Here is a 92,809-nt window from a genome sequence, read left to right on the forward strand (position 1 = left end):
TTTTACTGCTCCGGCCACCACCTACATCTACACCACTCCCCTCACACTCTTTCCCTCCCCGAGGGAGATCCGTTCTGTCCCCGGCTGGGGCGGGCGGTGCGCCGCCGGCGGCGCGCGCTGGCGGCCGGGCTGGCCGTGACGGCTGCCGCGCTGGCCGCGTCCGGGCCTCGGGGGCCGGGCTCCACCGAGAAACCGGAGACGGTCACGGCATCGGACCACGCATCGGAGCGCGTATCGGAACGGGCGCCGGACCACGCGCCGGACCGGCAGCGGGATCGCCGGCGGGATCGGCCGCAGCCGGTCGAGGTGGTGTCGGCTCCGGTGCGGATCGCGGACGGGGCGACGGTACGGCTGCTGCGGCCGGGCGACCGGGTGGACGTGATCGCCGCCGGGGTGTCGCCGTCGGGTGACGGGGACGCCCGTGTGGTCGCCTCGGGGGTCCGTGTGGCCGATGTTCCGCGGACACCCGAACCGTCGCCGGACGGCGGGGCGCTGGTCGTGCTGTCCGTCCCCCGCGCGACGGCGACGGCGCTGGCCGGCGCGGCTGCCGGCTCCCGGCTGGCGGTGATCCTGTGCTGACCCGTACGGGCTTTCCGTCACCTCACCTGTCCGTGTGTCCGGAGTGGACGGTCATGGGCGGTGCGCGGCGTAATGGCTCGGCCAACCGCACAGGCGACGAAAGGCACCGTGGTGAGCCAGGAGAAGAAGCAGAGCGTGCTGGAAGGCTTCAAGGCCTTTCTCCTGCGGGGGAACGTCATCGACCTGGCGGTCGCGGTGGTCATCGGAGCCGCGTTCACCAGCATCGTGAACGCGGTGGTGAGGGGGGTCATCAATCCGATCGTCGGCGCCTTCGGCACCAAGGCCCTGGACCACTACCAGTCGTGTCTGAAGGGCCCGTGCGAGGTGGACGACAGTGGGAACGCCGTCAGCGGCATCCCGATCCTGTGGGGCACGGTGCTGAGCGCCACGCTCAGCTTCCTGATCACCGCGGCGGTCGTGTACTTCCTGATGGTGCTGCCCATGGCCACATACCTTGGCGCGACGGGCCGCGCTGGAGAGGCAGAAGGCGGGCGTGGAGGAGACCTTGGAGGTCACGGAGCTGGCGGTGCTCAAGGAGATCCGCGACGAGCTCGTCGCGCGGCGCGGCGGGCGGACGGCCGACTGGACCCATGACACCCCGAGGCCGGGGCCGTTGGGCCCCGGCCCGGGTATCGGCTAGGGCGTCGGCTCAGATGTGGTGCGGCGGCTTCTCGTCGAGGAAGCGCCCCAGATCCGCGGCGCCGTCGCCGTCAGGAGTCCGCTCACCCCACCCACGGTCCGTATCGTCCGCCGACTGCTGGTCGAGCGGATCGTCGAAGCTCAACGCCGGCGTCTTCTTCTTCGGCGGCGCCGGCTCGGGCTTCGAATCGCGCGGTCCGGGGGCGGGGGCGGTGCTCATGTTCCCAGCGTACGCCGGGTGTCACCGGTCCTCGGGGTCAAGCAGGCACAGACCGAGGACGGCGAGGAACGACAGCACCGGGGAAGGCGGCGCCCGCCAGGCCGTCGCGGTGTCGCCCTCCATCCATTCGTCGACGACGACGGGCAGGCCCCGGAGTCGGCCGGCGAGGACGGTGAGTGCCGGCGAGGCGGGCCGACGGTTGGGAGGAGCGTTCCGGTTCCTGTCGGCTTCCGGGGCCGGGGCCGGTCGCGCGGCCTCGGTGGGCCCGGCGTGCGCGGTGATGGCGACGCGCCGACGGCGGGGGGCCCGGTCGACACCTCGTCCGGCCCCAGAGGCGCGGGCGGATCGTCGGGAGCGGGCTCACCGGTGGGCGCGGGCGGGTCGTGGGGGCCGGGTTCGCCGGTAGGGGTGGAGTCGGGTTCGCCGGTGGGGACCGATGGGGCGCCCGGGTCCGGGGGGCCGGTGGGGGCGGGCGGGGCACCGGGGCCCGGCTCACCGGTGGGCGCGGGTGGGTCGTCGGGTCTGGGTTCGCCCGTCGGGGCCGGGGGCTCGTCGGGGGCCGGCTCGCTCGTCGCCGCGGGCCGGGCGCCCGGGTGGACCGGGTGCGGCGTACCCGGGGCGGTCCTGCCCGGCGGCGTGGGCGGACCCGGGGGCGGCGTGCACGGGGGCGTGAGCGGGGCGGGGCCGCCGGAGACGTCCGGGGCGCGCTCCTCGCGGGCCTCGCGATGTGCGCGGTCTTCAGGGGGGTCGGGCGGTTCGGGGCTGGCGGAGGGAGCGGGCACGCGGCCACCGTAGGGGGGACGTGGACGGTCCGCCCCTTATGGGGACCTCGGGAGTGACGGCTTACCACGGATGGCCTCCCGCCCCGGCGTCGTCCCCGCGCGCCCGGAGCGGGGCGATCTGACCGCCCGTACGGCCCCCGCGTGGTACGCAGGGTGCATGAATGACGCACTGACGGACGTGGCCGGGTTGCGGGTCGGCCACGCGCGCGTGGCGGGGGACGGGGCGCTGAGCGGCACCACCGTCGTCCTGGCACCGGAGGGCGGGGCGGTCGCGGCCGTGGACGTACGGGGCGGTGGCCCCGGGACGCGGGAGACGGACGCGCTCGACCCGCGCAACCTGGTCCAGCGCATCGAGGCGGTGGTCCTGACCGGCGGCAGCGCGTACGGGCTGGAAGCGGCGGCCGGGGTGATGGCCTGGCTGGAGGAGCGGGGCCGGGGCGTACGGGTCGGGCCGGACCCCGCGCACGTGGTGCCGGTCGTCCCGGCGGCGTGCGTGTTCGACCTGGGCCGGGGCGGCGACTTCAAGGCCCGCCCGGACGCCTCGACGGGCCGTGCGGCCGTGGAGGCGGCGGCGGCCACCGCCGAGGGGGCGCCCGTCGCGTGCGGCGCGGTGGGCGCGGGCACGGGCGCGGTGGTCGGCGGGATGAAGGGCGGGGTCGGCACGGCGAGCATGGTGCTCGCCTCCGGGGTGACGGTCGCCGCACTGGTCGTGGCCAACGCGGTCGGCTCGGCGGTCGATCCGGGTACGGGCGTGCTGTACGGGCGGTACGGCGACGGGCGGGGCCACGTCACCCCGCCGGACCCGGAGGTGCACGCGGCGGCGCTCCGCCGCCTGGCCGCCGCCAGGGAGCGGAGCGGGGAGCCGTCGCTGAACACCACGCTCGCCGTCGTCGCGACGGACGCCGACCTGACCCGGGCGCAGGCGCACAAGCTGGCCGGAACGGCGCACGACGGTATCGCGCGTGCCGTGCGCCCGGTGCATCTGCTCAACGACGGTGACACCGTCTTCGCCCTCGCGACGGGTGTGCGCCCCCTCGCGCGCCCGGCGCACCCGCTCGCGCTCAACGAGGTGCTGGCGGCGGGCGCGGACGTCGTGACCAGGGCGATCGTCCGGGCCGTGGAGAGCGCCGGATCGGTGTCGGGTCCGGGCGGGGACTTCCCCGCGTACCGGGATCTGTACGGGACGGACTGACCGGCGGGGCCCGGGAGTTGGGTGGGGGCGCGGGAACTCGCTCCGCGCGCCCCACGTTTTGTGGAAGCCGGACACGTTGTCGGACCCAGGCACTACCTTAAGCAAGCATCAAGTGACACGCGGCGACGGCCTGGAGTCCCATCTTGAACGTTCCGAATGATGCTTACGAGACGACCGAGACCCACGTCGAGCGGCTCCTGGGGCGGGCGCTCAACTCCTTCGACCTGCCCGACGCGCTGGTCGAGCGTCTGGACTCGGCGCTGGCGCACGCCAGTGCGCTGCACTCGTCGCACCACAGCGCCCAGTTGCACCGCGCGACGTATCGGCACACGTATCTGCTCACGGACGGGTCGTCGCTGACGCTGTGGGAGCTGGTGCACAACACCGGTCGCGACGGCGGCGACCAGCACGAGCTGTACGCGGACGAGTCGGAGGTGAGGCTCGCGGCGTCCCGGCTGCCGGCCGGCTTCTCCGAGCCGGAGACGGATCGGGAGCGGTACCGCGGCCCGGGGCTGGACGTCGACCTGGATCTGGAGCTGCTGGGCGCGCTGCTGTCGACGCCTCCGGCGGCGGCGCCGGTGTACGAGCCGGACGACTCCGCGGACCACGCGCGCCGGGTGCTGCGTCGCGCGGAGAACGCGGACCGGCCGGGCGAGGAGGTCGCGGCGCGGCTGCGGGGCGCGTTCGCGCACCACATCAAGCAGGTGTTCGGCCGCCAGTGCAGCGTCGCGGGCCGGGACGTCGGCTTCACGCTGTACGAACACGGCTTCCTGCTGCTGGACGGCACTGAGATGAGCGTGTGGGAGGTGGAGCACACGGCGACACCGGACGGGCGCCACATGTGCGAGGTGTACGAGGACGAGCGCACCGCGCGCGAGGCGATGGAGCTCCGCGCCCGGGTGCGCTGACCCCCGGCGGCGCCGTCGCGGGGTGTGCTCGGCCCCGGCGCCTTGATCGTCACGCCCGGCGTGACGCTGCCCGGCGACTCACCGGCCGAGCACGCCCGCCCCGGCACGCCGGTCGCTGCCGTCGCCGCCGGGGCGTCGCATGTCGTCGGGGGCCGCGCCGACATGGAGGGGACGGGCACCGGACGGCGGCGCGCTAGGCCGCGACGGGCACTTTGGTGGCGGTCTCGGAGGTGGGGGTGGGGGTCCGCATCCGGTGGGCGTGGCTCTTGAGCAGGACGACGAGCGCGGTGCTCACGAGCGTGCCGGCGAGGATCGCGACCAGGTAGAGGAACGGGTGGCCGATCAGCGGGACGACGAACACGCCGCCGTGCGGGGCGCGCAGGGTGCACTCGAAGAGCATGGACAGGGCGCCGGTGACCGCGCCGCCCGCCATCGCCGAGGGGATGACCCGCAGCGGGTCCGCCGCGGCGAAGGGGATCGCGCCCTCGGTGATGAACGAGGCGCCGAGCACCCAGGCCGCCTTGCCGTTCTCCCGTTCGGTGGGGGTGAACAGCTTGCCGCGCACGACGGTGGCCAGCGCCATCGCGAGCGGCGGCACCATGCCCGCGGCCATCACGGCCGCCATGACCTTGAGCGAGCCCTCGTTGGGCGTGGCCAGGCCGCCGACGGCGAAGGCGTACGCGACCTTGTTGAGCGGGCCGCCGAGGTCGAAGCACATCATCAGCCCGAGGATCACGCCGAGGACGACGGCGTTGGCGCCCGACAGTCCGGACAGCCAGTCGGTGAGCGCCGCCTGGAGGGAGGCGATCGGTTTGCCGACCACCAGGAACATCAGGAAGCCGACGACCGCGGAGGAGAGCAGGGGGATGACGACGACCGGCATGATCCCGCGCAAGGGGCCGGGCACCCTGACGCGCCGGATCGCCAGCACCACCGCGCCCGCGATCAGACCCGCGGCGAGACCGCCGAGGAACCCCGCGTCGATGGTGAGCGCGATGGCGCCGCCCACGAAGCCGGGGACGAGCCCGGGCCGGTCGGCCATGCCGTACGCGATGTAACCGGCGAGGACGGGGACGAGGAAGCCGAACGCCAGCCCGCCGATCTGGAACAGCAGCGCGGCCCAGCTGTCGGCCTGCCCCCACGCGAAGTGCTCGGCGACGGAGGGAGCCTTGTCGATGGTGTAGCCGCCGATGGCGAAGCCCAGGGCGATGAGAAGACCGCCCGCGGCGACGAACGGGACCATGTAACTGACGCCGCTCATCAGCCAGGTGCGGAGCTTGGTGCCGTACCCCTCGCCGGGCCCGCCCGCGCTCTCGACCGGTGTGGCCGCGTGGGGGGCGGTGATCTCGCCGCGCTCGGCCTTGCCGCGGACTTCGGCGATCAGCTCGGCGGGCCGGTTGATGCCGGCCTTCACGCCGACGTCGACGGTGGGCTTCCCGGCGAACCGTTCCTTGTCCCGGACGGGCACGTCGTGGGCGAGGATCACCGCGTCGGCGGCGGCGATGACGGCCGGGTCGAGCCGGGCGAACCCCGCGGAGCCCTGCGTCTCGACGGTCACGTCGACGCCGGCGTCCCGCCCTGCCGCCCGGAGTGCCTCGGCGGCCATGTAGGTGTGCGCGATGCCGGTGGGGCACGACGTCACGGCCACGATCCGGAACGCCCCGGCTCCTGACCCGGCGCCGGTGCCGGTGCCGGTGTCGGTGTCGGTGTCCGTGTCGGACGCGGTGCCGGTCGTGGTGTCGGTGCCGGTCGTGGTGTCGGTGCCGGTGTCCGCGTCGGACGCGGTGCCGGTGCCGGTGTCCGTGTCGGTGTCGGTGCCGGTGTCGGTGTCCGTGTCGGTGTCGGTGCCGGTGCCGGCAACCTCAGCCTCCGCCTCCGCATCCCCTTCCGGAGCCTCCCCGCTGAGCAGGGCCGCCGCCGCCCGCGGGGACGTCACCGTGCGCAGGGCGGTCGTGAAGTCAGCGTCGATCAGGCGGCGGGCCAGTGAGGACAGGATCGTCAGGTGGGCGTCGTCCGCGCCCGCCGGGGCGGCGATCAGGAAGATGAGGTCCGCCGGTCCGTCCGGCGCGCCGAAGTCGATGCCGCCGGCCGCGCGCCCGAACGCGAGCGTCGGCGCGGTCACATGCGCGCTGCGGCAGTGCGGGATGCCGATCCCGCCGTCCAGGCCCGTCGGCATCTGCGCCTCGCGCGCCGCCACATCGGCCAGGAAGCCGTCCAGGTCGGTCACCCGGCCCAGCGCCGCCATCCGTTCGGCGAGCGAGCGGGCCGCTTCTTCCTTCGTCTGCGCGGCCAGGTCGAGGTCGACCAGGTCCGCGGTGATCATGTCGCTCATCGCGCGGCTCCCTTACTCGCTGAGTGCTCGGTCGAGGGGTACGTCCGCGGTCACGGTGACCGAGGACAGGTCCAGATCAGCCGGTGTCGGCATTTCGCTGCCGGGCAGCCGGACGGCCGCCGCGCCGTGCGCGACCGCCGCCGCCAGCGCGGCGGGCCCTTCGCCGCCCGCCGTGAGGAAACCGGCCAGGGAGGCGTCGCCCGCGCCGACGTTGCTGCGTACGGCGTCGACGGCCGCGTACCCGTAGAGGACGCCGGCGCCGGAGACGAGGAGCTGCCCGTCGGCGCCCAGGCTGGCCAGTACCGTGCCGGCGCCCGCCGCGCGCAGTTCCTCGGCCGCCTTGACCGCGTCGCCGACCGTCGCGAGAGGCCGGCCGACCGCCTCGGCGAGCTCCTCCGCGTTCGGCTTCACCACGTCGGGCCGGCCCCGGAGCGCGGCGAGGAGTGACGGGCCGGAGGTGTCGAGGGCGATCCGGGCGCCGTAGCCGTGCGCGCGGGTGACGAGGTCGGCGTACCAGGCGGGGGTCAGGCCCCTCGGGAGGCTGCCGCCGCAGGCGACCCAGGTGGCGGTGGGCGAGTACCTGCCGACGGCCGAGAGGATCGCCTCGGACTCGGCGGGGGTGAGTACGGGGCCGGGTGCGTTGATCTTCGTGAGGGTGCCGTCGGGTTCGGCGACCGCGATGTTGGAGCGGGTGTGCCCCTTGAGCGGGACGGGGGCGACCTCGATGCCCTGGGCGGCGAGGAGCTCGGCGAGGAGCGTACCGGGCGCGCCGCCCAGCGGTACGACGGCGACGGTACGGTGCCCGGCCGCCGCGACGGCCCGGGAGACGTTGACGCCCTTGCCGCCGGGGTCCAGGCGTTCACCGGCGGCGCGCAGCACGCCGCCGCGCTCCAGCGCCGGGACTTCGTAGGTCCGGTCGAGAGACGGGTTGGGGGTGACGGTGAGGATCATGCGCGTACGACGTCCGTTCCGGCCGCCTCGATGGCCGCCGCGTCCGTGGGGCTGAGCCCGCTGTCGGTGATGACCAGGTCCACGTCGAGGAGGTCGCCGAACCGGGCGAAGTGGTCCTGGCCGTACTTGCCCGAGTCGGCCAGCACGACGACGCGCCGCGCCGCCGCGACGACGGCCTGCTTGACGGCGGCCTCGGCGAGATCGGGGGTGGTGAGCCCGTACGCGGTGGAGAAACCGTTCGTGCCCAGGAAGGCGACGTCGGCCCTGATCTGCGCGTACGCGTGGAGCGCCCACGCGTCGACGGCGGCGCGGGTGCTGTGCCGGACCCGGCCGCCGACCAGGTGGAGGGTGATGCCGGGGTGGTCGGCCAGCCGGGCGGCGACGGGCAGGGCGTGCGTGACGACGGTGAGGGAGCGGTCCAGCGGCAGGCCGGCGACGAGGCGGGCCACTGTGGAGCCGGCGTCGAGGATGACCGTGCCGTCCTCGGGAAGTTCGGCGAGCGCGGCGCGCGCGATGCGGTCCTTCTCGTCGGCGGCGGTGGACTCGCGCTCGGCGAGGTCGGGTTCGAAGTCGAGCCGCCCAGCCGGAATGGCGCCGCCGTGGACCCGGCGGACGAGCCCGGCGCGGTCGAGGGCCTTGAGGTCGCGCCGGATGGTCTCGGCGGTGACCTGGAACTCCTCGGCGAGGGACAGCACGTCGACCCGGCCGCCCTCGCGGGCGAGGCGCAGGATCTGCTGCTGGCGCTCCGGTGCGTACATGTTGGTTTGCATCCGTTCTATGCCCGAACGTGTGGTTCCAACGCCACCGTACGACACATCCGGGCACGCGGGAAGGCCCGGCCCCTCTTCCGGGTGCCGGGCCTTTCGCCTCGTTGCGCGAACCGCCGCCGTCAGTGCACGAGCACCGGCTCCGCGTCCTTCTCCGCCGTGCCGGACGGGGTGGACGCCTCGCCCACGGTCTCCGCGGCCCGCTCCTGCCGGGGCTTGGCCGGCAGCGCGAACATCACCACGAAGATGACCGCCGCCACCGCCACGACCCACCACAGCGAGCCCCGGAACGCGTCCACGAACGCCGTACCGACCTGCGCCGGAGTCGTCGGCCGCCTGTCGTCGATCACCCCGAAGAAGACCACCGACACCAGTCCGAGGCCCAGCGCCGTACCCATCTGCCCAACCGTGTTGATCAGCCCGGACGCCGAACCGGCGTGCTCCCGCGGCACGTCCGACAGCACCGCGTCCGTCAGCGGCGCCACGATCAACCCCATGCCGGCGCCCATGACGACCAGCGGCAGCGCCATCTGCCAGGGCTCGATGCCCGTGCCGTACCGCCCGGCCTCCCAGATGTAGAGGAGCAGCCCGGCGGCGAACGTCAGCGCGCCCGCCTGAAGCACCTTCCGGCCGAAGCGGGGCACCAGCTTCTGCACGGACATGCCGGCCGCCGCGGAGACGGCGAGGGAGAACGGCACACCGGTCAGCCCCGCCTTCAGCGGGCTCCAGCCCAGCCCCATCTGCATGTACAGCGTCCAGACCAGGAAGAAGATGCCCATCACGACACCGAACGTCAGCTGGACGGCGATACCGGCGGCGAAGCTCTTCACCCGGAACAGCGACAGTTCGACGAGCGGCGAGCCGTCCTTGCGCGTCTTGCGCCTCTCGTACGCGACGAACGCCCCGAACACCACCAGGCTGCCGGCCATGCACAGGTGGCCCCACAGCGGCCAGCCCAGCTCGCGACCGCGCGTCAGCGGGTAGAGCAGCATGAGCAGGCCGAGGGTCACCAGCGCGACACCGACCAGGTCGAGGCGGAGCGCCCGGTCGGCGCGGGACTCGACGATGAACTTCCGGCCCAGGATCAGACCGGCGATGCCGACCGGGAGGTTGATCAGGAAGATCGGCCGCCACTCCAGGCCGAACAGGTTCCACTGGGTCAGCAGCGCGCCCAGCAGCGGACCGGACACCGCCCCGAGCCCGACGATCGCGCCGAACATCCCGAAGACCTTGCCGCGTTCGTGCGCCGGGAAGGTGACATGGATGATCGCCAGCACCTGCGGCACCATCATCGCGGCCATCGCGCCCTGGAGGAGCCGGGAGGCGACCAGCATCTCGGCGTTGACGGCGAAGCCGCAGAGCGCGGAGGCCGCGGTGAAACCGGCTATGCCGACGAGGAAGAGCCGCCTGCGGCCGTAGATGTCGCCCAGCCGGCCGCCGGTGATCAGCCCGGCGGCGAAGGCGAGCGCGTACCCGGCGGTGATCCACTGGATCGCGCCGAACGACGCGGACAGATCGCGCTCGATGCTCGGAATGGCGATGTTGACGATGGTGACGTCGACGAGGTCCATGAAGGCGGCGGTCATGACGATGGCGAGGGCGAGCCATCGGCGCCGGTCGGCGGCGGCGCGCGTGCGATCCGGCGGGAGGTCCTGCGACTGCGTGGAGGTCATGGGAGGAACGTAGGCGGGATGTAGGACAGATCATGTCCTAGTGGAGCGGCATGCTGGTGGACATGACGGACACCCCGGCACGCCTCCTGAATCTGCTGTCGCTCCTCCAGACCCCGCGCGAATGGCCCGGCAGTGAGCTCGCCGAGCGGCTCGGTGTCAGCCCGCGCACGATCCGGCGGGACATCGACCGGCTGCGCGACCTCGGCTACCCGGTCGAGGCGACGATGGGGCCGATCGGCGGCTACCGGCTCGTCGCCGGAAGCGCGATGCCACCGCTGCTCCTCGACGACGAGGAGGCCGTCGCCATCGCGGTCGGGCTGCGGGCGGGGGCCGGCCACGCGATCGAGGGCGTCGAGGAGGCGGCCGTACGGGCGCTGGCCAAGCTGGAACAGGTGCTGCCGTCCCGCCTCCGGCGCCGGGTCTCCACCCTCCAGAACGCGACGATCCCCCTCACGCGGGGCGACGGCGCGACGGTCGCGCCGTCGACGCTCACCGCGCTGGCGAGCGCCGTGACCGGGCACGAACGGCTGCGGTTCGCGTACCGCGCGGGCGACGGCACGGAGAGCAGACGGCAGGTCGAGCCGTACCGGCTGGTCTCCACGGGCTGGCGGTGGTACCTCGTCGCGTACGACCTGGGCCGGGAGGACTGGCGCACGTTCCGCGTCGACCGCGTCAGCGAGCCCTTCCCGACCGGGGCACGCTTCACGCCGCGGGAGCTGCCGGCCGGGGACGCGGCGCGGATGCTGTCGCACTCGGCGGCGCGGACGCGGCAGGACCACGAGGTGGACGTGACGTTCGCGGCGCCCGCGTCCTTCGTGGCGGCCCGCCTGCCGCACCATCTGGTCCCGGAGCCGACAGGCCCCGACACCTGCCGTCTGCGGGCACGGTCCGCGGACTCGGTGGAGTGGCTGGCGCTCCGGCTGGCCCTGGTCGACTGCGAGCTGACGGTGCACGGTCCGCAGGCGCTGGTGTCGTACGTGTCCGACCTGGGCGCCCGTCGACCCGCGCGGCGGAGCCCACCCCACCCGGCACGCCCTGACGGACAGCGTGGCCGCGCCTGCGCCTGTACACGTGCGCGCGCCCGGAGTGGTGACCCACCCGACGGGGGCCGGACCGAAGTGGCACCCACCCGACGGGCAGCGTCGGCCCGAAGTGGCACCCACCCCACGGGGGCCGGACCGAAGTAGTACCCACCCGACGGGCAGCGTCGGCCCGCCCGGCCACCCCCGCCCAAGGTGGTCGCCGTACCCACGGGGACGGACCCGCCCAAGGTGGTCGCCGTACCCACGGGACGGACGCGCCCATCGGTCCACGGCACGCCCGAAGTACCCGCCGCACGGGAGACGGACCCGCCCACGGGTCCACGCTCCCCGCATCCGCCCGCGCCACCGGCGCGAGGTTCCGGTGACTGACCCTTCGCGGCGGGCCCCGGCGGGGCCTACGCCGCCGCGTCGAAGCCCGTGTCGCGGGCCATGCGCTTCAGTTCGAGCAGCGCGTGCTTCTCGATCTGCCGGATGCGCTCACGCGTCAGCCCGTGCTCCTTGCCGACCTCCGTCAGCGTCCGCTCCCGGCCGTCCTCGATGCCGTACCGCATCCGGATGATGGAGGCCGTGCGGTGGTCCAGCTTGCCGATCAGGTCGTCCAGCTCCTCGCTGCGCAGCAGCGTCAGCACCGACTGCTCGGGCGACACCGCTGACGTGTCCTCCAGCAGGTCGCCGAACTGCGTCTCGCCCGCGTCGTCCACCGGCATGTTCAGGGAGACCGGGTCGCGCGCCCAGTCCAGGACGTCGATGACCCGCTCCGGCGAAGTGCCGAGTTCCGCCGCGATCTCCGCGGGCTCCGGGTCGCGCCCGTGCTCGCGGTTGAACTCACGCTGCACGCGCCGGATGCGCCCGAGCTCCTCCACCAGGTGGACCGGGAGCCGGATGGTGCGCGACTGGTCGGCGATCGACCGGGTGATGGCCTGCCGGATCCACCACGTCGCGTACGTCGAGAACTTGAAGCCCTTGGCGTAGTCGAACTTCTCCACCGCCCGTACCAGGCCGGCGTTGCCCTCCTGGATCAGGTCGAGGAGGGGCAGGCCGCTGCGCGGGTAGCGCCGGGCCACCGCGACGACGAGCCGCAGGTTGGAGCGGATGAAGACGTCCTTCGCGCGCTCGCCCTCGGCGACCAGTGCCTCCAACTCCTCACGGGACGCGCCACCCGCCTCGCTCTCGATCTCGCCGTCGAGGATCTGGTGGGCGTACACACCCGCCTCGATGGTCTGGGACAGCTCGACCTCCTTCGCGGCGTCGAGCAGGGGCGTGCGCGCGATCTCATCGAGGTACATGCCGACCAGGTCGCGGTCGGCGATCTCCCCGCCCACGGCGCGAGCACTGCTTGCCCTGTCGGTCCCGGTCGCTGTCGCGGCGGACTGACGTTGGGCGACGGCACGGGTTGCCATGCGAGCTCCCTTGCTGAGTAGGTGTCGCGACACCCTTCCGGGTGCCCTGCATCCGACGGAAACAACGACTGGAATCAGGACAGAATTCCCATGGCACCCACCCTTTTTCGTGATCTTGCAGTACCCTGTGCGGCCACCAGGGGAGGCCGAATGTCGGACGGATGGACAGACGTGCAGGTCAGCGCGGGCGCGGAGGCGGACCTCGGCGCCCTCACGGACATCTACAACCACTACGTCCGCGAGACGGCCATCACATTCGACACGGAACCCTTCTCCCCCGAACAGCGGCTTCCATGGCTGCGCTCCCACCCCGAAGACGGCCCCCACCGCCTCCTGGTTGCCCACCGCACCGCTCACGACACCGCCGCCCAGAACACCGCCGCTCACGACACCGCCGCCCACGACGTCACCCGCGAAGGCGCCCCCACCGGTAGCCACACCGGCGCCCGGCGGCTCGGGTACGCGACCTCGAGCCCCTTCCGGCCGAAGGCCGCGTACTCCACGTCCGTCGAGGTCAGCGTCTATCTCGCGCCGGAGGCCGTCGGGCGCGGCATCGGCACGCTGCTGTACGACCGCCTCTTCGGCGCCCTCGCCGATGAGGACGTCCACCGGGTGTACGCCGGTATCGCCCTGCCGAACGACGCCTCGGTGCGCCTCCACGCCCGCTTCGGGTTCCGCCACACCGGCACGTTCACCGAGGTGGGGCGGAAGTTCGGGCGGTACTGGGACGTGGCGTGGTACGAGAAGGACCTGTAACCCTGTCCGGGGCCGGGCTACCCGAACTGCACGGACCGCTTCGCGAGGCCCATCCAGAACCCCTCGATCACGCTCCGCCCACCGCCCAGGTCGCCGGCCGCGTCCGCCGCGCCCAGCGTCACGAAGAGCGGGGCGAAGTGCTCGGTGCGCGGGTGCGCGAGCAGCCCGGCCGGAGAGGAGTGCGTGAAGTCCAGCAGCGCGTCCACGTCCTTCGCCGCCAGGGCGCGCCGTCCCCAGTCGTCGAACTCCGCCGACCACGCGGGCACGCCGGGACCGGTGTGCCGCAGCGCCGCCAGGTTGTGGGTGAAGAACCCGCTCCCGACGATCAGTACGCCCTCGTCCCGCAGGGGCGCCAGCTTGCGCCCGATCCCCATCAGCGCGCCGGGATCGAGGGTGGGCAGCGAGATCTGCAGGACGGGGATGTCGGCGTCCGGGTACATCTCGACGAGCGGCACGTACGCCCCGTGGTCCAGCCCCCGGTCCGGGATGTCCTGCACGGGCGTGCCGGGGGCGCGCAGCAGCTTGCGCACGGCGTCGGCGAGGCCGGGCGCGCCCGGGGCGGCGTACCGCACGCCGTAGTAGTGCTCGGGGAAGCCCCAGAAGTCGTACACGAGCGGCACGGTCCGGGTGGCGCCGAGGGCGAGGGGGGCCTCCTCCCAGTGGGCGGAGACCATCAGGATCGCGGTCGGCCTCGGCAGGGCCGCCGACCAGGCGGCGAGCTCGCCGGGCCAGACCGGGTCGTCGGCGAGGGGTGGCGCGCCGTGGGAGAGGTAGAGGGCGGGCATGCGCCCGCTGGGGGTGGCGGTCATGGCGACTCCCGGTCGATGGTTCCAGGTTACTACTTGAAACTTCAATCGAATTCGACCGTACCGCTCCACACCATGTAGTTCAACTTTCAAGAAGCCTTAGAGTGGAGACATGAGCGACGACCAGGACGGGCCGCGCTGGCTCAGCGACGACGAACAGTGCGTCTGGCGTGCGTATCTGCACGCCACCACGCTGCTGGAGGACCATCTCGACCGCCAGCTCCAGCGTGACGCCGGGATGCCGCACGTCTACTACGGCCTGCTCGTCCAGCTCTCCCAGGCCCCGCGCCGCCGGATGCGCATGACCGAACTCGCCAAGGGCGCCAAGATCACCCGCTCCCGGCTGTCGCACGCCGTCGCCCGGCTGGAGAAGAGCGGCTGGGTGCGCCGCGAGGACTGCCCCTCCGACAAGCGCGGCCAGAACGCCTACCTGACGGACCAGGGCTACGAGGTCCTCAAACGCAGCGCACCCGGTCACGTCGCCGCGGTACGACAGGCGATCTTCGACCGGCTCAGCCCGGAGCAGGTCCGCCAGCTCGGCGAAATCATGCGGGTGATGGCCGAGGGCCTCCAGCCCACGGACCCGAACGCCGACCTCCCCTGGCTGCGCTAGAACACCACTGCGGGCCAACACACCCAGAGCGTCCGGGTCATCGAGGCATCCGGGTCATCGAGATCGCCCAGACTGCCCAGGTCGTCCTGGACGTCAAGGACATCTGGTACATCCAGGATGTCTAGGTCGTCAGGAGCACTCCGCCGTACGACACCGACCCCACGATCACCCAGGCGGTGAGCCCGAGCACCGCGACCCGCGCCCCCGTGCGGGAGAGCGTCGGCAGGTGCACCGCGCTGCCGAGGCCGAACAGGGCGGTGGCGAGCAGCATTTCCTGCGCCGTCCCGGCGGCGGCCAGGACGGGCGCGGGCAGCAGCCCCGTCGTGCGCAGCGCCACCATGGCGAGGAACCCGGCGACGAACAGCGGGACCAGCGGCGGCCGTCCCCCCGCAGCCGCACCCCTGGCCCCCGCTCCCCCGGCCCCGGTGCGCACCCGGCGGCGCGCGGCCACCACCAGCCCCGCGACCAGCGGCGCCAGCAGTGCCACGCGCATCAGCTTGACCAGCACGGCCTCCCCCAGCGCGGCCGGCCCCGCGGTCTGCGCGGTGGCCACCACCTGGCCGACGTCGTGCACCCCGGCCCCGACCCACCGTCCGAACTGCGCGTCCGTCAGCCCCAACGGCCCGTGCAGCAGCGGAAGTACGGCGATGGCGAGCGTGCCGCACAGCGTCACCAGGGCGACGGACGTGGCGGCGTCGTCCTCGTCGCTGTCGTGCACCGCGGCCACCGCGCCGATGGCGGAGGCACCGCAGATGGCGTACCCGGTGGCGATGAGCAGCGGCTGGTCGCCCGGCAGCCCGAGCCGGCGCCCCAGCCACCAGGTGCCGCCGAAGGTCGCCGCCACCACGGCGAGCACCATGGCGACCGTCCCCCAGCCGAGGCCGAGGACGTCCGAGAGGCCCAGCTTCAGCCCGAGCAGGACCACCCCGGCCCGCATCAGCCGCCTGGCGGCCAGGGTGAGCCCGGCCCGGCAGTGGCCGCGCACGCGGGTGCGCAGCCGGGGCGTGTGCGCGGCGGCGACGCCGAGGACGACGGCGGCGGTGAGGAGGGGCACGGCGGGCACGGCGAGGTGGACGAGCCAGGCGGCGCCGACCCCGGCGGCGGCGAGCGCGAGCCCGGGGACCGGCGTCGTACGGGCGGGGGTGGCCGTACGGGTACCGGCGAGGACCATTACGCGTCCACCGGCACCGGGTACACGCGCCGGATGCTGGTGCCCAGCCGCGTGATGTCGGCGCCGTACACGTGCACCGACACGGCCGTACCGCTGCCCCCGTTGCGTACGAGGTGGATGTCGCCGGGCGGCGCGAAGGCGGCGACCGCGCCGAGCCGGTTCACCACGTCCTGGGTGGCGACCAGCCGCGCGGACGCGCCGTCGGGCACCAGTTCGTAGCGGCGTTCGTGCTCCTCGCCCCGGTGGACACCGGTGACGCACCAGGAGACGTGGTCGTGGACGGGCGTGGCCTGGCCGGGCAGCCAGACCAGGGACACCACGGAGAAGGCGCCGTCGGGTTCGGCGTGCAGCACGTGCTGGCGGTAGCGCCCGGGGTCGCCCTCGCACTGCGCGGCGGTGAGCAGGTCGGGGGTGCCCAGGTGCGGGGCGAGGCGGGCGGCGACGAGCCGGGCGGTCGGCTCGGGTGGCAGGCCCCGGTCCACGACGTCGCGCACCTCGGTGACGAGGGCTCGCAGGCGGGCGGTGGCCGACGTGAGGGAGGCGGTGGTCGTCATGACCGGAGCGTCCGGGCGGCCGGACCCCGGCGTCCAGGCAGGGTTCGTTACCGGACCCCCAACGACCCCTGATGGGTCAGCAGCCCACCTTCGCCTCCGCCGCCGCGACGATCGCGTCCAGCGCGAGCGAGGTGGCGGGGATCCGCAGGTGGTCGCGGAGGACGTACGCGTACACCTGGCGCCGGGTGTGCGGCTCCACGATCCGGCCGGTGACCTTGGCGTGGCAGAGGAACGACAGCACCAGCGCCGGGACCATCGCGATACCGATGCCCGCGGCCACCAGGCTCTGCATCACCAGGTTGTCGTCCGTCGTGCACGCGATGTCGGGGCTGAAACCCTCCTCGGCGCACGCGTGCAGGAAGTTCGCGCGGCAGCGCGCGCAGCCGGCGATCCACCGCTCGTGCGCGAGGTCGGCGAGGTGCACGGCCCGGCGCCGGGCGAGCGGGTGCCCGGAGGGCAGGAGCACCGTCAGCGGGTCCTCCAGCAGTTTGAACTCGGCCAGTTCGCCGGGGACGTCGACGCGCAGTCCGGGATAGCTGAAGGCCAGCGTGATGTCGCACTCACCGCGGGCGGCCATGCGCAGTGACTCCGGTGGCTCGCACTCGACCAACTCAACGCGCACGCCGGGGTGTTGCTCCGCCATCCGGGCCATCGCCTCGGGCAGGATCGTGGCCCCGGCACTCGGGAACGCGCAGACCCGCACCCGCCCGGAGCGCAGCCGCGCGATGGCGTCGATCTGCTCCTGCGCCACGGCCAGGCTGTCGAGGATGGTGCCGGTGTGCCGGGTGAGCGTCTCGCCCGCCTCGGTGAGCCGCAGGCCGCGCCCGACGCGGGTGAACAGGGGGGTGCCGACGTCCCGTTCCAGGGCCTTCATCTGCTGGCTGACGGCCGGCTGGGTGTACCCGAGGGCGCGGGCGGCCGCCGTGTAGGAACCGGTCCTGACCACTTCATGGAAGGTCTTGATGTACCGGGAATCGAACACGTCGAAAGCATAAGCGGAAATTGGGGTGCGGAAAGGGCCGCTTCCCGGCCACTCGAACACCACTCCCGGCCACCGCCGACGCCGGACCGGTGCCGTCACCCCGACGCCGGACCGGTGCCATGGCGCAGACGCCGGACCGGTGCCGTCACCCCGACGCCGGACCGGTGCCATGGCGCAGACGCCGGACCGGTGCCATCGCGCCGACGCCGGTCCGGTGCCGTCACCCCGACGCCGGACCGGTGCCATCGCGCCGACGCCGGACCGGTGCCGTCACCCCGACGCCGGACCGGTGCCAGCACCCCGACGACCCCACCCGGCGGGTGGCCCACGTCCGCCTCCCGAGGGACACGCCCCCGAGGCCCCCCGAGGGTCACGCCCCCGGGGGACACGCCCAGGTCCGCTCCCCGAGGGACACGTCCCGCGTTTCCGCAAGCCCGGCTGAGCCGTGCCGGTCACCCCTTCCCCGCGAATCCCACGATCGGCCCACCCGGCGGGCGGCCCCAGAGGCCCCGACACAGGCTGTTCGGGACGGAGAGCAGCGCGGATCCGGCCGCCTGCCGCGGACCGGAGGGACCAGCGTGTATGGAGGACACCCGCCGGCGGATACGCAGACCGGTCGCCCTCGGCGCGGCCACCACCCTCGCCCTCGCCACGCTGGCCACGGCGAGTTCGACCCTCCCGGACCGCACCCGCGCCTCGGCCGGCCCCATCGCAGCCGGGGACACCACCGACGAACTGGCCCTCGGACCGTGCCGGATCACGGCCACCATGGGCGTACAGATGTCGGAGGGCATTCCCACACCACCCGGTTACGCCCGCTCGACGGGCGAGGTCCGCGCCCTGAACCTGATGATCGACTTTCCGGACGCGCCCGGGGAGGGCACGGCGATGAGCCGGTACGCGGAGTTCTTCCCGCAGACCTCCGACTGGTTCCGCGTCAGCTCGTACGGGCGGCTCGTGTACCGGCCCGAGGCGCCCCTGCCGGACTGGCTGCGGATGCCGCTGCCGTTCTCCGCGTACGGGATAGAGCGCGGCTCACCGTACGAACCGGGCTATCGGCGTCTCGTCGAGGACATCGTGACCGCCGCCGACCCGGAGGTCGACTTCAGCGCGTACGACCTGGTCAACATCCTGGTCACCCCGAACGCGGGCCCCTCGGCGCTGGACACCGTCCTGTCGGTGACCTTCTCGGGCAACGGCGACGCGCCGCACGCGGACGGTGTGCCGCTCGCCAACACCTCGTTCGTCTACAGCCGTCAGGACGACGGCTCGGGTTCGTACCACGAGACCGGCTACCGGGTCCTGCCCCACGAGAACGGCCATGTGTTCGGCCTGCCCGACCTCTACACGCAGGAGGGCGGCGGCGCGGTCGGGCACTGGGACATCATGTCCGAGGACTGGGGCGCCAACAACGACCTGCTGGGCTGGCACAAGTGGAAGCTGGGGTGGCTCGACAACGACCAGGTGCGGTGCGCCTCTACCGCCGGCAGCCGGGACTACACCCTCACGCCGCTGTCCACGCGCGGCGACGGCACGAAGCTGGCGTTCATACCGCTGACGGAGGAGACCGGGTACGCGGTGGAGGTCCGCACCCGGGACGGCAACGACGAGGCGGTCTGCGAGCCGGGCGTCCTCATCTACCACGTACGGTCGAACGTGGACACCGGGCAGGGCCCGGTCACCGTCGTGGACAGCGACCGGGACAGCGGCGGGTGCACGCGCCGGCCGAACGTGCACGCGGAGCTGTCGGACGCGCCGTTCCGACCGGGCGAGTCGTACACCGACCGCGAGAGCGGACTGCGCATCCACGTGCTGTCCGAGAACCGCGGGACGGGCACCTACCGGGTCCGCGTCACCCGCCTGTGACCGTTCACCACCCACCGGGTCGGCGTCACCCGCACCCCCGTCCGTCACACTCGCCCGCGCCCGTCACCACCTACCGGGACGGCGTCACCCGCGCCCGGAGGTCCTCCCGCAGCTCCCGCTTGAGCACCTTCCCCGTGGCGTTCCGGGGCAGCGGCCCGTCCTGTACGAAGACGTGGGCGGGCACCTTGAAGGCCGCCAGGCTCCGTCCGACGTGCGACCGCAGCTCCTCCGCCCCGGCCGACGCGCCTTCCCGCAGCCGCACCACGGCCGCGACCTCCTCGCCCAGTACGGGGTGGGGCACCCCGAGCACCGCCGCGTCGACGACGTCGGGGTGGGCGTACAGCGCGGCCTCGACCTCGACGCAGTAGACGTTCTCGCCGCCCCTGATGACCATGTCCTTGAGCCGGTCGACGACGGAGACCCGACCGTCGCGCACCGTCGCCAGGTCGCCCGTCCTGAACCATCCGTCGCCGGTGAACGCCTCCGCGGTCGCCTTGTCGTCGCCCCAGTACCCGCGGACCAGGGACTGGCCGCGCAGCCACAGCTCGCCGACCTCGCCCTCGGGCAGGGGCCGCCCGTCGGGCGCGGCGATGCGTACCTCGGTGACGGGGGTCGGCCGCCCGGCGCTGCCGGGGAAGGCGCGGTACTCGTCGCCGAAGGTGGCGAGGACGCCCCCGCTGGTCTCGGTCAGTCCGTAGCCGTTGCGGGGTTCGACGCCCTCGGGGCAGCGGTCGACGAGCCGGGGCGGCGCGGCGGCGCCACCGGTGTTGAGGTGCGTGAGCGTCCCCAGGCCCGCGTCGCCCGCCGCGTCCAGCAGTTGGAGGGCGGTGGTCGGGACGCCCGCGTAGTGGGTGACGCCGTGCTCGTGGATGAGCTCCAACGCCCGCCGCGCGTCCCACTTCCGCATCAGGACGAGCGCGCCGCCCGCCGCCATCACGGAGTAGAACGACGTGAACGCGGCGACGTGGAAGAACGGGAACGTCGTCAGCGACACGGGCGCCGGCCCCTGCCCGGGCACCTGCCCGCGCGCCAGGGCGGCCACGGCGGCCTGGTAGCGGGGGTTCATCGCGGCCCCGGCCTGGGCGAGGTGCGTGGCGACGGCGCCCTTGGGGCGGCCGGTGGTGCCGGAGGTGTAGATGATGGTGGCGTCGTCCTCGGGCCGGACGTCCACGTCGGGCGGCCCGAGCGCGGGGTCGGGCGCGGGCAGGTCCTCGTACCGCTCGAAGAGCCCTTCCGCCGCGCCCCCGTGGAAGACCACGCCCCGCACGCCGTGCCGGCCGCTCCACTCCCGCACGCGCCCCACCCGCTCGCCGTCGACGAGGAGCACCCGCGGCCGGCAGTCGTCGAGGGCGTAGGTGAACTCGTCCTCCGTCCACCAGGCGTTGAGCGGCACGGCGACCAGCCCGGCCAGTTGCGCCGCCCAGAAGGCGATCTGCCACTCGGGGTGGTTGCGCATCGCGACGACGGCCCGGTCGCCGCGCCGCAGGCCGTACTCGTCGGTCAGCCGCCGGGCGAGGGAGCAGGCCGCCGCGAAGAACTCGCCGTAGGTGTAGGCGCGGTTCCCGGCGACGAGAAAGGGCCGCTCCCCGTACGCCCAGGTGACCTCGACGAACTCCCGCAGCGTGCGGGGCCCGCCCGCGTACACGGCCCGCCCGTCCTCGCCGGTCTCGACGGCGAAGGGCGCGCCGGGCGCGGTCAGCAGGTCGTCCGGTGACGGATCGGTGTGCGGCACCATCGCCTCTTCCTAAGCGCTTGCTCAGCTTCTGGGGCCCGACGCTATGCGCCACCGCGCCACCCCGTCAAGGAGGTACATGCACCCGCCATCGATTTTCGGTCGAGTCGCCCACCGGCTCGACACGGGCTCGATGGAGCCACTCGGCCGTGCCGTACAGCTCGCCGACCGTGAGGGAGTGCCGCGTCCACCTCGGCGGCGGGGCCGGGCGACGGCGGTGATCGCCCCACTGGCGAGCCGGCCCCGGATCGCCGCCAACGCCGCCCGAGCGGACCTGCCCACCCCGGCGCCGCGGGCCTCACCGGCGACGAGGGCGAACCCCGACGATCACGCCCACCCCAAGACCCAACCTCCGCCCCACCGCCCGGCCCCGATCCGCTAACCTGTGGGGACCGCCCTCAGGGGCGGTCGCAACCCTTGCAGGGGCCGGGATGGATGCTCACGCGAGCATTCAGCCCCGTTCTCCGCAAGGCCCCGCCTTCGTAGCTCAGGGGATAGAGCACCGCTCTCCTAAAGCGGGTGTCGCAGGTTCGAATCCTGCCGGGGGCACCAGACAAAAGGCCACCTGGGAACATTCCTGGGTGGCCGTCACTGTCGTCGGCTCAGGCTTGTGTCACAACCGTGCCGCCGCGAAGGTCGGCCACGGTCGGCGAGGGTGTCCTGCGATCGGGTTCCAGCCTCTCTCACCAGGTACGAAGCCGCAGGTCACCGGTGCGACGCCCCAGTCGGTCCCTCTCGTGAAGTGGATGTTGCCCTCCGGTTCTGTGTCGAACCCAACGTGGACGGCCGCAGCGAATGGGCGCCCGCGGGCGCATACTGGGGACAATGACAAAGCCTGCTGCACTGAAGCGTCATTTGCCTACCAGCCCCTTCAAGGCCCGGGCCACGCCGGATCCCGCGCACTTCGCCGTGGGTGACCAGGTGACGCACGACATGTACGGCCTCGGCCGGGTGATCGGCGTCGAGGACGGGATCGCGGTGCTCGTGGATTTCGGCTCGGTGCAAGAGCGGATCCTGAGCCCGTACTCCAAGATGACCAAGCTGTAGGACCTCTGTGCCCAATCATGGCAAGCCGGTCCTTTCAGGAACTTGTAGCGAAAAGGGAGACCTCTCATCGATCTGACCTCGTTGTTCTCTGCTCCGGAAGGGGCAACCCGCAGCTCTGCCACGGCATTGCCGCCTCTGACGACAAGCCCCTTCCAGGCTCCGGACTTCGGAGAGGACGAGGCCGCCGTATTCGAGGACGCGCAGGACACGTCTCAGGCATGAGTGCAGCGTGACCCGAGGCGGCCGGCTCCCACCGGTTACGCGGGATCCGGCAGCCGGCCACGGGCCTTCCGTCTCCGTTTCCGTTCCCTCCAGAGCCACGGATCAGCAGGCTTCTGACATCCACGGCTGACATCAACGACCCGGACAGGGTGAACACCAGCGCCCCTGTCCGGCCGTCGCGCCGGTCGACGGCGGCAGCCGGGGGCTCGGATCGAACTCCTGAAGCGGGTGCCGCAGGTTCGAATCCTGCCGGGGCACAGAGAAAAGGGCCAGCTCAGGAGGGGTTTCCTCGCCGACTGGCCCTTCACCGTGTCCGGGGTCGTGCCACACGCGTGCCACTGGAGTCCACGCGGAGTCCACATCCCCCGGCTGGGGCCTCTCCCCACCGTTTCGGATCATGGCGCCGAGGCGGTCCGCGATCGCCCGGTCCCGGTCGCCGGTCATGGGCACGCATCGCCCACCGCCGCGCCCCAGTAAGTGGGACGACGGCTGAATCGGGTGTCGTAGGTCCGAGCGCCGCCCGGGCAACAGCCGCCAAGGCCGAGCCGATCATGGTCCGGGGCTTCGGTATCCCGGCCCCGCCCGGGCGTCCCTCCAGCAACGCCCCTCCGCCGCGCGGGGTTTGCGTCGGCGCACAGATCTCCGTGCGCCCGTTCGAAGCTGCCCCTTTCGGGGCGTACGGCGCCTAGGGTCGTACGTATGGGAGACATCTTCGTGCTCGACGAAGCACTGGGAAGGCTGCACGCCACCGGGCCCGAGCGTCTCGGGCGGTTGACCAATCACGCGCCGATGGCCGTGGAGGCGCTCGCCTCGCGGGGGCACGGGCCGGCCGTGCACCGGTGGCTGGACCTGTACGAGGACAAGCTGGAGGACTTCCCCGCCCGGACGCGGCCGGTCACCGAGGCCGACTGGCGTGAGGCGCTGGGGGATCCGCGGCGGGTCGCCGACTGGGTGGACTTCTTCGGCCGGCAGACCGCCGAGCGGCCCTGGCGGGACGTACTCGCCGAGTGGTGGCCCCGGCTGCTGCCCGGCATGTACGGCGGGTCCACCCATCCGGTGATCCGCGTCGGGCACGCCGTGCGCGCCCTGACCGAGCACGGCGAGACCGCGCCACGGCTCGCCGAGCTGGCCCATGGCCTGGGCTACTGGGCCGCCCGGCACCACCCGGTCACCGGCGTGGCTCCCCTGGCCGGTGCGCCCACCGCCCGGGAGGCGCTGGACCGCGTCCCCGCCCTCGACGAACCCACCGGCGGGTTCCCCGACCGGCTGGCGCGGGTCACCGGCCTGCCGGTGTGGCCGTCGGAGGACATCGGCCCGGACCGCGCGGACCGGGCACGGGAGCGGCTGGAGGAGCTGGTGCGCGCGGCCACCCACCGTTACGCCACCCACGGCCACGGCGACCCGACGATGCTGGTCCACGCCGCGACCGCGCCCAACGCCGTACTGCGTACCCTGCCCGCCCTGCCCCGCCCGCTGTGGGCGCCGAGCCTGCACGCGGCGTGGACCGCGTCCGCCGCGGTCACCGCGATGTACGCCCCCTCGGCCCCCGTCTCCTACCGGGCGCCCGGCGGCGTCACCCCGGAGGAGGTCTTCGAGCGTGCCCTGGCCCACGGGGACGAGCACGTCATCAAGTTCACCGACACCGCTCTCGACGTCGGCACCGAAGATGCCCTCGCCGCCGCCCTGCGGGCGATCGAGCTGAGTGAACCGCTGACCTGACCACCGCCCCGGGGGCGGCCATGCCGTCAGGAGGCCCCGACGAGGACCTCGGCCGCGGCGATGCCGGACACGCGCGTCGCCCCGTGCGTCGCCAGGTGCACCGCTCCCGGGCGGTCGTCGGCCGGCAGGCCCATCTCCACGACGAGCGTGTCGGGGCGGCGCCGCACCAGGCCCTCCAGCGCCTGCGACATCCAGCGGTAGCGGGCCGCGTCGCGGACCACGACGACCAGGGCGCGGTCGGCGGCGGGCGCCAGGGCCACCCGGTCCAGCAGGTCGTCCCCGCCCGACAGTTCGGACTCGGTGATCCGTACGGACGTGGTGCCGGGGCGAAGTGCGCGCAGGGGGTCGGCGACCCCCCAGGGGGTGCGGCCGTCGATGGCGAGGTTCGTCGTGGGGGACAGTTCGACCACGTGCGCCTCCCCCGCGAGGGGGAAGGCGACTCCGGTGCCCGGCTTCGTGTGGACGTGAACGGCGCGCCGGGCCGCCACCAGCCCGATGTCGGAGCCGCTGCGGTCGGGCCTGGTGGACCGGGCGAGCCCGGCCGACCACGTCGCGAACTCCCCGACGCGGCGGCTCGCCCGGGCCAGCCGCTCCTCGGGCAGGGTGCCGTCGAGCACGGCGTCCACGAGCGCGTCGGCCAGGTCGACGGTGGTGGCCTCCTCCGCGCTCTCGCCACCGACGCACACCGCGTCGACACCGCCGGCGACCGCACGCACGGTGGCGCCGGTGATGCCGTACAGGTCGGAGACGGCTCCCATCTCGATGCCGTCGGTGACGACCAGGCCCGTGAAGCCGAGCCGGTCGCGGAGCAGACCCTGGATGACGCGGGGGCTGAGGGTCGCGGGCAGCTCGGTGTCGTAGGCCGGGATGAGCATGTGGGCGGTCATGACCGTGCGTACGCCCGCCTCCATCGCGGCGGTGAACGGGGGCAGGGCGACGCGGGCGATCTCCTCGGCGTCGGCCGTCACCTGCGGCAGGCCGTGGTGGGAGTCGACGTTGGTGTCGCCGTGGCCCGGGAAGTGCTTGGCGCAGGCGGCGACGCCGGCGGACTGCAGGCCCCGGATCCAGGCGGCCGTGTGGCGGGCGACGACGTCGGTGCGCGCGCCGAAGGAGCGGACGCCGATCACCGGGTTCATGGGGTTGGAGTTGACGTCGCAGCTGGGCGCGTAGTTGAGCGAGACGCCCACGGCGTGCAGCTGGCGCCCGATGTCGCGGGCCACCTGCTCGGTCAGGTCCACGTCGTCGATGGCGCCGAGGGCGAGGTTCCCGGGCCGGGAGGCCCCGGTGCGCGCTTCGAGGCGGGTGACGTCACCGGCCTCCTCGTCGATCGCGATGATGAGGTCGGGGTTCTCGGCGCGCAGCGAGGCGGTGAGCGCGGTGACCTGTTCGGGGTCGACGATGTTGCGGCCGAACAGGACGACGGAGGCCAGGCCGTCGGCGATCCTGCGGCGGACCCAGTCCGGTGCCGTGGTGCCCACGAACCCCGGCTGGAGCACCGAGTTGGCCAGCCGGGTGAGCCGGATGCGGCTGCTCTCTGCCATGGGGACCTCCGGGAGGGTGGCACGCGGGGACGGCGGACGAAGCGGATATTGGCCTATACCAACGGGGGTGTCAAGGAGACCTGGGGCCGGTGCGGTGGCAGCAACCTGCCTGTTCAAAAGGGGACTTGGCGGGATGGGGCGCCCTCCGGCCGGGCGGGCGCAATGCGTTCCGTGCGCCGGCGCCGGACCCGCGCCGCGGCGGGCAAACCCGTCCCGGTCGGCCCCGGTCGGTCCCGGGCCTCGGCGGGCGAACCCGCCCTCGTCGGCCCCGTCGGCCCGTCCGTCGCGGACGGCCCGGCCTGTTCGACCCCGGCCGTCGCGGGCCAACCCGCCCTTGGTCGACCCGGCCGCTGCGGGCGAGCCTGTCCCTCATCGACGGGTTCCCGAAGCCGAAGGCGCGCCGCGTGAGGGCGCGGCGACCGCGGCAGTCCGTACCCGGTGATCCCGGCGAGCCGTCCACCAGGGCCGTCCTCGGCGGGTCATCCGCCGTCGGCCGCAGGAGCCCCCGTGGGCCGCGGTGGGCCGTTCGCCAGAAGCCGTGGAGACCCCCGTGGGCCGCCGTACGGCAACGATGTCGGGGCGGTCACCGGACGCCGACGGTCACGGTATCCAGCCCCTCCGTGTCGCCTCGACCCCCGCCTCGAAGCGGCTCTTCACCTGGAGCCGGTCCATCAGCCTCGCGTACATCCGGCGGACCGTGCGCAGGGATATGCCCATCCGGCGGCTGACCGACGCGTCCGTGTTGCCCACGGCCAGCAGGCGCAGCAGCTCGCGCTCCTGGGGCGTCAGTGAGTTGCGGTCCGTCGGCGGTGTGTCCCCGAGTGGGGTGCCGGCCTCCCAGTACGTGTCGAACAGCAGCCGCGTGATGTCGACCGCGCCGGGGCTGTGCATCTCCAGCGCCATCGTCCCCTCCTGGCCCCGGCCCGGCTCCCACTCGATGACCGCGGCCTTCCGGTCGACGATCAGCAGGACGACCGGCAGGGCCGGTGCCGTCCGGACCTCGGCGCCGTCGCGGACGAGCCCCTCGGCGTACTCCAGGGCACGCGGGTCGTTGCGCACGCTGTACTGGTAGACGCGCCGGACGGCGACACCGCGCTCCGCGACCGACTTGTCGAGCAGCGACGCGTCTCCGAACGCGTCGGGGGCCTGCACCCGGGCGGGCAGCAGGAGCAGGATCTCCTCGCGGGCGGAGAACATCAGGTCCCACAGCCGGGCCCGTAAGGTCTCCTCGCCCTGGAAGCGCTCGATCGCCTCCACGTGATGCGCCCACCCCGTGTCGGTCCGCGCGGCCAGCGCCGACACGGCCGCGCGCGCGGCCTCCACCTGCCCCTGCCTGCGGGTCAGTTCCGCCTCGCGGAGGGTGAGGAGGAGGGAGAGGCCGACATCCGGACGGGCGAGGCGGAAGACCTCCTCGCCGTCGCGCCGGTCGGCGTACAGGACACCGAGCCGCACGAGTTGGTCCAGTACGTGTCCGACGTCGGCTTCGGGCCATCCGAGCCGGTCGACGACCTCGCTCCCCCGCAGGGTCGGCCGGGCGAGAAACAGCCCGTAGACGGTCTCCGTGCGGTCGTCCATCCTGGCCGCCGCCAACACGTGCGCCATCCCCCCACCTTTCACCGGAGCAGCCTGGAGTGGCCAACCGGAGCTCCCCGTCAAGCCTGGGTTTGGTCCAGACCTTAACCAACCTTCGCAGAGGACGACCACCATCCACTAATGCGTTTCGGGCCACCGGCGCGTCCCGCCGGCGCACCGGGCGACCGCCGGGCGGGGCCCCGGCCGGGGGCGGTTGCGGCCGGCCGTGGCCACTTGCTGCCGGACACCTGCTGCCACCCGTCAGCGCGTGACAGACCGGGAAAGCGCGGGCCAGGATGCAGTGCCGGATATCCACTCCGAGCCCCACCGCGCCGCGGGCCACGGCATTCCACCCCCCACCCCACAGCCCCTTCTCGTCGGTGTATTCGAAGCTGTCAGCGCTTACTTGAGAATCCTCGCTGTACCATCACCCCTCGCTTTCACAACGGCGGTCAGATATGCGTACGGAAGAAAGTAAGAGCACCGTTACCACCCCTGCGGAAACCGTGACGATCAGAGCCAGCGTGAAGATCCCCGTGGAGATACCCGCACGGGGGCGCCAATTGACCACGATGGTTTCCTTCCACGGGCTGCACGACTCCCTCGAACACGTCGCACTCCTCCTCCCCGGCTGGGAGTTGCAGCCGAATCCCCTGGTCAGAGTGCACTCGGAGTGCCTGACGGGCGATGTGTTCGGCTCGCATCGATGCGACTGCGGACCCCAGCTCCACGAGGCGCTGACGTCCTGCGCGCACGAAGGCGGAATCATCCTTTACCTGCGCCAGGAAGGCCGGGGAATCGGACTGTACAACAAGCTCGACGCCTATGTGTTGCAGGATCAGGGGCTGGACACGTTCGACGCGAACATGGCCCTCGACTTCGAGGCCGACATGCGGGACTACCGGGTTGCCGCCCAGATGCTCGGAGCACTGGGCGTGAACAATATCCGCCTGCTCTCCAACAACCCCGAGAAGTCACTTCAATTGCGGGCGCTGGGAATCTCCGTCGCCGCGGTCGTCCCCACCGGCACCTTCGTCAACGAGAACAACCGCGCCTATCTGAGCGCCAAGCGTGAGCGAGCCGGCCATGCGCTCGACGTCTGACACCCCGCCGGCCCCGGCCGAGCTGGACGCCATGCGCCGGGCCCTCCGACTCGCCGCCTCCACCGTCGGATCGACCGGATCGAACCCCGCGGTCGGCTGTGTGCTCGTCGATACGTCCGGGGCCATCGTGGCGACCGGGGTGCACCACGGCCCCGGAACTCCGCACGCCGAGGTGAACGCCCTGCGGCAGGCCGGCGAACGGGCGCGCGGCGCCACCGCCGTCGTCACCCTCGAACCCTGCGACCACCAGGGCCGCACCGGGCCCTGCTCGCGGGCGCTGGTCGAGGCCGGGATCCGCCGCGTCGTCTACGCGGTGCCCGACCCCAACCCGGTGGCCGCCGGAGGAGCGCGGACGCTGCGGAAAGCGGGCGTCGACGTGACCGGCCGCGTCCTGGAACAGGAGGGTGAGGCGGTACTGGAGATGTGGCTCACCTCCGTACGGCTCGGCAGGCCCTTCGTCACCTGGAAGTTCGCCACCACCCTGGACGGTCGCAGCGCGGCGGCCGACGGCTCCTCCCGCTGGATCACCTGCCCCGACTCCCGCGCCGACGCCCACCGGCTGCGCGCCCGGCACGACGCGGTCCTCGTCGGCTCCGGCACCTGGCGCGCCGACGACCCCCACCTGGGACTGCGCCACGGCGTGGAGGGCACTCCCCCGCTGCGCGTGGTGCTGGCCGCCCGAGGCGGGATCCGGCCCGACGCCCGGCTGCTCGACGGAACCGCCCCGGCCCTCGTGGTCACCGAACCGGGTGTCCCGCTCCCGGGCATCGACGAGGACACCACGCTGCGGCTGAAGACGGACGCGCTCGGACGCTTCCCACCCGCGTCGCTGCTCAACGCCCTGGGCGAGCGCGGGATCCGGTCCGTACTGGTCGAGGGCGGGCCGACGCTGGCCGCATCCTTCCTGCGGGAGGGGCTGGTCGACCGCGTGGTCGCCCACATCGCCCCCATGCTCCTGGGCGCCGAGGGCAGGAGCGCCGTCGGCGCACTGGGCGTGGACGCGATCGGTGCGGCACACCGGCTGCGCATCACCGACACGGCGAGAAGCGGCGACGATCTGCGCGTCGAGCTGCGCCCCGTCCGCCACCTCCACCCGGAAGGAGCACGGTGACCGGCTTCCTCATCCCCAACGCCCGCCTCACGGACACGCACCGGCCGCCCCGGGCCGAGGACGCCGACCTGCCGGCGGTCACCATCCTCACGCCCTTCTACCGGGAGCCCGCCGAGATCTTCCAGCGCTCCGCCGGCATGCTGCGGCACCTGGACTACCCGCACCACAAGGTCAGCGTCCGCTGGCTGGTCGACGCCCGGCTGCCCGGGAACGCCGCGACCGCGCGGGCGGCGGCCGCACGGGCACGCGAGAGCTTCGGCGGCGACGTCCGGGTGGTCGTCGTACCCTCCATGACGCCCAAGGCGAAGGCCCTCAACCACGTGCTGCGCGAGGTCGCCGACCCGTTCGTCGCGATCTACGACGCGGACACCGTGCCCGACCCCGGCCAGCTCCGCCAGGCCGTGGCGGCGCTCCGCGCCCGGGACCTCGACGTCGTCGACGCCATCGAACTCCCCGAACCGGGCGGCGACCTGGTCAACCGCACCACCCTCGCCCAGTCGGCCGCCTTCTTCGGCGCCATGGAGTACGTCAACCGCCGCACCGGCATGCACATGTTGCTCGGCAGCTCGGTCTACTTCCGCCGCGAGGCGCTCGACAAGGTCGGCCCGCTGCGCGAGGACGGCGTCGAGGAGCTCTACGAGTGGGCCGTACGGGCCGCCTCGCTCGGTGTGCGCATGGGACGCGTCGTGTCCTTCTCGTACGGTACGCGCACCTCGCTCGTCGGGCCCGCGCTGCGGCAGCGCACCCGGTGGATCCGCGGCCAGCTCGACATCGGGCTGCGGTTCCTGCGCGGGGAGCCGCTGCCGGCCCGGCCGCGCGCCGCCGTCGCGCTGATGACCCTGAGCCTGCTCGCGCAGCTCAGCGTGTTGCCGGTGGTCGCGGGGGCCGTGCGCCACCGCGGGCTGCGCGTCCCGGCGGCGGCGCTGCTGGCCGGTGAGGCGCTGCGCATCCGCCAGGTCTCGCGCGATCCGGTGTGGGAGGTACTGCGGGTCGGGTCCGGATGGTTCTTCCTGCTGCCGTTCGAGCTCATGGAGTCCACCTCGGCGTGGCGGGCCGTATGGGAGCTCGCGACGGGCCGGGACACCTGGTACAAGGTGCGCGCCGAAACCCCGGACGCGGAGACGGAGACGGGCGCGGACCCGTCGGTCGCGGACGGGGACGGGGAGACGGGCCCGGACACCGGGCGTAGGGACGCCGGGCGTACGGACGCCGGTCGTACGGATGTGGGAGGCACGAACACCGGGCGTACGGACACCCGGGGCACGGACACCGGGGACTCGGCGTGATCGAGTTCGGCCTGCCCCGTATCCCGCAGCGGGGACGCATCTTCTCCTCCGTCTTCATCGACACCTTCGGCTGGGGCCTGTTCGCGCCCCTGGCGTTCCTGTACTTCTCCTTCGGCACCGGGCTGTCCTTCTCGGCCATCGGTTCGGCGGTCAGCGCGGGGACGCTCGCGTCCGTCCCGATGGCGCTGCTCGCCGGCTGGCTTGTCGACCGCTCGTCGCCGAAGGCCGTGCTCGTGACCAGCAACCTCGTCACGGCGGCGGGCTACGCGCTCTACCCGCTGGCCTCCGACTGGACCCTGATCGCGGCGGCGACGTTCCTGGTCATGACCGGGGACCGGCTGTACTGGGCGAGCTGGCCCGTACTCGTCGTGGACCTGGCGCCGGGGCGGAAACTGGACGCCACCTACGCCGCGGTCGGCGCCATCAAGAACTTCACGGTCGCCACCGGGGCGCTGGCGAGCTCCGTCCTGACCGCCGCGTTCGGCCGGGGCGCCGCCGACCTGGTCCTCGCGCTGAACGTGGTGTCCTCGCTGGTCGCCGCCGCCCTGCTGGCGGGGGTGCGGGTCACCGCGGACCGGCCGCGCCGCGAGAAGGAGGAAGGGCCCGGCTGGCGCGAGGCGTTCACCGACCACGCGTTCACCGGGTTCTGCCTCTCCTTCACGCTGCTCACCTTCGCCTGGGCGCTGCCGGCGACGGTCCTGCCCGCCTACGCCGTGGAGATCGTGGGTCTGCCCGGCTGGACACCGGCGCTCTTCCTCGGCGTCAACAGCGTCGTCATCACCCTGGCCCAGACCATCCTCACCGCCCGCCTCTCCCACGTGCCCCGGCAGAGCCTGATCCTGCGGGCGGCCCTGCTCTTCGCCGGGGTCTTCGCCGGGCTGTACGCGGTGAGCGTGCTGCCGACTGCCACCGCGATCGCGGTCCTGGTGCCCGTGATGCTGGCCTTCACCGTGGGCGAGATGATCGCGCTGCCGGCCGCCAACGCGCTGGTCGCGAGCAGCGCCCCCGCGGCGATCCGTGGCCGCTACATGTCCCTGTTCCAGCTCTCCTGGGCCGTCTCCGGCCTGTTCATCCCCGTGCTCGCCGGCGCCGTGCTGGACCGCGGCGCCCTGTGGGTGTGCGCCGCGTTCGGCGGACTCGCCCTGCTCGCGGCCGCCGGGCTGCGAGCCACCGCCCACCGGATCGTCCCCGCCGACCAGGAGCGGGATCCGGCCGTCATCCCCGCGAAGGAGGCGTCATGAGAGCCCTCACCGCTCCCCACTCCGTGCTCCGCACGGCCCCCCGCCTCGGCATCCGGGTCATGGCCCATCCCCGGCGACGGGCCCAGGCGGAGGCCCTGCTGGCGAGCCTGGCCGTCGAGGACCGGCTGCTCGTGCTGGACCCCGACCCCGACGGGCCGCCGACTCCGCTGCGCACCGCGGCGCGCGCCTGGGCCGGGCCGTACGGCACGGCCACCCACCGGCTCGTCCTCCAGGACGACGTGCTGCCCTCGGCCGGCTTCCTCGGCCGGGTCGGCGCCGCCCTCGCGGCCCGGCCGGACGACCCGATCGCCTTCTACGCCAACTGGAACCACTGGAACGGCGCGGCCGTGCGGCTGGCGGCGCTCAGCGGGGCGGCCTGGGCCGAGGCCATCCCGGACGAGTACGCGCCGTCGCTCGCCCTCGCCCTGCCGCTCGCCCTGGCGGCCGACTTCGCCGCGTACGCGCGGTCGGCGCTGGCCCGGGGCGGGGTGCCGGACGACGAGGCGCTCGCCGCGTTCCTGCGCGAGCGGGGCAGACGGCTGTACATCTCCGTGCCCAACCTGGTGGAACACCTGGGCGGCGACAGCCTGGTCGGCAACCAGAACCAGGGGCCCAGGCTGTCGGCCTGCTTCGCGGACGACGCCGCCGGAGCCGCTCAGGGGGGTACGGCCACACTCGGCGCGCTGCCCTTCTACCCGCACTTCTTCAAGGGCCATGTGTACGGCCTCACGCCCACCGGCCCCGGGGGCGCCTACGTCAGCACCTACTGGGAGGACGGCGCGCGAGCACAGGGCATCGACCCCGACGACGTACGGGAGTCGGCCCGCGAGCCGGTACCCGCGGCGCTGCTGAACGAGCTCACCGCCGGTGGGCTGCGGGTCCACCACGCCGCCTCGGCATGGAAGGCCGCCGTGCTGTACGGCGTGGTGCTGGCCCGCCTGCCCGCGTCACCGGGCGCGGGCGCGGGCGGAGCGCCCAGGCCGCACCCGGCGATCCGGAGGCGTGCCGTCGACACCATCCCGCTGGGCGGGCTGGCCCAGGTGGCGGGGCTTCCGCTGCTGCACCGCCTCAGGGACCCGCTGCGCGACCTCACGGAGGCGGGACTGGCCGCGGGAGCGGAACGGGCCCGTGCCGGGGGCCGGCCGCCCGGCCCCGGCGACGGCCCCGTCTGATCCCCGACGGGCCGCCTGCGCCCGCACCGATCCCGTGCCGACCCCGTGCGGGCCCTGCCCGAGCCCGTACCGGCCCGGTCAACCCCGACCGGCCCCGTACCGGCCCCGCCCGTTCCCGATCCCGACCGACCCGACCGCCCCCGACCGACCCCCGCTCGGCCCGACCGACCCCGCCCCCCGGCGGCCCCCCGGGGCCCCGGTGGCTCCCCGATCCCCGCCCGATCCCGGCGGCTCCCGCCACCACCGCCTCCCCAACCACCCGACCCGCCCCGACCGTTGCCACACCGGCCCCGACCCCGACGCGCCCGGACCGCCACCAGCCCGTGCCGCGCCGGCCCCGCCCCGACCGCCACCGACCAATGCCACGCCACCACCGACCACTGCGACGCCGGCCCCGGCCGGTGCCGCGCCGGCGGCCGGACGAGGGCCCCATGGGCCTGGCCACCGCACCGGGTCCGTTCCGGCCCGGACTTCGGCCCCTCTCAACCGATATCCCTGTCGAGAGATTGAGAAGACCATGCGAACCGTAGAGGTATTCCAGCCCGACTCCCCCGCCGACGGCTCCTCCGTCCACGCCTCCCCGCAGACCTCCGTGGCGTTCAGCCCCGACGGCACCCAGTTCGCCAGCGCCGGATACGACGGCCGGGTGGCCCTCTGGGACCGCTCCGGCACCGCCCCCCGGTGGGTCGGCCGCCATGAGCGGCTCGTCAACGGCGTGCGTTTCTCGCCCTCCGGCCGCCTGCTGGCCAGCGGCTCCGCCGACAAGACGTGCCGGATCTGGGACGTCGCCACGGGCCGCCAGGTACAGCTCCTCGCCCGGCAGCCCGACGACATCAACGCCCTGGCGTGGCTGGACGAGGACCACGTGGTCACCGTCTCGCAGGACGGCACGGGCCGCATCTGGGACATCCGCACCGGCGTCATCGCGGACGGTGTGATCTTCCACGCCGACCACTGCATGTCGGTCGACGCCTCCCCCACGGGTATCCTCGCCAGCTGCGGCGAGGACTCGGCCATCCGCCTCTGGAACACCGACGGTTCGCTGCTGCGCGACCTGCCCCAGGCCGGGCACGCCGAGATGTGCCGCTGGTCCCCGGACGGCACCCTGCTCGCCGCGAGCTGCGACGACGGCTACGTGCACATCGTGCGCACCGACGGCGAACTGGTCACCAAGGTCGGGCCGTACACCGCCGCCGTGAAGTCGGTGGCCTGGTCCCAGGACGGATCGCTGCTCGTCGTCGGTGCGTACGACAGCACGATCACCCTCTGGAACGTCGCCGACTGCCGCCCGCTGGTCCGCTGGTACGGCCCGCACCTGTGGCCGCGTTCGCTGGACTGGTCCCCGGACGGCACCACGGTGATCGCGGGCACCTTCTCCGCACGGCCCGCGGTGATCGACGTACCCGCCGTCTCGGCCGGTGACCTGCCCACCGAGGTGCGGGAGATCACGCTGGAGCCGTCCACGGCGACCTACGGCGTCAACCACGTCTCGGCCGACGGCGGGGTGCTCGCCGCGGGCTGCGACAACGGCACCGTCCGCGTGTGGCCGCGCCGTGACGCCACCGCCACCGTCGTCCCGGTCGGGAACGGCAGCCTCGTCAACGCGGTGGCCGTCTCCGCCGCCCTGCCCGGCCTCGTGGCCTACGGGGCGTTCTCCGGGCGGGTGGGGGTCGCCGACGCCACCACCGGACGCGACCTGGCGCACGTCGAGCGGGAGCACCCGGTCAACCGGACCGCGTGGGCGCCCGACGGCCGGCGGCTGGCGGTCGCCGACTACGAGGGCGGGCTCGACCTCTACGCCTGGACGGGCGGCGAGCTGGTGCCCGAGGTCCACTACGAGGGCCACGCGGGCGCCGTCAAGGACGTGTCCTGGGTGGACGACGACCGGCTGGTCACGTACTCGACGGACCGGACGGCCCATCTGATCACCGCGCGGGGCGAGTTGATCCGCTCCTTCGGCGGGCACGGCGAACTCATCAACGGGGGCTCCGTGACCACGGTGGCGGGCCGTGCGCTGCTCGCCACCGTCTCCCGCGACCGCACCACCCGGATCCACGACCTGGAGACCGGTGAGCTGCTCCAGGTCCTCGTCGGCCACGACGAGTCGGTCAAGTGCGCCGCCTGGCACCCCGGCGGGGAGCCGGTCATCGTCACCGGTTCGTACGACTTCACCGCCCGGCTGTGGGTGCTGGACCCCGAGAGCCTCGCCCCGGTCCGCAGCCAGGTCCTCACCGGCCACGGCAGCGCGGTGAGCGCGGTGGCCTGGCTCGGGGACGAGGCCGTCACCGCGTCCTGGGACGGCAAGGTGTTCGCCTGGGCTCCTGCGCCCGAGGAGCGGACGCCGCGGCCGTCGGAGCTCGCCGTGGACTGGCACGTCCGGGGAGGGACCCGATGAGCCTGCGCCTCGCGTCGTCGGCGCCCACGGCGCCGGTCACGGTCGACCTGTCCGACGCCGCCACCGAGGCCGTGCGGCGCGCCGCACAGCGGGTGTGCGGGGTCGCGGGCGGCCGGCTGGACGACCCTGACCTGGTCGCGGCGGCCCGTGGCGCCTGGGAGGAGATGCCCCTGACGCTGCGGGAGGCCGTACGCGGCTTCCGCCGGGACTCGGGCGAGGCCGGGGTGCTGCTCGTCAAGGGGATCCCGGTGGACGCCGACCGGCTGCCGCCCACCCCCATGGCCGACGGCTCCGTCCGCCGGGAGGCGACGGTCCCGGCCGCGGCCCTGCTGATGACCGCTGCGGGCGGCCTGGGTGACCCGGCCGCGTACGCCCCGGAGAAGTCGGGCGCCCTGGTGCAGGACGTCGTGCCGGTGCCGGGCAAGGAGGACTTCGAGGGGAACGCGGGCTCCACGCTGCTGTCGTTCCACATCGAGAACGCCTTCCACCCGCACCGTCCGGACTTCGTGATGCTGCTGTGCCTGCGCCCCGACCACGACGGCACGGCGGGGCTGCGCACCGCGTCGATCCGCGCGGCGCTGCCGAGGCTGCCGGAGCGGACGCGGGCGCTGCTGGCGCGTCCGGAGTTCAGCACCCAACCACCGCCCTCGTTCGGGTCCGTGGCCGAGCCCGCCCCGCCGCGCCCCCTGCTCACGGGTGACGCCCGGGACCCGGACCTGCGGGTGGACTTCTCCGCCACCACCGGGGTGACGCCCGGGGCGCGCGAGGCGCTCATCGAGCTGGAGGCGGCGCTCAGCGCGGTCGCGCACACGGTGCTGCTGGCTCCCGGGGACCTGGCGATCGTGGACAACCGGGTGACCACGCACGGCCGGACGGCCTTCCGGCCGCGCTACGACGGGTGCGACCGCTGGCTGCTGCGCAGCTTCGCCCTCGCCGACCTGCGCCGCTCGCGCGACCACCGCCCCGACGACGGCTACGTCCTGAGCAACTGACGGGCCCGCGCCGGTCCGTCGCCCGTGGGGCGGCGGACCGGCCGCCGCGGCGGTCCCGGGCGGTGAGCCCGCCCGGTCCGCGGCGGGGCACGGCACCGGCCGGCCAAGTGCAGGGCACCTGCCGCAGGCCCGCCCCGCACCCGGCCGAGAACGGGCCCCGATACACACGCACGTCCACCCGCGGCCCGCGGTCACCCGCGGCACCCGCGCGTACCGGTCGAAGACCCCCCACCCACGCCCTGGAGTGATCGCATGAGTGATCGCACGCCGACGCCTGACCGCCACCCGCATCGGGCATCCTCGGACATCCCCTATTTCAGCTCGGACGGCGAGACGTACCTGGCGCGGACCCCCCTGCGGGACCTGAAGAAGACCCGGGAGCTGCGTGTCCTGTCCGAGGAGGACTTCGCCTTCTGGCAGACCTTCGGCTACGTCGTGGTCAGGGAGGCGATCCCCGCCTCGGCCGCCGCCCGGCTGCTGGAGTTCGCCTGGGACTTCCAGGGTCTCGACCCGGACCGGCCGGAGACCTGGTACGAGGACCGGCCGTTCCGCACGGACCTGGACCGGGAGCTGCACGTCTACGGGTTCGTCGAGGCGTACCACCACCAGCTCATCTGGGACAGCCGCCAGACGCGGCGGGTCTACGACGCGTTCGTCGACGTGTGGGACTGCGAGGAGCTCTGGGTGACGCTGGACCGCCTCAACCTCAACCCCCCGAACGTCGGGAACCGCGACCGCGCGCTGATCGCCCCCACGGACAAGGGGTTCGACATCGAGCTCCACTGGGACGTCGACACCAGCCTCGCCGTCCCGCCGCAGCGGGTGCAGGGGATCATCGCGCTGAACGACACCCGCCCGGAGCTGGGCGGCTTCCAGTGCGCGCCGGAGCTGTTCCGCCGGTTCGACCGGTGGAAGGCGCTCCAGCCGCCGGACCGCGACCCGATCAGGCCCGCCGTCGACCGCGACGAGTTCCCCGTCGTACGGCCGGAACTGCGCGCCGGTGACCTCCTGATCTGGAACGGGCTGCTCGCCCACGGGGTGGCGCGCAACACGTCGCGGGACGGCGTACGGGCGGTCCAGTACCTCTCGATGATGCCCGCCCTGGAGACGCACGAGGAGCTGAAGCGGTCCCGGGTGGAGTCCTGGCGCCGGCTGACCACGCCGGACTGGAACGCGACGCTCGTCGGGGACGCGGTACGCCACGAGTCGCTGCGCTACGGCCCGGCCACGCTCAACGAGCTCGGCGCCCGGCTGCTGGGGCTCACGTCCTGGAGTGAGCGGAGCGAGGAGCGCCGCCCCGCACCGCCGGAGCGGGCAGCCGCAGCGACCGCCGGAGAGGCCGCATGAGGAGGATCTGTCTGGCCCTGCCCACGAACAGGGCGTGCGCGGCCACGCTGTCCGCCGTGGCCGAGGAGGCGGCGTACGCGGCCCGCCGCTTCGGCGTCGAGGTGCACCTGCTGGTCCTCGACTCCTCCGGCGAGCGGGCGTTCGCGGAGCACGCCGCGGTGCTCGATGCGACCGGACCGGCCCCGGGCGTCGTCCCGCACCACCTCGGCGAGGCGGAACAGCGGGACTTCCTCAGGCGGGTGATCCACCGGGCCGGTGTCGCCAAACCGGACCTGGTCCTCGACCTGATGCTGCCCGCCGCGCCGTCGTACGGCGCCTGCACCAACCGCGCCTTCCTGCTGGGCGGCGCGCTGGGCTGCGCCTCGGTCCACCGAAGGGACTCGGACAGCCGCTACCAGGTCGTGGCCGGTGAGCCCGTCTTCCCCGTCCACCAGGAGCTGACGTTCCTGGGGAAGCGGGCGGCCGACGCGCTCCCCGGCGTGTCGGCGTCGACACTGGCCCCGGAACACGCGCACAAGCCGGTGGTGCTCGTGGGGGGCTCCTTCGTCGGTGAACTGTCCGTGGACATCGGCGACATACGGCGGCGCGACCCCGGCGTGTACCACGACGTGGTGAGCCTCTGGGCGCCCGCCGAGTGGCCGGCCGAGCAGAAGCGGCAGCTGGTCGAGGAGTCGTTCACCGGTGCCGGCACCGAGCCGTTCAACGGGGACCGCTCGACGCTGGCCCTGGTCGACCCGATGCGGCTGGACATGTGCAACATCAGCTTCCACGGGGTCCACGAGCAGGTGCCCCTCCCGCCCGCGACCGACACCATCGGCAGCGACTACTTCCTCATCCACCTGGCGCACGACGCCACGCTCCCCGGCGTCCTGCACAACCGCGACATCGTGAACTTCTACACCGGGGAGCGGAGGACCGGGCCCGGGTTCGCCGCCTACCAGCTGCGGTTGACCAAGTTCTTCCTGTCGATGCTGTACTTCAACGACGTCTACCGCCGGATGGCCGAGGCCGGCGAGGCGCTGCTGGACTCCCGGCACCGGGTCCGCGCGTCCGCGATCACCGGGTACGTCAGGGAGAGCACCGGCCTGGACAGGGCGGAGAACGTGTGGCGGCTGGAGACCGTCGACCGCTCCTACCGGAAACTCGGCGGCCGGTACGCCGCGTTCGCCGACCGGCTGGTCCCGCTCCGGGAGCGGCTGCTCGACGAGGCCCAGGCCGACATGGACGACTTCGCGCTGCTCATCGAGGCGTGGGAACCGCTCGTCGACGCGAGCCGGGACACGGGCACGCACGGCCCGCGCCGGTAGCCGGGGCGGCGACGTACAGGGGGACGCATGACGCACGACATACGCATTCGCCGCCTCTCCGGCCGCGACTGGAACGCCGTCCTCGCGCTGGAGGCCGGCGCGTACGCCGACAGCGGCCTGTCGGAGGACGGGGAGGCCCTGCGGTCCCGGGCGCTCGCCTCCCCGGGCACCTGTTTCGTCCTGGACGCCGGGCCGCGCACCGCGGGGTACGTCCTGGCCCTGCCGTACCCGCTGTTCCGGTACCCGGATCTGTCCCGTGGGGAGGACACCACCTTCGACTCGCGCAACCTGCACCTGCACGACATCGTCATCGCGCCGGAGCTGCGCGGCCGGGGCCTGGGCCGGCTGCTCCTGCGCCACCTCACCGCGACGGCCGGGGCGCGGGGGTACGAGCGGATCTCGCTGGTCTCCGTGGGGGGCAGCGCGCCCTTCTGGGCCGCCCACGGTTACCGCCCCCACGACGAGGTGGCGCTCCCCGCGAGTTACGGCACCGGCGCCCGCTACATGTCCGCGCCGGTGCGCGCCTCCCGGCCCGTCCTCACCGGCAGGTGAGGCGCAGCTGCGCCGCCGCGTGGTGCGCCCCCACCAGGGACTCGGCGCCCCAGTCGCGCCCGCGGTCCGTCAGGTGGACGGTGAAGACCGGGGACCTGACCGGGTAGGTGCCCACCTGGAGGAGGGTGCCGCGGTGGCGGGGCTGGCGGACGCCGAAGGCGGCGTACGCGGACGCGGGGTCGTCGGGGTCCGCGAGGACGCGGTAGACCGTCGGGTCGCCCGCGACATCGATGTCGCGCGGGCCCTTCGGGACGTACACCGCCAGGGCGCAGCGTTCGTAGGAGGTGCCGACCGGCCAGGACCAGGTCACCGTGGAGGTGCCGTCGCGGGTGGGGCTGCCCGACATGGGGAGGGCGGTGAACCGGCCGTCGCACACCTCGTCGCGGTGGCCGCCGGAGGGGACCGTGTACCAGGCCGCGTCGCCGTTCTCGAAGCGGCCCGCTTCGCGGTAGACGGTGTCGCTCGTGCAACCCGGCCCGGCCCAGGCCTTGTACGCGGGGGCGCCCGTCGGGGCGATGCGGGACGGGAGGCTGCGCTGCGGCGGCGCCGCCCGGTCGTCCGCGACCGGTGGGGACGGGGCGCACCCGGCCATCAGGCAGCATGCCGCCGCCCCCAACACCGCCGTCAGCGTGGTGCGTTCGCTCGCCATAGCGGACCACTATGCAGCGTCACCCTCGGTAACGGGAGGGTCAGTCGAGTTCCTCCGGGCAGGGAGTGCCCCGTGGGAAGATCTTGTACGGGGCGGCCAGCCGGTACACCCCCGGCTTCGGCGCGACCAGTTCCGTCCACTCGTCGCCCTCCGCGTCCTCCTCCGCCTTCACCAGGCAGCCGTCCAGGTTGAGGAAGGACTTGGGCCCCTCCTCGCGCGCCTTGGACTCCTCCGTCTCCTGCGGGGGCTCCACCTTCCTGCCCTCCTCGTCCAGAAGCGCCAGCCAGGGCGAGTACGGCACCCGGATCAGCACCCGGCCCGCCGACTTCACCCGGATCGTCACCTCGCCCGCGCCCGCCCGGTCCACCGTCGCCGGCGGGTCGGCCAGCGGCGTCGGGTCCTCGACCGCCAGCAGCCGCCAGTTCTCGTCCGCCCACACCGGCTTCAGATACGGCAGGCCGCCCTCCACCAGCTTCGCCTCCTGCTCGGCGCCGGTGTCCGGTTCGCCCTTGGGCAGCACCACGTAGTGCACGGCCCACCGGTGCAGCCAGTCGCGGTAGGTCGCCGAGTTGAGCGTGTCGTCGTAGAAGATCGGGTTGCGTTCCATGTCCGCCTGGCGGTTCCAGCCCCGGGCGAGGTTGATGTACGGGGTGAGCGCCGACGCCTCACGGTGGCTGCGCGCCGGCACCACCTCCACCCGGGCCTTCTCCGCGCCCAGCTTCTGCAGCTGGTTGATCAGCGGCGCCGCCTCACGCGCCCACGCCGCGTCCGGGGCGGTGCGGATGACGTCGTCGGCGCTCTTGAAGCCGACCCACCCGTTGAGACCGACGAACGCCACGACGAGCGCGTACCACCTGAGCGTGCGCGGTGCCGTCCAGGGCAGCGCCGCGAGCAGGACCACACCCGCGAAGAGCATCGGCAGCCGCGACACGTTCGACCCGATCTGCGAGTCGACGATCCACGTCAGCAGCGTGCCCAGGGCGTACACCGCCGCGCCCGTGCGCACGGTCCGCCAGTCGCGCGGTACGAGGACGAGGACCAGGACGCCGAAGAGGAACGGCAGCAGCGTCGACCCGAACGACATCGGCTGCGTACCGGAGAACGGGAACAGCCAGGACGAGACGGCGACGACCGCGACCGGCGCGAGTCCGAGCGCGTACGCCCCGGGGCGCCGCTTGTTGAGGAACAGCGCCGCCGCCGCCACCCCGAGGAACAGCCCCGCGACCGGGCTCGCGGCGGTCGCCAGCCCGGCGAGCGGCGCCGCCACCGCGGCCTTCGCCCACCGCTTCCCGCGCCAGCGGTACGGCCAGCAGAACACCGCCGCCACCGCGCCCAGCGCGAACATCATGCCCAGGCCGAAGGTCACCCGGCCGGACAGCGCGTTGCACAGCAGCGTGAACACGGCGGCCAGCGCGCACGCCATCGGATTGCGCACCGCGCGCACCCGGACCAGGATCAGCGCGGTCAGGGCGGCGGACGCGGTACCGGCGATCATCATCGTCGTGCGCACGCCGAGCAGCGACATCAGGTACGGCGAGACCACGCTGTACGAGACCGGGTGCATCCCGCCGTACCAGGCCAGGTTGTACGCCGAGTCGGGATGCCGCCCGACGAACTCGGCCCACGCGTCCTGCGCGGCGAGGTCGCCGCCGCTGTTCGCGAACAGCAGGAACCACACGATGTGGGTGAGCGCGGCGAGGGCCGTGGCGACGGCGACCGGGTGCCGGTGCGGCGGCACGCGGGAGGGGGGTGGCGGGGGTGACGGCACTCTTATTCGCGCCCCGGCGGCGGGGGCGTCGTTCTCCGCGCGTGTCGGCTCGGTGGTGGTCACTGCGGCTCTCTGTTCTCTGCGTCGTCCCCCGCGCCCCGTCGTCATCTGCTCGCCTGCGAGGACGCCGTCCACGCGCCCGGCAGTTGCCCGGACGCTAACACGAGGGGCGCCCCGGGAGATCCGGGACGCCCCTGTGGTGCGTCAGCCCAGACGGGTCAGCTTGTCGCCGACTCCCGGTTCCACGAGGTCGCGCTGGAGGGCGACCGGGACACCGGCCTTGCCCGTGCCCTGACCGACCGAGATCTCACCGACCACGGTGCCGGCCTTCGCGGCGTGCGGCAGGGTCTTCCCGCCGGCGGCGAGCTCCAGGTCGACCTTCAGGCCCGGCCAGCCCACCGGCCTCAGGTCCTTCGTCGCCACCACCGGGGTACGGCCGCCGAGACCGTCGTCGACGTACCCGACGACCTCGCCCTTCTTGACGACGGTGGCGGAGGTGACGCGGTCCTGCGCCGCCTTGATGAGGTCGTAGCTGTACGTCTCTATGGCGAGCGTCAGCTTGTCGTGGAGCAGGGCGGCGTTCTGCGCGCCCATCACCATGCCGACGATCCGCCGCTCCTTGCCGTCGACGACGGTGTTGGCCGCCCAGAGCAGGTTGCCGCCGGCGGGGGTGGACGAGCCGGTCTTGATGCCGCTCACGCCCGGCTTGAGGAGGATGGTGTTGTTGTTCTCCATCCGGCCGACGGAGCCGGGGATGGTCGCGTTCGGCGAGTTCACGATCTCCCGGAACACGTCGTTCTTCATGGCGGCCTTCGCCAGCTTCAGCTGGTCGACCGCCGTCGACACGGTGGTGGAGTTGAGGCCGCTCGGGTCCGTGTACGTCGTGTTCGTCATGCCGAGCTCCTTGGCCGTGGCGTTCATCTTCTTGACGAACTCGGCCTCGGACGGGGAGTCCCAGCGGGCGAGGAGACGGGCGATGTTGTTCGCGGAAGGGATCATCAGCATCTGAAGCATCTGCTTCTCGGTGTACTTCTCCCCCTTCTTCACCGCCGCCTTCGACTCGTCCGCGTGGCTGCCCTCCTTCTCCGCGATGTCGTCGACCTCGATCTTGGGGCCCGTCTCCTTGCCCGTGATCGGGTGCTCCTTGAGGATCACGTACGCGGTCATCGTCTTCGCGACACTCGCGATGGGCGCGGGCTTGATCTCCCCGTACGTGCCGATCACGCCGACCCCGTCGACCTCCACCGCGCCCTGCCCCTCACCGGGCCACGGCATCTTGAGCTCGCCGCCCTCGAAGGTGTACGTGGACGAGGAGGCGAGGGCCAGCGTGGGGGCCGGGAGCGGACGCACGAGCTGCACGATCGCAAAGACGATCGCGAGGAGGACGACGAGCGGCGTCCAGATCTTGACCCGCCGCACGAACGTACGGACAGGTGTCTCCGGCGGGGGCGGCGTGTTCGTCAGCTCGGCGAGCAGGTCCAGCGGCGGGCGGGGCGGCAGCGGCTGCTGCTTCGTCCGCTCGGGCTCGGTGAGGGACGCGGGCGTGGCGGCGGCGGTGGCCCGGGGCTGCGAGGCCTCCGGGGCGGGGGAGGCCGGCGCGGGCCGCGGGCCGGCCGCCGGGGCCGGCTTCGTGGCCGGGCGCACGTCGTCCGGGCGCAGGGGGACGAACTTGCTGGTCCGCTCGGCGGGCGACTCGGGGGCCGGCTCGGAGGCGGGGGCGGGTACCGGCTTGGCGGCGGGCGCGGGCTTGGCGGGCGCCGGCTTGGCGGCGGGCGCGGGGGCGGGCTTGGCGGGCGCCGGCTCCGTCCGGGGCGCGATCGCCTTCAGCGCGGTCGTCGGCTGGTCCACGGCCTTGCGCGGAATCGCCGTGAAGACGGCGGTGGGCTGATCGACGGGCGCGTCGTCGCCCTTCGGGGCGGTTCCGCCGTCCGTGCCCTCGGCGCCCTTGGCGCCGGCGGCGTCCTTCGCACCCCTGGCGCCCGCGAGGCCCTGCACATCCTCGACGGCCTCGGCGACGGCCTCGGCGTCCCCGGCGCCCGCGGCATCCCTGGCGCCCACGGCGTTCGCGGCGCCCTTGACGCCCCTGTCGTCCTCGGTGTCCTCGGTCACGGGTCCGCTGTCGGGCGTACGGGTCGGGGCCTCGTCGGCCACCCAGGCGGCGACCGCCGCCCGCAGCCGGGCGTCCCCGTCCCGCGACGACTCCGCGTCGCGGTCACCCTTCCCGGACGCGACGCCGGAAACGGCCGCGTCACCGTCGTCCACGGCGCCGTCCTCGGGAACGACCGGACCGTCGGAGGCTTCCGCGGAACCGCCGGAACCGTCCGAGCCGCCCAAGTCGTCCGCCGGCTCCCCCGCCTCCGCGGAGGCCTCCGGCGTCATCGTCGGCGCGACCGAGGCGGGGCGCGGAAGCGCCCGGAAGATCGCCGTCGGCTGGTCGACGACCGGCCCGTCGCCCCGCCGCACGGCAACCCTCGGGTCGCGTTCGCTCGAAGCCGTCTCCCCCGACGACTTCTGCTGCTCCGACTTGCCGGGGGACTCGCCCGCCACCGTGCCTCCTTCAAAAACGCGTTGTCCGAACCATGTACCAGTGTCCTGTGTGAGCCCTTGGCCCGGGTGCAAGACGAGAACGACATACCTACCGGTTCCCGTACGAAGCACCCAGGCACTCTCGACAGACCAATGTGAGAGGGGTCACCCTGTCATTCATCCACGCGGGGAGGCATGGATGGGCAGGAGCCGCAGAACACTTCCGGAAGAGCTTCTGCTGCTCGCTCTGGACCCGGCCACGGGTACCACAGCGCAGCCGCAGTCGCTCGACCTCGGCCTCGCCGGAGCGCAGCTAGTGGAGCTCGCTCTGGCAGGACGGATAGCCCCGGACGGGGATCGTATCGCCGTGGTGATGCCACGGCCGACCGGAGATCCGACACTGGACTCCGCGCTCGAGCTGCTGCGCAGGCGTGGCAGTCCGGTGCGGGCCGTCCACTGGATCGGCGGGCCCCGGCTGGGGCTGCGCCAGACGTATCTCTCGCATCTGGAACGGTGCGGCATGGTGCATGCCGTCGAGGGCCAGATGTGCGGGGTGCTGCCGACGACTCGCTACCAGGCGACGGAAACGGCGATCAGCCGGGAGATCAGGGCCCGGCTGGACAGCGCGATCCGCACCGGCGTACCGCCGGACCCGCGGACCGCGGCGCTTGCCGCGCTGGCCCACGCGGTCGGTCTCGGCAAGCACCTCTACCCGGGCAATGAGGGGCGGTCGTCCCGCTCCAGGCTCCGGGACCTGATCAGGCACGACCCCATGGGCGGGCTCGTGGCGCACGCCGTGCTGGACGTCCAGAACGGCGCGGGCGCGCAGCCCCGTCGCAGCAGCACCTCCAGCACCTCCGCGGCGGGCGGTGGCGGCCGGCAGGCCGCCGGCGTACCGATGCAGGCACGGTCACGGGCCGCCGGACCCATGGCCCGCGTCGTCAGCGCCTGACCGCACCCGGTGACCCGTTCGGGAGCCGCACCGGAGCGCGCGGGGCAGTCCACAGGACCGCCCCGCGCGCTGGCGCGTTTCCCGCGCGTGTGGCCATTTTCCAGCGCGCCCGGCGCTTTGGTGGCAGTCTGCTGAGCAGTAGATACGCAGAGCTACGCCAGCTACAGCCAGACAGCCGGAGGTGCAGTTTCCGTGGCGTCCAACGTCAACCCCACCGTCAGGCGACGCAGATTGGGCCAGGAGCTGCGGCGACTGCGTGAGCTCAAGGGCATGACGGCGGAGGAGGTGGCGGAGCGGCTGCTCGTCTCGCAGTCGAAGATCAGCCGCCTTGAGAACGGCCGCCGCTCCATCAGCCAGCGCGATGTCCGCGACCTGTGCGGGGTGTACGAGGTCGACGATCACCGTATCGTCGATTCGCTGATGCAGATGGCCAAGGACTCACGCCAGCAGGGCTGGTGGCACGCCTTCGGCGACATCCCGTACAGCGTCTACATCGGTCTGGAGACGGACGCCGCCTCGCTGCGTGTGTACGAGCCGCAGGTCGTGCCGGGGCTGTTGCAGACCCGGCGGTACGCGGAGGCGCTGATCAGCGGGGCGCTGCCGGAGAGTTCACCGTCCGACGTCGAGAAGCGGGTCAACGTCCGGGCGCGCCGCCAGGAGCGGATCCGGGACGCCGAGCAGCCGCTGCGGCTGTGGGCGGTGATCGACGAGGCGGCGCTGCGCCGGGTGGTCGGTGACAAGCAGCTGATGATCGAGCAGTTGGAGCACCTGGTCGAGCAGTCGCAGCAGCCGCACGTCACGGTGCAGGTGCTGCCGTTCGAGATGGGCGCGCATCCGGGCATCAGCGGGCACTACGCGATCCTGGAGTTCCCGGACGCCGCCGACTCGTCCGTCGTCTACATCGAGGGGGTCACCAGCGACCTCTACCTGGAGAAGGCGAACGACGTGCAGCGGTACAGCGTGATGTACGAGCACCTGCGCGCCCAGGCCCTGAACGTCGAGCAGACACGGCAGTTCATCGGCGAGGTCATGAAGGACTACGCACGCTGATGTACGCCGGTCCGGACATGAAGGCCGGTACGGTACACCCCCGCCGACCTTCGCCGGAAGGGCCGCACTGAATATGCCATCCGGTCGAGTGAATGACCGGTCCGCGCTCCGCGGCTGACGAGTAGCGTCGATCACGCCAGCTCGACCACCTCTGTCAGAAACCGGAGCGTAGAACATGGCCATTATTCAGGGCGCCACGGAGACCTGGACGAAGTCCTCCTATTCCGGGGGGAACGGCGCGTGCGTGGAGGTCAAGTCCCCCGTCGTCCAGGCGATCGCGGTGCGGGACTCCAAGGTTCCCGCCGGCCCGTCGATCACCTTCGTCCCCGAGTCCTGGAACGCGTTCGTGCGTGAAGTGAGCACGGGAGTTCTCTGATCCGGGCAAGCGTCACCGTATGAGCCCTCTCGACTGGTCCGCCGTCCCGGCCGAGGGGGCTCGGTCGTGTCCGGGGGCGTCCGCCCGCCCGCGCGGGCGGGCCGATGAGGTGGCCGGCCTCCCTTCACCGACCGCACGGGACCCGCATCCCGTGCGGTCGTTCGCGTCGTTCACGTGGGTACGGACCTGACGAAGTGCCCCCACATCGTGGGTGCGCCGCCGCGATCACGACAACGGCCCAACAGGTCAAGAGCGGGTAAAATCGTTTCCTTTTCTGACTGCTGTTCATATCTGTGACCGGGCGAAGCCTTGACCGACCGGGCGGCCAGACGGTTCAATCCCCGCAGTCCCCGCTCCCGCACGGGGGCCCGCCGCTCGGCGACGTACTGACGAAGCGCCTCGCACGTTCACAAGGCGGACCCCTGGAGGGGGCACATGAACAGTCTCGACTGGGCCGTGCTCATCGGCTACTTCGGTGTGATGGTCGCGATCGGCGTCTGGTCCCACAAACGCGTCGACGACGTCAGCGACTTCTTCACCGCCGGCGGCAAGATGCCCTGGTGGCTGTCCGGCATCTCCCACCACATGTCCGGCTACAGCGCGGTCATGTTCACCGGTTACGCCGGCATCGCGTACACCTACGGCGTCACCTCGTACGTCACCTGGTCCTTCCCCATCGCCATCGGTATCGCCATCGGCGCGCACCTCTTCGCGCCGCGTCTCAACCGGCTGCGCTCGCGGCTCCATGTCGCCTCACCGCTCGAGTACCTGAAGAATCGTTACAACCTGCCGACCCAGCAGGCGCTCGCCTGGTCCGGCGTGCTGCTGAAAATCGTGGACGTGGGCGCGAAGTGGGCCGCCATCGCGACCCTCCTGTCCGTCTTCACCGGCATATCGCTCAACCAGGGCATCCTCATCACCGGTGTCATCACCGGCATCTACTGCACGGTCGGCGGCCTGTGGGCGGACGCCCTCACCGAACTCGGCCAGTTCGTCATCCAGTTCTTCGCGGGCATCGCGATGCTCGTCGCCGTCCTGGCGGAGCTCGGCGGGGTCAGCGCCCTGTGGACCGTGTGGGACCGGCCCGAACTCCAGGGCCACACGGCGCCGACCGCCGGGCCGTACACGCTGACGTTCCTCCTCGCGTACCTCTTCATCAAGACCTTCGAGTACAGCGGCGGCATGTGGAACCAGGCCCAGCGCTACATGGCCACACCCAGCGCCCGCGAGGCCACCCGCTCCGGGCGGCTGTCCGCGGTGCTGTGGCTGATCTGGCCGCTGGTGCTGTTCTTCCCGATGTGGGTCGCCCCGCTGCTGATCACCCCCGAGAAGCCGGACGCGTCCGACTCGTACGCGCTGATGACCGGGCAGCTGCTGCCGCACGGGCTGCTGGGCCTGGTCATCGTCGGGTTCTTCTCGCACACCATGGCCATGTGCTCGTCCGACGCCAACGCCATCGCCTCCGTCTTCACCCGGGACATCGCGCCGGCCCTCTCCAAGGCGGCGCGCGGCTGGTCGCACCGGGTCGGGCTGCTGGCCGCGCGCTGGTCGACCGTCGCGTTCCTCGCGCTGTCGATGGCGGTCGCCACCCAGGTCAACTCCCCCGCCTTCAAGGACATCATCACGGTCGTCATCAAGTGGGTGGCCGGGCTGATGGGGCCCATCGCGATCCCGTTCATGCTCGGGCTGCTGCGCGCGTTCCGGAAGTCCGGGCCGACGGCGGCGCTGGTGTCGTGGGCGGCCGGCCTGTTCGCCTTCTGGCTGACCAACTACGGCCTGGACGGCATCGAGTTGCAGGTCCAGATCGTCTCGCCGGTGGCGACCTCGCTGGTGCTGTACATCCTGATCGGCCTGATCAAGCCGGAGGACACCCCGGAGCGGGACCTCGTGCTGGACAAGCTCCACTCCGACGACGGCTCCCCGGCGGGCGGCGCGGCGGGCGCGGCCCTGCCGGAGCCCCCGGAGGCCGCGGAGCGTCAGCCCCTCGGGTAGCGGGCCAGCCAGCCCGGCGCGGAGGCGGCGGGGCCGTGCAGGGCGGGGCCCTGCGTCATCTCCATGGCGAAGTCGTCCGCCAGCTCCAGGATCGTGGGCCGCCCCTCCAGCTCGACCAGCCAGGCGGGCGGGAGGGCGGTCTCGCCGTGCAGGGCGCCGAGCAGCGCACCGGTGAGCGAGCCGGTCGTCTCCGACGGGCCGTCGTGGTTGACCGCGAGGCGCAGCCCGTGCCGGACGTCCTCGCCGACGAGCGCGCAGTAGACGGCGATGGCGAGCGCGTCCTCGGCGTGCTCCCCGTCGGTGTCGCCCAGCGACGCGATCCGCGCGGGGCTGGGAATGCCCTGGCGTACGGCGCCCAGGGCGTGCTTGAGCGCCTCGGTGACCGGCTCGTGGCCGGGGCGGGACGCCAGGAGGGCCAGCGCCCGCTGCACGGAGCCGTCGACCGTCTCGCCGCGGGCCAGGCCATGCACGATGACGGCGAGCGCCCCGGCCGCCAGGTACGCGGCGGGGTGCCCGTGCGTCTGGGCGGCGCACTCGATGGCCAGCTGGCACACCAGCTGCGGCTCCCAGCCGACGAGCAGCCCGTACGGCGCGGAGCGCACGAGGGCGCCGGCGTCGCGGGCGGCCGGGTTCTTCGGCTTGTCGAGGGTGCCGAGGGTTTCGTCGGCGAGCCCGATGAGCGTCGCCCGGGCCGGGTCGCGGCGGGCGTACAGCCACTCCTCGCAGGCGAGCCACCCGTTGTCCTTGCGGCGCTCGTCGGGGCCCCAGTCCCGCTGGGTGGCCGCCCAGCGCAGATGCGCGCGGTGCACATCGGTGGGCGGGTGCCAGGCGCCGGTGTCGCGGCGCACCTGGGCGCGGATGAGCCCGTCGACGGTGAAGAGGGTCAGCTGGGTGGCGGAGGTGACGGCGCCGCGTCTGCCGTAGGCGGGGGCCGGATCGGTGAGCCCGTCGGGCCCGTGCGCCGCGCGGATGGCCTCGACGGACAGGGTGGACACCCCGGCGCCGAGGGCGTCGCCGATGGCGGCTCCGAGGAGGCAGCCCCGTACGCGGGACCGGAAGTCCTGCTGCTCGGCCCGGCCCCAGACAGCCGCGGCTGCTGCACTCACCTCGCGCCCCCTCCCGTCCTGTCATGCACACCCGGCGCAGCACTGTAATCGAACGCGTGCGGCGCGAGCGGATGCCGGGCGCCCGGGGTCGGGCCGGGCGCCCGGTTCTCCCGCGGTCCGTCCTACACGACGGGCAGCAGCTGCGGCAGGTGCCCGTCGGACGCCTCGGCCGCCCGCCGGCGTTCCTCCGGGACCTCGCCGTAGAGCGTCGTGCGGGGGCGGGCCGGGCGGCCGGCCGCGTCCGCGATGGCGATGAGGTCCTTGACGGAGCGGTACGAACCGTAGGAGGAGCCCGCCATGCGCGAGATGGTCTCCTCCATGAGCGTGCCGCCCAGGTCGTTCGCGCCGGAGCGGAGCATCTCGGCGGCGCCGTCCGCGCCCAGCTTGACCCAGCTGGTCTGGATGTGGGGGATGTGGGGGTGGAGGAGGAGGCGGGCCATGGCGGTGACGGCCCGGTTGTCGCGGATCGTCGGGCCGGGCCGGGCGATCCCCGCGAGGTAGACGGGGGCGTTGGTGTGGATGAAGGGGAGGGTGACGAACTCGGTGAAGCCGCCCGTCCGCTGCTGGATGCGGGCCAGGGTGCGCAGGTGGCCCAGCCAGTGGCGGGGCTGGTCGACGTGCCCGTACATCATCGTCGACGACGACCGGATGCCCAGCTCGTGGGCGGTGGTGACGACCTCGATCCAGGTGGCGGTCGGCAGCTTGCCCTTGGTGAGGACCCAGCGCACCTCGTCGTCGAGGATCTCGGCGGCCGTGCCCGGGATCGAGTCCAGGCCGGCCTCCTTCGCCGCCGTCAGCCATTCGCGGACCGACAGGCCGGTGCGGGTGGCGCCGTTGACGACCTCCATGGGCGAGAAGGCGTGGACGTGCATGCCGGGGACCCGCTCCTTGACGGCGCGGGCGATGTCGAAGTAGGCCGTGCCGGGCAGGTCGGGGTGGATGCCGCCCTGCATGCAGACCTCGACCGCGCCGACGTCCCACGCCTGCTGGGCGCGGTCGGCGACCTGGTCCAGCGACAGGGTGTAGGCGTCGGCGTCCGTACGGCGCTGGGCGAAGGCGCAGAAACGGCAGCCGGTGTAGCAGACGTTGGTGAAGTTGATGTTGCGGGTGACGATGTAGGTGACGTCGTCGCCGACCGTGTCGCGGCGGACGTCGTCGGCGACGCGGCACAGCGCGTCCAGGGCGGGTCCGTCCGCGTGGAGCAGGGCGAGGGCCTGGTCGTCGGTCAGCTTCGTCGGGTCGTCCCCGGCCACGGCGAGCGCTTCGCGTACGTCGGTGTCGATCCGCTGCGGCACCATGCCGGGCGCCGCCGCCTCCCGCAGGGCCTCCCAGTCGCCGTACACCTCGTCGAAGTCGTCCCGGCGGTCGCCCGTGCGCCCTTCGGTGTCGATGGCGCGGTGCAGGTCGGTGCGGCCGGACGCGGTGAACGCCTCGTCGGGCTCCTGCCAGGGCAGGCCCCGCACGGGCGCGTCGGGGTTCGCGAGGCCCGTCTCCGGGTCGGCGAGCGCGCGGACGTGCGGCAGCAGCCGGGGGTCGAGCCAGGGCTCCCCGCGCCGGACGAACTCCGGGTAGACGCAGAGTCGTTCCCGCAGTTCGAACCCGGCCGCGGCGGAGTGCTCGGCGAGCGTGTCGATCGCGGGCCACGGCCGCTCCGGGTTGACGTGGTCGATGGTGACCGGGGAGACGCCGCCCCAGTCGTCGATCCCGGCGCCGATGAGCCGTCCGTACTCGTCGTCGACGAGGTTCGGCGGGGCCTGGAGGCAGGCGGACGGACCCATGATGTGCCGGGCGACGGCGACGGTGGCGACCAGCTCGTCCAGCTCCGCGTCCGGCATGCCGCGCATCGCGGTGTCCGGCTTGGCGCGGAAGTTCTGGATGATGAGTTCCTGGATGCCGTGGTAGGAGCGGGAGACGCGGCGCAGCGCGAACAGCGACTCGGCCCGCTCCTCGTACGTCTCGCCGATCCCGATGAGCAACCCACTTGTGAACGGCACCGAGGAGCGGCCCGCGTCCTCCAGCACCCGCAGCCGCACGGCCGGCTCCTTGTCGGGCGAGCCGTGGTGCGGCCCGCCCGGCTCGGACCACAGCCGGGTCGCCGTCGTCTCCAGCATCATGCCCATGGACGGCGCCACGGGCTTGAGCCGCTGGAAGTCGGTCCACGACATCACGCCCGGGTTGAGGTGCGGCAGCAGCCCGGTCTCTTCCAGGACACGGATCGCCATGGCCCGTACGTACGCGATGGTGTCGTCGTAGCCGTGCGCGTCGAGCCACTCCCGCGCCTCGGGCCAGCGGTCCTCCGGCTTGTCGCCGAGGGTGATCAGCGCCTCCTTGCAGCCCAGTTCGGCACCGCGCCGGGCGACCTCCAGCACCTCGTCGGGCGACATGAACGCCCCGTGCCCGTCCCGCCGCAGCTTGCCGGGCACGGTGGCGAAGGTGCAGTAGTGGCACTTGTCACGGCACAGCCGGGTCAGCGGGATGAAGACGCTCTTGGAGTACGTGATGACGCCACCCCGCCCGGCGGCCTCCAGCCCGGCGTCCCGCACCCGCGCGGCGGACGCGGCCAGATCCTCCAGGTCGTCGCCGCGCGCCTGCAACAGCACGGCCGCCTCCGCGACATCCAGGGCCACCCCGTCCCTGGCTCGCCTGAGGGCACGTCGCATCGCGTTCTCGGTGGGGCGTCCGTGCTGGTCATCGGTCATGGACCCGAGCATACGAGTGCGCGGCGCGGACAAGTAGCGATCTCCTGGCCACCGCACGCGCGCGACCGCCACGGGCCGCGGCGCCGGAAGACACGGCACGCACCGCCCGCAAGGCGCCCGGCGAGATCCCTCAACTCAACGCGGCCACCGGCCGGTTGATCGTTCGCCGCCCCGTGGCGCCGGTGTCTCCCCGCGCGCCGTGACCTCTGAACCGTGGCGTGAAGTCGGCGGTGCCGCACCCGTGGCGACGGCCTGACACCTACAGGTACTGCGCGTAGTCGTCCAGCGTGCGCAGGACCTCCGGCTCGGGGGACGGGGGGAGCTGGAGGACGACCTCCGTGATGCCCAGCTCCGCGAAGTGGGCCAGCTTGCCCGGGGTCGGGCGGACGGCGTAGGGGACGACGCGCAGGGTGTCCGGGGCGCGGCCCGCCTTCTCCCACACCTCGCGCAGCACCGGCATGGACTCCGTCAGGCCCCGGCCGCCGACGGGGAGCCAGCCGTCCGCGTACTCCGCGATGGCGGCGAACAGCTTGGGGCCCGCCGCGCCGCCGAGCAGGGTGCGGGGCGCGCCCGTGACGGGCTTCGGGTGCGCGGTGGAGGCGCGCACCGAGCCGAACTCGCCGTCGTACGCCGTGGGTCGCTCCGCCCACAGGGCCCGCATCAGCGCCATCTTGTCGCGGACGCAGTCGCGCCGGGTCCGCCAGACGACACCGTGGTCCTCGGCCTCCTCCCGGTTCCAGCCGTACCCGACACCGAGGGTGAACCGGCCGTGGGAGAGGTGGTCGAGCGTGGCGATCCGCTTGGCCAGGTCGATCGGGTCGTGCTGGGCGACGAGCGTGACCCCGGTGCCGAGCGAGAGCCGCTCCGTGACGGCGGCGGCCTGGCCGAGCGCGACGAACGCGTCCAGGGTGCGGCCGTACTCGGGCGGCAGGACACCGCCCGCCGGGTAGGGGCTGGTCCGCTCGACGGGGATGTGGCTGTGCTCGGGGACGTACAACCCGGCGAACCCGCGCTGCTCCAACTCGCGCGCGAGCCGGACGGGGGTGATCGTCTGATCGGTCAGGAAGATCGTGGTCGCGATGCGCATACGGCCAACGTATGGCGTGGCGCGGTGATTTCCGAGACCGTCGGCGTACGTTGGCGGCGCGTTCACCGCGCGCGAGGAGGGTGGGCCCATGCTGGGGAGACGCGAGTTCGTGGTGGGCGCGGCCGGTACGGCCGGGGCTCTGGTGCTGGGCGAGGGCGTCAGCTTCGCCGGCGGGCGCACCGAGACCGTCGTGCGCGGCACCCTGCCGCCCGGTTCGCCCGACTACGTGTACCTGCCGGTCGAGGTCCCGCGCGGGGTGCGCGAGCTGCGGGTTTCGTACGCGTACGAGCGGCCCGCCGTGCCCGCCGGGACGCAGGGCAACGCCCTGGACATCGGCGTCTTCGACGAGCGCGGCACCGAGCTCGGCGGGCAGGGCTTCCGGGGCTGGTCGGGCGGCGCGCGTACGGAGTTCTTCCTCCGCGCCGACGACGCCACGCCCGGGTACGTCGCGGGGCCGGTCCGCGCGGGAACCTGGCACATCGTGCTCGGCCCGTACACGGTCGCCCCGCAGGGCCTCGCGTACACCGTCACGGTGGGCATCGAGTACGGCGCCCCCGGGCCGGTGCGCCGGCCCGTGTACCCGCCCGCGCGGGCGAGGGGGCGGGGGCGGGCCTGGTACCGGGGCGACTGCCATCTGCACTCCGTGTACTCGGACGGCAGGCGCACCCCCGCCGAGATCGCCGCCGCCGCCCGCGCCGCCGGTCTGGACTTCATCAACACCTCCGAGCACAACACGCACGCCGCGCACGGCGCGTGGCAGGGGCTGTGGGGGGACGACCTGCTGATCCTCACCGGGGAGGAGGTCACGACGCGCACCGGGCACGTGGTGGCCGTCGGCACCGACCCCGGCACGTTCGTCGACTGGCGCTACCGGGCCCGCGACAACCGCTTCGGCGGGTTCGCCCGCGGGATCCGGCGTGCCGGCGGTCTCGTCGTCCCCGCCCACCCGCACGCCACCTGCGTCGGCTGCGCCTGGAAGTTCGGCTTCGGCGAGGCGGACGTGGTGGAGGTGTGGAACGGCCCGTACACACCGGAGGACGAGGTGGCGCTCGCCGACTGGGACGCCGCGCTCGCCACCGGGCGCGGGACGTGGACCCCGGCGATGGGCGGCAGCGACGCCCACCGGGAGCCGCAGCGCGTGGGCGAACCGCAGACGGTCGTCCTGGCCGAGGAGCTGTCCCGGGAGGCGATCCTGGACGGGCTGCGCGCGGGGCGCTCGTACGTCGCGGAGTCGTCGGCCGTCTCGCTGACGTTCTCGGCGGTGGGCGGGCGCGGCGCCCGCGCGGGCATCGGGGAGCGGCTGCGGGTGGCGCCGGACGCGCCGGTGACCGTGCGCCTGGAGGTGTCCGGCGCGCCGGGCCGCACGGCGCGGTTCGTCACCGACCAGGGCACCCTGCACACGGCGGACCTGCCCGCGTCGGGCACGGGCACGGTCGAATGGACGACGACCGCCGCGTACGCCTCCTACGTACGGGCGGAGGTGCGCCACCCGGCGACGGTGCCGGGGCTGCCGGGCGCCCTGGCGGCGTTCACGAACCCCGTCTTCCTCGGGGTCGCGCGGTAGTCACTCGCCGGTGACGCCGTCGAGTCGCTCGCGCAGCAGGTCGGCGTGGCCGTTGTGGCGCGCGTACTCCTCGATCATGTGGGTGAGGATGTAGCGCAGCGAGAAGGTCCGCTCGCCGTGGCGTCCGGTGGCGTCGAGGGAGTCGGCGGCGTCGACGATCGCCCGCGACCGCGCGCACTCCTCCCGCCAGACGCGGAACGCCTCATCGACATCGACATCGGCGTCGGGGCCGGAGCCGGTGCCGGTGCCGGGGCCGGGGCCGGAGCCCGGTGGGCGGGCGCTCACGTCGTCCACGTCGAACTCGGGTCCGCAGTTGCCCGGGGGTGAGGCCCCCGCACTTCAGGGCGAGCGTGTCGCGCTGGTACTCCAGGATGCTGGTCAGCGTGGCGCGCTCGTCGGCCACCAGGGCGGGTTCGGTTCTCTTCTCCGGATGATCAGCCATGACGCGATCATGCCCGAACGGCCCCCTGTCGGTCAGTCGTTCACGGCGGTGAGGAGGACGGCCGCGTCCGTCACGGCCTTCAGCCCGTGCCGCTCGTGCGGCAGCAGGTAGAGCGAGCCCATGGTCAGCTCCACGTCCCCGGACGGCATCGTCACCCTCACCACGCCCCGCAGCACCTGGAGGGAGGCGGCGGGCGGAGTGTTGTGCTCGTCCAGCGAGGTGCCGGCGGTGAGCGCGATGACGGTCTGGCGCAGCGGCTGGTCGCGCACGATCAGGTTGGCGCTCCGACCGTGCTCGTCGGCGTGCGCGGCGATCAGGTGTTCCTCGGCGATGGCGTTGAGGTCATACATACCGTCCACCTTGCCGCCCGGCCGCTTTCCACGCATACGGAAGGGCGGGCACCGTTCCGTCCCACGGTGCCCGCCCTTCCGGCTCAGGTGCTGTGCGCGCTGTGCGTCGTCAGTCGGCGACGACCAGCGAGGGGGTCTCCTTGGTGAGGACCTCGCCCCGGAAGAACGCGGGGCTGCGGCGCTGCATCACCAGCATGATCACCACACCGAGCAGCAGCAGGCCCACGCCGATCACGAAGACCGAGCCCATGCCGAGGACGGAGGAGCCGGAGCCGTAGGCCGGGTCCCACATGTCGTAGAGCGTCTTGCCGAAGACGGCGGTGAGCATGAGGCCGCCGAGGGCCGGCAGGACGCCCTTGAAGAGCGCGTCCTTGGCCGAGTTCGTCAGCTCCTTGCGGAAGTACCAGACGCAGGCGAAGGCGGTCAGCGCGTAGTAGAAGCAGATCATCAGGCCGAGCGCGTAGATCGTGTCGACCAGGACGTTCTCGCTGACCAGCGTCATGACCGTGTAGAAGACGCCGGTGGCGACACCCGCGACGACCGTGGCCAGGCCCGGGGTCTTGAAGCGCGGGTGGACCTTGGTGAAGGAGTGCGGCAGGGCCTCGTACGTCGACATCGCCAGGACCGTACGCGCCACCGGGATGAAGGTGGTCTGGAGGCTGGCGGCGGCGGACGCGAGGACCGCGACGAACAGGGTGACGCCCAGGACACCGCCCATGACCGGCCCGGCGAGGGCGGCGAAGACGTTGTCGGAGGTGTCCGGGTTGGCCAGGCCGAGGCCCTTGTCGCCGGAGCCGACGACCATCTGGGCGGCGATGCCGGTGGCCAGGTACGAGCCGACCAGGACGACCATGGTGATGAGCGCGGCGCGGCCGGGGGTCTTGGCGCTGCCGGTGGTCTCCTCGTTGGTCGCCATGCAGGCGTCCCAGCCCCAGTAGATGAAGATCGCGAGGGAGAGTCCGGCCGTGAAGGCGGAGAAGGACTCGACCGCGAAGGGGTTCATCCAGGACCAGGAGAAGTCGACGCCGGTCGAGAACTCGGGGCTGCCCACCTTGGTGAAGGCCATGACGACGAAGATCGCCAGGACCGCGAGCTGGAGGCCGACCAGCGTGTACTGGACGCCCTTGGTGGCCGTCATGCCCCGGTAGCTGATGGCGGTCGCTATGGCGATGAGGGTGAGGCAGGTGAGGATGTGGACGGCCTTGTTGTCGTCCAGGGCGGCGACGTCCGGGTTGCCGGCGATCTCTCCGGCCAGGAGCCAGAAGTAGGAGGTGGCGACGCCCGCGAGGTTGGAGAGGACGATGATCGTCGCGATCACCAGGCCCCAGCCGCACATCCAGCCGACGCGGGGGCCGAAGGCCTTCACCGTCCAGGTGAAGGACGTGCCGCAGTCGGGCATGACCTTGTTGAGCTCGCGGTACGCGAAGGCGACCAGAAGCATGGGCAGGAAGCCCGCGAGGAAGACGGCGGGCATCTGGAGCCCGACCTCGCCGGCCGTCGAGCCGAGGGTCGAGGTCAGGCAGTACACAGGGGCGACGGTCGAGATGCCGATGACGGCACTGCCCATCAGCCCGACGGAGTTCCCGCCGAGTCCCTTGGTCCGCATGTCGTCGGAGTCGCCCATTCGGGTGACGCCCCTTACCGTGTCTCCGGCCTGGGGCCGCGCTTCCACCTGAGTCATGACAGGGACGTTAGGTGCTGCGGTTTCCACATCCGGAAGATGGAAGTCCGGGATCTTCACCTTGCTTTACGAGGTGAGGTGCGGCCGATGGTCAAGGATTCAAAGACGCTCCTCCGTCATCGACCACCTCTTTGGTGGGCGCCCAGGCGATTGTTCGGTATGCGGGAACCGCAGCGGTGTCCATTTTGCCCGTTTTAAATTTTTCCCAAGACTTTTTTCGGCCGTTGCCAGGGCGTGTTTCAGCCGACGTGGGGAGCGGCGTGCCATGCCCCTCCTGGGCGCCGGCTTGGGCCGCACGCGCCTTGTTTCCCGCCGCGCCCGGGGGCGAGTTTCCCCGCGCGCCCCGGGGCACGTTTCCCCGCGCCGCGCCCCGGGCGGCGCGGGGGCGCCGGGGTGCGGCGGACGCCGGACAGGGGCGAGCGCGCGGTGGGAGCGCTGGGCGGCCGGAGCGGGGGTCGATCCCGGCCCGTACGACGAGTGCGGCCCCGTCTTCGTCCACGCCGAGGAGTGCGGCGGGCAGACCTCCGGCCCCCGCTACCCGGCCGGCCTGCACGGAGCGCGTCGCGTGCTGCGCGCCTACGGCGCCCAGGGGCGCATCCTCGGCGGCACCCTGATCGAGCTCCCCAGGGAACGGGCCGCCGAGGTGGACGGCGTCCTGCGCGATGTCTTCGCCGACCCGGAGGTCGCGCTGGTGCACGTACGGGCCGTGGAGTTCGGCTGCTTCATGGTCGAGATCCGCCGCCGTTGAGCCCCCTGGCCGCTCACCCCACCTCGTACCCCAGCGCCGTCGCGAGCACCGCCGCCTGTTCGAGGTCGATCCGGGCGCCCCTCGCCTCGACCCGCAGCGGGTCGAGGGAGGACAGGTCGCTGCCCCGCAGGTCCGCGCCCGTCAGGAGGGCGCCGGCGAGGTCGCAGCGGGCCAGGCGCGCCCCCTCCAGGCGGGCGGCGGTCAGGTCCGCCTCGCGCAGGCGGACGCCGTCGAAGTCGGCCTTGCGCAGGTCGGCGGTGTGGAGCGTGGTGAACGACCAGTCACCGCCCGCCACCTCAAGGAGGGCGAACGTCGACCGTTCGAAGCGGCTGCCGACCAGCTTGCAGCCCTCGAAGCGCGTGTCGAAGAAGCGGCACGTGCGGAAGAGCAGTTCGTGAACGCCGTCGCCGTATGGCGTGAGGCGTTGAACCGCACGCCCGAGAAGACGCACCCGTCGAAGACGGCACCCTCGCTGACGACCTCGGTCCAGTCCGTGTCGTAGAAGGTGCATCCGGTGTACGTCGTCCCGGCGCCCAGCTCCCGGCCGTACCAGTCCTCGCCCCGGACGACGAGCTCGTGTGCGTTCGGCATGGTCCGATTCATCAGGCGACCACTGACACCGGCCCGTCGTTGCCGTTTCGGCAACACCTCTTGCCGGTACCGGAAGCGGGAGGTACGGGTGGGGCATGGAGTCCTCGCCCCCGCTCGCCGACGTCCTCGCCGACGTCGGCCCCCGCCTCAGGCGCCTGCGCACCCGGCGCGGCGTCACCCTGACCGCGCTCGCCGAGGCCACCGGCATCTCCAAGAGCACCCTCTCCCGCCTGGAGAGCGGGCAGCGGCGTCCCAGTCTGGAGCTGCTGCTGCCCATCGCGCAGGCGCACCAGGTCCCCCTCGACGAGCTCGTCGGCGCTCCGGAGGTCGGCGATCCGCGGGTCCGTCTCGCGCCGCGCGACCGGGGCGGCAAGGTGGTGGTGCCGCTGACCCGCCAGCCGGGCCCGCTCCAGGCGCTGAAGGTCGTCATCCCGGCCGGCCACGACGAGCCGGACCCGCGCGTCCACGAGGGTTACGAGTGGCTGTACGTGCTCGCCGGGCGCCTGCGGCTGGTGCTGGGCGAGCACGACCTGACGCTGGGCGCCGGTGAGGCGGCCGAGTTCGACACGCGTGTGCCCCACTGGTTCGGCAGCACCGGCGACGGCCCGGTCGAGGTCCTCAGCCTCCTCGGGCGCCAGGGTGAGCGCATGCACTTCCGCGCCAAGCCGAAGTCGGCACGCTGACACGGCTGTTGTCCCATTGCTCCCTTGATGTCCGCGTGGGGCGCGAGGAGACTCGGAGGGAGGAGGCCGACCGCATGCTCATCCATCGCCTCGGACGTGACGTCACCGTCCTCAACGACCATCTCCCCGTGCCGGGCATCGGTTTTCTGACGGTCAACGCCTTCGTGCTGCACGCCGCGGAACCCGTCGTCGTCGACACCGGGCTCAGCCTCCCCGACCGGGGCTTCATGGACGCGCCGGGTTCCGCGGTCGATGTGCCCGACATCCGGTGGATCTGGCTGACCCACCCGGACCGCGACCACACCGGAGCGATCTTCGACCTCCTCGGCGGCCGCCCCGAAGGCACGGGTGGTGACCACCTTCCTGGGGGCGGGGATCATGTCGACGTACCGCCCGCTGCCCATGGACCGCGTGTACCTGCTCAACCCGGGCCGGAGCCTCGACGTCGGTGACCGGACGCTGACCGGGTTCCGTCCGCCGCTGTACGACAGCCCCGCGACCGTCGGGTTCTACGACACCGGGTCGGGGGCGTGCTTCAGCTCCGACTGCTTCGGGGCGCGCTGCCCTCCGCCGAGCCGGCCGCCACCGACGACGTGGGTGACGTACCGCCGGACACGCTGCGGGCGGGGCAGTTGCTGTGGGCGACGGTCGTCAGCCCGTGGGTGCACATGGTCGACCGGGAGACGTTCCTCAGCACGCTGGAGCCGCTGCGCGTCATGACGCCCGAGCGCATCCTCAGCACCCATCCGCCGCCCGCCGGCGGGCGCTCGCCGGAGTTCCTGGAGACGCTCGCCTCCGCACCGGCGGCCGATCCGTTCGCCGGGCCCGACCAGCGTGGCCTGGAGGAGATGCTCGCCGGCTTCGAGCCGCCCGGCGAACCGGCCGCCGGGATGCCCGACGGCACGGCCAGGCCCACGGTCGAACCCACGGTGACCTGACCGCTCGGTCACCCCCCCGCCCCTCACACGCATGAGTGACGACCTTGTGCAGAGCGTCACCCACTGCTGACGCATTCACCATCGACAAGGCACACTGTCGAGGGCGAAACCAGCGGTACGGGGCAGGGGGAGCTATGGGCCGTGACAACGGGCCGCGAGTGCCGGAGCAGCGCGCTCCGCGTCCAGGTCCCGCTCGTGCGAGCGGCGATCTGCGCTTCGGCGTGCTCGGCCCGGTGCGCGCCTGGTGCGACGGCGAGGCCCTGCCCTCCGGATCACCGCAGCAGCGGGCCCTGCTCGCCGCGCTCCTGCTGCGGGACGGGCGTACCGCGACGGCGTCCGAGCTGATCGACGCCATCTGGGGCGACGAACCGCCCTCGCAGGCGCTCGCGGCGGTGCGGACGTACGCGTCCCGGCTGCGCAAGGTGCTGCCGCCCCAGGTGCTGGTCAGCGAGTCCGGCGGGTACGCGATCCGCGGCCGCGCCGACGCCCTCGACCTGAACGTCGCCCAGGAACTGGCCGCCGAGGCGGAGAAGGCCCGGGCTTCCGGGGAGCGCGGCCAGGCGCGGGTCCTGATCAACAAGTCGCTGGGCCTGTGGGACGGCGAACCCCTCGCCTCGGTGCCCGGACCCTACGCCGAGACGCAGCGCGCCCGGCTGGAGGAGTGGCGGCTCCAGCTCCTGGAGACCCGGCTGGACCTGGACCTGGACTGCGGGCTGCACGCGGAGGCCGTGTCCGAGCTGACGGCGCTGACCGCGGCGCACCCGCTGCGCGAACGGCTGCGGGAGCTGCTGATGCTGGCGCTGTACCGCAGCGGGCGCCAGGCGGAGGCGCTCGCCGTGTACGCGGACACGCGACGGCTCCTCGCGGACGAACTCGGCGTCGACCCGCGGCCGGAGTTGGCCCGGCTCCAGCAGCGCATCCTCCGGGCGGACGCGGAACTGGCCCGTCCGGTCGAGGAGCCCTCCCCCGCGCCCACGCTGTCGAACCCCGCGCAACTGCCCGCCACGGTCCCGGACTTCACCGGGCGCGCCGGGTCCGTACGGGACCTGGGCCGCCGACTGGCCACGGCCGAGGGTTCCGTCATGGCCGTGTCGGCGCTCGCCGGGATCGGCGGGGTGGGCAAGACGACGCTCGCCGTGCACGTCGCCCACGCCGCGCGGCCGCACTTCCCCGACGGGCAGCTGTACGTGGACCTCCAGGGCGCGGGCGCGCGGGCCGCCGAGCCCGAGACCGTCCTCGGGGCGTTTCTCCGCGCCCTGGGCACGGCGGACTCCGCCATCCCCGACACCCTGGAGGAGCGGGCGGCGCTGTACCGCTCGACGCTCGCCGGCCGGCGGGTCCTCGTCCTGCTCGACAACGCGCGGGACGCGGCGCAGGTCCGTCCCCTGCTGCCGGGCACGGCCGGGTGCGCGGCGCTCGTCACCAGCCGCGTCCGCATGGTCGACCTGGCCGGGGCGCACCTGGTGGACCTGGACGTGATGTCGCCGGAGGAGGCGCTCCAGCTCTTCACCAGGATCGTGGGCGCCGAGCGGGTCCAGGCGGAGCGCGAGGCCGCCCTCGACGTGGTCGCCGCGTGCGGGTTCCTCCCGCTCGCGATCCGCATCGCCGCCTCCCGCCTCGCGGCGCGCCGCACCTGGACGGTGTCCGTCCTGGCGGCCAAACTCGCGGACGAACGCCGCCGCCTGGACGAGCTCCAGGCGGGGGACCTGGCGGTCAAGGCCACCTTCGAACTCGGCTACGGCCAGCTGGAACCGGCCCAGGCCCGCGCGTTCCGCCTCCTGGGCCTCGCCGACGGCCCGGACATCTCCCTCGCCGCGGCGGCGGCGATCCTGGACCTTCCCCTCCACGCCGCGGAGGACCTCCTGGAGTCCCTGGTGGACACCTCCCTCCTGGAGTCCGCCGCCCCGGGCCGCTACCGCTACCACGACCTGGTCCGCCTCTACGCGCGTGCGTGTGCGGAACGTGACGAACGGTCGCCGTCGGAGCGGGAGTCGGCCCTTTCGCGCCTGCTGGACTTCTACCTGGCGACGGCGAGGTGCGTGTACGCGCTCGAACGCCCGGGGGACCGCTTGGTCGACCACCTGGAACCGACGACGTACGAGGGCCTGACCTTCACGGACCGCCACGCGGCGCTGGACTGGCTCTACACGGAGGCGAACTGCCTGCTGGCGTGTGCCCGCCAGTCGACGGAGGGCAGCGGGTTGCGGCGCGCGGTGGACCTGCTGTGGGCGGCGAAGGACCTGGCGGAGTCGGGCGCCAACTCGAAGCAGTACGAGTCGGCGGCGGTGGCGGCCCGCGACGCGGCCCGCGCGGCGCACGACCCCCGCACCGAAGCCCGCGCCCGCACGGCCCTCACCAACGTCCACCTGGTGGCGGGCCGTTACGACGAGGCCGACGAGGAGGCCCGTAATGCCAGGGCCCTGGCCACGGAGGTCGGCGACACGGCGCCGGTGTACTGGGCGGACAACGACCGGGGGATCATCGCCTTCAACCAAGGACGGTTCGCCGAGGCGGAGGAGCACCTGCTCAACGGCAGGGAGGGGTCTCGCCTGGATGGGAACCTTCCGGGGGAGGCGAGCGCCCTGTGCAACCTCTCGCGTCTCCACCTGCTCACCAACCGCTCGAGCAGTGCCATAGCGCTTGCCCGTCAGGGCATCAGCCTCTACGAGCGCATCGGAAGTGACCTGCGCCTGGCCAATGGCCGCTACGCCCTCGGGGTCGCGCTCTCCCACGCCGGCCGCCACGCCGAGGCCCTGGAGCAGTTCAACGAGGCGCTGCACAGCTTCGGGAAGAACCGTCAGCGCCTGTGGGAGGGCGCCACCTATTTCCGCATCGCGGAGGCGCACGTCGCCGCGCGACGACCCGCGATCGCCGCCCAGCACGCCGAGCAGGCTCTCGCGAACGGTTGCATCGGTGGCGACCGTATGCGGGGCAACGTCCTCACCACTCTGGGCAGGGCTCTCGCCGCCCTCGGGCAACGGGATCGTGCCCGGGCCTGCTGGGAGGAAGCCCTGTCGCTCTACGAGCAGTTGGAAGCACCCGAAGCCGAGGGAGTGCGGCTTCTGCTGAATCCGGTGGCGGTGGCCTGAGCCCACGCAACACCGGCGTTCAGCGTTCGTTTATCGGCGCCCGGCACTCTGGGTGCATCGATCCGCCGCGTCGGGGGACAGACGGATCGGCAGGGGCCCCGCCGCTAAGGTGAGCGGTCCCGGTGCGCCCGTTCGGAGACCACGGGGGAGTCACCGAACGGGCGCATTCCATCACTGCCGCAAAGAACGGGGAGACGATGATGAGCGACGCCAAGAAGAGCGAGCAGATCACCACCATGGGCGACAACCACACGCCCACGCCGCCCAAGGACACCATCACCACGCTCGGCGACAACCACACGCCGGCGCCGCCCAAGGACACCATCACCACCATGGGCGACAACCACACGCCCGCGCCGCCCAAGGACACCATCACCACCATGGGCGACAACCACACGCCCGCACCGCCCGCGGGTATCTGAGACTCACATCCCGACGGGGTGCGGCCGCGGCGGTGCGGAGGGGGAGCCGCCGCGGCTGCGGCATTCGCAGCCACATCGTTCACGGGAGATGGAATGACTCGCACCAAGCGCCTGCTGGGCACGACGTTGATGGTCATGGCCGTCGCCGCCGGCGTCGCGACGCCCGCCCCGGCCGACAGCCACGCCGTGTCCGTGCCCGCCGGGGTCCGGCTCGCCGACGGCGTCGTGGTCCCCCTGGGCGACAACCACCTGCCGGTTGAGCCTCGGGGCTGAGAGGGCCGACGAGGAGGGGCCGGATCGCTGATCCGGCCCCTCCTTCGTCTTCTTCGCCGTCATACGCGCCGGACGTGCACATCCGCTCCGCACAGCTTGACCATGTCGTCCTCGTCCGACGTGAAGAGGATGACGCGGCCCGGTTGGCGCCTGGCGATGACGGCCAGGGCAGCGTCGATCGCGTACGGCGCCCTCCCGCAGCCACGCGCACTCCTGTGGCGGTGCCCCCTGCCCCGGCGTAGCGTCGGGAGCGAGAGCCCGGACCGCAAGGAGGCCGATGCCATGGTCCGCAACGCCCTCGGTGGCATCCTCGCTCTCGTCGGAGCGACGGCCGCCGTATGGAGTCCCTTCCGTGCCTGGTACGAGGGCCGTCAGGGACGCGACTACCGGGTCGCGGACCTGTTCGGCGGCATCACCGCTACCAAGGCCGATCTGTTCACGTCCCTCCTGTTGCCGCTCGCCGTCGCCGCGCTGCTGACGCTGATCGGGCTGGTGCTGCGGTCGCGCCTGCTGGTGACGCTCGCCGGCGTGGTGGTGCTGGGCTTCACCGTCCTGTGGATGGTCCGCCAGAGCCAGGCCGCGGACGGGCTGGCCCTGGAGACCGACGGCTCCGGGCTCGGCTGGGGCGTGGTGATCGCCCTGGCCGGAGGCGTACTCCTGCTGCTGGCCGCCCTGGTGATGAGCGGGCGCCGTGCCCTGCGGCGCCGGGCGCGTGAGCGGCGTGAGCGCGAGCCCGAGACGTACCCGCCCGACGGCGACGAGTACGGGCACGGGCAGGGGCAGGGCTACGGATACGGAGGCGGCCACCCGGACGACGGCTACCGGCACGGCGATCCGTACGGGCGTGACGACACCCGGTCGTACGGGCCCGACGACCCCTACGGATCGCAGGGCCCCGGCCACGGCCAGACCCCGCGGGGCTAGCGCGCGCCGCTGCGCCCCGTGGCCGTCCCCTTCACCGCGTCGAGCGCGTACACGCAGCGGTCCTTGCTGCACGCGTAGACCACGCCGGCGCGCGCCACCAGCGAGCCCGTGATCTCGCCGCCCGTCGTCAGCTTCCAGCGCAGTTGCCCGCCGCTCGCGTCGAGCGTGTACAGCACGTGGTCCGCCGAGCCGAAGTGCAGACGCCCGTCGGCGACGACCGGCGCGCCGATGATGGCTCCGCCCGCCGCGAACCGCCATCTCGGTGTGCCCGTCACCGCGTCGAGGGTGTACAGGGCGCTGCCGCTGCCGACGTGGATGTTGCCGTCGGCGATGAGCACCGGCTCGGTCGACTGGCGGGACTCGGTGGCGATGCGCCAGCGGTCCTTGCCGGTCGTGGCGTCGAGTGCGTACACCGTGCCAAGGTAGTCGGCGAGGTACACCCCGCCGCCGGTGACGGCCGGGCCGGGGGCGAAGGCGGCCGGGGAGAGGAAGACCGCGGGCGCCTCGAAGTGCCAGCGGACGTGGCCGGACATGATGTCGACGGACAGGACGCGGGTGCCGGCGGCGACGTAGACGTATCCGTCCTCCGCCGGGGTGACGCGCACCGGTACGCCGCCGCAGGAGGCGGCGTCGCCGATCGGGTACGACCAGCGTTCGGTGCCCGTGCGGGCGTCGAGCGCGCGCAGGCGGGCGTCCTGCCATACGTACACGGTGTCGCCGTGGATGACCGGGCCGCCCTCCGGCGTCTCGAAGTCGGTCTGCGCGCCGGTGATCTCCCAGAGCTTGGCGCCGTTGGAGGCTTCCCAGCCCTGGACGCCGCCGCCGCGCGTGCCGGTGACGACGGTGCCGCGGTCGACCTTGAGGGAGTAGACCCAGGCGTCGGCCCGCAGGCGCCACCGTTCGCTGCCGTCGAGCGCGTCGAGGGCGTACAGCGACGGTCCGTCGGAGGCGTGGATGCGGCCCCCGGCGACCGCCATGCACCAGGCGACGTCCCGCGTCTTGAACTGGCGCCGGCCGCTGGCCACGTCCAGGGCGTGCACCTCGAAGGAGGTGACGTAGAGGAGGTCGCCGTCGACGATCGGGGTGCCCCACACATCGTTCGACATGCGGAAACGCCAGGGGCGCCAGTGGCCGGGGCCCACGTTCTCCGGGGCCGGCGGCGGGGCCGGGGCGGGGACCGGCGGGCCGGAGGGCGGCGGTTCCGCGCCGTTCGGCAGGCCCGCGGGCGGGCGGACCCAGCCGGTGGTCGCGGGGCCGGCGGGGTCGGCCGCCGCGAGCGCGGCGCGCGTGTCGGAGACCCGCGGGCCCGGGCCGATGGGCACCCTGGCGCCCGCGAGCCGGACGGGGGCGCCGGGCTGGGCGGGCGGGGCGAGGTGACCCGTACGCGGGTCGCTGCCGCCACCGCCGTGGTTGCCGCGCCAGGCGGCGTCCCAGTCGCCGCCGGGCCCCGGAGCCGGGACGGAGTTCGACGGCCCGGCGTTCGGCGGGGGCGCGACCGGCGGCGCGGGCGGGGCCGGAGGGGCGGGCGGCGGGGGCGGGTTCGGGCGTCCGCCCCGGCGCGCCTCGATCATCGCGGTGGCCCGCGACGGCAGCCACGCCGACGCCGTACCGCTGTCGTCGCTCCCGGAGAACAGGTGCGGCGCGAGCTGCGCCTGGAGGTCGGCGGGGGACGGCCGCCGCCCGGCCTCCATCCGCATGCAGGCCTCGATCAGGGGCCGCAGCTCGTCCGGCAGCCCCTCCAGGTCGGGGCCTTCGCGCAGCAGCATGAAGACGGTCTCGACCGGGTTGGCGCCGTGGAACGGCGCGTGCCCGGTCGCCGCGAACACGAGCGTCGAGCCGAGCGAGAAGACATCGCTCGCGCCGGTCACGCTGCGGGAGTCCTTCGCCTGCTCGGGTGACATGTACGCGGGCGTGCCGACGGCGACGTTGGTCATCGTCAGCCGGGTGTTCGACACGCCTGAGGCGATACCGAAGTCGATGACGCGCGGGCCGTCCTCGACGACGAGCACGTTCGACGGCTTCAGGTCGCGGTGGACGAGGCCGGCCCCGTGGATCGACTGCAGGGCCTCGGCGATGCCGGCGGCCAGCCAGCGCACCGCCTGGGCGGGCAGCGGCCCGCACTCGTTCACTATCTCCTCGAGGGAGGGCGCCGGGACGTAGGCGGTGGCCAGCCACGGCACCGCCGCCCGCGGGTCGGCGTCCACCACCGCCGCCGTGTAGAAGCCGGACACCGCCCGTGCGGCTTCCACCTCGCGCGTGAAGCGGACGCGGAACAGCTGGTCCTCGGCGAGTTCGGTCCGCACCGTCTTGATCGCCACGCGTCGGCCGGACGCCGACCTGGCGAGATAGACAAGGCCCATGCCACCGGCACCGAGCCGGCCCAGCACCTCGAAGGGGCCGATCCGCCTCGGGTCGTGCTGCGTGAGCTGCTCCACTTGCCTGCCACCTCCCCGTAGGGGCCATGAAAGTACGGCCCCGTCGCCCCTGATTGTTCCTGTCCGGGGCGGTGGTTGCGAACCCGGGGGCGGATCGGGGTGTCTCACCCCGATTCGGACACCCCACTCACCCCCCTTACGCCGCTTTGGGCTCGGCGAGTACGGCGAAGACGGCTCCCTGGTTGTCGGCGAGGACCGCGATCCTGCCGTACGGGGTGTCGAAGGGCGGCTCGGTGACGCGCCCGCCGAGGCGTTGCGCGGTGGCGGCCGTGTCGTCGCAGTCGTCGACGGCGAAGTAGACGAGGAAGTGGGCGGGCATCTCGGCGGGGAAGGCGTCGGTGATCACGCTGCGGCCACCGATGGCGTTCTCGTCGCTCGCCTGCGTCCCCGCGGGCGACCAGACCCGGAAGTCGATCGAGGCGTCGTCCAGGTCGCGGACCTGGAAGCCGAAGACGGTCTCGTAGAAGGCGTCCACGGGGTCCTTCTGCCGGGTGTACACCTCGGTCCAGCAGAAGGAGTTCGGCTCGCCCTGGACCTGGAACCCGCTGTGCTCGCCGGCCTCCCACAGGCCGAACACGGCGCCGCCCGTGTCCACGGCCAGCGCCATCGTCCCGTGCGGTCCGATCGGCACGGGGTCCGTGATCATCCGGCCGCCCGCCTCCAGGATGCGGCGACTGGTGGCGACGGCGTCCGGGGTGGCGAAGTACACGCCCCAGACGGTGGGCATCCGGCCGTCCCCCTTGGGCGCCAGACCGGCGACGCGCCGGCCGTCGCTGTAGGCGTTGGTGTACTGGCCGTAGGCCGGGTCGCCGTCGTCGAACGTCCAGTGGAAGAGCTCGCCGTAGAAGCGCTTGCCCGCCGCGAGGTCGGGGAGCAGCACGTCCACCCAGCACGGCGTGCCCTCTGTGAATGCGGCCATGGACCTGACCCCTTTCCTTCGCGCGGACGGTGTGGCACCCGTCACAGTCAAGTTAACGGCGCGGGGCGGGCACCGCAGGGAAAGAAATCGCACACCTGTACCCATCAGGCGCGGCCGAGGGGTGGCGGAGGCACCCCGGGAGCCGCGCCGCCCGGCTTATCCACCAAAGTTATCCACAGGCTGTTGATAATCCTATTGGCCGAAAGTGAAGCCTCTGCGCCGGGCGGAGCCCCAGCGGCCGGCGCCGTCGGCCGAGGCTGCGGCGCCCTTGCGGGGACTGGCGGACCGCGCCTCCCGGCACCTCCACGCGCGGACCCGGGGAGGCACCGCGGGCCCTCCGCACCCATTTGCAGTCGGCCGAATCGCGCCCCGATCACCCGTCGGTAAGCTGACTGCATGACAGGACAAGTACGCACCGTCGACGGCCGTGTGGCCGGCCGACGCGGACAGGCGACGCGGCAGAAGCTGCTCGACTGCCTCAGCGAGATGCTCAGCTCCTCGCCGTACCGGGACGTCAAAGTCATCGACGTGGCCCGGAAGGCGGGCACGTCACCCGCGACCTTCTATCAGTACTTCCCCGATGTCGAGGGCGCCGTCCTGGAGATCGCGGACGAAATGGCCAAGCAGGGCTCGTCGTTGACCGAACTGGCCTCCGGCCGGACCTGGGTCGGCAAGGCGGGATGGCAGTCGTCGGAGGAGCTGGTCGAGGGGTTCCTCGACTTCTGGCGCAAGCACGACGCCATCCTGCGCGTGGTGGACCTGGGGGCCGCGGAGGGCGACAAGCGGTTCTACAAGATCCGCATGAAGCTGCTGACCTCGGTGACCAACTCCCTTACGGACGCGGTCAAGGAGCTCCAGTCCAAGGGCAAGGTCGACAAGGACGTCAACCCGGCCGCGATGGCCGGCTCCCTCGTCTCGATGCTGGCGTCGGTCGCCTCGCACCAGAAGGGCTTCCAGGCCTGGGGCGTGAAGCAGGCCGAACTCCGGCCGAACCTGGCGCTGTTGGTCCACCTCGGCATCACGGGCAAGAAGCCGACGCGGTAACGCCCTTCCTCACCCACCCCCTTCCCTTACGTTCACGTCCCTTACGTCCTGTCGCGCCGACGGCGGTCGACCCCGACCTCCGTCGGCGTTCCCGTTCCCGGACCGGTACGACAGCGGTGCCGCGCCGCCCGTACGCGTACGTGCCTCGCGCCCACCCGTCCCGCAGGATGTCGCCATGACCGACTTCCACGGCTCTCACGACTTCCATGACTTCCATGACACCCTGCGCTCGCTGCGCGTCTGGGACACCGATCTGCCCGCCTTCGACCCGGACACCGCGCCCGCCACGCCGCTGCCGCTGTTCCGCGCGTGGTTCCTGTCAGCGGCGAAGGCCGGGCAGGCCGAGCCGCACACCATGTCACTGGCCACCGTCGACGCCGACGGGCGGCCCGACGTACGGACGGTGATGCTGCACGACGCGGACGAGCGCGGCTGGCACTTCGCCTCCCACGCCACCAGCGCCAAGGGCCGCCAGCTGGCCGCCGCCCCGCACGCGGCCCTCGGCTTCTACTGGCCGGCGCAGGGCCGCCAGGTCCGCCTGCGCGGGCGCGTCACGACGGCGCCCGCCGAGGAGGCGTACGCCGACCTCCACGCCCGTTCGGCGGGCGCGCTGGCCGCCGCGCTGGTGGGCCACCAGAGTGAGGTACTGGACTCGGTGGCGACGCTGACCCGGGCGAGCGAGGCGGCCTGGGAGCGGGCGGAGGCGGAACCGGACGCGGACGCGGCGACGTGGACGCTGTACGTCCTCGACCCGTACGAGGCCGAGTTCTTCCAGGGCGACGAGCGGCGGCGGCACGTACGGTTGCGCTACCGGCGGGACGGGGGCGAGTGGGTACGGGAGCTGCTCTGGCCCTGACCGCTCACTGCTCCAGGACCTCCGACCACACGGTCGTCCGCGCCTCCACGCCCACGGTGGGGTCGTTGCTCGCCGTGGTGACCGTGAGCCGTGCGATGCGCCCGCCGCCGGTCCGCACGCACAGCACCGTGCCCTTCTTCACCTCGGTCATGGCAATGCCCTGGGCGGAGACGAGGTCCAGACACTGTTTGCGACCAGGCACGCCGGGGCCCGGCCACACAGCCAGGTTGCTCGGGTTGTTCAGGCTGTCCGACTCGGCGACCTGCGGCGGATAGACGAGAGCCAGATGCAGGTCGCGCCCGTAGGTGACGAGCCGGGGCGGCTTGGTGTCCAGGGTCGGGCCCATCTCCGTGATGCGCACGGCGTTCTCCCAGTGGACGGGGTCCGAGCCGGCGGGCGACGCGGTCCCCGGCGCGGTAGAGGGAGAGGTGACCGACTCCGGGGAGCCCACCGGGCCCGCCTGCGCGGAGGCCGCGTCCGGTGACACCACCGGGTTCTGGGGCGTCCGCTCGGCGCCCTTCGCCCCGTCCCCGAACGCTCCGGCCAGCTTGATCAAGGCGATCACCACCCCGCCGGTCAGAACGAGGGCGACGGCGCCCGCGACGACCAGCCACCTCGGGCCCCGGGACGGAGGCGGCGGAGGGGGGTAATAGTTGAACTGCTGGTTGTTGTAGCCCGTCTGCCCGGCCGAGCCGCGGTACACGTTCCCGGACGGTCCGCCCACGCCGGGGCCCCCGAATCCGCTCACGCCCCCGGCCCGAAGTGGTTGGTCTGCTGATTGAAGTTGCCCCGCTGCACGGCGGTGGGCCCGTGGTAGACGTCGCCCGCCGGCCGGTCGTCGGCCGCGAGAGCCTGCCGTTCCTCGACCAGCGCGTTCAACTCGGCGACGACCGTCGCGCGCTGCTCGACGGGAAGGCCGCGCAACAGGTCCTCGACGCGGTCCTGCCAGGCGCCTTCCTGGCGCAGCCCGACCCGCTCCCGCTCATCGGGTTCGGCCGAGGTGAGGACGGCCGCCGTTCGGTCCAGCCGGTCCAGCTCGACACTCACGTCCGTCCTCTCCCCACGGCCGATGATCTGTGCGGCCCGGTCCCGGAAAGCGATCCAGGTATCGCTCGCGACGGCCTGGACCACCGCCACACTGAATGCGCCCGCGACCGCCGCCGCTCCTTCTGCGAGCATCCCGCTCCCCCTCACATCGCGCCCTCGCGGGCATGGTACGACTCAACTGACATGCCGTGAGGGGGAATTGCCACTACTTCGCGCACGACTCCACGAAGGCGCCCCACGCTCCGGGGGCGACGGCGAACGTGGGACCGTCGGCCACCTTGGAGTCCCGGACGTGGACGGCGTGGGGGCAGGTGGCGACCTCGACGCACTCGCCGCCCTCGTTGGTGCTGTAGCTGGACTTGTGCCATGCGTAGGCGACTTCGACGCACTCGCCACCTGTGTTGCCGCTGTAACTGCTCTTGAACCAGGCCAGGTCGGACTTCATAGCTTCGCCGCAATCCTCTCGATCAGTTCCACGGACTCCCAGGGGGTGAGCGCCTGGGCCCGCAGCGCGCCGAAGAGGTCGTTGAGCCGGTTGACCTCGTCGGGTTTCGAGATCAACGTATCCACACCATGCCCCTCCGTGTACCCCAGATTGCGTCCTTCTCGGGTACACAGCAGCTTCAGCGGCCCGTGCAGCCCCGCGTGCACCGACCGCTGCGTCGGCATCACCTGCACCGTCAGGTGGTTCCGAGTCCTGACCGACTCCAGCACATGCAGAAGCTGTTCCTTGAGCACCGCCTCCCCGCCGATCGGCCGCTGGAGGACCGACTCCTCGACGACGTAACTGACGATCGCCTTCGGCCTGCGGTCCAGCACCCCCTGCCGCTCCAGCCTCGCCTGCACATGCCGGTCGATCTCGTCCGGCTCGTACACCGGCACCCGCGTCTCGTACAGCGCCCGCACGTACGCCGGGGTCTGGAGCAAGCCCGGTACCACCATGCACTCGTACGCGCTGATGCTCGCCGCGTCCGCCTCCGTGCGCTTCCAGTTGAGGAACTTGGGCGAGTACTTCTCCTCCTCCATCATCTCGACGCACGACCGCAGCACCCCCTGCGCGCACAGCGCCGCGTCCGCGTCGACCAGGAACGCCGTCGTCGGGATGCGTTCCGCCCGCTCGTACGCGCCCACCAGCGACTCCGACATCAGGAGCCGTTCGGCGAGGTCCTTCTGCGTCAGGTCCGCCATGCTGCGGAACTTCTTGACCAGCTCGCCCACGTGCCTGCGCGCGGGCGAGGGCTCCCCATTCGATCCCACAACCGCCACCGTCCTTCCCACACCGCCCCGAAGTGGATCGTCACCCCCTGGTCACGCTAGGCACTCGTGCCGATGCTCATAGGCATGACCGTGGAAAAACTCCCCGATTGGGTGCCGGCCTCCGGCGTCCAACTCCGCCTCTCCGGCATCCACTTCGACGCCATTCGCGTGCGCGGCGTACGCGGCGAGGCCGTCCTGCACCACCTCGGCGACGCGACCGGGGGGCGCCCCGGGCCCGTGGTGCGGGAGGTCGCGGGCGGGCGGTGGACGTACTTCCTGATCCCGCCCGGCACCAGCAAGGAGTACACGTGGCCGCCCGGGGCGACGTGCTTCGGGCCGTGCGTGCGGGATCTGTACGTGGGGATTCCGGCCGCGCACGGCAACACCTATCCGCTGTCGTGGCGGTGCGGGGCTCCGGTCGAAGGGGGATTCGTCGACCCCGACCTGCTGCACGAGATCGTGACCGCGCAGCTGTGCACGGGGCCGTGAGGGAGGAACCCCGGACCGCGTGCGCACGTCTTGCCTGGTGACCTAGGCAGAACCACGGGGGGATGGGCATGGCCGTCACGCTGGGCGAGGAAGTCGCGCTGTTGTCGCTGGACGACGCGTCGGGTGCCGCCAAGGACCGGCAGAACGCCGGGTGGGCCGTCGCGGGGGGCACCCTTTTGGAGCTGGTGCTGGCGGGGCGCGTGACGGTGAGCGGTGGGCGGCTGGCGGTGGCGGACGCGACGCCGACCGGGGGCGCGCTGCTCGACGAGCGGCTGCGGACGATCGGCGACTGGACCGGGAGGAACAGCGGGCGCAAGGTGGTCGCCTGGCTGACGAAGGACCAGCCGAAGGCGGTGCGGGCGGCCGTGGAGAGTCTGTGCGCGCGGGGGCTGGTGGCGGAGGAGCGGCACCGGGCACTCGGGATCTTCCCGGTGCGGCGCTACCCGGAGGCCGACGGGTCGGTGGAGCGGGAGCTGCGGGAACGGCTGGCGGCCGTGGTCCTGGAGGGGGCGGAACCGGACGACCGTACGTCCGGGCTGATCGCCCTGCTGCACGCGGCCCGCCTGCACCGGTTGGCGTTCTCCGAGGCGCCGCGCAGGCGGGTCGAGCCGCGCATGGCGGAGATCGCCCAGGGGCAGTGGGCGGGCGCGGAGGTCCGCGAGGCGATCCGCAACATGCAGGCGGCGGTCGCGGCGGCCACGGTCGTGACCGTCGCCGGGGCGGTCTGAGACGCGCGTACCGCGAGCCGGGTCCCGGAGCGGCGGGCGCTCCGGGACCTGGGGTGGGGCGTGGTTCAGGCGTCCGGGTTCAGGACCAGCTTCGCCGTGTTGTTCTCGGTGTTCGGGTCGTAGGGCAGCGGCTGCGTGCCGTACGGGGGCTTCAGCGTCACCGCGCCGGTGGAGCGGGGGATGACCGTGTCGATCCGCAGCTCGAAGGGGAACGTCACGGTCTGCTTCTCCGCCACCCACATCGGCAGGTGGCACAGGTAGCGCGGGGCTCCGGTGGTGCCGTCGTACCACTGGCCGTCCAGGGTGCGGGCCTCGCAGTTCTCGGGCACGGCGGTGACGGTGGCGCCCTTGGGGACGACGAGGTCGACGCCGGCGACCGGGTCACCGGACCCGAGGTTGGCGACCCACGCGGGGCCCCGGTTGCGGAAGGTCAGCGCGGCCTGGACGGTCTGGCCCGCGGCGCCGCTCACCCGCGCGCCGCGGACGGCGAAGTCGGCGGTGTTGGCGGCCTTGACCCCGACGAGGGCGCCGTTGTCGCTCGGCTCCAGGTCCGTGACGCCGCCGCCGGGGTGGACGCCGATGTCGATGCGCTCGTAGAGGGCGTGGGGGGCGACGGTGGCCGTCAGCGGTGTGGGCAGGGTGAACGATCCGCCCGGTTCGACGACCTCGTCGAACGCGCAGTCCACCTTGGTGACGGGCTTGACGGCGCCCTCGCCGACGGGGGTGTGGGTGCACCGGTCGGCGACCGTGCCGAGGTCGAGGCCGCGCGAGACGTACAGGGTGACCTGGACGCCGTTGGCGGCCCGGTTGCCGTGGTTGACGACGCTGAGCGGCACCGGCACCGTGCTGCCCGGCTGGACCCCCTCGACCGAGGTGTTCCCGGCGTCGAGGACGAGGTCGGGGCCCGAGGCGACGCGGAGCGTCGTCTCGAAGCCGTCGGGGGAGGTGAGTTCGCCGCCCGCCGTCGTCGCGGCCTTCGCCGTGTAGGTGATTCGGCCACTGGCGCCGTCGGCCGCGCCGGCCGCCGCCCGGACCTGGAGCCGCACCTGGTCGCCGCCGGTGACCGGGACCTCGGGGACGTCGCACACGGCGGTGGTGCCCGTGGGCGCGCAGTTCGCCGGCCAGGTGACGTCGGCGACGCCGGCCAGGCCGGTGATGTCGACGGTGAGCCGGCCGTCGGTGACCCGGTAGTTGTCGTTGTCGTGGGTGAGCCCCAGGACGAGGGTGGTGGCCGGGGGCTGCTGACCGCCGTCGGCGGCCATGGGCAGGGTCCGCTCGTACGGCGACTGGATCCACAGCGTGTCGCTGTCGGCGAGGGCCGGGGTGGCCATGCCGAGCGTGGCCAGCCCCGCCGCGGCGGCGCAGGCGCCGAACCGTGCGACGCGGCCGGCGGAAGGCGTTCTCATGGGTTTTCCCCCTGTGTCGTTCCCGTGTGTTCGTACACATGTCCTTGATCCGAATTCCGGACCGAAGGGAACGACCGTCGAGTGGGGTGGAGGGTTGCCCCCGGCTTTTTGACGCACCGTCAGGTCGGTTGCCCGGCTCCGGCGGCTCCGGCGGGCCGGGCGGCCGGGGGGACCGCCCCGCGGCGCCGGATCACCAGGGCCATCAGGGCCGCCACCGCGCACAGCGCGCCCGAGGCGTACCAGACGACGTCGTACGAGCCGAAGACGTCCCGGGCGACGCCGCCCGCGAAGGCGACGAGCGCCGCGCCGATCTGGTGGGAGGCGAGGACCCAGCCGAAGACGATGGCGCTGTCCTCGCCGTAGTGCTCGCGGCACAGGGCGATCGTCGGCGGGACCGTGGCGACCCAGTCCAGGCCGTAGAAGACGATGAAGAAGACCATCGGCGGGTCCACGGACGGCGCCAGCAGCACCGGCAGGAAGAGAAGCGAGACGCCGCGCAGCGCGTAGTACACGGCCAGCAGGCGCCGGGCCTCGAAGCGGTCGGTGAACCAGCCGGAGGCGATGGTGCCGACCACGTCGAAGACGCCGATCACCGCGAGGAGCGACGCGGCGGCCGTGATGGGCATGCCGTGGTCGTGCGCGGCGGGGATGAAGTGGGTCTTGACCAGGCCGTTCGTCGAGGCCCCGCAGATGGCGAAGGTGCCGGCGAGCAGCCAGAAGGGGCCGGTGCGGGCGGCCGAGAACAGGACGGTGACCGTCCGGCGCGCCGCTCCCGGCACCGGCGCGGGCTTCGGTACGGGGTCGGCGGCGCCGTACGGCGCGAGCCCCACGTCCGCCGGGTGGTCGCGCAGCAGGAGCCAGACGAAGGGGACGACGACGAGCGCGGCGAGCGCGACCGTGACCGCGGCCGGGCGCCAGCCCTCGTGCTCCACGAGCCAGGACAGCAGCGGCAGGAAGACCAGCTGCCCGGAGGCGCCGGCCGCGGTGAGGATGCCGGTGACCAGACCGCGCCGCGCCACGAACCACCGGTTGGTCACGGTCGCCGCGAAGGCCAGCGCCATCGAGCCGCTGCCGAGCCCGACGAGGACACCCCAGAAGAGGATGAACTGCCAGGACGCGGTCATCCACACCGTCGCCATCGAGCCGGCGGCGATGACGGACAGGGCGACGGCCACGACCCGCCGGATGCCGAACCGGTCCATGAGGGCGGCGGCGAACGGCGCCGTCAGGCCGTACAGCGCGAGATTGACGGAGACGGCGAAGCCGATCGTGCCGCGCGACCAGGCGAACTGCTGGTGCAGCGGTTCGATCAGCAGTCCCGGCAGCGAGGCGAAGGCCGCCGCGCCGACGATCGTCACGAACGTCACGGCGGCGACGAACCACGCGCGGTGGACGCGCGGGACGCGCGAACCGCGCGGGTCGCCGGCCGGGCGCGGCTCGCCGGGGGGAACGGGGGAGGCGTCGACGGGTTCAGGGGTTGTCCGGGTCACGCCACACACCATGGCAGGCCGGTGAACCGGCAACCATTGGCCTGGCTGCCGGGTATCGCTAGGATCGGGCCATGGGCCCCGCACTGACCGGCGAGCAGCCGCCGCACCGCGTCGTCGTCCTCGCCCTCGACGGGCTCCTCCCCTTCGAGCTCGGCATCCCGCACCGCATCTTCGGCCGGGCGAAGTCCGCCGACGGCCGCCCGCTCTACACGATCACCACCTGCGGCGTCGCGCCCGGCCCGGTCCGCACCGACGCCGACTTCACCATCGACGTCCCGTACGGCCCCGAGGCCCTCGCCACCGCCGACACGGTCGTCGTCCCCGCCTCGTACGACCTCGGCCCCGTCTACGAGGAGGGCCGGCTGACCGACGAGCTGGCCGCCGCGCTCGCCCGCATCCGGCCCGGCACCCGCCTGGTCTCCATCTGCACCGGCGGATACGTCCTGGCCGCGGCCGGGTTCCTCGACTGGCGGCCCGCCACCACCCACTGGGCCGCCGCCGACCACTTCCAGCGGCTGTTCCCCACCATCAGGGTCGACGCGGGCGTGCTGTTCATCGACGACGGCGACGTGCTGACCTCCGCCGGGGTCGCCGCCGGACTCGACCTGTGCCTCCACATCGTGCGCCGCGACCACGGCTCGGCCGTCGCCAACGAGGTCGCCCGCGTCACGGTCGTCCCGCCGCACCGCGACGGCGGCCAGGCGCAGTACATCCAGCGCCCCGTCCCCGAGCCCGCGCAGCGGGCGACCACCACGGCCGCCCGCGCCTGGGCCCTGACGCACCTCCACGAGCCGCTCCAGCTGCGCGACCTCGCCGAGCAGGAGGCGATGAGCGTACGGACCTTCACGCGCCGCTTCCGCGAGGAGGTGGGCGTCAGCCCCGGACAGTGGCTCACCCAGCAGCGCGTCGAGCGGGCCCGCCACCTCCTGGAGACGACCGACCTGACCGTCGACCAGGTCGCACGCGACTCCGGGTTCGGCACCGCCCAGTCGATGCGGGCGCACCTGCAGGCCGTGCTCGGCGTCCCGCCGACCGTCTACCGGCGCACGTTCCGCACCGGCCACGCGACCCCCGCGTGACATCCGGCGCTCCCCCACCGCCCCCAGGGGTGACACATCGTCACCGAGCTGTTCGGGGGTGGCGGCGCGCTCATGCTCACCCCGAGCATGGCACGGCGGGCCGCCACCGCCGCGACCCGCGCTCGTCGAGGACGTCAGGCCCTCGGCGTCCCCTCGCCACGAATCGCTGATCCCAGGGTGATCAGAGGAGCACGACGCGTCAACAGCTATGCGAAGATTGACCCGTTAGGACCTATTGTGTGACGGCCCAGGACGGTTCGTACGCGCCGGGCTCGCGCACCACCCGCGCCGTCACGGGCGCGCACCTGTCCACCTCGCACCAGATGCGCTTTCCGGCGCCCTCCGTCTGCCAGCCCCACCGGTCGGCGAGCCCGTCGACCAGCTCCAGGCCCCGCCCGTTCGTCTCGTCACCCTCGGCGTGGCGCCGCAGTGGCGGGCGGGCGCAGCGGTCGGCGACCTCCACGCGTACCGTCCCCGCCTCGGCCGCGCCCGCCCCGAACAGCATCCGCAGCACGGCCGGACAGCCGGTGTGCACGACGGCGTTGGTGACGAGCTCCGAGATGAGCAGCACCAGCGTCTCGGCCAGCGGCTCGTCATCCCCTATCCCGGAACCTGCGAGGCGCGACCGCGCCCATCTACGGGCGCGGCCCACCTCCGCGGGATCGGGTCCGATCTCCAACTGAACCTGAAGCACCTGCACCGCTCACACCATCCGAACCGGCGGACACATCGCCTCGTGTCTCACAGCGACCACAGCCGAAACAGTCGTCACTGAACGTGATTTCCCTGTGGGACAGCATGGTTGACGTACAGTCACCGCAACAAGCGCTTCGGGCATATTCCAGCGCGAAGGAGTACGCCTGCGGCATACTGTGCGACGCACATCGCGGGCAGTCGAACAGGGGCGCGCATCAGCGCCGGAACGCCCCAGCCTCTGCACCACTCGCATCTCACGGAGCGTACCGGAGCCAGGAGCCGACTCCGGGCTGTGACGAGTCCGTCCAAGGACACAACCCGGTATCGACTCACAGTGACCGTGGCGGCGCGCCCCTACCGGCGGCGCGAGCTCCCCTCCGGCGTCGGGGCGGCCTCAGTCGCGGCCTCAGGGTTCCTGCGTCATGAAGTAGCGGGCGAAGGCGGTGACCGCCTCCTCCTCGTCGATGCGCCCGCTGCGGTCCACGTCCAGCGACTCGGCCGCGAGCGCGGCCGTGTGCGACTCCACGCCCAGCGCCAGCAGGGCCCGCTCCAGCTCGCCCGTCTCGGCCTGCCCGTCGTCGTCCTGGTCGGCGACGGCGAGCACGGCGCGCACGAAGGGGCGGACGATCTCGGCGAACCGCTCGGGGCTGTCGCGCAGCCGCTTGACCGCGCCGTTGACGAACTCGCCCCGGGTGACCCGCTGATCGCCGTCCACGTCGGCGATGCCGGCCAGGCCCTGCCAGAACGCCTCGGCGCCGCCCGACACGGCCTGGCCCTTGTCGGAGCGGAAGGGGATGCCGAACGTGGTGAGCAACCGGGAGACCGCGGTGGTGAAGTCCTCGCGGGAGATATACCCGTTGCCGTCCTGGTCGAAGGCGTCGAAGCGGTCGGCGATCCGGCGCTGGTACAAGTCCTCTGCGTCCATGCCCGGGAGGGTACGTCGCGGACGGTCCGCCGTCACGCGGAGAGCGGCTGGGCCCGGTCGCCGGTGGCGGCGGCCACGTCGGCGTACACGGAGAACAGCCGCCGCACACCGAGGGCGGCGAGGACGCGGTTGACGTGGGAGCCCTCGACGGAGCCGTGGGCCGGCAGGATCAGCCGCAGGCTGCCGCGGCAGGAGTGGAGCAGGCGGCGGGCGGCGATGAGCACGCCGACGCCGCTGGAGTCGCAGAAGAACACGCCCGACAGATCGAGCACCACGTCGTGGCGGCCCTCCGCGACGGCGTCGTGGACGCGGCGGCGGATGACGGGTGAGGAGACCAGGTCCAGTTCGCCCCTGACGGACAGCACGGTCCAGGCGCCGTGCTCGGCTTCGTCGACCGTGAGCACCGTCACGCGCCTCACCCCTCATCGTTTCGCCGTTGAACCGGAGGAAGGTCTTCCTCTCGCGGCTGCTGCCCTGCCCGCCCCCCATGAAACACGATGAGCACCGCCGGACGTTTTCCTGCCCAAAGACAGGTGCTTTGTCGGTGCAGCGCACTACATTCGAAAGGAGTCGGGTCAAAAGGGCTCCGGAGGGCTCCGTATGGCGAAGGACACACCACCGCGCTGGGACCGCAGGATGCAGCAGCGGCTGGCGCGCGGCGAGGCGGCGGCCCTCGGCGAGCTCTACGACCGGTTCGCCTCGCTCGTCCACAGCACGGCGCACCGTGTGCTCGACGACGAGGAGGCGGCCGACCAGGTCACGCGCGAGGTCTTCGGGTACGTGTGGGAGAACCCGGACGCCTACGACCCGCGCCGCGAGGGCGCCATGCGCTCCTGGATCGCGCGGCTCGCCCGGAGCCAGGCCGTGCACCGGCTGCGGCAGACGGAGACGGCGGCGTACACCCGCAGCGGGGAGGGCTCGCCCGAGGAGCTGGAGCAGAAGGTGCGGCGCGCGGCGGTGGCCGCCCGCGCGGACTACATCGTGCAGTCCATGCCCACACCGCTGCGACGGGCGCTGGAACTGGCGTACTTCGAGCGCCGGGACTACCGCCAGACCGCCGCCGACCTCGGCGTGACCGAGGACGAGGCGCGGCGCCGGCTGCGCCTGGGGCTCCAGTTGCTGGCCACCGCCAACACCCGGCCCATGGACGGGCGGACGCTGTGACGGGGCCCCTGGACGGTGGCCGGGACGGCGGGCAGGACGAGGCGCGGGGCGCGCCGCGCATACCGTCACCGAGGAGGGCCGCCGACAACTACGACCTGCCACCGGTGACGGAGGCCCCGCCTCCGCTCCCCCACACGGTGCTGAAGTCCCTGCTCGGCGCCTGGGCGCTGTCGGCCTGCTCGGCCGAGGAGACCGCGGCGGTGGAGGAGCACCTGACCGAGTGCGCGCCGTGCGCGGACGAGGCGCTGCGGCTGCGCGACGCGGTGGGGCTGCTCCACCACGAGCGCGACCTGGACCTCGATCCGCTGCTGCGCTCCCGGGTGCTGGAGAACTGCCTGGGCCGCCGCCCGGCCCGTATCCCCGTCCCGGACTGGGCCGGCCCGTACGACGCGGAGACCGCCCGGCTCGACGCGCTGCTGCGCGACATCGGGGACGCGGAGTGGCACGCGCCGGTGCGGCTGCAGTGGTTCGAGGGCGAGCGGGCGGTCAGCCGCCGGACGACCGTGGCCGGGGTCATCGGCCATCTGCTGGCGGTGGACGGCCTGGTCACGTCGGCGCTCGGGCTGGGTGACCCGCTCGCCCCGCAGGTCCCGGGCGGAGCGGCGGGGCCGCCCGCACCCGTCGTCCCGACGGACCGGACCGAGACGTACTGGCGGGACGCGCACCACCCGCCGACGCGGACGATCCGCGATCCGTGGCGCGACCAGAGCCACACGCTGATCCGCACGGTCTCCTTCGCGGGCCGTGACGCCGCCGCGCTGTCCGTCTCGTACGGCGACTTCGCGCTGCCCCTGCGGGACGCCCTGCTCGACCGGGCCTTCGAGTGCTGGGTGCACGCGGAGGACATCGCGAACGCGGTGGCCTACCCGTACGAACCGCCCAGCGGCGCCCATCTGCACGGCATGATCGACCTGGCGGCCCGGCTGCTGCCGGCGGCGCTCGCCGACCGGCGCCGCGCGGGCCTGGCGGCTCCGCCCCGCCATCTGGTCGCGGCCGGTTCCCCCGGCCGCTCGCTGCATCTGGAGGTCGAGGGCTCGGGCGGCGGCCACTGGTACATCGCCCTGGACTCCCCGGCGGCCGTCGGCAGCCCCGACGAGGCGGTGGCCCAGGTGGCCCTGGACGCGGAGGAGTTCTGCCAGCTCGTGGCGGGCCATGTGCCTCCGGAGGAGGCCGCGGCGGGCCAGGACGGGGACCGCGAGGCCATCAAGGACGTCCTCTTCGCGGCGGCGTCCTTGAGCCGTCTGTAGCGCCGGGCCCCCCGGGGCCCGGCGGGAGGGGCCGTTACGCGAAGACGACCGTGCGGCGGCCGTTGAGCAGGATGCGGCGTTCCGCGTGCCAGGTGACCGCGCGGGCCAGCGCCTGGCACTCGACGTCGCGGCCGATGGCCACCAGCTGCTCGGGGGTGACGCCGTGGCCGACGCGCTCGACCTCCTGCTCGATGATCGGGCCCTCGTCGAGGTCCGCCGTCACGTAGTGGGCCGTCGCGCCGATCAGCTTCACACCGCGCGCGTGCGCCTGGTGGTAGGGCTTGGCGCCCTTGAAGCTCGGGAGGAAGGAGTGGTGGATGTTGATGATCCGGCCGCTCAGCTGCTTGCACAGGTCGTCGGAGAGGACCTGCATGTAGCGGGCGAGGACGACGAGCTCGACGTTCTCCCCGCGGACCAGCTTCAGCAGCTCGGCCTCCGCGTCCGCCTTCGTCTCCTTGGTGACCGGAATGTGGTGGAACGGGATGTCGTACGAGGCCGCGAGCTCCGCGAAGTCGGTGTGGTTGGACACCACGGCGACGATGTCGATGGGCAGCGCCCCGATCGACGTACGGAAGAGGAGGTCGTTCAGGCAGTGGCCGAACTTCGACACCATGAGCACGACCCGCATGCGCTCGTCCGCGCGGTGGATCTGCCAGTCCATCGCGAAGGAGTCCCCCACCGCCGCGAAGCTGGCGCGCAGCTTCTCCACGGTGACCGGCGCCTCCGCCGAGAAGTGGACCCGCATGAAGAAGAGACCCGTGTCCCGGTCTCCGAACTGCTGACTGTCCTCGATGTTGCAGCCGGTGATGAAGAGATAGCTCGACACGGCGTGCACGATGCCCTTTTTGTCCGGGCAGGAGAGTGTGAGGACATACTGGTCAGTCATCCTCGCAGGATGCCATATCGCGGCGGGCCCGCCCGACGCGCGTCCGCCAGGCGGAACGGGGCGACCGTCAGGCGGAACGGGTCATGATCCGCAGGACGTCCAGGGACTGCGGCGGCGCGTCCGGGTCCTCCCCGTCGTTCGCCGCCAGCCGCACATGCGCGTCCCGCGCCGCGCGGACCGCCTCCGGCCAGCCGTGGTGGGCCATGTACGTGGTGACCGGGGCGTCCGGTCCGACCTGATGCATGATCCGCAACACCCGCAGCACGGCGACGTCCACCAGCGCGGCCTCCCCGGAGTCGCGGAATATGGTGCCCACGTACTTCTCGGCGGACCAGTTGTCCAGCCAGGTGTCCTCGACCAGCCGGTACACGGCGTCGGTGACGTCCCCGTACCCCTCCCGGCCGGCCAGCCAGCACTCCTGGTGGAAGACCGGGTCGGAAAGCATGTGAAGCGCCGAGCGCACATTGCTGCGCCAGCGCCACCAGGGCATGTCGGTGAGCGGCATGCCGCCCATGGTGGAGGAGCGACGGCCGCGACGGGAAGAGTTCACGGAACTGGACACGTTTCGATCGTACGTTCCCCTGCGATACGGGCCGACCGCACCCCGCAATTCACCTCTCCGTCACCGAGCGTTGAACCACGCACACTGCAGCGTTACCCATGAGGCGGAATTGTGCGGACCATGACCGGCAGCGGCAGGCACGGCACCAGGCGGCGTTTCCCCCCATCCCTTCCTCTCCGGGCCGCGACGGCACTCGTCTCGGCCTGCCTCGTCACCGGCTGCGGGGCACTCCCTGGAGCCACGGGGGGCGCCAGGGAGCCCGTCACCGTGATGACATGGGCGCCCGAGGGCACCCGCGCGACCAATATGCCCGGCATGCCCGCCATGGCCCAGGCGTACGCCCGCTGGACCAACGGCGGCGGCGGCATCGACGGCCACGAGCTCCGCGTCGTCACCTGCAACGAGCACAACGACCCCGCCGGCGCCGCCGCCTGCGCCCGCCGCGCCGTCGACGAGGGCGTGGTCGCCGTCGTCGGCTCCTACAGCCACCACGGCCGGGCCTTCATGGCCCCGCTGGAGGCGGCGGGCATCCCGTACATCGGCGGATACGGCGTCGCCGACGACGAGTTCACCAGCTACCTCTCCTACCCGGTCAACGGCGGCCAGCCCGCGCTCCTCGCGGGCAACGGCATGCAGCTCGCCGACGCCTGCGAGCGCGTCTCGCTCGTCCGGCCCGACTCCGTCACCGGCGACGACCTGCCGTACCTCCTGAACTCCGGCCTCGCCCAGCGCAAACACCGCACCGCCACCGACATCCCGGCCGCCGAGGACGCCGGCGAGTACGCGGCCGAGGCCCGGCAGTCGCGCCGCCAGGCGGGCGAGGAGGGCGGCTGCGTCACCGCCGCGCTCGGCGAGCGCACCGCGCACTTCTTCGACTCCTTCCGCCGCCTGCCGTCCGACGGCCGCGACGTCAAGGTCTCCTCGGTCCTCGGCAGCGTCGACCAGCCACTCGTCGACCGCACCGGCGGCCCCAACAGCCCCTTCGAAGGCGCCTACATCACCGGCTGGTACCCGGACGCGGGCGACGAGCGCTGGGGCCCGATGAAGCAGGTCATCCGGGAGCACGCCTTCGGCGACAACCGCATCGACCCGGCCGACGCGGGCGTCCAGACCACCTGGATCGCCTACACCGTCCTGCGCCGGGTGATCGAGGTGCTCGACACGGAGGAGGTGACCGCCGGCAAGGTCACGCACGCCCTCAACCGGGGCGTCCGGGTCGACACCGGCGGCCTCACGCCCCCACTGCGCTGGCGCTTCCAGGACATGCTCGGCATGCCCAGCTTCCCGCGCATCGTCAACCGGGGCGTCACCTTCCAGGTGGTACGCCAGGGGCGGCTGGTTGCGCAGAAGCGCGGCTTCGTCGACACCGGCCCCACCCTGCGCAACTCCTCCTCGCTGTAGCGGCGGTCACGCCCGGCGCGCCCGGCGCGCGGTTCAGAGCTGCTCCGGCTGCCGAGGGGTCAGACCGTACGTACCGGCGATCTTGTTCCACAGGCCGCCGGCCTCCCGCTTGGCGGCCGTCGCCTCCCCGCTGGCCCGGTTGGCCAGGGCGGTGTGGTTCGTGTGACGCGCCTTGCCGTCCTTGCAGCCCTTCTTGCCCTTGACCTGCGTGGCCCAGGCCGCGTAGTGGTCGTCGGCGGACGCGGACGCCTGCCACGCCTTGGTGAGGGCGGCGGTCAGCGCGGCGTTGTCGGGCAGCTTGTCGACCTGGAGGCCCTGGAGCCGGGTCACCAGGCCGCGGCGCTGTGTCGCGGCGGAGCGCAGGTCGCTGGCGGCCTGGTCGAGGTTGTCGCACCGCTTGATGTTCTCGACGGAACGGATCACCGCGTCCCGGCTGTCGCTGCTCTGCGCGAGCAGCTTGTCCAGCTCCTCGGCCTGCGGCTTGGCCGGGTCGGGCGCCTGCGTGGCTCCGTCACCGGGCGGGGTGGGCGATGTGGCCGCGGCGACGCTCGTGTGGTCGGCCTTGGTGCCGGGGTCGTCCCCGCCGGCGCTCAGCAGCGCGCCGGCGCCGAGACCGACGACGGTGCAGCCGATGACGACGGCGGCGATGAGCGTCACCTTCGACGACCGGCGCCCCGCGGCGACGCGCTCCTCGGACTGCGGCCGGACGGGCTCGGGCGGTGTGCCGTACTGGGGCATGTGCTGCGTGGCGGCGGCGTCGTTACGGAAGAGGTTGTCGAACTCCGCCGGCGGCTGCCGCTCGTCGGGCGTCCCGGGGCGTATCCCGAAGGGCGCGCCCGAGGGCTGCGGCGGGACGGGCGGCAGGTACTGCGTCGCCTCGGCGTCCGCCCCGGTGGGCGGCATCGGGCCGGGGCCGCCGGCGACCGGGGCGATGTACTGCGTGGCGTCCGCGTCGGACGCGCTCCCGGGCGCCGTCCCCCTGGGCGCCTCGGGCGGCAGGGGCTGCGCGACGGTCCCGTACTGCGACGGGTGCGGTTGCTGCGGCCGGTGCTGCTCATGCGCCTGCTGGTGCTGGTGCTGCTGGTGTGCCTGGTGCTGGTGAGGCTGCTGCGGCTGGTGCTGGTGAGGCTGCTGGGGCTGTGTGCCGTACTGTCCCGGCTGTCCCGGCTGGCCCTGCTGGGGGTACGGGTACTCCTGCGGGTACGACGGGTAAGCCCCGGGCTGCGGCTGGTGCGGCTGGTGCTGCTGCCCGTCCGGCGGGCCCCAGGGGCCGCCCCACGGTCGGCCCCCGGCCGGCCCGGCAGCCGCCGGGTCGCTCCATGCCGCGCCGCCCTCGGCGGGCAGCACGACACCTTCGTGCGCGGGCCGCGCCGCCGGAAGGTGCGGCTCCTGACCCTGTCCGCTCTGCGTCACCGGGACTCCTACGTCTGTACCTACGGAATCGTCGGCTCACGCTACCGGGTGACTCCCGGCCCGCGCACACATGTGTGGCAGCAGTAACAAGAACCCTTGGCAAGTCGCTGTTAAGGCCCGATCACGCGGCGGCCTGCAACTCCAGCCGGGCGCCGAATTCGCGGACCGACGGCTCGTTCGCGTAGGGCTCCAGGCGCAGTTGCAGGTCGTCCAGGTACTCCGCGCCGCGCGAGGAGCGCAGGGTGCCGAGCAGGTCCACCGCGCGCGTGCCCGTGTGGCAGGCCTGTTCGACCTCGCGCTGCTGGAGCTGGGCCGTGGCCAGCAGGACGAGGCCGATCGCGCGCCGCCGCGCCCGCGTCTCCGGGTGCCCGTCCAGCGCGTCGGTCGCCGCCCGGGCCGCCGCCTCCGGCATGCCCAGGTCGCGGTAGCAGTGGGCCAGTTCGTCGGCGAGGTAGGCGTGGTCGAAGTGGGCGATCCACACCGGGTCGTCGCCCGCCCGCGCCTCGGCCCGGTCCATCGCGGCCACCGCACGGGCGGTCACCTCCTGGCACACGCGGGCGTCCCCGAGCAGGGCGTGCCCCCGCGCCTCGGCCGCCAGGAACATCGCCTCCGCCCTCGGCGTGATGTGCCCGCGCGCCCCTTCCTGCGCCGCCCGCGCCAGCTGGGCGATCTCGCGCGGGTTGCCGAGCTGCGCGGCCAGGTGGCTCATGGACGCGGCCAGGACGTACCCGCCGTACCCCCGGTCCCCGGCGGCCTGTGCGAGCCGCAGCGCCTGGATGTAGTACCGCTGCGCCAGCCCCGGCTGGCCGGTGTCCACCGCCATGTACCCGGCCAGTTCCGTCAACCGGGCCACAGCGGCGAACAGTTGGCGCCCGACCGTGTCGCGGTACGAGCCGGACAGCAGTCCGGACACCACGCTGTTGAGGTAGTGCACGACCACCGGCCGCACATGCCCGCTGCCGAACCGGTGGTCCAGCTCCACGAGCGCGTCCGTCATCGCCCGGACCGCCTCGACGTCCGACACCCCGACCCGGGCGCCGGCCTGCCGCGCCACCTGCGCGTCCGCGCCCGTGATCAGCCAGTCGCGGCTGGGCTCGACCAGCGCGGAGGCGGCCACCGCCGTACCGGACAGGAAGTCCCGGCGGCCCACGTCGCTGCGCCACAGCTCGCAGACCTGCTCGATCGCGCCCAGCACGGTCGGTGCGAACTGCAGCCCCACGCCGGAGGCTAGGTTCTTGCCGTTGGCCATGCCGATCTCGTCGATCGTGACCGTACGCCCCAGCTTGCGGCCCAGCGCCTCGGCGATGATGCCGGGGGCCCGTCCGCGCGGTTGCTGGCCGCGCAGCCAGCGCGCCACGGAGGTCTTGTCGTACCGGAGATCCAGTCCGCGCTCTTGCCCGACCATGTTGACGCGGCGGGCGAGCCCGGCGTTGGAACACCCCGCTTCCTGGATGAGAGCCTGCAGCCGTTCGTTCGGCTGACGGGCGACGAGCGGCCTCGCTGCCATGACTACCCCCTGGGTGCCGCGGTGATCAGTCCGCTGATCACTGCCCGGCTGATATGCGGAGAATGCAGAACTTGCCGCCGTAATACCGGCGGGTCACGAAACACCGTGCAAGTCACGCAAGTCGTACAAGGTCGTTCGTCATCGTTCGGGTAGGCGCACAGGCGTCCAAGTCGGCCCAAGTCCCCCTAAGTAGCAACCCTCCTTGTAAGGTGCGGAATGCCGGGAGCCCACCCCATTCATGGCATGTCTCCACCAGCTGTGGCTACCCGCGGGCCGCTCCCGACCGCACGCGCGCCCCCGCCCATGCATCCATGCGCCCCGGACGGCGAATCGATGCTCCTCTGCCTCCCTGCCCGCGCCCCGTAACCCGGCGTGAAGCCGGGAGTTGAGCTCACCGTGGAAGACACCATCGGAGTCACGGAAGCCGCACAGATCCCCCAGCAGCGAGGCGAGCAGCTGCTCGACGCCGCCGTGCGGTACGCGGAAGAGCGGCACTGGGACGTGCTCCCCGGCACCTGGCTGGAGCCGGTGGACGGTCAGGCGCGGTGTTCGTGCGACGACACCGCGTGCCCCGCGCCCGGCGCGCACCCGGCCCGGCCCGACTGGGCGACGCAGGCGACGGGCAGCGCCGTCGCGGCGCGCCGTATGTGGGGAAAGCAGCCCAGGGCGTCGGTGCTGCTGCCGACCGGGCGGACCTTCGACGCGCTGGACGTCCCGGAGTCGGCGGGGTTCCTGGCGCTCGCGCGGATGGAGCGGATGGACCTCACGCTCGGCCCGGTGACGCGCACGCCCAACCGCCGGATGCAGTTCTTCGTCCTGCCGGGCGGCGCCGCGAAGGCGGCCGAGCTGGTCCGGAAGCTGGGCTGGTCGCCGACCGGCATCGACCTCGTCGCGCGCGGCGAGGGCCAGTACGTGGCGGCCCCGCCGACCCGGGTGGGCGGGCTCGGCGCGGTGCAGTGGGCGCAGCACCCGACGCCGGCGAACCGCTGGCTGCCGGACGCCGAGGAGCTGATCAGCCCGCTGGCGTACGCGTGCGGGCGCGAGGCGGCTGCCGCACGGTCCCGGCAGGGGTGACGTCCCGTACCGGCGCCTCCGTACGCTGGCCCGTATGCGCTCCCCCTGTCGACGGGGGCAACGGGGTTACGGAAGGCAAGGACCATGCCGGACGAGACGGACGAGACGGACGAGACGAGCGCCGGCGCGCCGGCCGTGCGCGTCGAGGGGCTGTGGAAGCGGTTCGGCGAGCAGGTCGCCGTCGCGGGTATCGATCTGGCGCTGCCGGCGGGCCGGTTCATCGGTCTGGTCGGACCGAACGGCGCGGGCAAGACCACGACGCTGTCGATGGTGACGGGCCTGTTGCGACCCGACCAGGGGCGGGTGGAGGTGGCCGGGCGCGATGTATGGCGCGACCCGGCCGAGGTGAAGGCCCGGATCGGCGTGCTGCCGGAGGGGCTGCGGCTGTTCGACCGGCTGTCGGGGCGTGAGCTGCTGGCGTACACCGGGCGGTTGCGGGGGCTGCCGGGTGACGAGGTCGACAAGCGGGCGGCGCAGTTGCTGGACGTGCTGGACCTGGCGGGGTCGCGGGACAAGCTGATCGTGGACTACTCGACCGGCATGCGGAAGAAGATCGGGCTGGCGGCGGCCCTGCTGCACAACCCCGAAGTGCTGTTCCTGGACGAGCCGTTCGAGGGTGTGGACCCGGTGTCGGCGCAGACGATCCGGGGCGTGCTGGAGCGGTACACCGCGTCCGGGGCCACGGTGGTGTTCTCCAGCCATGTCATGGAGCTGGTGGAGTCGCTGTGCGACTGGGTCGCGGTGATGGCGGCGGGCCGGATCCGGGCGCAGGGCACGCTCGCGCGGGTACGGGGCGACGCGCCGTCGTTGCAGGCCGCGTTCCTGGAACTGGTCGGCGCTCAGGGGCGGGACGCCGGGGAGTCGCTGGACTGGCTGGGCGGTGGCCGGTGATTTCCCTCTTCGTCCGGTTGAAGCTGGCGCTGCTGCGCAACGGGCTGCGGCAGTCGGCGGGGCGCACGGCCGCGTATGTCACGTCCGCCGTGCTGGCGCTGCTGGCCGCGGCGGGGCAGTTGGCGGGTCTGGTGCTGCTGCGCGGGGACGCGTCGGCGGGCACGGTGGTGGTGCTGCTGACGGCGGTGGTCGCGCTGGGGTGGGCGGTGATGCCGCTGTTCTTCCCGAGCGGGGACGAGACGCTGGACCCGACGCGGCTGGTGATGCTGCCGTTGCCGCCGGGACCGCTGGTGCGGGCGCTGCTGGTGTCGTCACTGGTCGGGATCGGGCCGCTGTTCACGCTGTGTCTGGCGGTCGGCGCGGCGCTGGCCCTGGCGCGCGGTGCGGCGGGGGTGGTGACGGCCGTGGTGGCCGTACCCCTGGTGCTGCTGGTGTGCGTGGCGCTGGCGCGGGCGGTCGCGGCGGCGAACATCCGGCTGCTGACGTCGCGCCGGGGGCGGGACCTGGCGGTGCTGAGCGGTCTGCTGATCGCGGTGGGCGTGCAGGTCGTCAACTTCGGTGCGCAGCGGATCAGCCGGTCGGGTGGGCTCGCGGCGCTGGATCCGGTGGCCGAAGTGGTGCGGTGGCTGCCGCCGGCGTCGGCGGTCGGAGCGGTGGAGGCGGCGGGCGACGGCGCGTACGGGGAGGCGGCGGCCGGGCTGCTGCTGACCGCGGTCGCGCTGGCCGGACTGCTGTACGTCTGGCAGCGCAGCCTGGTGAAGCTGATGACGGCACCGGACGGGTCGACGCAGGCGGCGGCGTCCAGCCCGTCGCGGCGTGCGTCGGCGCCGCCCTCCGGGCCGTCAGGGCGCCTGTGGCCCGAGGGGCGTGCGGGTACGGTGATGCAGCGCAGCCTGCGCTATGTGTGGCGGGACCCGAAGACGAAGGCGGCGTGGGTGACGTCGCTGGCGGTCGGTCTGATCGTGCCGCTGTTCAACGCGCTGCAGGGCACGGGCTCGATCTACTTCGCGTGCTTCGCGGCGGCGCTGCTCGGCATCCTGATGTACAACCAGTTCGGTCAGGACACCTCCGCGTTCTGGATGGTCGCGATGACGATCTCGTCGACGCGGGACGCCTACGAGGAGCTGCGGGCGCGGGCCGGGGCGCTCCTGGTCATCACCCTCCCGTACGTGGTGCTCGTCACCGCCCTGACGGCGGCGATCCTGGGCGACTGGCAGGCGCTGCCGGACGCGCTGGGCCTGTCCTTCGCGGTCCTCGGCGCGATGCTCGGAACGGGCGCGGTGGCGTCGGCGCTCTTCCCGTACTCGATCCCCCAGGACAGCGGCTACAAGAACGTGGCCCCCGGGCAGGCGGGCCTGGCGTGGATGTCCCTCGGGTTCGGCCTGCTCGCGGCGGTGGTCCTGAGCTCCCCGCTGGTCGCGCTGACGGTGGCGCTGCACCTCGCCGACGCCACGTACTGGCTGTGGCTGCTCCTTCCGCTCGGCACGCTGTGGGGCGGCCTGCTCGCCTGGGCGGGGCTGCGATTGGCGGCGCCCAGGACGGCGGCCCGGCTGCCGGAGATCCTGACGGCGGTCAGCAAGGGGTGACCCGGGGTCAGGGCGTCCGCACGCTGTCCAGGAAGGGCTCCACCACCGCGCGCCAGCCGCCCGGCCGGTCGTAGTGGACGAGGTGCCCGGCGTCGGGCACCTCGGCGTACTGGCCGTGGGGCAGTACACGGACCATCTCCTGCGCCTCGGCGCGGCCCAGTTCGCCGTCGAGGCCCCGGACCACCAGGGTGGGGCAGCGGACCTGGGCAAGGGAGTCCCAGTGGGCGTCGTGCACCCAGGTCTCGCGGGAGGTGAGCATCTGGCGGCGGGAGAAGACGGGGTGCCATCCGTCATCGCGCTCCGCCATCACCTCGGCGAAGAACTCCCCACGGGCGGGGCTGGGACGCTCCAGCCGTGGGTCGTCCTCGCCGAACCACTTCCGCACGTCGGCGAGGGTGGCGAACGGGACGGGCCAGGACCGGAACCACTCCTCCCACTCGCGCTGTGACGCGGCGCCCAGCGCGGAGGCGCGCATGTCGCAGATGACCAGGGCGTGGACGAGGTCGGGGCGCTCGGCGGCGAGCTGCCAGGCGGTGAGGGCGCCCATCGAGTGGCCGATGAGGACGACGGGCGCGAGGCCGAGCTGCTCGACGGCGGCCGCCGCGTCGGCGACGTACGCCTCGCGGGTGAAAGGGCCGTCGGCGGGCTTGGCGCTACGGCCGTGCCCGCGCTGGTCGAGCGCGACCGCGCGGTGCCGCTCGGCGAGCCAGCGGGCCGTGGACGCCCAGTGGGACGCCCGGCCCATCAGCCCGTGGAGCAGCAGGACACCGGGGGCCTGGTCCGGTGCGGAACGGGTGTCCCCGGCCGCCTGTTCCTTGGGCGGATCGGCGAACTCCCAGGCCGCGAGGTCTAAGCCGTCGGCTGCGGTCAGGTCGATGCGTCGCACCATGTGTCCTGGCACCCCCTTCTGTCTCGTACCGGCGCTCAGACTATCGAACTTGCATTCGAAAACGGGCTTCTGGCGTCCAACACCGCTCGTTCGAGTGACCCGGCTCAAGGATTGACGGGCGCAGCCGAGGGGAGATCTTCATCGGGAGGCGGGCCGCTCGGGGAAAAACGGTCCGACGGGGATGACCCTGAGAGCTCGGGGCTCCGGGTCAGCACAGGGGAGGTCGAGCCCCGGCGCCGCCGATCGGCGGGGCCGGGGGGGAGCCCCGGGGGGCGGGCGGGTTGTGTGGGGATGCGCCCGCGCCCTCCCCCCCCGCCGGGGGCGGTGGGGGGTGC

The 92,809-nt window shown here is 73.1% G+C and carries 82 protein-coding genes, 1 tRNA gene and 2 pseudogenes; 45 read left to right on the plus strand and 40 right to left on the minus strand.

What is annotated here, in order from left to right:
- Window positions 1-321 precede the first annotated feature (321 nt).
- On the plus strand, window positions 322-579 hold the full coding sequence (locus tag ABZZ38_RS17965; protein ID WP_356740661.1) for a hypothetical protein: 258 nt from the start codon (window positions 322-324) through the stop codon (window positions 577-579).
- A gap of 72 nt (window positions 580-651) precedes the next feature.
- A pseudogene (locus ABZZ38_RS17970) lies at window positions 652-1,219 on the plus strand (MscL family protein).
- 9 nt (window positions 1,220-1,228) lie between these two features.
- On the opposite strand, the gene ABZZ38_RS17975 reads toward ABZZ38_RS17970, so the two are convergent.
- Both ABZZ38_RS17975 and ABZZ38_RS17980 read right to left on the minus strand, forming a co-directional pair.
- The gene (locus ABZZ38_RS17975; RefSeq protein ID WP_356740663.1) at window positions 1,229-1,438 is read right to left on the minus strand and encodes a hypothetical protein; all 210 of its coding nucleotides are present in this window, start codon (window positions 1,436-1,438) and stop codon (window positions 1,229-1,231) included.
- 21 nt (window positions 1,439-1,459) lie between these two features.
- Window positions 1,460-1,934: pseudogene (locus ABZZ38_RS17980) on the minus strand (hypothetical protein).
- 443 nt (window positions 1,935-2,377) lie between these two features.
- Between ABZZ38_RS17980 and ABZZ38_RS17985 the strand changes: the two are divergent.
- Entirely contained in the window at window positions 2,378-3,412 is a 1,035-nt protein-coding gene (locus tag ABZZ38_RS17985) for a P1 family peptidase (RefSeq protein ID WP_356740665.1), read from the plus strand.
- Between the two features lie 143 nt (window positions 3,413-3,555).
- A complete protein-coding gene (locus ABZZ38_RS17990) occupies window positions 3,556-4,320 on the plus strand; it encodes a DUF6227 family protein (protein ID WP_356740667.1) in 765 nt (254 codons plus the stop codon).
- Window positions 4,321-4,513: 193 nt separating this feature from the next.
- Here the strand turns inward: ABZZ38_RS17990 and ABZZ38_RS17995 are convergent, their stop codons facing one another.
- From ABZZ38_RS17995 to ABZZ38_RS18010, 4 genes are all read right to left on the minus strand, one after another.
- Entirely contained in the window at window positions 4,514-6,652 is a 2,139-nt protein-coding gene (locus ABZZ38_RS17995; RefSeq protein ID WP_356740669.1) for a fructose-specific PTS transporter subunit EIIC, read from the minus strand.
- A gap of 12 nt (window positions 6,653-6,664) precedes the next feature.
- The gene (gene pfkB, locus ABZZ38_RS18000) at window positions 6,665-7,603 is read right to left on the minus strand and encodes a 1-phosphofructokinase (RefSeq protein ID WP_356740671.1); all 939 of its coding nucleotides are present in this window, start codon (window positions 7,601-7,603) and stop codon (window positions 6,665-6,667) included.
- On the minus strand, window positions 7,600-8,361 hold the full coding sequence (locus ABZZ38_RS18005) for a DeoR/GlpR family DNA-binding transcription regulator (RefSeq protein WP_356740825.1): 762 nt from the start codon (window positions 8,359-8,361) through the stop codon (window positions 7,600-7,602). Before ABZZ38_RS18005 ends, pfkB begins: the two co-directional genes overlap by 4 nt.
- Window positions 8,362-8,492: 131 nt before the next feature.
- Window positions 8,493-10,043 (minus strand): MFS transporter, encoded by a 1,551-nt coding sequence (locus tag ABZZ38_RS18010; RefSeq protein WP_356740674.1) that lies wholly within the window; start codon window positions 10,041-10,043, stop codon window positions 8,493-8,495.
- A gap of 62 nt (window positions 10,044-10,105) precedes the next feature.
- Here ABZZ38_RS18010 and ABZZ38_RS18015 point away from each other — a divergent pair, with 62 nt between their 5' ends.
- Window positions 10,106-11,230 (plus strand): transcriptional regulator, encoded by a 1,125-nt coding sequence (locus tag ABZZ38_RS18015; RefSeq protein WP_356740676.1) that lies wholly within the window; start codon window positions 10,106-10,108, stop codon window positions 11,228-11,230.
- Window positions 11,231-11,481: 251 nt separating this feature from the next.
- Here the strand turns inward: ABZZ38_RS18015 and ABZZ38_RS18020 are convergent, their stop codons facing one another.
- Window positions 11,482-12,486 (minus strand): sigma-70 family RNA polymerase sigma factor, encoded by a 1,005-nt coding sequence (locus ABZZ38_RS18020; protein ID WP_356740678.1) that lies wholly within the window; start codon window positions 12,484-12,486, stop codon window positions 11,482-11,484.
- 150 nt (window positions 12,487-12,636) lie between these two features.
- Between ABZZ38_RS18020 and ABZZ38_RS18025 the strand changes: the two genes are divergently transcribed.
- The gene (locus ABZZ38_RS18025) at window positions 12,637-13,242 is read left to right on the plus strand and encodes an N-acetyltransferase family protein (protein WP_356740680.1); all 606 of its coding nucleotides are present in this window, start codon (window positions 12,637-12,639) and stop codon (window positions 13,240-13,242) included.
- Window positions 13,243-13,259: 17 nt separating this feature from the next.
- On the opposite strand, the gene ABZZ38_RS18030 is transcribed toward ABZZ38_RS18025, so the two are convergent.
- Window positions 13,260-14,051 carry a class III extradiol ring-cleavage dioxygenase gene (locus ABZZ38_RS18030; protein ID WP_356740682.1) on the minus strand — a complete coding sequence of 264 codons (792 nt, stop codon included), beginning with the start codon at window positions 14,049-14,051 and terminating at the stop codon, window positions 13,260-13,262.
- 109 nt (window positions 14,052-14,160) lie between these two features.
- Here ABZZ38_RS18030 and ABZZ38_RS18035 point away from each other — a divergent pair, with 109 nt between their 5' ends.
- Complete coding sequence (locus tag ABZZ38_RS18035) at window positions 14,161-14,661, plus strand: MarR family transcriptional regulator (RefSeq protein WP_356740684.1); 501 nt, start codon at window positions 14,161-14,163, stop codon at window positions 14,659-14,661.
- Between the two features lie 121 nt (window positions 14,662-14,782).
- Here the strand turns inward: ABZZ38_RS18035 and ABZZ38_RS18040 are convergent, their stop codons facing one another.
- The 3 genes from ABZZ38_RS18040 to ABZZ38_RS18050 form a co-directional block, all read right to left on the minus strand.
- Complete coding sequence (locus tag ABZZ38_RS18040) at window positions 14,783-15,832, minus strand: putative sulfate exporter family transporter (RefSeq protein WP_356740686.1); 1,050 nt, start codon at window positions 15,830-15,832, stop codon at window positions 14,783-14,785.
- Window positions 15,832-16,386 (minus strand): cysteine dioxygenase family protein, encoded by a 555-nt coding sequence (locus tag ABZZ38_RS18045; RefSeq protein ID WP_356740688.1) that lies wholly within the window; start codon window positions 16,384-16,386, stop codon window positions 15,832-15,834. The genes ABZZ38_RS18040 and ABZZ38_RS18045 overlap by 1 nt, the downstream gene beginning before the upstream one ends.
- 76 nt (window positions 16,387-16,462) lie before the next feature.
- A complete protein-coding gene (locus tag ABZZ38_RS18050) occupies window positions 16,463-17,368 on the minus strand; it encodes a LysR family transcriptional regulator (RefSeq protein ID WP_356740690.1) in 906 nt (301 codons plus the stop codon).
- 582 nt (window positions 17,369-17,950) lie between these two features.
- Between ABZZ38_RS18050 and ABZZ38_RS18055 the strand changes: the two genes are divergently transcribed.
- Window positions 17,951-19,234 (plus strand): M6 family metalloprotease domain-containing protein, encoded by a 1,284-nt coding sequence (locus ABZZ38_RS18055; protein ID WP_356740692.1) that lies wholly within the window; start codon window positions 17,951-17,953, stop codon window positions 19,232-19,234.
- A 70-nt stretch (window positions 19,235-19,304) separates the two neighbouring features.
- Here ABZZ38_RS18055 and ABZZ38_RS18060 read toward each other — a convergent pair whose 3' ends face one another.
- Window positions 19,305-20,969: a class I adenylate-forming enzyme family protein gene (locus ABZZ38_RS18060; RefSeq protein WP_356740694.1), complete on the minus strand. Its 1,665-nt coding sequence runs from the start codon at window positions 20,967-20,969 to the stop codon at window positions 19,305-19,307.
- 473 nt (window positions 20,970-21,442) lie between these two features.
- Between ABZZ38_RS18060 and ABZZ38_RS18065 the strand changes: the two genes are divergently transcribed.
- The 3 genes from ABZZ38_RS18065 (at window position 21,443) to ABZZ38_RS18075 (ending at window position 23,954) form a co-directional block, all read left to right on the plus strand.
- A tRNA-Arg gene (locus ABZZ38_RS18065) sits at window positions 21,443-21,518 on the plus strand.
- Window positions 21,519-21,791: 273 nt separating this feature from the next.
- A complete protein-coding gene (locus tag ABZZ38_RS18070; RefSeq protein ID WP_356740696.1) occupies window positions 21,792-22,013 on the plus strand; it encodes a hypothetical protein in 222 nt (73 codons plus the stop codon).
- Window positions 22,014-22,934: 921 nt separating this feature from the next.
- Window positions 22,935-23,954 carry a questin oxidase family protein gene (locus ABZZ38_RS18075; RefSeq protein WP_356740698.1) on the plus strand — a complete coding sequence of 340 codons (1,020 nt, stop codon included), beginning with the start codon at window positions 22,935-22,937 and terminating at the stop codon, window positions 23,952-23,954.
- Between the two features lie 26 nt (window positions 23,955-23,980).
- On the opposite strand, the gene ABZZ38_RS18080 is transcribed toward ABZZ38_RS18075, so the two are convergent.
- Both ABZZ38_RS18080 and ABZZ38_RS18085 read right to left on the minus strand, forming a co-directional pair.
- Window positions 23,981-25,495, minus strand: a complete 1,515-nt coding sequence (locus ABZZ38_RS18080) for a glycoside hydrolase family 3 protein (protein WP_356740700.1) — start codon at window positions 25,493-25,495, stop codon at window positions 23,981-23,983.
- 600 nt (window positions 25,496-26,095) lie between these two features.
- The gene (locus ABZZ38_RS18085) at window positions 26,096-27,097 is read right to left on the minus strand and encodes a helix-turn-helix transcriptional regulator (protein ID WP_356740702.1); all 1,002 of its coding nucleotides are present in this window, start codon (window positions 27,095-27,097) and stop codon (window positions 26,096-26,098) included.
- Between the two features lie 428 nt (window positions 27,098-27,525).
- Here ABZZ38_RS18085 and ribA point away from each other — a divergent pair, with 428 nt between their 5' ends.
- From ribA to ABZZ38_RS18135, 10 genes are all read left to right on the plus strand, one after another.
- Window positions 27,526-28,170, plus strand: coding sequence for a GTP cyclohydrolase II (gene ribA, locus ABZZ38_RS18090; protein WP_356740704.1), 645 nt, complete (start codon window positions 27,526-27,528; stop codon window positions 28,168-28,170).
- On the plus strand, window positions 28,154-29,281 hold the full coding sequence (gene ribD, locus ABZZ38_RS18095; protein WP_356740706.1) for a bifunctional diaminohydroxyphosphoribosylaminopyrimidine deaminase/5-amino-6-(5-phosphoribosylamino)uracil reductase RibD: 1,128 nt from the start codon (window positions 28,154-28,156) through the stop codon (window positions 29,279-29,281). Before ribA ends, ribD begins: the two co-directional genes overlap by 17 nt.
- Window positions 29,278-30,567: a glycosyltransferase family 2 protein gene (locus ABZZ38_RS18100; protein ID WP_356740708.1), complete on the plus strand. Its 1,290-nt coding sequence runs from the start codon at window positions 29,278-29,280 to the stop codon at window positions 30,565-30,567. Before ribD ends, ABZZ38_RS18100 begins: the two co-directional genes overlap by 4 nt.
- Window positions 30,564-31,808, plus strand: a complete 1,245-nt coding sequence (locus ABZZ38_RS18105; protein ID WP_356740710.1) for an MFS transporter — start codon at window positions 30,564-30,566, stop codon at window positions 31,806-31,808. The genes ABZZ38_RS18100 and ABZZ38_RS18105 overlap by 4 nt, the downstream gene beginning before the upstream one ends.
- Window positions 31,805-32,980: a hypothetical protein gene (locus tag ABZZ38_RS18110; RefSeq protein ID WP_356740712.1), complete on the plus strand. Its 1,176-nt coding sequence runs from the start codon at window positions 31,805-31,807 to the stop codon at window positions 32,978-32,980. Before ABZZ38_RS18105 ends, ABZZ38_RS18110 begins: the two co-directional genes overlap by 4 nt.
- A gap of 517 nt (window positions 32,981-33,497) precedes the next feature.
- The gene (locus tag ABZZ38_RS18115; RefSeq protein ID WP_356740716.1) at window positions 33,498-35,375 is read left to right on the plus strand and encodes a WD40 repeat domain-containing protein; all 1,878 of its coding nucleotides are present in this window, start codon (window positions 33,498-33,500) and stop codon (window positions 35,373-35,375) included.
- The gene (locus tag ABZZ38_RS18120) at window positions 35,372-36,367 is read left to right on the plus strand and encodes a clavaminate synthase family protein (protein WP_356740718.1); all 996 of its coding nucleotides are present in this window, start codon (window positions 35,372-35,374) and stop codon (window positions 36,365-36,367) included. The genes ABZZ38_RS18115 and ABZZ38_RS18120 overlap by 4 nt, the downstream gene beginning before the upstream one ends.
- 252 nt (window positions 36,368-36,619) lie before the next feature.
- On the plus strand, window positions 36,620-37,714 hold the full coding sequence (locus ABZZ38_RS18125; RefSeq protein ID WP_356740720.1) for a phytanoyl-CoA dioxygenase family protein: 1,095 nt from the start codon (window positions 36,620-36,622) through the stop codon (window positions 37,712-37,714).
- Entirely contained in the window at window positions 37,711-39,021 is a 1,311-nt protein-coding gene (locus tag ABZZ38_RS18130) for a DUF6271 family protein (RefSeq protein WP_356740722.1), read from the plus strand. Before ABZZ38_RS18125 ends, ABZZ38_RS18130 begins: the two co-directional genes overlap by 4 nt.
- Window positions 39,022-39,048: 27 nt before the next feature.
- Complete coding sequence (locus ABZZ38_RS18135) at window positions 39,049-39,573, plus strand: GNAT family N-acetyltransferase (protein ID WP_356740724.1); 525 nt, start codon at window positions 39,049-39,051, stop codon at window positions 39,571-39,573.
- On the opposite strand, the gene ABZZ38_RS18140 is transcribed toward ABZZ38_RS18135, so the two are convergent.
- The 3 genes from ABZZ38_RS18140 to ABZZ38_RS18150 form a co-directional block, all read right to left on the minus strand.
- Complete coding sequence (locus ABZZ38_RS18140; RefSeq protein ID WP_356740726.1) at window positions 39,560-40,222, minus strand: adhesin; 663 nt, start codon at window positions 40,220-40,222, stop codon at window positions 39,560-39,562. The genes ABZZ38_RS18135 and ABZZ38_RS18140 overlap by 14 nt on opposite strands.
- Before the next feature lie 40 nt (window positions 40,223-40,262).
- A complete protein-coding gene (locus ABZZ38_RS18145) occupies window positions 40,263-41,960 on the minus strand; it encodes an MFS transporter (RefSeq protein WP_356740827.1) in 1,698 nt (565 codons plus the stop codon).
- A gap of 234 nt (window positions 41,961-42,194) precedes the next feature.
- Complete coding sequence (locus tag ABZZ38_RS18150; RefSeq protein WP_356740728.1) at window positions 42,195-44,537, minus strand: D-alanyl-D-alanine carboxypeptidase; 2,343 nt, start codon at window positions 44,535-44,537, stop codon at window positions 42,195-42,197.
- A 178-nt stretch (window positions 44,538-44,715) separates the two neighbouring features.
- On the opposite strand from ABZZ38_RS18150, the gene ABZZ38_RS18155 reads away from it, so the two are divergent.
- The 4 genes from ABZZ38_RS18155 to ABZZ38_RS18170 all read left to right on the plus strand — a co-directional run bounded on the left by ABZZ38_RS18155 (window position 44,716) and on the right by ABZZ38_RS18170 (window position 48,886).
- A complete protein-coding gene (locus ABZZ38_RS18155) occupies window positions 44,716-45,468 on the plus strand; it encodes a GPP34 family phosphoprotein (RefSeq protein ID WP_356740730.1) in 753 nt (250 codons plus the stop codon).
- 192 nt (window positions 45,469-45,660) lie between these two features.
- On the plus strand, window positions 45,661-46,518 hold the full coding sequence (locus ABZZ38_RS18160) for a helix-turn-helix transcriptional regulator (protein ID WP_356740733.1): 858 nt from the start codon (window positions 45,661-45,663) through the stop codon (window positions 46,516-46,518).
- A 175-nt stretch (window positions 46,519-46,693) separates the two neighbouring features.
- Window positions 46,694-46,894 carry a DUF397 domain-containing protein gene (locus tag ABZZ38_RS18165; RefSeq protein WP_356740735.1) on the plus strand — a complete coding sequence of 67 codons (201 nt, stop codon included), beginning with the start codon at window positions 46,694-46,696 and terminating at the stop codon, window positions 46,892-46,894.
- Between the two features lie 435 nt (window positions 46,895-47,329).
- On the plus strand, window positions 47,330-48,886 hold the full coding sequence (locus tag ABZZ38_RS18170) for a sodium:solute symporter family protein (RefSeq protein WP_356740737.1): 1,557 nt from the start codon (window positions 47,330-47,332) through the stop codon (window positions 48,884-48,886).
- Here the strand turns inward: ABZZ38_RS18170 and ABZZ38_RS18175 are convergent.
- The 3 genes from ABZZ38_RS18175 to ABZZ38_RS18185 form a co-directional block, all read right to left on the minus strand.
- Entirely contained in the window at window positions 48,871-49,992 is a 1,122-nt protein-coding gene (locus ABZZ38_RS18175; RefSeq protein WP_356740739.1) for an ADP-ribosylglycohydrolase family protein, read from the minus strand. The two genes, ABZZ38_RS18170 and ABZZ38_RS18175, sit on opposite strands and share 16 nt — an antisense overlap.
- A gap of 122 nt (window positions 49,993-50,114) precedes the next feature.
- On the minus strand, window positions 50,115-52,691 hold the full coding sequence (locus ABZZ38_RS18180) for a bifunctional FO biosynthesis protein CofGH (RefSeq protein ID WP_356740741.1): 2,577 nt from the start codon (window positions 52,689-52,691) through the stop codon (window positions 50,115-50,117).
- A gap of 259 nt (window positions 52,692-52,950) precedes the next feature.
- Entirely contained in the window at window positions 52,951-53,778 is an 828-nt protein-coding gene (locus ABZZ38_RS18185; protein WP_356740743.1) for a TIGR03619 family F420-dependent LLM class oxidoreductase, read from the minus strand.
- 88 nt (window positions 53,779-53,866) lie between these two features.
- Here ABZZ38_RS18185 and ABZZ38_RS18190 point away from each other — a divergent pair, with 88 nt between their 5' ends.
- Entirely contained in the window at window positions 53,867-55,342 is a 1,476-nt protein-coding gene (locus ABZZ38_RS18190; protein ID WP_356740745.1) for a CehA/McbA family metallohydrolase, read from the plus strand.
- On the opposite strand, the gene ABZZ38_RS18195 is transcribed toward ABZZ38_RS18190, so the two are convergent.
- From ABZZ38_RS18195 to ABZZ38_RS18205, 3 genes are all read right to left on the minus strand, one after another.
- A complete protein-coding gene (locus ABZZ38_RS18195; RefSeq protein ID WP_356740747.1) occupies window positions 55,343-55,636 on the minus strand; it encodes a DUF664 domain-containing protein in 294 nt (97 codons plus the stop codon).
- A 180-nt stretch (window positions 55,637-55,816) separates the two neighbouring features.
- Window positions 55,817-56,134 carry a cupin gene (locus ABZZ38_RS18200; protein WP_356740749.1) on the minus strand — a complete coding sequence of 106 codons (318 nt, stop codon included), beginning with the start codon at window positions 56,132-56,134 and terminating at the stop codon, window positions 55,817-55,819.
- 109 nt (window positions 56,135-56,243) lie between these two features.
- Window positions 56,244-57,815, minus strand: a complete 1,572-nt coding sequence (locus ABZZ38_RS18205; protein ID WP_356740751.1) for an APC family permease — start codon at window positions 57,813-57,815, stop codon at window positions 56,244-56,246.
- 265 nt (window positions 57,816-58,080) lie between these two features.
- Between ABZZ38_RS18205 and ABZZ38_RS18210 the strand changes: the two genes are divergently transcribed.
- Window positions 58,081-58,563 (plus strand): DUF1203 domain-containing protein, encoded by a 483-nt coding sequence (locus ABZZ38_RS18210; RefSeq protein WP_356740753.1) that lies wholly within the window; start codon window positions 58,081-58,083, stop codon window positions 58,561-58,563.
- Window positions 58,564-58,576: 13 nt separating this feature from the next.
- Here ABZZ38_RS18210 and ABZZ38_RS18215 read toward each other — a convergent pair whose 3' ends face one another.
- Window positions 58,577-59,014: a pentapeptide repeat-containing protein gene (locus ABZZ38_RS18215; RefSeq protein WP_356740755.1), complete on the minus strand. Its 438-nt coding sequence runs from the start codon at window positions 59,012-59,014 to the stop codon at window positions 58,577-58,579.
- A gap of 235 nt (window positions 59,015-59,249) precedes the next feature.
- Here ABZZ38_RS18215 and ABZZ38_RS18220 point away from each other — a divergent pair, with 235 nt between their 5' ends.
- From ABZZ38_RS18220 to ABZZ38_RS18250, 7 genes are all read left to right on the plus strand, one after another.
- Window positions 59,250-59,837, plus strand: coding sequence for an XRE family transcriptional regulator (locus ABZZ38_RS18220; RefSeq protein WP_356740757.1), 588 nt, complete (start codon window positions 59,250-59,252; stop codon window positions 59,835-59,837).
- A 74-nt stretch (window positions 59,838-59,911) separates the two neighbouring features.
- On the plus strand, window positions 59,912-60,289 hold the full coding sequence (locus ABZZ38_RS18225) for an MBL fold metallo-hydrolase (RefSeq protein WP_356740759.1): 378 nt from the start codon (window positions 59,912-59,914) through the stop codon (window positions 60,287-60,289).
- 78 nt (window positions 60,290-60,367) lie between these two features.
- Window positions 60,368-60,775: a hypothetical protein gene (locus ABZZ38_RS18230; RefSeq protein ID WP_356740761.1), complete on the plus strand. Its 408-nt coding sequence runs from the start codon at window positions 60,368-60,370 to the stop codon at window positions 60,773-60,775.
- A gap of 134 nt (window positions 60,776-60,909) precedes the next feature.
- Entirely contained in the window at window positions 60,910-63,864 is a 2,955-nt protein-coding gene (locus ABZZ38_RS18235) for a BTAD domain-containing putative transcriptional regulator (protein ID WP_356740763.1), read from the plus strand.
- Window positions 63,865-64,064: 200 nt separating this feature from the next.
- Complete coding sequence (locus ABZZ38_RS18240) at window positions 64,065-64,286, plus strand: hypothetical protein (protein ID WP_356740765.1); 222 nt, start codon at window positions 64,065-64,067, stop codon at window positions 64,284-64,286.
- A 93-nt stretch (window positions 64,287-64,379) separates the two neighbouring features.
- Window positions 64,380-64,559 carry a hypothetical protein gene (locus tag ABZZ38_RS18245; protein ID WP_356740767.1) on the plus strand — a complete coding sequence of 60 codons (180 nt, stop codon included), beginning with the start codon at window positions 64,380-64,382 and terminating at the stop codon, window positions 64,557-64,559.
- A gap of 282 nt (window positions 64,560-64,841) precedes the next feature.
- Complete coding sequence (locus ABZZ38_RS18250; protein WP_356740769.1) at window positions 64,842-65,483, plus strand: hypothetical protein; 642 nt, start codon at window positions 64,842-64,844, stop codon at window positions 65,481-65,483.
- Here ABZZ38_RS18250 and ABZZ38_RS18255 read toward each other — a convergent pair.
- Together ABZZ38_RS18255 and ABZZ38_RS18260 are read right to left on the minus strand one after the other, a co-directional pair.
- Window positions 65,480-67,918 (minus strand): PQQ-binding-like beta-propeller repeat protein, encoded by a 2,439-nt coding sequence (locus tag ABZZ38_RS18255; RefSeq protein WP_356740771.1) that lies wholly within the window; start codon window positions 67,916-67,918, stop codon window positions 65,480-65,482. The genes ABZZ38_RS18250 and ABZZ38_RS18255 overlap by 4 nt on opposite strands.
- A 136-nt stretch (window positions 67,919-68,054) precedes the next feature.
- The gene (locus tag ABZZ38_RS18260) at window positions 68,055-68,837 is read right to left on the minus strand and encodes a VOC family protein (protein ID WP_356740773.1); all 783 of its coding nucleotides are present in this window, start codon (window positions 68,835-68,837) and stop codon (window positions 68,055-68,057) included.
- Window positions 68,838-69,233: 396 nt separating this feature from the next.
- On the opposite strand from ABZZ38_RS18260, the gene ABZZ38_RS18265 reads away from it, so the two are divergent.
- Both ABZZ38_RS18265 and ABZZ38_RS18270 read left to right on the plus strand, forming a co-directional pair.
- Window positions 69,234-69,881, plus strand: a complete 648-nt coding sequence (locus ABZZ38_RS18265; protein ID WP_356740775.1) for a TetR family transcriptional regulator — start codon at window positions 69,234-69,236, stop codon at window positions 69,879-69,881.
- 175 nt (window positions 69,882-70,056) lie between these two features.
- Window positions 70,057-70,737, plus strand: a complete 681-nt coding sequence (locus tag ABZZ38_RS18270) for a pyridoxal 5'-phosphate synthase (protein ID WP_356740777.1) — start codon at window positions 70,057-70,059, stop codon at window positions 70,735-70,737.
- 4 nt (window positions 70,738-70,741) lie between these two features.
- Here the strand turns inward: ABZZ38_RS18270 and ABZZ38_RS18275 are convergent, their stop codons facing one another.
- The 4 genes from ABZZ38_RS18275 to ABZZ38_RS18290 all read right to left on the minus strand — a co-directional run bounded on the left by ABZZ38_RS18275 (window position 70,742) and on the right by ABZZ38_RS18290 (window position 73,041).
- Complete coding sequence (locus ABZZ38_RS18275; protein WP_356740779.1) at window positions 70,742-71,485, minus strand: hypothetical protein; 744 nt, start codon at window positions 71,483-71,485, stop codon at window positions 70,742-70,744.
- Window positions 71,482-71,916 carry a hypothetical protein gene (locus ABZZ38_RS18280; RefSeq protein WP_356740781.1) on the minus strand — a complete coding sequence of 145 codons (435 nt, stop codon included), beginning with the start codon at window positions 71,914-71,916 and terminating at the stop codon, window positions 71,482-71,484. Before ABZZ38_RS18280 ends, ABZZ38_RS18275 begins: the two co-directional genes overlap by 4 nt.
- Before the next feature lie 73 nt (window positions 71,917-71,989).
- Window positions 71,990-72,229 (minus strand): DUF397 domain-containing protein, encoded by a 240-nt coding sequence (locus tag ABZZ38_RS18285; protein ID WP_356740784.1) that lies wholly within the window; start codon window positions 72,227-72,229, stop codon window positions 71,990-71,992.
- A complete protein-coding gene (locus ABZZ38_RS18290; protein ID WP_356740786.1) occupies window positions 72,226-73,041 on the minus strand; it encodes a helix-turn-helix transcriptional regulator in 816 nt (271 codons plus the stop codon). The genes ABZZ38_RS18285 and ABZZ38_RS18290 overlap by 4 nt, the downstream gene beginning before the upstream one ends.
- An 84-nt stretch (window positions 73,042-73,125) precedes the next feature.
- Here ABZZ38_RS18290 and ABZZ38_RS18295 point away from each other — a divergent pair, with 84 nt between their 5' ends.
- Window positions 73,126-73,530, plus strand: coding sequence for a hypothetical protein (locus tag ABZZ38_RS18295; RefSeq protein WP_356740788.1), 405 nt, complete (start codon window positions 73,126-73,128; stop codon window positions 73,528-73,530).
- A 68-nt stretch (window positions 73,531-73,598) separates the two neighbouring features.
- The gene (locus ABZZ38_RS18300) at window positions 73,599-74,258 is read left to right on the plus strand and encodes a GPP34 family phosphoprotein (RefSeq protein ID WP_356740790.1); all 660 of its coding nucleotides are present in this window, start codon (window positions 73,599-73,601) and stop codon (window positions 74,256-74,258) included.
- A 65-nt stretch (window positions 74,259-74,323) separates the two neighbouring features.
- Here the strand turns inward: ABZZ38_RS18300 and ABZZ38_RS18305 are convergent, their stop codons facing one another.
- Window positions 74,324-75,664, minus strand: coding sequence for a hypothetical protein (locus ABZZ38_RS18305; protein WP_356740792.1), 1,341 nt, complete (start codon window positions 75,662-75,664; stop codon window positions 74,324-74,326).
- A 119-nt stretch (window positions 75,665-75,783) separates the two neighbouring features.
- Window positions 75,784-77,154 carry an MFS transporter gene (locus tag ABZZ38_RS18310; protein WP_356740794.1) on the minus strand — a complete coding sequence of 457 codons (1,371 nt, stop codon included), beginning with the start codon at window positions 77,152-77,154 and terminating at the stop codon, window positions 75,784-75,786.
- Window positions 77,155-77,225: 71 nt separating this feature from the next.
- Between ABZZ38_RS18310 and ABZZ38_RS18315 the strand changes: the two genes are divergently transcribed.
- Window positions 77,226-78,233: a helix-turn-helix domain-containing protein gene (locus ABZZ38_RS18315; RefSeq protein WP_356740796.1), complete on the plus strand. Its 1,008-nt coding sequence runs from the start codon at window positions 77,226-77,228 to the stop codon at window positions 78,231-78,233.
- Window positions 78,234-78,465: 232 nt separating this feature from the next.
- Here the strand turns inward: ABZZ38_RS18315 and ABZZ38_RS18320 are convergent, their stop codons facing one another.
- From ABZZ38_RS18320 to ABZZ38_RS18330, 3 genes are all read right to left on the minus strand, one after another.
- Window positions 78,466-78,933 (minus strand): ATP-binding protein, encoded by a 468-nt coding sequence (locus ABZZ38_RS18320; RefSeq protein ID WP_356740798.1) that lies wholly within the window; start codon window positions 78,931-78,933, stop codon window positions 78,466-78,468.
- 402 nt (window positions 78,934-79,335) lie between these two features.
- Window positions 79,336-79,854, minus strand: coding sequence for an EF-hand domain-containing protein (locus ABZZ38_RS18325; protein WP_356740800.1), 519 nt, complete (start codon window positions 79,852-79,854; stop codon window positions 79,336-79,338).
- 32 nt (window positions 79,855-79,886) lie between these two features.
- Window positions 79,887-80,264 (minus strand): STAS domain-containing protein, encoded by a 378-nt coding sequence (locus ABZZ38_RS18330; RefSeq protein WP_356740802.1) that lies wholly within the window; start codon window positions 80,262-80,264, stop codon window positions 79,887-79,889.
- A 190-nt stretch (window positions 80,265-80,454) separates the two neighbouring features.
- Here ABZZ38_RS18330 and ABZZ38_RS18335 point away from each other — a divergent pair, with 190 nt between their 5' ends.
- A complete protein-coding gene (locus tag ABZZ38_RS18335) occupies window positions 80,455-81,018 on the plus strand; it encodes a sigma-70 family RNA polymerase sigma factor (RefSeq protein WP_356740804.1) in 564 nt (187 codons plus the stop codon).
- Entirely contained in the window at window positions 81,015-82,265 is a 1,251-nt protein-coding gene (locus ABZZ38_RS18340) for a zf-HC2 domain-containing protein (protein ID WP_356740807.1), read from the plus strand. The genes ABZZ38_RS18335 and ABZZ38_RS18340 overlap by 4 nt, the downstream gene beginning before the upstream one ends.
- A gap of 34 nt (window positions 82,266-82,299) precedes the next feature.
- Here ABZZ38_RS18340 and purU read toward each other — a convergent pair whose 3' ends face one another.
- The gene (gene purU, locus ABZZ38_RS18345; RefSeq protein WP_356740809.1) at window positions 82,300-83,151 is read right to left on the minus strand and encodes a formyltetrahydrofolate deformylase; all 852 of its coding nucleotides are present in this window, start codon (window positions 83,149-83,151) and stop codon (window positions 82,300-82,302) included.
- A gap of 67 nt (window positions 83,152-83,218) precedes the next feature.
- The gene (locus tag ABZZ38_RS18350; protein WP_356740829.1) at window positions 83,219-83,665 is read right to left on the minus strand and encodes a hypothetical protein; all 447 of its coding nucleotides are present in this window, start codon (window positions 83,663-83,665) and stop codon (window positions 83,219-83,221) included.
- Between the two features lie 168 nt (window positions 83,666-83,833).
- Between ABZZ38_RS18350 and ABZZ38_RS18355 the strand changes: the two genes are divergently transcribed.
- Window positions 83,834-85,114, plus strand: a complete 1,281-nt coding sequence (locus ABZZ38_RS18355) for an ABC transporter substrate-binding protein (RefSeq protein WP_356740811.1) — start codon at window positions 83,834-83,836, stop codon at window positions 85,112-85,114.
- Window positions 85,115-85,147: 33 nt separating this feature from the next.
- On the opposite strand, the gene ABZZ38_RS18360 is transcribed toward ABZZ38_RS18355, so the two are convergent.
- Window positions 85,148-86,527 carry a hypothetical protein gene (locus ABZZ38_RS18360; protein ID WP_356740813.1) on the minus strand — a complete coding sequence of 460 codons (1,380 nt, stop codon included), beginning with the start codon at window positions 86,525-86,527 and terminating at the stop codon, window positions 85,148-85,150.
- A 121-nt stretch (window positions 86,528-86,648) separates the two neighbouring features.
- On the minus strand, window positions 86,649-88,034 hold the full coding sequence (locus tag ABZZ38_RS18365) for a transcriptional regulator (protein WP_356740815.1): 1,386 nt from the start codon (window positions 88,032-88,034) through the stop codon (window positions 86,649-86,651).
- A 396-nt stretch (window positions 88,035-88,430) separates the two neighbouring features.
- On the opposite strand from ABZZ38_RS18365, the gene ABZZ38_RS18370 reads away from it, so the two are divergent.
- From ABZZ38_RS18370 to ABZZ38_RS18380, 3 genes are all read left to right on the plus strand, one after another.
- Entirely contained in the window at window positions 88,431-89,108 is a 678-nt protein-coding gene (locus ABZZ38_RS18370; RefSeq protein WP_356740817.1) for a bifunctional DNA primase/polymerase, read from the plus strand.
- A gap of 84 nt (window positions 89,109-89,192) precedes the next feature.
- Window positions 89,193-89,999, plus strand: a complete 807-nt coding sequence (locus tag ABZZ38_RS18375; RefSeq protein WP_356740819.1) for an ABC transporter ATP-binding protein — start codon at window positions 89,193-89,195, stop codon at window positions 89,997-89,999.
- Window positions 89,996-91,585, plus strand: a complete 1,590-nt coding sequence (locus ABZZ38_RS18380) for a transporter (protein WP_356740821.1) — start codon at window positions 89,996-89,998, stop codon at window positions 91,583-91,585. The genes ABZZ38_RS18375 and ABZZ38_RS18380 overlap by 4 nt, the downstream gene beginning before the upstream one ends.
- 7 nt (window positions 91,586-91,592) lie before the next feature.
- Here ABZZ38_RS18380 and ABZZ38_RS18385 read toward each other — a convergent pair whose 3' ends face one another.
- Window positions 91,593-92,474, minus strand: coding sequence for an alpha/beta hydrolase (locus ABZZ38_RS18385; RefSeq protein WP_356740823.1), 882 nt, complete (start codon window positions 92,472-92,474; stop codon window positions 91,593-91,595).
- Between the last annotated feature and the right edge of the window lie 335 nt (window positions 92,475-92,809).

Source organism: Streptomyces sp. NPDC006368 (genome assembly GCF_040612535.1).
Lineage (GTDB): Bacteria > Actinomycetota > Actinomycetes > Streptomycetales > Streptomycetaceae > Streptomyces.

What these genes read in the sequence shown, in the direction of transcription:
- ABZZ38_RS17975 (WP_356740663.1), bottom strand. Translation starts at nt 1,438, where the DNA reads ATGAGCACCGCCCCCGCCCCCGGACCGCGCGATTCGAAGCCCGAGCCG.
- ABZZ38_RS17985 (WP_356740665.1), top strand. Translation starts at nt 2,378, where the DNA reads ATGAATGACGCACTGACGGACGTGGCCGGGTTGCGGGTCGGCCACGCG.
- ABZZ38_RS17995 (WP_356740669.1), bottom strand. Translation starts at nt 6,652, where the DNA reads ATGAGCGACATGATCACCGCGGACCTGGTCGACCTCGACCTGGCCGCG.
- pfkB (WP_356740671.1), bottom strand. Translation starts at nt 7,603, where the DNA reads ATGATCCTCACCGTCACCCCCAACCCGTCTCTCGACCGGACCTACGAA.
- ABZZ38_RS18005 (WP_356740825.1), bottom strand. Translation starts at nt 8,361, where the DNA reads ATGTACGCACCGGAGCGCCAGCAGCAGATCCTGCGCCTCGCCCGCGAG.
- ABZZ38_RS18010 (WP_356740674.1), bottom strand. Translation starts at nt 10,043, where the DNA reads ATGACCTCCACGCAGTCGCAGGACCTCCCGCCGGATCGCACGCGCGCC.
- ABZZ38_RS18015 (WP_356740676.1), top strand. Translation starts at nt 10,106, where the DNA reads ATGACGGACACCCCGGCACGCCTCCTGAATCTGCTGTCGCTCCTCCAG.
- ABZZ38_RS18020 (WP_356740678.1), bottom strand. Translation starts at nt 12,486, where the DNA reads ATGGCAACCCGTGCCGTCGCCCAACGTCAGTCCGCCGCGACAGCGACC.
- ABZZ38_RS18025 (WP_356740680.1), top strand. Translation starts at nt 12,637, where the DNA reads ATGTCGGACGGATGGACAGACGTGCAGGTCAGCGCGGGCGCGGAGGCG.
- ABZZ38_RS18030 (WP_356740682.1), bottom strand. Translation starts at nt 14,051, where the DNA reads ATGACCGCCACCCCCAGCGGGCGCATGCCCGCCCTCTACCTCTCCCAC.
- ABZZ38_RS18035 (WP_356740684.1), top strand. Translation starts at nt 14,161, where the DNA reads ATGAGCGACGACCAGGACGGGCCGCGCTGGCTCAGCGACGACGAACAG.
- ABZZ38_RS18040 (WP_356740686.1), bottom strand. Translation starts at nt 15,832, where the DNA reads ATGGTCCTCGCCGGTACCCGTACGGCCACCCCCGCCCGTACGACGCCG.
- ABZZ38_RS18045 (WP_356740688.1), bottom strand. Translation starts at nt 16,386, where the DNA reads ATGACGACCACCGCCTCCCTCACGTCGGCCACCGCCCGCCTGCGAGCC.
- ABZZ38_RS18055 (WP_356740692.1), top strand. Translation starts at nt 17,951, where the DNA reads ATGGAGGACACCCGCCGGCGGATACGCAGACCGGTCGCCCTCGGCGCG.
- ABZZ38_RS18060 (WP_356740694.1), bottom strand. Translation starts at nt 20,969, where the DNA reads ATGGTGCCGCACACCGATCCGTCACCGGACGACCTGCTGACCGCGCCC.
- ABZZ38_RS18070 (WP_356740696.1), top strand. Translation starts at nt 21,792, where the DNA reads ATGACAAAGCCTGCTGCACTGAAGCGTCATTTGCCTACCAGCCCCTTC.
- ABZZ38_RS18075 (WP_356740698.1), top strand. Translation starts at nt 22,935, where the DNA reads ATGGGAGACATCTTCGTGCTCGACGAAGCACTGGGAAGGCTGCACGCC.
- ABZZ38_RS18080 (WP_356740700.1), bottom strand. Translation starts at nt 25,495, where the DNA reads ATGGCAGAGAGCAGCCGCATCCGGCTCACCCGGCTGGCCAACTCGGTG.
- ABZZ38_RS18085 (WP_356740702.1), bottom strand. Translation starts at nt 27,097, where the DNA reads ATGGCGCACGTGTTGGCGGCGGCCAGGATGGACGACCGCACGGAGACC.
- ribA (WP_356740704.1), top strand. Translation starts at nt 27,526, where the DNA reads ATGCGTACGGAAGAAAGTAAGAGCACCGTTACCACCCCTGCGGAAACC.
- ribD (WP_356740706.1), top strand. Translation starts at nt 28,154, where the DNA reads ATGCGCTCGACGTCTGACACCCCGCCGGCCCCGGCCGAGCTGGACGCC.
- ABZZ38_RS18110 (WP_356740712.1), top strand. Translation starts at nt 31,805, where the DNA reads ATGAGAGCCCTCACCGCTCCCCACTCCGTGCTCCGCACGGCCCCCCGC.
- ABZZ38_RS18115 (WP_356740716.1), top strand. Translation starts at nt 33,498, where the DNA reads ATGCGAACCGTAGAGGTATTCCAGCCCGACTCCCCCGCCGACGGCTCC.
- ABZZ38_RS18120 (WP_356740718.1), top strand. Translation starts at nt 35,372, where the DNA reads ATGAGCCTGCGCCTCGCGTCGTCGGCGCCCACGGCGCCGGTCACGGTC.
- ABZZ38_RS18125 (WP_356740720.1), top strand. Translation starts at nt 36,620, where the DNA reads ATGAGTGATCGCACGCCGACGCCTGACCGCCACCCGCATCGGGCATCC.
- ABZZ38_RS18130 (WP_356740722.1), top strand. Translation starts at nt 37,711, where the DNA reads ATGAGGAGGATCTGTCTGGCCCTGCCCACGAACAGGGCGTGCGCGGCC.
- ABZZ38_RS18135 (WP_356740724.1), top strand. Translation starts at nt 39,049, where the DNA reads ATGACGCACGACATACGCATTCGCCGCCTCTCCGGCCGCGACTGGAAC.
- ABZZ38_RS18140 (WP_356740726.1), bottom strand. Translation starts at nt 40,222, where the DNA reads ATGGCGAGCGAACGCACCACGCTGACGGCGGTGTTGGGGGCGGCGGCA.
- ABZZ38_RS18155 (WP_356740730.1), top strand. Translation starts at nt 44,716, where the DNA reads ATGGGCAGGAGCCGCAGAACACTTCCGGAAGAGCTTCTGCTGCTCGCT.
- ABZZ38_RS18165 (WP_356740735.1), top strand. Translation starts at nt 46,694, where the DNA reads ATGGCCATTATTCAGGGCGCCACGGAGACCTGGACGAAGTCCTCCTAT.
- ABZZ38_RS18170 (WP_356740737.1), top strand. Translation starts at nt 47,330, where the DNA reads ATGAACAGTCTCGACTGGGCCGTGCTCATCGGCTACTTCGGTGTGATG.
- ABZZ38_RS18180 (WP_356740741.1), bottom strand. Translation starts at nt 52,691, where the DNA reads ATGACCGATGACCAGCACGGACGCCCCACCGAGAACGCGATGCGACGT.
- ABZZ38_RS18185 (WP_356740743.1), bottom strand. Translation starts at nt 53,778, where the DNA reads ATGCGCATCGCGACCACGATCTTCCTGACCGATCAGACGATCACCCCC.
- ABZZ38_RS18190 (WP_356740745.1), top strand. Translation starts at nt 53,867, where the DNA reads ATGCTGGGGAGACGCGAGTTCGTGGTGGGCGCGGCCGGTACGGCCGGG.
- ABZZ38_RS18200 (WP_356740749.1), bottom strand. Translation starts at nt 56,134, where the DNA reads ATGTATGACCTCAACGCCATCGCCGAGGAACACCTGATCGCCGCGCAC.
- ABZZ38_RS18205 (WP_356740751.1), bottom strand. Translation starts at nt 57,815, where the DNA reads ATGACTCAGGTGGAAGCGCGGCCCCAGGCCGGAGACACGGTAAGGGGC.
- ABZZ38_RS18210 (WP_356740753.1), top strand. Translation starts at nt 58,081, where the DNA reads ATGCCCCTCCTGGGCGCCGGCTTGGGCCGCACGCGCCTTGTTTCCCGC.
- ABZZ38_RS18220 (WP_356740757.1), top strand. Translation starts at nt 59,250, where the DNA reads ATGGAGTCCTCGCCCCCGCTCGCCGACGTCCTCGCCGACGTCGGCCCC.
- ABZZ38_RS18225 (WP_356740759.1), top strand. Translation starts at nt 59,912, where the DNA reads ATGCTCATCCATCGCCTCGGACGTGACGTCACCGTCCTCAACGACCAT.
- ABZZ38_RS18235 (WP_356740763.1), top strand. Translation starts at nt 60,910, where the DNA reads ATGGGCCGTGACAACGGGCCGCGAGTGCCGGAGCAGCGCGCTCCGCGT.
- ABZZ38_RS18240 (WP_356740765.1), top strand. Translation starts at nt 64,065, where the DNA reads ATGAGCGACGCCAAGAAGAGCGAGCAGATCACCACCATGGGCGACAAC.
- ABZZ38_RS18245 (WP_356740767.1), top strand. Translation starts at nt 64,380, where the DNA reads ATGACTCGCACCAAGCGCCTGCTGGGCACGACGTTGATGGTCATGGCC.
- ABZZ38_RS18250 (WP_356740769.1), top strand. Translation starts at nt 64,842, where the DNA reads ATGGTCCGCAACGCCCTCGGTGGCATCCTCGCTCTCGTCGGAGCGACG.
- ABZZ38_RS18260 (WP_356740773.1), bottom strand. Translation starts at nt 68,837, where the DNA reads ATGGCCGCATTCACAGAGGGCACGCCGTGCTGGGTGGACGTGCTGCTC.
- ABZZ38_RS18265 (WP_356740775.1), top strand. Translation starts at nt 69,234, where the DNA reads ATGACAGGACAAGTACGCACCGTCGACGGCCGTGTGGCCGGCCGACGC.
- ABZZ38_RS18270 (WP_356740777.1), top strand. Translation starts at nt 70,057, where the DNA reads ATGACCGACTTCCACGGCTCTCACGACTTCCATGACTTCCATGACACC.
- ABZZ38_RS18280 (WP_356740781.1), bottom strand. Translation starts at nt 71,916, where the DNA reads ATGCTCGCAGAAGGAGCGGCGGCGGTCGCGGGCGCATTCAGTGTGGCG.
- ABZZ38_RS18285 (WP_356740784.1), bottom strand. Translation starts at nt 72,229, where the DNA reads ATGAAGTCCGACCTGGCCTGGTTCAAGAGCAGTTACAGCGGCAACACA.
- ABZZ38_RS18295 (WP_356740788.1), top strand. Translation starts at nt 73,126, where the DNA reads ATGACCGTGGAAAAACTCCCCGATTGGGTGCCGGCCTCCGGCGTCCAA.
- ABZZ38_RS18300 (WP_356740790.1), top strand. Translation starts at nt 73,599, where the DNA reads ATGGCCGTCACGCTGGGCGAGGAAGTCGCGCTGTTGTCGCTGGACGAC.
- ABZZ38_RS18305 (WP_356740792.1), bottom strand. Translation starts at nt 75,664, where the DNA reads ATGAGAACGCCTTCCGCCGGCCGCGTCGCACGGTTCGGCGCCTGCGCC.
- ABZZ38_RS18315 (WP_356740796.1), top strand. Translation starts at nt 77,226, where the DNA reads ATGGGCCCCGCACTGACCGGCGAGCAGCCGCCGCACCGCGTCGTCGTC.
- ABZZ38_RS18325 (WP_356740800.1), bottom strand. Translation starts at nt 79,854, where the DNA reads ATGGACGCAGAGGACTTGTACCAGCGCCGGATCGCCGACCGCTTCGAC.
- ABZZ38_RS18335 (WP_356740804.1), top strand. Translation starts at nt 80,455, where the DNA reads ATGGCGAAGGACACACCACCGCGCTGGGACCGCAGGATGCAGCAGCGG.
- purU (WP_356740809.1), bottom strand. Translation starts at nt 83,151, where the DNA reads ATGACTGACCAGTATGTCCTCACACTCTCCTGCCCGGACAAAAAGGGC.
- ABZZ38_RS18350 (WP_356740829.1), bottom strand. Translation starts at nt 83,665, where the DNA reads ATGGGCGGCATGCCGCTCACCGACATGCCCTGGTGGCGCTGGCGCAGC.
- ABZZ38_RS18355 (WP_356740811.1), top strand. Translation starts at nt 83,834, where the DNA reads ATGACCGGCAGCGGCAGGCACGGCACCAGGCGGCGTTTCCCCCCATCC.
- ABZZ38_RS18365 (WP_356740815.1), bottom strand. Translation starts at nt 88,034, where the DNA reads ATGGCAGCGAGGCCGCTCGTCGCCCGTCAGCCGAACGAACGGCTGCAG.
- ABZZ38_RS18375 (WP_356740819.1), top strand. Translation starts at nt 89,193, where the DNA reads ATGCCGGACGAGACGGACGAGACGGACGAGACGAGCGCCGGCGCGCCG.
- ABZZ38_RS18385 (WP_356740823.1), bottom strand. Translation starts at nt 92,474, where the DNA reads ATGGTGCGACGCATCGACCTGACCGCAGCCGACGGCTTAGACCTCGCG.